At 41.5% G+C, this 81,236-nt stretch carries 81 protein-coding genes; 61 read left to right on the plus strand and 20 right to left on the minus strand.

The features are described 5' to 3' along the window. Positions 1-92: 92 nt before the first annotated feature. On the plus strand, positions 93-6,005 hold the full coding sequence (locus ACHUFA_RS07715) for a ZmpA/ZmpB/ZmpC family metallo-endopeptidase (RefSeq protein WP_394405382.1): 5,913 nt from the start codon (positions 93-95) through the stop codon (positions 6,003-6,005). Positions 6,006-6,064: 59 nt separating this feature from the next. On the opposite strand, the gene ACHUFA_RS07720 is transcribed toward ACHUFA_RS07715, so the two are convergent. After that, positions 6,065-7,441 (minus strand): glycoside hydrolase family 1 protein, encoded by a 1,377-nt coding sequence (locus ACHUFA_RS07720; RefSeq protein ID WP_394405384.1) that lies wholly within the window; start codon positions 7,439-7,441, stop codon positions 6,065-6,067. Between the two features lie 213 nt (positions 7,442-7,654). Between ACHUFA_RS07720 and ACHUFA_RS07725 the strand changes: the two genes are divergently transcribed. Together ACHUFA_RS07725 and ACHUFA_RS07730 are read left to right on the plus strand one after the other, a co-directional pair. Beyond that, complete coding sequence (locus ACHUFA_RS07725; protein ID WP_222348312.1) at positions 7,655-9,265, plus strand: sensor histidine kinase; 1,611 nt, start codon at positions 7,655-7,657, stop codon at positions 9,263-9,265. Next, on the plus strand, positions 9,262-10,575 hold the full coding sequence (locus ACHUFA_RS07730) for a response regulator transcription factor (protein ID WP_222348314.1): 1,314 nt from the start codon (positions 9,262-9,264) through the stop codon (positions 10,573-10,575). The genes ACHUFA_RS07725 and ACHUFA_RS07730 overlap by 4 nt, the downstream gene beginning before the upstream one ends. Positions 10,576-10,623: 48 nt before the next feature. Here ACHUFA_RS07730 and ACHUFA_RS07735 read toward each other — a convergent pair whose 3' ends face one another. After that, positions 10,624-12,729: a GH92 family glycosyl hydrolase gene (locus ACHUFA_RS07735; protein WP_222348316.1), complete on the minus strand. Its 2,106-nt coding sequence runs from the start codon at positions 12,727-12,729 to the stop codon at positions 10,624-10,626. 181 nt (positions 12,730-12,910) lie between these two features. On the opposite strand from ACHUFA_RS07735, the gene ACHUFA_RS07740 reads away from it, so the two are divergent. From ACHUFA_RS07740 to ACHUFA_RS07760, 5 genes are all read left to right on the plus strand, one after another. Continuing rightward, complete coding sequence (locus tag ACHUFA_RS07740) at positions 12,911-14,203, plus strand: glycoside hydrolase family 125 protein (RefSeq protein ID WP_222348318.1); 1,293 nt, start codon at positions 12,911-12,913, stop codon at positions 14,201-14,203. A gap of 1 nt (position 14,204) precedes the next feature. Next, positions 14,205-16,844 carry an alpha-mannosidase gene (locus tag ACHUFA_RS07745; RefSeq protein WP_394405387.1) on the plus strand — a complete coding sequence of 880 codons (2,640 nt, stop codon included), beginning with the start codon at positions 14,205-14,207 and terminating at the stop codon, positions 16,842-16,844. 9 nt (positions 16,845-16,853) lie between these two features. Next, complete coding sequence (locus ACHUFA_RS07750) at positions 16,854-17,699, plus strand: ROK family protein (RefSeq protein ID WP_394405389.1); 846 nt, start codon at positions 16,854-16,856, stop codon at positions 17,697-17,699. Positions 17,700-17,862: 163 nt separating this feature from the next. Continuing rightward, the gene (locus tag ACHUFA_RS07755) at positions 17,863-18,537 is read left to right on the plus strand and encodes a response regulator transcription factor (protein WP_222348324.1); all 675 of its coding nucleotides are present in this window, start codon (positions 17,863-17,865) and stop codon (positions 18,535-18,537) included. Next, complete coding sequence (locus ACHUFA_RS07760) at positions 18,527-19,843, plus strand: sensor histidine kinase (RefSeq protein WP_394405391.1); 1,317 nt, start codon at positions 18,527-18,529, stop codon at positions 19,841-19,843. Before ACHUFA_RS07755 ends, ACHUFA_RS07760 begins: the two co-directional genes overlap by 11 nt. A 75-nt stretch (positions 19,844-19,918) precedes the next feature. Here ACHUFA_RS07760 and ACHUFA_RS07765 read toward each other — a convergent pair whose 3' ends face one another. From ACHUFA_RS07765 to coaA, 3 genes are all read right to left on the minus strand, one after another. Beyond that, positions 19,919-20,443 carry an AAA family ATPase gene (locus ACHUFA_RS07765; RefSeq protein WP_394405393.1) on the minus strand — a complete coding sequence of 175 codons (525 nt, stop codon included), beginning with the start codon at positions 20,441-20,443 and terminating at the stop codon, positions 19,919-19,921. A 47-nt stretch (positions 20,444-20,490) separates the two neighbouring features. Beyond that, positions 20,491-20,724: a 30S ribosomal protein S20 gene (rpsT, locus tag ACHUFA_RS07770; protein WP_222348330.1), complete on the minus strand. Its 234-nt coding sequence runs from the start codon at positions 20,722-20,724 to the stop codon at positions 20,491-20,493. A gap of 73 nt (positions 20,725-20,797) precedes the next feature. Then, positions 20,798-21,718: a type I pantothenate kinase gene (gene coaA / locus ACHUFA_RS07775; RefSeq protein WP_222348332.1), complete on the minus strand. Its 921-nt coding sequence runs from the start codon at positions 21,716-21,718 to the stop codon at positions 20,798-20,800. A gap of 75 nt (positions 21,719-21,793) precedes the next feature. On the opposite strand from coaA, the gene ACHUFA_RS07780 reads away from it, so the two are divergent. The 8 genes from ACHUFA_RS07780 (at position 21,794) to ACHUFA_RS07815 (ending at position 29,553) form a co-directional block, all read left to right on the plus strand. Next, positions 21,794-22,393 carry a class I SAM-dependent methyltransferase gene (locus ACHUFA_RS07780; RefSeq protein ID WP_394405396.1) on the plus strand — a complete coding sequence of 200 codons (600 nt, stop codon included), beginning with the start codon at positions 21,794-21,796 and terminating at the stop codon, positions 22,391-22,393. Further along, positions 22,380-23,657 (plus strand): pyrimidine-nucleoside phosphorylase, encoded by a 1,278-nt coding sequence (locus ACHUFA_RS07785; RefSeq protein ID WP_394405398.1) that lies wholly within the window; start codon positions 22,380-22,382, stop codon positions 23,655-23,657. Before ACHUFA_RS07780 ends, ACHUFA_RS07785 begins: the two co-directional genes overlap by 14 nt. A 14-nt stretch (positions 23,658-23,671) precedes the next feature. Beyond that, positions 23,672-24,334 carry a deoxyribose-phosphate aldolase gene (gene deoC, locus ACHUFA_RS07790; RefSeq protein WP_222348344.1) on the plus strand — a complete coding sequence of 221 codons (663 nt, stop codon included), beginning with the start codon at positions 23,672-23,674 and terminating at the stop codon, positions 24,332-24,334. Beyond that, positions 24,321-24,710, plus strand: a complete 390-nt coding sequence (locus ACHUFA_RS07795) for a cytidine deaminase (RefSeq protein ID WP_222348346.1) — start codon at positions 24,321-24,323, stop codon at positions 24,708-24,710. The genes deoC and ACHUFA_RS07795 overlap by 14 nt, the downstream gene beginning before the upstream one ends. Positions 24,711-24,787: 77 nt before the next feature. After that, the gene (locus ACHUFA_RS07800; RefSeq protein WP_222348348.1) at positions 24,788-25,852 is read left to right on the plus strand and encodes a BMP family lipoprotein; all 1,065 of its coding nucleotides are present in this window, start codon (positions 24,788-24,790) and stop codon (positions 25,850-25,852) included. A gap of 155 nt (positions 25,853-26,007) precedes the next feature. Then, the gene (locus ACHUFA_RS07805; protein WP_222348349.1) at positions 26,008-27,543 is read left to right on the plus strand and encodes an ABC transporter ATP-binding protein; all 1,536 of its coding nucleotides are present in this window, start codon (positions 26,008-26,010) and stop codon (positions 27,541-27,543) included. After that, positions 27,536-28,597 (plus strand): ABC transporter permease, encoded by a 1,062-nt coding sequence (locus ACHUFA_RS07810; protein ID WP_222348351.1) that lies wholly within the window; start codon positions 27,536-27,538, stop codon positions 28,595-28,597. Before ACHUFA_RS07805 ends, ACHUFA_RS07810 begins: the two co-directional genes overlap by 8 nt. Next, entirely contained in the window at positions 28,597-29,553 is a 957-nt protein-coding gene (locus ACHUFA_RS07815; protein WP_222383479.1) for an ABC transporter permease, read from the plus strand. The genes ACHUFA_RS07810 and ACHUFA_RS07815 overlap by 1 nt, the downstream gene beginning before the upstream one ends. Before the next feature lie 662 nt (positions 29,554-30,215). On the opposite strand, the gene ACHUFA_RS07820 is transcribed toward ACHUFA_RS07815, so the two are convergent. Further along, positions 30,216-31,199 carry an L-lactate dehydrogenase gene (locus tag ACHUFA_RS07820; RefSeq protein ID WP_222348353.1) on the minus strand — a complete coding sequence of 328 codons (984 nt, stop codon included), beginning with the start codon at positions 31,197-31,199 and terminating at the stop codon, positions 30,216-30,218. A 194-nt stretch (positions 31,200-31,393) separates the two neighbouring features. Between ACHUFA_RS07820 and gyrA the strand changes: the two genes are divergently transcribed. From gyrA to radC, 3 genes are read left to right on the plus strand one after another with little or no spacing between them, the layout of a single operon-like run. Continuing rightward, entirely contained in the window at positions 31,394-33,853 is a 2,460-nt protein-coding gene (gene gyrA / locus ACHUFA_RS07825; RefSeq protein ID WP_394405402.1) for a DNA gyrase subunit A, read from the plus strand. After that, on the plus strand, positions 33,846-34,589 hold the full coding sequence (locus ACHUFA_RS07830; RefSeq protein WP_222348356.1) for a class A sortase: 744 nt from the start codon (positions 33,846-33,848) through the stop codon (positions 34,587-34,589). The genes gyrA and ACHUFA_RS07830 overlap by 8 nt, the downstream gene beginning before the upstream one ends. Before the next feature lie 56 nt (positions 34,590-34,645). After that, entirely contained in the window at positions 34,646-35,326 is a 681-nt protein-coding gene (radC, locus tag ACHUFA_RS07835) for a RadC family protein (protein WP_394405404.1), read from the plus strand. Here the strand turns inward: radC and ACHUFA_RS07840 are convergent. Continuing rightward, positions 35,323-36,018, minus strand: a complete 696-nt coding sequence (locus ACHUFA_RS07840; RefSeq protein ID WP_222348360.1) for a gamma-glutamyl-gamma-aminobutyrate hydrolase family protein — start codon at positions 36,016-36,018, stop codon at positions 35,323-35,325. The two genes, radC and ACHUFA_RS07840, sit on opposite strands and share 4 nt — an antisense overlap. Before the next feature lie 4 nt (positions 36,019-36,022). Then, the gene (locus ACHUFA_RS07845) at positions 36,023-36,661 is read right to left on the minus strand and encodes a redox-sensing transcriptional repressor Rex (RefSeq protein ID WP_394405406.1); all 639 of its coding nucleotides are present in this window, start codon (positions 36,659-36,661) and stop codon (positions 36,023-36,025) included. 198 nt (positions 36,662-36,859) lie between these two features. Between ACHUFA_RS07845 and ACHUFA_RS07850 the strand changes: the two genes are divergently transcribed. After that, a complete protein-coding gene (locus ACHUFA_RS07850; protein ID WP_394405408.1) occupies positions 36,860-37,873 on the plus strand; it encodes an alpha/beta hydrolase fold domain-containing protein in 1,014 nt (337 codons plus the stop codon). Between the two features lie 54 nt (positions 37,874-37,927). On the opposite strand, the gene ACHUFA_RS07855 is transcribed toward ACHUFA_RS07850, so the two are convergent. The 5 genes from ACHUFA_RS07855 to ACHUFA_RS07875 form a co-directional block, all read right to left on the minus strand. Continuing rightward, on the minus strand, positions 37,928-38,140 hold the full coding sequence (locus ACHUFA_RS07855) for a DUF4649 family protein (RefSeq protein WP_222348365.1): 213 nt from the start codon (positions 38,138-38,140) through the stop codon (positions 37,928-37,930). Then, the gene (locus ACHUFA_RS07860) at positions 38,137-38,487 is read right to left on the minus strand and encodes a DUF1831 domain-containing protein (protein WP_222348366.1); all 351 of its coding nucleotides are present in this window, start codon (positions 38,485-38,487) and stop codon (positions 38,137-38,139) included. Before ACHUFA_RS07860 ends, ACHUFA_RS07855 begins: the two co-directional genes overlap by 4 nt. Next, entirely contained in the window at positions 38,487-39,608 is a 1,122-nt protein-coding gene (locus ACHUFA_RS07865) for a cysteine desulfurase family protein (RefSeq protein ID WP_394405410.1), read from the minus strand. The genes ACHUFA_RS07860 and ACHUFA_RS07865 overlap by 1 nt, the downstream gene beginning before the upstream one ends. Positions 39,609-39,619: 11 nt before the next feature. Further along, on the minus strand, positions 39,620-40,597 hold the full coding sequence (locus ACHUFA_RS07870) for a ribose-phosphate diphosphokinase (protein WP_222348368.1): 978 nt from the start codon (positions 40,595-40,597) through the stop codon (positions 39,620-39,622). 113 nt (positions 40,598-40,710) lie between these two features. After that, positions 40,711-41,283, minus strand: a complete 573-nt coding sequence (locus tag ACHUFA_RS07875) for a CYTH domain-containing protein (RefSeq protein ID WP_394405412.1) — start codon at positions 41,281-41,283, stop codon at positions 40,711-40,713. Between the two features lie 98 nt (positions 41,284-41,381). Here ACHUFA_RS07875 and yjbM point away from each other — a divergent pair, with 98 nt between their 5' ends. The 11 genes from yjbM (at position 41,382) to ACHUFA_RS07930 (ending at position 51,877) form a co-directional block, all read left to right on the plus strand. Further along, on the plus strand, positions 41,382-42,053 hold the full coding sequence (yjbM, locus tag ACHUFA_RS07880; protein ID WP_222348370.1) for a GTP diphosphokinase: 672 nt from the start codon (positions 41,382-41,384) through the stop codon (positions 42,051-42,053). Beyond that, positions 42,037-42,855, plus strand: coding sequence for an NAD kinase (locus tag ACHUFA_RS07885; protein WP_394405415.1), 819 nt, complete (start codon positions 42,037-42,039; stop codon positions 42,853-42,855). Before yjbM ends, ACHUFA_RS07885 begins: the two co-directional genes overlap by 17 nt. Next, the gene (locus ACHUFA_RS07890; RefSeq protein WP_394405417.1) at positions 42,855-43,766 is read left to right on the plus strand and encodes an RluA family pseudouridine synthase; all 912 of its coding nucleotides are present in this window, start codon (positions 42,855-42,857) and stop codon (positions 43,764-43,766) included. Before ACHUFA_RS07885 ends, ACHUFA_RS07890 begins: the two co-directional genes overlap by 1 nt. 52 nt (positions 43,767-43,818) lie before the next feature. Then, positions 43,819-44,805 carry a phosphate acetyltransferase gene (gene pta / locus ACHUFA_RS07895; RefSeq protein ID WP_222348376.1) on the plus strand — a complete coding sequence of 329 codons (987 nt, stop codon included), beginning with the start codon at positions 43,819-43,821 and terminating at the stop codon, positions 44,803-44,805. A 3-nt stretch (positions 44,806-44,808) separates the two neighbouring features. Beyond that, on the plus strand, positions 44,809-46,548 hold the full coding sequence (locus ACHUFA_RS07900; RefSeq protein WP_394405419.1) for an ABC transporter ATP-binding protein: 1,740 nt from the start codon (positions 44,809-44,811) through the stop codon (positions 46,546-46,548). Continuing rightward, positions 46,532-48,277, plus strand: coding sequence for an ABC transporter ATP-binding protein (locus ACHUFA_RS07905; RefSeq protein ID WP_394405421.1), 1,746 nt, complete (start codon positions 46,532-46,534; stop codon positions 48,275-48,277). The genes ACHUFA_RS07900 and ACHUFA_RS07905 overlap by 17 nt, the downstream gene beginning before the upstream one ends. Before the next feature lie 59 nt (positions 48,278-48,336). Further along, positions 48,337-49,482 (plus strand): A/G-specific adenine glycosylase, encoded by a 1,146-nt coding sequence (gene mutY / locus ACHUFA_RS07910; protein WP_222348381.1) that lies wholly within the window; start codon positions 48,337-48,339, stop codon positions 49,480-49,482. 638 nt (positions 49,483-50,120) lie between these two features. After that, a complete protein-coding gene (locus ACHUFA_RS07915; protein ID WP_394405463.1) occupies positions 50,121-50,909 on the plus strand; it encodes an oxidoreductase in 789 nt (262 codons plus the stop codon). Between the two features lie 8 nt (positions 50,910-50,917). Continuing rightward, positions 50,918-51,094, plus strand: a complete 177-nt coding sequence (locus ACHUFA_RS07920) for a hypothetical protein (RefSeq protein ID WP_318530369.1) — start codon at positions 50,918-50,920, stop codon at positions 51,092-51,094. A 42-nt stretch (positions 51,095-51,136) separates the two neighbouring features. Further along, positions 51,137-51,520 carry a hypothetical protein gene (locus ACHUFA_RS07925; RefSeq protein ID WP_318530368.1) on the plus strand — a complete coding sequence of 128 codons (384 nt, stop codon included), beginning with the start codon at positions 51,137-51,139 and terminating at the stop codon, positions 51,518-51,520. 6 nt (positions 51,521-51,526) lie between these two features. After that, positions 51,527-51,877 carry a helix-turn-helix domain-containing protein gene (locus tag ACHUFA_RS07930; RefSeq protein WP_318530367.1) on the plus strand — a complete coding sequence of 117 codons (351 nt, stop codon included), beginning with the start codon at positions 51,527-51,529 and terminating at the stop codon, positions 51,875-51,877. A 46-nt stretch (positions 51,878-51,923) separates the two neighbouring features. Here ACHUFA_RS07930 and ACHUFA_RS07935 read toward each other — a convergent pair whose 3' ends face one another. From ACHUFA_RS07935 to ACHUFA_RS07950, 4 genes are all read right to left on the minus strand, one after another. Continuing rightward, a complete protein-coding gene (locus tag ACHUFA_RS07935) occupies positions 51,924-53,639 on the minus strand; it encodes a phospho-sugar mutase (RefSeq protein WP_222348385.1) in 1,716 nt (571 codons plus the stop codon). A gap of 90 nt (positions 53,640-53,729) precedes the next feature. After that, positions 53,730-54,299, minus strand: a complete 570-nt coding sequence (locus ACHUFA_RS07940; protein WP_394405424.1) for an ECF transporter S component — start codon at positions 54,297-54,299, stop codon at positions 53,730-53,732. After that, on the minus strand, positions 54,286-54,834 hold the full coding sequence (coaC, locus tag ACHUFA_RS07945) for a phosphopantothenoylcysteine decarboxylase (protein ID WP_222348395.1): 549 nt from the start codon (positions 54,832-54,834) through the stop codon (positions 54,286-54,288). The genes ACHUFA_RS07940 and coaC overlap by 14 nt, the downstream gene beginning before the upstream one ends. Before the next feature lie 2 nt (positions 54,835-54,836). Next, positions 54,837-55,523 carry a phosphopantothenate--cysteine ligase gene (locus ACHUFA_RS07950; RefSeq protein WP_394405426.1) on the minus strand — a complete coding sequence of 229 codons (687 nt, stop codon included), beginning with the start codon at positions 55,521-55,523 and terminating at the stop codon, positions 54,837-54,839. A gap of 196 nt (positions 55,524-55,719) precedes the next feature. Here ACHUFA_RS07950 and ACHUFA_RS07955 point away from each other — a divergent pair, with 196 nt between their 5' ends. From ACHUFA_RS07955 to ACHUFA_RS07970, 4 genes are all read left to right on the plus strand, one after another. Then, positions 55,720-57,390: a formate--tetrahydrofolate ligase gene (locus tag ACHUFA_RS07955; protein ID WP_394405428.1), complete on the plus strand. Its 1,671-nt coding sequence runs from the start codon at positions 55,720-55,722 to the stop codon at positions 57,388-57,390. Between the two features lie 164 nt (positions 57,391-57,554). Continuing rightward, entirely contained in the window at positions 57,555-58,631 is a 1,077-nt protein-coding gene (locus ACHUFA_RS07960; protein ID WP_394405430.1) for an aspartate-semialdehyde dehydrogenase, read from the plus strand. Between the two features lie 23 nt (positions 58,632-58,654). Then, entirely contained in the window at positions 58,655-59,590 is a 936-nt protein-coding gene (gene dapA, locus ACHUFA_RS07965) for a 4-hydroxy-tetrahydrodipicolinate synthase (protein ID WP_222348408.1), read from the plus strand. 56 nt (positions 59,591-59,646) lie between these two features. After that, positions 59,647-60,168 (plus strand): GNAT family N-acetyltransferase, encoded by a 522-nt coding sequence (locus tag ACHUFA_RS07970; protein WP_394405432.1) that lies wholly within the window; start codon positions 59,647-59,649, stop codon positions 60,166-60,168. Between the two features lie 24 nt (positions 60,169-60,192). Here ACHUFA_RS07970 and pepF read toward each other — a convergent pair whose 3' ends face one another. Next, positions 60,193-61,983, minus strand: a complete 1,791-nt coding sequence (gene pepF / locus ACHUFA_RS07975) for an oligoendopeptidase F (RefSeq protein WP_222348417.1) — start codon at positions 61,981-61,983, stop codon at positions 60,193-60,195. 126 nt (positions 61,984-62,109) lie between these two features. On the opposite strand from pepF, the gene ACHUFA_RS07980 reads away from it, so the two are divergent. The 10 genes from ACHUFA_RS07980 (at position 62,110) to ACHUFA_RS08025 (ending at position 69,622) form a co-directional block, all read left to right on the plus strand. After that, complete coding sequence (locus tag ACHUFA_RS07980) at positions 62,110-62,448, plus strand: ATP cone domain-containing protein (protein WP_222348418.1); 339 nt, start codon at positions 62,110-62,112, stop codon at positions 62,446-62,448. A gap of 142 nt (positions 62,449-62,590) precedes the next feature. After that, positions 62,591-63,670, plus strand: coding sequence for a peptide chain release factor 1 (gene prfA, locus ACHUFA_RS07985; protein WP_394405435.1), 1,080 nt, complete (start codon positions 62,591-62,593; stop codon positions 63,668-63,670). Position 63,671: 1 nt separating this feature from the next. Next, positions 63,672-64,502 carry a peptide chain release factor N(5)-glutamine methyltransferase gene (gene prmC, locus ACHUFA_RS07990; protein ID WP_394405436.1) on the plus strand — a complete coding sequence of 277 codons (831 nt, stop codon included), beginning with the start codon at positions 63,672-63,674 and terminating at the stop codon, positions 64,500-64,502. Next, positions 64,492-65,094: an L-threonylcarbamoyladenylate synthase gene (locus ACHUFA_RS07995; RefSeq protein WP_222348436.1), complete on the plus strand. Its 603-nt coding sequence runs from the start codon at positions 64,492-64,494 to the stop codon at positions 65,092-65,094. The genes prmC and ACHUFA_RS07995 overlap by 11 nt, the downstream gene beginning before the upstream one ends. 3 nt (positions 65,095-65,097) lie before the next feature. Further along, positions 65,098-65,532 carry a GNAT family N-acetyltransferase gene (locus ACHUFA_RS08000; RefSeq protein ID WP_394405465.1) on the plus strand — a complete coding sequence of 145 codons (435 nt, stop codon included), beginning with the start codon at positions 65,098-65,100 and terminating at the stop codon, positions 65,530-65,532. A gap of 3 nt (positions 65,533-65,535) precedes the next feature. Further along, the gene (gene glyA / locus ACHUFA_RS08005) at positions 65,536-66,792 is read left to right on the plus strand and encodes a serine hydroxymethyltransferase (protein WP_222348438.1); all 1,257 of its coding nucleotides are present in this window, start codon (positions 65,536-65,538) and stop codon (positions 66,790-66,792) included. Positions 66,793-66,795: 3 nt separating this feature from the next. After that, positions 66,796-67,770 carry a nucleoid-associated protein gene (locus ACHUFA_RS08010; RefSeq protein WP_394405438.1) on the plus strand — a complete coding sequence of 325 codons (975 nt, stop codon included), beginning with the start codon at positions 66,796-66,798 and terminating at the stop codon, positions 67,768-67,770. Further along, positions 67,767-68,390, plus strand: a complete 624-nt coding sequence (locus tag ACHUFA_RS08015) for a lysozyme family protein (protein ID WP_394405440.1) — start codon at positions 67,767-67,769, stop codon at positions 68,388-68,390. Before ACHUFA_RS08010 ends, ACHUFA_RS08015 begins: the two co-directional genes overlap by 4 nt. A 168-nt stretch (positions 68,391-68,558) precedes the next feature. Beyond that, positions 68,559-68,927, plus strand: a complete 369-nt coding sequence (locus ACHUFA_RS08020; RefSeq protein WP_394405442.1) for a CidA/LrgA family protein — start codon at positions 68,559-68,561, stop codon at positions 68,925-68,927. Continuing rightward, complete coding sequence (locus ACHUFA_RS08025; protein ID WP_222348446.1) at positions 68,927-69,622, plus strand: LrgB family protein; 696 nt, start codon at positions 68,927-68,929, stop codon at positions 69,620-69,622. Before ACHUFA_RS08020 ends, ACHUFA_RS08025 begins: the two co-directional genes overlap by 1 nt. A gap of 40 nt (positions 69,623-69,662) precedes the next feature. Here the strand turns inward: ACHUFA_RS08025 and ACHUFA_RS08030 are convergent, their stop codons facing one another. Continuing rightward, positions 69,663-70,391 carry a DUF554 domain-containing protein gene (locus ACHUFA_RS08030; protein WP_222348448.1) on the minus strand — a complete coding sequence of 243 codons (729 nt, stop codon included), beginning with the start codon at positions 70,389-70,391 and terminating at the stop codon, positions 69,663-69,665. Positions 70,392-70,536: 145 nt separating this feature from the next. Between ACHUFA_RS08030 and ACHUFA_RS08035 the strand changes: the two genes are divergently transcribed. The 11 genes from ACHUFA_RS08035 (at position 70,537) to hisE (ending at position 78,309) form a co-directional block, all read left to right on the plus strand. Next, positions 70,537-70,725, plus strand: coding sequence for an LPXTG cell wall anchor domain-containing protein (locus tag ACHUFA_RS08035; protein ID WP_222383477.1), 189 nt, complete (start codon positions 70,537-70,539; stop codon positions 70,723-70,725). 317 nt (positions 70,726-71,042) lie between these two features. Further along, entirely contained in the window at positions 71,043-72,089 is a 1,047-nt protein-coding gene (hisC, locus tag ACHUFA_RS08040) for a histidinol-phosphate transaminase (RefSeq protein WP_394405445.1), read from the plus strand. After that, the gene (locus tag ACHUFA_RS08045) at positions 72,089-73,066 is read left to right on the plus strand and encodes an ATP phosphoribosyltransferase regulatory subunit (RefSeq protein WP_222348567.1); all 978 of its coding nucleotides are present in this window, start codon (positions 72,089-72,091) and stop codon (positions 73,064-73,066) included. Before hisC ends, ACHUFA_RS08045 begins: the two co-directional genes overlap by 1 nt. Further along, complete coding sequence (gene hisG / locus ACHUFA_RS08050; RefSeq protein WP_394405447.1) at positions 73,059-73,706, plus strand: ATP phosphoribosyltransferase; 648 nt, start codon at positions 73,059-73,061, stop codon at positions 73,704-73,706. Before ACHUFA_RS08045 ends, hisG begins: the two co-directional genes overlap by 8 nt. Next, positions 73,703-74,983 (plus strand): histidinol dehydrogenase, encoded by a 1,281-nt coding sequence (gene hisD, locus ACHUFA_RS08055; RefSeq protein WP_394405449.1) that lies wholly within the window; start codon positions 73,703-73,705, stop codon positions 74,981-74,983. Before hisG ends, hisD begins: the two co-directional genes overlap by 4 nt. 1 nt (position 74,984) lies before the next feature. Next, positions 74,985-75,569, plus strand: a complete 585-nt coding sequence (gene hisB / locus ACHUFA_RS08060) for an imidazoleglycerol-phosphate dehydratase HisB (protein ID WP_394405451.1) — start codon at positions 74,985-74,987, stop codon at positions 75,567-75,569. A 4-nt stretch (positions 75,570-75,573) separates the two neighbouring features. Then, complete coding sequence (gene hisH / locus ACHUFA_RS08065; protein WP_222348575.1) at positions 75,574-76,200, plus strand: imidazole glycerol phosphate synthase subunit HisH; 627 nt, start codon at positions 75,574-75,576, stop codon at positions 76,198-76,200. Continuing rightward, on the plus strand, positions 76,178-76,897 hold the full coding sequence (gene hisA, locus ACHUFA_RS08070; RefSeq protein ID WP_394405452.1) for a 1-(5-phosphoribosyl)-5-[(5-phosphoribosylamino)methylideneamino]imidazole-4-carboxamide isomerase: 720 nt from the start codon (positions 76,178-76,180) through the stop codon (positions 76,895-76,897). The genes hisH and hisA overlap by 23 nt, the downstream gene beginning before the upstream one ends. A 3-nt stretch (positions 76,898-76,900) precedes the next feature. After that, positions 76,901-77,659 carry an imidazole glycerol phosphate synthase subunit HisF gene (hisF, locus tag ACHUFA_RS08075; RefSeq protein ID WP_394405454.1) on the plus strand — a complete coding sequence of 253 codons (759 nt, stop codon included), beginning with the start codon at positions 76,901-76,903 and terminating at the stop codon, positions 77,657-77,659. Next, on the plus strand, positions 77,656-77,982 hold the full coding sequence (gene hisI, locus ACHUFA_RS08080; protein WP_222348467.1) for a phosphoribosyl-AMP cyclohydrolase: 327 nt from the start codon (positions 77,656-77,658) through the stop codon (positions 77,980-77,982). The genes hisF and hisI overlap by 4 nt, the downstream gene beginning before the upstream one ends. A 12-nt stretch (positions 77,983-77,994) precedes the next feature. Further along, a complete protein-coding gene (hisE, locus tag ACHUFA_RS08085; RefSeq protein ID WP_394405456.1) occupies positions 77,995-78,309 on the plus strand; it encodes a phosphoribosyl-ATP diphosphatase in 315 nt (104 codons plus the stop codon). 42 nt (positions 78,310-78,351) lie between these two features. On the opposite strand, the gene ACHUFA_RS08090 is transcribed toward hisE, so the two are convergent. Beyond that, complete coding sequence (locus ACHUFA_RS08090; RefSeq protein ID WP_394405458.1) at positions 78,352-79,086, minus strand: PHP domain-containing protein; 735 nt, start codon at positions 79,084-79,086, stop codon at positions 78,352-78,354. Positions 79,087-79,225: 139 nt separating this feature from the next. Here ACHUFA_RS08090 and relB point away from each other — a divergent pair, with 139 nt between their 5' ends. The 5 genes from relB to ACHUFA_RS08115 form a co-directional block, all read left to right on the plus strand. Further along, positions 79,226-79,441, plus strand: a complete 216-nt coding sequence (relB, locus tag ACHUFA_RS08095) for a type II toxin-antitoxin system RelB family antitoxin (RefSeq protein WP_222348470.1) — start codon at positions 79,226-79,228, stop codon at positions 79,439-79,441. Then, the gene (locus ACHUFA_RS08100) at positions 79,431-79,685 is read left to right on the plus strand and encodes a type II toxin-antitoxin system RelE family toxin (protein WP_222348471.1); all 255 of its coding nucleotides are present in this window, start codon (positions 79,431-79,433) and stop codon (positions 79,683-79,685) included. Before relB ends, ACHUFA_RS08100 begins: the two co-directional genes overlap by 11 nt. A gap of 352 nt (positions 79,686-80,037) precedes the next feature. Then, positions 80,038-80,211 (plus strand): hypothetical protein, encoded by a 174-nt coding sequence (locus ACHUFA_RS08105; protein WP_079452667.1) that lies wholly within the window; start codon positions 80,038-80,040, stop codon positions 80,209-80,211. Further along, a complete protein-coding gene (locus tag ACHUFA_RS08110) occupies positions 80,208-81,026 on the plus strand; it encodes a replication initiator protein A (RefSeq protein WP_394405461.1) in 819 nt (272 codons plus the stop codon). Before ACHUFA_RS08105 ends, ACHUFA_RS08110 begins: the two co-directional genes overlap by 4 nt. 147 nt (positions 81,027-81,173) lie before the next feature. After that, on the plus strand, positions 81,174-81,236 hold a 63-nt coding region (locus tag ACHUFA_RS08115; RefSeq protein ID WP_161947232.1), incomplete at its 3' end, for a DNA cytosine methyltransferase.

Genomic DNA, 81,236 nt, shown 5'->3' on the forward strand with positions numbered 1-81,236 from the left:
TTTTAGAACACTTTGAAGAATGATTTTATAGGTCTTGTGATACAATAAAAATGCAAATAAATTTGACTAGTTTCAAAGGAGATACTCAACAAATGAAATGGAATTTTAGAAGAAAACAGCGATTTAGCATCCGTAAGTTGTCTATGGGTGTTATTTCCTTGTCGCTTGGATTTGCGATTTCACCTATTATTGGGGCGGACTCAGATAGCGGTACGAGCCAAAAGTCCTCTGTTAAGGGTTCGCTGCATTATGTTGTCAATGATGAATTGAGCAGTGATGACCGTAAATTGGTGCGAGAATTTGTTGATAATCAGGTGCTAGCTGAAGATGAAACGGCTTATTACTTTATCTATCGTGCGAAAAATAGTTTGCCTCATACTGGTCAAGCTTCTGATATGGTCTTGGTTGGACTTGGGACTGGCTTGTTAATTGTGGGAGTGGTTCTCAGTAAAGGCCGTCGCCGCAAAGTATTGAGTGCTATGCTGGTAACACTTGTTGGGGTGACGACCTTCAATCAACTTTCTGCCCTTGAAAATGAAAGATTGAGCCAATTTACAGAAGCCTTTACTTATGAAGCAGGAACAACTATCCCAACGCCGCCACAAAATCTTGGTCAATATGAATTTACGGGCTACTATATTGCTCTGAAGTCATCTACAGAAGGTAAAAAGACCGATGTTAGCCAGACCAAGCCAGTGACTTCAGAAAAAACGACTCCTGCAAGTGATGAGGTTGTTGTCCCAACAGATTATGTTCCTACAGAGGACAAACTTGCAGGAGACATCGCAGTCATTCCATCTGACAGTGTTCCGACGACCGATTTACCGTCAGAAACGATTTCTGATGAGGAGATTGTGCTTCCTGAATCGACAAGTCGTAAGGAAGTAGTTGCTGCAAGAAAGGCCTATGTAGCGGATTCAACTTTAGCATTTGGTGAAAAGTTCAATGATCTTGCTCCGGTAAATGGTGAAAAAGTCTATACAACAAGTTATCGTTTCAAGGACGGTAGCAAGGAAATTATTGCTAGCGAAGCCTTGACCAGCCAAACTCTTCCACAAAATGTAGTGTCCCAAGTTGGTAATCAAAAGGTGGAAAATCGGACTCGTACTGAAGGCAACGTAAGCATTCTGGAAGAAGTGACCACAACTTACTCAGTAAATCCAGAAACAGGTGAGCTACACACGCCAGTGGAAACGGTGCGGGAGATTTCACGGACAGAGATTACAACTCAAGTGAGTGAAGAAGTGGTGGAAGCTGGTGTTGAATACCGTGAGAATCCAGACGTGTATGTTGGTACGACCACAGTTCTTGATGAAGGACAAAACGGACTTGTGCGCATTGAGAAGACTTACCAGTTGGTAAATGGGAAAATCAATGGTCCATCCTTGAGCGAGACTCGTACTGTAATGGTAGAAGCTCGTCCACGCATTGTGGAACACGGAACAAAGCCAGTTGAAGGTCAAGTGGAAGTTGTGACGCGTGAACCAATCGCAAAGACTGAGACTGTTGAACTGGTTGATACCGCCTATGAAGACTTTGAAGAAGTTGTAACAGAAGGTCAAGATGGAGAGAAGATTACTCGTACGATTTATAAGACCGACAAAGGTCAGCAGACGAATGAAGCAATCTCTGTCACAGAAGATATTGTCACCCCAGTCAATCGTTTGGTTCGTAAGGGGACTAAGCCAATTTTAGGACAAGATACCACGACTGAAACAGCGGACATTCAAATAGAAACAGAATATGTTGATGATTCAGACTTGGAAGTTGGTAAGGAAGTAGAAATTTCTGCAGGTCAAGTTGGTCAGAAGACTATTACCAAGACCTACACGACAGAAAAAGGTGTCCGTACAGGTGAGCCAGTCCTTTCAGAAACCATTACAGTTCCCATGCAAAAACGCACTGTCAAACGTGGCACCAAGCCAGTTTCTACTGAAGAAATTGAACCAACTGTAACAGTGACAAATATGGAAGTCATTGACCAAGATCGTCAGGTCAATCTGACTACGACGACTGCTGATCCAAGCAAGCTCATCGAGTCTACTAAGACAAATATTTACTTCAATGGTACACTGGTCAAATCAGTAGATACCAAGGACTTGACGGCTGTAACAGACTTAGAATACGATAAGCTGTATGATATTGAAACCGTTGTAACCTATACTTACAATGGTGAGAAGAAAACGAAGATTGTTGATCGCCGTGAGGATGTTTGGTTAACCTACAAGGCGCTTGAAATTAAGAATATTGACAAGCTCTCGCTCTATTACTTGGATGAAAATCAGCATTATGTAGCGGTAGATGCCTTGACTGCTGTACCGGGCGATGTAACCAATTACTATCTCCGTGTGCAGGACAAGGGTTACAAGGATATTTATCTCAAAGTAGACTCCATCGCTGCCAAGGGTACAGATGGCTTTACAGTCAAGACGCATTTGGATGAGTTGAAGCAAAATACTAAAGGTCAATTATCAGATGTCGTTGAGTTTGTCTTGCCAAAAAAATTGGATTCTGGTGTGGATACAGCTATCAAGACTTTTGCGGAATTGATTGCGAAAATCACGGCTAATCCAGCTGGTAGCTACGAAATTGGTTCCGATTTAGATGCTTCAACCGTATCCTTGACCAATCATCAAACAGCCTACATCACGACTGTGTTTACAGGAACATTAACAGGTATGAGTAATGGGCAAACCTTCGCTATTAAAAATTTAGCAAAACCATTGTTCAGTAAATTATCTAGTGCTACTATCAAGGATTTGGACTTGCGTGAAGTTACTATTGACCGTCCGAATGATAGTGTTCTAGCAGAAGCAGGAACAGGTGTCTTGGCTTCTAAAGCTGATAAAACTACTGTTACAAATGTTGCAGTTGAAGGAACTATCAAGGTAGCTCGAAATGTGGGCGGGATTATTCATGAAGCAACCAATTCAACCTTGAAGAACGTTTCCTTTGAAGGTACTATCGAGAGCAACCAATCTGCGGGCTCATTAGGCTCTTCAGAAGGTTCGATTGTTGGTAGTATTTCTGGAACCAGCATTGACCAAGCTAAGTCTATTGTTACCTATACTACTAAAGTGACGGATGGACGTTGGACAAATGCAGGCGGTCTGGTTGGTAAGGTAGCAAATAGCAGCCGTATTACCAACTCAAGTATCGTGGGAACCATGACCAATACTGGTGCGGTTGACAAGTATGTTGGTGGAATTACAGGTGCTATTTCTTACGGAAGTTCTTCTTCTCGTATTGAAAATGTCTCTTCAACTTTGACTTTGACTGGTCCAATCAAACGCACCATTGCCGAGGAAAGCCAAATCGGTAAACAGACAAAAAATGTGACGGAAACGGCTGTTGATTATGGAGTGACAGCGACAACCAAGGATACAGACCGTATCAGTGTTGTACAGTCAGTTGACTACTCTATCTTGCCAATGTATGACGCAGCACGTGAGCAGCTCTACCGTAATTTGGAGAAATTATTCCCACTTTACAATCCAACTTATATCATCCGTGCAGGAAATGGCATGAGTTTGGAGAGCGATTTGGTCAAGAAGGTACTGATTTCGGCAACTCCGATGAAGGACAAGGAATTGGTACGTGATGAATTTACGCAAAAAGAAGCCATCAACGGCCTCTACCTTCTCTACGCAGACGGCAGTCATCAGCAAGTCGCAGCTAGCTATACTGGTACTTTCAATGACCGCGTAGCAGAATATACGACAGCAGATGGTATCCAATTTACCACTGAAAAGTACCTATCTGACGAGTTCAAGTCAGCTGTGCAGACCATTAAGACTGCCTTAGCAGGTATGACAGACTGGGATGCTATTATCAATGCACAGAAAGAACGGATCTTGGCTTCTTACCAGCCAACAGATTGGGATATTACCCTTTACCGCCAGTTTTACAATAAGCCAGAAGCCACTGTTTCAAAAGAACAAGTTATTGCGGAAATCAAAGAAATGCATATGAAGGATTTCCAACTTGGACATGTCTGGGCAGAGATTTCCAAAGACTTGGATGGCTATATCGGTAAATTCCTAGCTAGCAACCATTCTATCGGAGATTACGATGTCGTGACGCGGCAAGTGCTGGACAACAAAGAAAAATTTGTTCTCGGTCTCACGGCACTTCATCGTTGGTATGATTTCGGATTCAACGGAACAAATATCGCAGATACCGTGACATTTGCTAAAGGTTTCTACAAGGAAAATACAGCAAGTACACTGGAGTGGTTGCTACAAATGGGTGATGCGGGTGTAGCACGTGATGCCAATATGGTGGGAATTACCAATCTGGTTGCACAAAAGGCTGGTGCGTCAGAAGTGATTAGTTTCTTGGAATTGAATGGTGACCTCTTCTTGCCAAATGGTAAAACACTGACGTCTATGTCAGAATGGTTCAAGAATACAAGCAAGGCCTGGATTAGCGAAGTAGCATCAACGATCTTGCCAGGAGCCGCTGGTACGGAAACGGTATGGTCACGTTTGGCTTATGGCTACAACAATATCAATGACAATACACCAAAACAATACCGTAACATGCTCTTCCCATCTCTGACCTTGCCAGAAAATACTGTCTTGTTCACGGCGAATGAAGCAGGATTCAGTGTGTCGGCTCTTGAAACCTATATTGACAAGTCATTGGCAACAAGCAATCTGACTGAATACCAAAAACAATTGGCTAATCTGCGCGTCATGTTCGAAGACACTTCTCGCCGTATGAATGGTTTCTTTGAGACAGTTCAGTCTATCGTTGGCGAAACTGGTCAGAAGAACCTTGTCCGTAATCAGCCTTGGTATGTAGTAGATACCTATAAGATTAAGCAGGACAATGAATGGGCAAAATATGGCCAAAGTTACGACTATGTCAGATATTTCTTGAATCCTTTGAATCGCTTTGGCCGTAATAACGGTACAGGTGCCTTTGCAGATGGTAGTATGACCCAGTTTGTTTACTACTCATTGTTGGGTGGTGGAGGCATCTTTGCCCACGAAGCAACCCACAATACAGACGGTTCTGTTCTCTTCAATGGTTGGGGCCGCCGTACAGGTTCTGGTGGTGAAGATTATGCGACTGGTATGTTTGAAACACCAGGAACAAATCAGCCATATTATGGTTTGAACTTGACTTTCGACAATACTGCTGGATATTCTGACCACCCAGATCGTTACCATAACAAGTCTTATACTGATTTGAATTCTGATGAAAAAGTGACCAACTACATGCATGGTATCTTTGATGTTATCTACACCATGGATGCTGCAGAAGGTGAGGCCATTATTGAAAGCAGTAATCCTAATAAGTATAAGTGGTTCAAGAAGATTGAGAAGGTATCCGTTGAGAACACGGCTACCGCGAACAAGTACAAGGATGTTGGGACCAACTTAACTGCGGACGAATTTGCCAGCATGAAGATTGATTCATTGGATGACTTGGTAAACAATCACTTGGGTGCTTCGCGTAATGGACAAGAAGGTTCATGGGAGGCTGGTCGAAACAACTATGTTAGCGTTCCACTTTTCAATTCTATCTGGGCTGCTCAGCATGCTAATGATGGTATTTCAGGTGGAGCTTCCTTCCGAGTGATTGCCTTTGAAATGTTAGCTGAGTTTGGATTTACAGATGGACTTGCGTCATTTGTATCTGACCGTTATGCGATGGAAGCCAAAGCTGCTAGCGGCAAGGTTAATGATGATTTTATCTTGTCGAAGATTTTTAATGGGAAATACACAAGCTATGAAGCCTTCCGTATTGCCATGTACAATGAGCGCAAAGCCAATGCAGCAGCTGGTATGCAGTCCATCACTGTAACTGTTGGTGGTAAAAACTACACTATCAATAACTATGAGTCCCTTAAAACAGCCATGAAGGCGGCAGTAGCGCTGGATGAAGCTGGGAACAAGGAAAGAGATTCATCAAATGTTTGGGGCTTGAAACGTCAAATCTATCAAAAATACCTCAACTTGACAGATGATTTCAAGACTAGTATTTTCACAAAATAGCAGAAAACCAACCCAAAATTCGGGTTGGTTTTTTGTAGAATAATGAGTCAAAAATATTCTTAAAATCCATTTTGTTGGCTCAGTTCTTTGAACCAATGACCAGATTTTTTGATGTGGCGGCTTTGGTCAGTTAGGTCTAATTCAATCAAACCATAGCGATTCTTGTAGCTATTGAGCCAAGACCAGCAGTCGATAAAGGTCCAGACCAGATAGCCTTTACAGTTGGCACCTTCCTGAATAGCTCGGTGGAGTTCCGTCAAATGGTCCTTGATAAATTCGATACGGTAGTCATCCTGAATGGTGCCACCCACCTTGAATTTTTCTTCGCCTTCAACCCCCATACCATTTTCAGTCAAAATCCATTCAATATTGCCATAGTCATTTTGGATATTTTGTGCAATATCATAGACCCCTCGTTCATAAATTTCCCAACCGCGGTGAGGATTCATTTTCCGCCCTGGCATTTGGTAATGGTCATAGTAGAATTCTGGGAAGAATGGTGAGTCTGGGTGTGGCAGATATTTTGGAGCCGCAACTCGAAGAGGCTGGTAGTAGTTCACACCTAGGTAGTCTACGATGTTCTCGCGAATAACTTCTAAATCACATTCTTCAAAGCTTGGAAGTAGGTCATGGTGTTTGATAATCTCTATCAACTCAGCAGGATAACGCCCTTTCACAGATGGATCCAAGAAGGATTTGGCTTGGAATAATTCTGCAATGCGTGCGGCCTTGACATCTGCTGGATGTTGGCTGCGTGGATAAGCAGGAGTCAAGTTGAGAACGATACCGATTTTCTTGTCTGGATTGATTTGATGACAAGCCTTTACAGCCAAAGAGGAAGCGAGTTGCGTATGGAAAGCAACCTGTACACCAGCTTTAGCATCAACAGCAGCTGGGTAATGATTTTGGTAAAAATAGCCGTGCTCGACTGGAACGATTGGCTCGTTGAAGGTAATCCAGCGGTCTACCCATTCATCAAATTCTTCAAAGCAAATACGGGCATAGCGTTCATAGGCAACAACAATCTCGCGCTTTGTCCAGCCCCCTTTTTCCTCCAAAACCATGGGAAGGTCAAAGTGGTAGAGATTCACCAACAGTTCAATCCCTCTTTCTTTCACGCCACGGAAAACTTGTTTGTAAAATTCTAAGGCGATAGGATTGATAGCTCCGTCTCCGTCTGGGATCAAGCGTGACCACTGGATAGAAGTCCGAAAGGCAGTGTGTCCAGTTTCCACCAGTAAGTCCAAATCTTTTTCAAAGTGCTGGTAGAAAGTAGAAGTTGTTTCAGGGCCGATTTCTTGGTGGAATTTTTGTGGTTCCAGCTTGAACCAGTAGTCCCAAGTACTGTCCCCCTTACCGTCTCCTTCAATTCGGCCCTCCGTTTGTACACCTGAAGTTGAAGAACCCCAGAGGAAATCTTTTGGAAATTGAATCATAATAATCTCTCCTTGATAGTGTCTCAGTTTCATCTTAGCATATGAGTTAGAAAAAAAATTGTACAAATAATATGAAGGTTTCTACAAAATATAGGACTGTTATGGGCTCTAAGGAGTGCCTAGATTTTAATGGTATAATGGTCCTATAATATGGAATTGTAAAACGGTTTCAATTAGTGTAAGATAAAGAGGTGTCATAAAAGAGGGGGACTTATGAAAAAATTCTTGATTCATTCACTTTTACGGCTCTATTCCATGATAACAATTTGTATTTTGCTCTTGATTGCTGGTGTCATTTCGGTCAACAACATGCAATCGTATTTGCGAGATGTAGAGAAAATGCAGGTAGATGTAGCAACGCAATTGGAATCAGATGCCAATCGAATGTACCATATGGCCTCGGAAGAAATATACGATATTTTCCACAATGAAGTCCGCCTAGAAGGTGTCTACAAGTATTTTGAAATGTCTCCAGCAGACTATGCAAAGTGGAACTTGGACCAAACGGATATCTGGTTTGCTAATCCATCCTTGCACCAAAATATTATAGATATTTACCGTAGAAATGACTTTATTAAAGGGATAGATATTGCGCTCACTAGTGAAGATTCAGTCTTTGTTTCGACCAATCTCATGAAGAGTGGTAAGCAGATTTCTGCCAAGGATTACCGCAAACCCAAAAATGCATTTTCAATCGCTGTGCATAGTCAGCAAAATTTTGACGTCATGGCCATTGTGTATATCACAGTGGATGCGTCCTATTTTGAAAATCTGGTAATGGATAGGACTGATTTGCCTGTTTATATCAATATCCGCCTAAATGATTCTCCGTTTTTCAGCATGAACAGCGCAAAAAATACCTTACTGCATGAGCAAAATTTGGGCAATCGCTCGCGCGTGCAAATTGGGGTAAAAAAATCTGCTATTCGGATGGATATGTTGAAGTTAGTAGGTGGTATTCTCTGTTTGAGTCTGATAGTTGGTATCTTGCTCTTGCTCATCTTACAGCGAGTTTTTGCTAACTATGGTAATCAGGTCAGCGACTTAGTTGAAACTATGCAAAATATTACCAGCCGTGACCGTGATTTGCGGATTAATTTGGACCACAAGCGGCGAGAATTGTTGACAATTTCTACCAATATCAATGAAATGCTAGACTATCTTGAAGAATCCAGTCGAGAAATTTATACACTGGAAATAGCCCAGCAGGAAGCCAATTTACGTGCTTTGCAATCACAGATAAATCCACATTTCCTTTACAACACCTTGGAATTTTTCCGCATGTATGCTGTGACACATGACCAGGATGAATTAGGAGATATGATTTATGAGTTTAGCACTTTGATGCGAAATAGTATTTCACAAGAAAAGACAACAACTATTCAACGTGAGTTAGAATTCTGTGAGAAGTTTTCCTATATTTGTCAGCTTCGTTTTCCAAAGTCAATCGCTTATTCTTATCAAGTATCGGCGGATTGTCGGGATGTGGAGATTCCAAAGTTTGCCTTGCAACCCTTGATTGAGAACTTTTTTGTCCATGGTATTGACTACAAGAAGAAGTCAAATGCGATTAGTGTCAAGGTTTATCGTGAGCAATCTGGTGTTTGTATCCTGATTCGAGATAATGGAAAAGGGATGTCTGCGGAAACCATGGCAGAATACCAAGAAATGGTGGCCAAGGATATTTATCGGGAAACGAGTTCCGTTGGTATTCAAAATATTCATCAGCGCCTGCGTCTATATTTTAAAGATGCCTACAAGATGGAAATTAGCAATAGTCCTTTTGGTGGACTGACCTACTTGATTAGAATTGAGGGAGTATGAAATTGCAAAAAGTAATGTTAGTTGACGACGAGTATATGATTGTCGAGGGCCTAAAAAAATTGATTCCTTGTGAAGAGTTAGACCTAGAAATCGTCCATACTGACGAAAATGCGGAATCAGCCTTAGCCTATTTAGCAGAAAATCCTGTAGATATTGTTATCACAGATATTTCCATGCCGGATATGACAGGTCTGGAAATGATTGCTGAACTGAAAAAAATCTCGCCAACAACAGACTGCATCGTCCTGTCAGGCTACCAAGATTTTGATTATGCCCGTCAAGCAATCTCTCTAGGGGTTGTCGATTACTTGGTCAAACCAGTTAACCGTACTGCCTTGACAGATATTTTGGCTAAGCTGGTGGACAATCGCAGTCAAGATAATTGGTCTTGGGCTAGAGAATTCTTAGCAGGACATGAGGAGAGTTTGAAGGAGGTGGATGTTGAAAAATTCCAAGATCAAACCTTCTATATTTCTGCTGGAAGTATTGAGAGTCAGGGGGCTGTTTCTCAGTTTGCAGCGACTATTTTAGGCAAAAATATTTACCTTGATTTATGGAAAGAAAAGCCAGTTGGCAACTTTCTTTCACTTGAAGAATGCCACTTTACTGTAGAGCAAGTGCATGAATTGTACAAGGAAATTCAGCAACAACTCTACTATGCAGATACGGAGAGTCAAGCGGCAGATGTGTCTCAAGATCCTTACAAACTTTTGTCTGATAAATTAACAACGGGCCTCTTTTCAGAATTTGTCTCCTTACTACCAGAGGTTGGTGAGCTCTTAAAAGCTCGGAAAACGCCCATGTATCTGACCCAGCAAATCTTTGTCCAGCTCATGTCAGAAGTTTATCAGCACCTCAACAAGTTTGATACCGAGAACTTCCATACGGTAGTGGATGCCATTCATTCTTATCATACTTTGGAAGAAATGCTGGGCTACGTACGCGAGGAGGTCAATCAACTTTGCCAGACACATCGCTATAGTGCTCACGTGGCTGCTGTGCTGAAAATTGTCAGCGAGGACTACCAGCAAGAATTGACCCTAAAAATGATGAGTGACCGTCTTTTCTTGAACGCAGTCTATCTAGGTCAAATCATCAAAAAAGAAACCGGAGCACCATTCTCAGAACTGCTTAATCGTCAACGCATTAAGGTTTCTCAGCAATTACTGATGACAACAGACAAGAGTATCGAGGAAATTTGTTTCCAAGTTGGTTACAATAATGTCGGCTATTTCTACAAAATCTTTAAACGCTTCTGTAACGAATCTCCTAAAGTTTACCGAGAGCAATTAGAAGCACGTAAAAAATAATAAAAACTCTCAAATGGTTGTGGTTCAACTGTTTGAGAGTTTTTGTGTTTATGGCAAGATAGAGCGAGTAAATGTGAGTTCTTGAGCTTCTAGTAACTGGCTGTGTTGGATTGTTTTGAGAACTTGGCCGTCTAACTGCGCACTTGATAAAAATTGGAAGTGCTGGTAGGCGTTGTCACAGCGAATGGTCAGCCATTTATCTTTTTGAGAAAGGTAGAGCTTGACTTCTTCAAAATAAGGCAGGCCGAGTTGGTAGTCCCCATTTCCAGGACAGACAGGGTAAAAGCCTAGACAGGACCAGATATACCAAGCTGACATAGAACCATTGTCTTCATCACCAGGATAGCCATCAAAACTTGGTCTGAACAGTTGATTGCGTAATGCATGAATCATTAAGGCCGTGTACTCTGGTTTACTTGTCCATTGGTAGAGGTAAGGAATATGAAAACTTGGTTGGTTGGACAGCGCTAGTTGCCCAAATTGCACCTGCGCCATTTCGCTCATTTCATGGATTTCATATCCGTAGCCGTCTACTGCAAAAATCGGTTCATCCTTGCAGAGTTTGAGGAGATAATCGAGGAATTTGTCTTCCCCACCCATTAGTTCAATCAGTCCTTCAATATCATGTAAGGGAGCTAAACTAGCTTGAATAGCTGAGCATTCTGCGTAATCTTTTCCCCAGCTATAGGGATTGAAGTTGGTATTGAATTGTCCTTGTCGATTTTTTGAGCGAATATAGCCCGTTTGGGAGTCAAATAATTGACGGTAGCCTAAACTTTTTTGGAAGTATTTATCCGCGATCTCTGGACGAATGATATTAGCGACTTTTCCGATACAGTAGTCGCTATAGGCATAATCCAATGTGTGACTGACACTTTCGCGAAAATCATTTGGCAGATAGCCATACTGGTCAAAGACATCAGCACCGTGACGACCATAACGCAGGTTTGGATCTGGTTTTTCCCGTGTTTCAATCATAGCCTCAAGAAGTTGTGGCATGAGGTCTGGACATAAACCTTTTTGACAGGCATCCGCAATAACACCGTCCACCAAGGTACCTGGCATAATGCCTCGTTCATCAGGGGACAACCATTTTGGTAAATAGTCGGTATCTTGATAAAAGTTGTAAATACCTTCTAAAAATTGCTCTAGGTAATCACTGTAGGACAGACTGAGCAGAGGATAGTTGGAGCGGAAGGTATCCCAGTAGCCATTATTGGTAAAGAATTTTCCAGCTTTTGCAGAACGACTTGTCGTATCATAATGCCATTCTTTTCCGTGAGCATCTACTTCGTAGAAGGTTTGTGGGAAAAGCAGGGTACGATAGAGACAGTGTCCAAACATTTCTGTAGAAGTTTCACCAGCTTGAGTCACTTGGATACGATCAAGCAGACTCTGCCATTTATCTTGAGTCTTTTGACTTTCGCTTGCAAAATCTTGAATTTGACGGAGGTTGAAATCAGCTTGCTCTTGACTGATGAAGGAGGTTGCTAGGCGACATTCTACTGAAGAATGGGCAAATTGAATCCAGCTATGCAATTCCTGTCCCGTTAACTCAGATGATTTTTCTCTATCAAGATTTTCAAAAGCAGTGATAGGTTGGTCAAATTTCAGGGTCACATACATACTGAAATGAGGGTCTTGGGTTTCGCTGGCATTTTCCAAACGTGCCTGTATGGTGTAGTCATCAACTTGATGATAGTCGCTCCAACCTGGAGCATAGAGGGCAAGTTGGATAGCTTCGGTCGCTGTCAATGTTAGACAAGCACCGTAGAGAGTTGGGACTAATTCAGTCTTCAACTGGTATCGAGTTGACTCAATTTGCAGTTTATTTGGACTAAAAATGGCCTTGTCACGTAAATAACTGGACTGACGAAAGAAAATATCTGTTGACTTGGGGCAGTTGGTCATAGGTGTCAAGAGCAACCATGAAAAATCTCCAAGCCATGGACTAGGCTGGTGTGTCAAGCGAATCCCTTGATAAACTGGTTCATGAGGATTGAAAAACCAAGAACCCTTATCCTGATTGGTCTGTAGAGCAAAATAATTCATTCCGAAAGGATAACCCGTCAAGGGCAAGGTATTGCCGTTTGAAAAAGCGTGGCTATTGTAGGTGCCGACACGAGTATCAATATCTGTTACTAAAATGGTCATATACATGTCCTCTATTTGTAAATTTCCTTCTTATTTTATCATGTTTTTTAAGAAGAATTTGCGCGATAAAAAGAGCTGAAAAGTTTTGTAGAAGAATGCATTTAGTTTGTGTATGACGAATTTCTGCTAGGTTTATTAAACTATACTTGAGATAGAAGATAAATTTAGTTCGGAGGAAAATATGTTATATACAAAAGAAAAAGTTGACCAATGGTTGCAAGAAATTATCGAAAAAACAAGCGACCACCCAGCATGGGGACAAGTCTTTAGCCGTTGCTACACAGACACCTTGGACAATACTGTGAAAATTTTGGAAGATGGGACTAGTTTTGTCTTGACAGGTGACATTCCGGCTATGTGGCTGCGCGATTCAACAGCCCAACTCAAGCCTTATCTATTTTTAGCCAAGGAAGATGAGAAACTACGTTCAACCATTGTCGGCTTGGTCAAACGCCAAATTCGTTTGATTTTGAAAGATCCTTATGCCAATTCATTCAATGAAACGGATAATTGGAATGGTCACCATGAAACGGACCATACCGACTTAACTGGCTGGGTCTGGGAACGTAAATATGAAGTGGATTCTCTTTGCTATCCTTTGCAATTAGCCTATCTACTTTGGCAAGTAACAGGCGAAACAGCTCAATTTGACCAAGAATTTTTCCAAGCCTTGGAATTGATTGTCAGCGTGTGGGAAACAGAACAACGCCATGCAGAAAAATCTTCATATCGTTTTGTTCGTGATACAGACCGTCAGGAAGATACCCTTGTCAATGATGGTATGGGACCAGATTGTGCCTATACAGGTATGACGTGGTCAGCTTTCCGACCAAGTGATGATGCTTGTATTTATTCCTACTTGGTACCGTCTAATATGTTTGCAGTAGTCGTTTTGGAATACGCCATGGAAATTTTGCCAGCTATGTCTAAGTCTCTAGATCTCAACCTGCTAGAACGAATTGATAATCTGCGCCACAGTATTGATACCGGTATTATGGAGCATGGATTGACAAAAAATGCAGCAGGAGAAACCATTTTTGCCTTTGAAGTAGACGGTCTCGGAAATGCCTCTGTGATGGATGATCCAAATGTACCAAGCCTGTTAGCGGCACCCTATCTAGGCTATTGTTCGATTGACAATGACATCTACCAAGCAACTCGTAAAACCATTCTTAGCTCAGAAAACCCATACTACTATGAGGGAAGTCATGCGGCCGGTATCGGTTCAAGTCATACCTTCTACCGTTATATTTGGCCGATTGCCCTCTGTATTGAAGGATTAACTACGAAAGATAAGGCAGAAAAAGCACGAATCTTGGACCTCTTGGTAGCTTGTGATGGTGGTACAGGTGTCATGCATGAAAGTTTCCATGTTGATGACCCAAGCTTGTATTCACGCGAATGGTTCTCATGGGCCAATATGATGTTCTGTGAGTTGGTATTGGATTACTACGATATGAAAGTTGAGGTATAAGATGACGAGAGAGACAGTTCACATTATTTCCCATTCTCACTGGGACCGCGAGTGGTATCTTCCTTTGGAAGCACACCGCATGCGTCTCGTTGAGCTCTTTGATGATTTATTTGAGCTTTTTGAAAATGATCCTGAGTTCAAGAGTTTTCATCTGGATGGCCAGACCATTGTTTTAGATGATTATTTGGAAATTCGCCCGCAAAATCGTGAAAAGGTGTTGAAATACATTCAAGAAGGAAAATTGAAGGTGGGCCCCTTCTACATTTTGCAGGATGATTATCTGATTACCGATGAAGCACATGCTCGTAATGCCTTGATTGGACACTTGGAAAGCAAGAAATGGGGAGCTGAAGGTCATGTACCAGTTGGCTACTATCCAGATACCTTTGGAAATGTCGGACAAATTCCACAGTTAACCAAGCTATCAGGTCTGGACACAGTAGCTTTTGGTCGCGGTGTAAAACCAATCGGCTTTGACAACCAAGTTCTCTCAGATGATGTTTTCCAATCCTCTTTCTCTGAAATGACTTGGCAAGGAGCAGATGACAGCCAGGTGTTAGGCGTTCTTTTTGCGAATTGGTACAGTAATGGAAATGAAATCCCAGCAGAACCAAGTGCTGCTAAAGAATTTTGGGACAAGAAACTGGCTGACGCTCGTAAATACGCTTCAACGCCTCATCTTCTCTTTATGAATGGCTGTGACCACCAACCTGTCCAAAAAGACCTGAGTCAAGCTATTCAAGTAGCCCGTGACTTATATCCAGACATTGACTTTGTCCATAGTGATTTCAAGCAGTACACAGAAGCCGTGGCTGCGTCAGACCAGACAGAATTGTCAGTGGTAAAAGGTGAATTGACCAGTCAGGAGACAGATGGCTGGTATACCTTAGCAAATACTGCCTCAACACGTATTTACCTCAAACAGGCCTTTGATAAGGCAAGCAGTCTCTTAGCTGAAGAAGTTGAACCTTTCGCAGTTATATCGGGTCAAGTATACCCAAGTGATGAATTGTCCTACGCTTGGAAACTGCTCTTGCAAAATGCACCGCACGACAGTATCTGCGGCTGCAGTATTGATGAAGTTCATAGCGAAATGGAAGTACGCTTGGCGCGTGTCCAACAAGTAGGAGAATTCCTCTTGCACCGCACTTTTGACCAATGGTCTAACCAGCTGGACACCGAAAAGCTCTCTGATGTAGCCTTTGCAGTAGTCAATCCGACTCTGCACCGACAAACCAAGACCATTTCGGTTGACTTGACAGTAAAAAAAGAAGCCTTGATGGCTGGCAAATTAGCTGAAACTCATGCCGAATTAAGCCAGTTAGCCTTGCCAAAATTCCGTGTAGAAGATGCTGAAGGAAACAAAGTAGCTGCTAAAATTGAAGATTTAGGTGCGATTTTTGACTATACCTTGCCAAAAGACAAGTTCAGACAGGCTGGCTTTGCACGTAAACTTCGTGTCACGCTTGCTCTCGAAAATATGGCACCCTTGTCTTGGAATAGTTTCCAATTAGTGGAGGAAAATCAAGTCTGTGAAGAAGAAGCTGTAACCTTTGAAAATAACTTTCTGGCGATTCATTTCCAAGACGGACAAGGATTGACGTTGACAGAAAAGGCTACAGGACGTATCATTGAAAACTTCCTCTCCTTCGAAGATGTCGGCGACATGGGAAATGAGTACATTTTTGTTCAGACAGCGGATGGAGAAAAGGTGACTGCAAAAGCGCGTGCCCTTCGTCCTCTGGAAAGAATCGGTTCTATGCAGCGTTTCGTGGCAGATTATAGGTTAACAATCCCAGTTAGCGCAGCGGATACCTTGTTGGCAGAGCAAATTGAACTGGTTGAGTGTATGAAACGTCATAGCCTTCGGTCAGAAGAAAAAATGGACTTGCCAATTCAAGTGACCTTTACCATGTATGACCACTCGCCGCAGCTTCACATATCAGCTCAGTTTACAAACCAGATGAAAGACCACCGCGTTCGCGCGATTCTGGCGACAGGTCTAACTGCTGACCACCACGAGGCGGATTCAACATTTGAAACGGTAGTTCGTCCAAACACACCGTCTAAATATTGGGAGAACCCAAGTCATGCCGAACGCCATCGCAGTTTTGTTTCCTTGGCGGAAGAAAATGGCAGAGCAGTGACCGTGTCTAGCAAGGGCTTGCATGAGTACGAAGTGGTAGACAAGTCTCATTTGGTGCTAACTATCTTGCGAGCGACTGGTGAACTTGGTGACTGGGGCTATTTCCCAACACCAGATGCCCAATGTCTACGAGAGTTTCAAGTTGATTTTACAGTAGAATTCCATGCAAGTGCTGATAAATATGCTGCCTACAGCCGAGCTAAAGCCTTTGCCAGTAATATCCTTGCTAAGCAAGTTACTTGCCACAGTGGAACCATTGCCCTTAGTGGAATCAAGCAGCTTCACCCTGCCTTGGAAGATGATAAACTCTGCGTGACCAGCCTGAAATTACGTGAAGAAGACCAAAAAGCGCTTATTCGTTATTATAATATGGCTGATCATCAAGTTGAGTTAGAAGGTCATCAAGCTCAGTGTCTTGATTTACTTGAAAAAGAAATTCCTGTAGAAGCATCGCAGGTTCGCCCACAAGAAATTCGGACAGAATTACTAGATTAGGAGTTGCCTATGACCATTGCTTGTTTTGATATCGGAGGGACAGGGGTCAAGTTTGCAGCCATTAAGGAAAAACAAATCTTGAACAAACAAACCTGTCCAACCCCAGAGAAGCTAGAGGAATTGGTGGCATGGATAGAAGAGCAAGTTGTTTCTACTTCAGAAGTGACGGCGATTGCTATCAGTTTGCCTGGTTCTGTCAATCCTGAAACGGGTATTGTTGAAGGGATTAGTGCTGTTCCTTATATTCATGGCCCTTCTTGGTTTGACCTACTGGCACATCTGCAGTACCCAATTTTTATGGAAAATGATGCCAATTGTGTTGGGCTGAGTCAACTGGCTGCTCAAGAAGAATTGGAAAATTTTGCTTGTGTCGTGATTGGGACAGGAATCGGCGGTGCCGTTGTATTGGATAAAAAATTGATGAGAGGTTGGAAAGGCTATGCTGGCGAATTTGGCTATATGCTGTCAAATCCTCTGACCAACTGGTCTCAAGAGGCTTCAACTGGTAATATGGTGGCGCGTGTTCGCCGTGGGAAAGCCAGTCAAGACTGGGACGGACTAGCTGTATATGCTGCTGCAGAAAAAGGAGATGCAGTCTGCCAAGCAGCTCTTCAGAACATGTATGACAAATTAGCCTTAGGCCTGATCAATATTTTCTACTGTTTAGGAACCAAGGATATTTTTCTAGGAGGCTCTATCAGTCAAAATGAAGAATTTATTGCAGGAGTTCGAAAAGCCTTAGTAGCTATTCAGGCAGTAAACCCTGATATTCCTCACATTCCTAGTATTAAGCCCTGTCATTTCCATGGAGAGGCAAATCTCATGGGGGCTTACATGCTAGCAAAACTTACTTAACATCGCTTGTTTATAGACCAAAGCTGGAGGAGATTACCCTTCAGCTTTTAGAATAATTTAAGTCAATTGTGCTACATTGTCACTATATTGGTTTTATCATGAATTTTCAGTGTTCGTGATATAATAAGAGAATAGAGTATAAAGAGGTAGGGAGGAAAAAGATATGATTAAATTGTTACTGGTGGAAGACGATTTGAGTTTATCGAACTCCATATTTGATTTTTTGGATGACTTTGCAGATGTCATGCAAGTTTTCGATGGCGAAGAAGGGCTTTATGAAGCCGAATCTGGCGTTTATGATATCGTTCTTTTAGATTTGATGTTGCCTGAAAAAAATGGCTTTCAAGTTTTAAAAGAATTGAGAGAGAAAAATGTGACAACACCAGTTCTGATCATGACAGCTAAAGAAGGGCTAGACGATAAAGGACAAGGATTTGAACTTGGAGCAGATGATTACTTAACCAAGCCATTTTACTTGGAAGAGCTGAAAATGCGTATTCAAGCTCTCTTAAAACGTACAGGTAAGTTCAATGAAAATACGTTGACCTATGGAGATGTAACTGTCAATCTAGCAACCAACACCACAACTGTGAACGGAAAAAATATGGAACTCTTAGGAAAAGAATTTGATTTGTTGGTTTATTTCTTACAGAATCAAAATGTCATTTTACCAAAGACACAGATTTTTGACCGCCTTTGGGGATTTGATAGTGATACAACCATCTCTGTCGTTGAAGTTTATGTATCAAAGATTAGGAAAAAATTGAAAGGATCCACTTTCGGAGACAATCTACAGACTCTTCGCAGTGTTGGTTATATTCTAAAAAATGCTGAATAAACTAAAAAAAGGACTTCATACGGATAATTTTTCATACTTTATCCGTTATTTTGCTGTTTTTACACTGATTTTCGGGCTTATGTCCGTCATCATCTTGAACCTCATGCGTGCGACTATGTATCATACGTCTGATGAGACCTTCGATCAAATCCATGAAAATCCTAGCTTAGTGATTAACTTTGCCTTAGCAAGAGGAACCGTACCCGATGTCAATTGGTTTAATGCTAATGCGGATGATGGCAGACCAAAACTCGCCCTCAATACAAACTATTACATTATATTATATAACCGTGATGGCGCAATTATGAATAATGTCGATATCTTGTCAGGTTTATCTAGTCTCAAGTTGAACAAATCACATGTCAATGATATTGAAGAAATTCAGGTTGAGAGTCTGTTTGGTGAGAAAGAGTATTATCGGAAAATGACCATCAAACTAACGCCTCAGCAAAAAGCCCTATCAATTGTCAGCAATGTCCAATATGTCACTGTACTGTTTAATACTACCCAGATTCGAGAGGCTATTTCTTCCTATGAAACAACCGTCATCGTTGTTATGATTGTTTTCTGGCTGATTTCTATTGTCGCCAGTATTTATCTGGCAACGGTTAGTGTCCGTCCAATTTTGATTAGTTACCAACGACAAAAGGACTTTGTGGAAAATGCTAGCCACGAATTGCGTACCCCACTTGCGGTATTGCAAAATCGTTTGGAAAGTCTATTTCGTAATCCAGACGCAACCATTTTGGATTCTAGTGAGAGTATTGCCTCAAGCTTGGAAGAAGTACGAAATATGCGTTTGCTAACGACCAATCTGCTTAATTTAGCAAGGCGTGATGATGGATTGAAGCCTAATTTAGTAGATATTCCCGTTAGCTTCTTTGAAAAAGTGCTGAAAAATTACCAGCTGATTGCAGAAGAAAATGGTAAAACTCTCGAGATTCATCATCATTTATGGACAGCAATTTATTCGGATAAAATCCTCTTGAAGCAGGTCATGACAATTCTATTTGACAATGCCATGAAATATACCGATGAAAATGGCCATATTAAGATTGAGCTTGTTGCGACGGATCGTCAGCTGATTTATCGTGTGACAGATAATGGTCTTGGTATCCGTGATGAAGACAAGAAGAAAATTTTCGATCGTTTTTATCGGGTCGATAAGGCACGTACACGCCAAAAAGGTGGTTTTGGTTTAGGCTTATCTTTAGCAAAACAAATTTTAGACAGTCTAGATGGAACAATATCGGTGCAAGATAATCTACCACAAGGATCTATTTTTGAAGTCCGAATTCCAAGATAATAATTAGATTGGGCAAGATACCGTCGGATATAATGATGAGCCTATTGCTTAGAATTTTAAATATAAAAAACCTATCTAATCGTTGCTAGATAAGGTTTTGGTTTGTAAAAATGCATCAATGTCCTGCTGATTTCTAAGAATGATCATTTTTTCAAGGTATGTTGAAGAAATATCAGCATAGAGCTTTTTTCGAACAGCCTTTCTAGAGTCAATCATGACAAACTTCAGAAAAGGCCAGTCAATTTTTTCTTGGCAGCCAGCAGGAGCAGAAGAGCGAACCTTTCCACGGTAGGTCCAATAGCGCTTTAGAATGCGATAGAGAGCTGTCCAACGATCAAAATTCAAGAAAATAATCTGATCAGCTTCCTCCAAACGTCTCTCTAGACTAAACCGACTGTAGAGTCCATCAATGACCCAGGAGTCATGGTTATCTAAAAAACGGTTCAAGTCATTGGAAAAGTCAGTATCTGAACGCATTTCCCAGTTTGGCGCAAAACGAATCTGATCTAAATGAAGAAGTGCTAGTTGATAGTGTCGTGATAAAGTTTCAGCCAAAGTAGACTTACCAGCACCACTGTAACCGATAATAACAATTTTCATAAGCCCTCCTCAAGGGACAAAAAAAGGAGCCACAGGGCTCTTTTTTATTAAGCAAGTTTAGCTGAAAGACGTGCTTTGTCGCGGCTCGCTTTGTTTTTGTGAATCAAACCTTTTGTTTCTGCTTTGTCGATTGCTGAACTTGCAGCGCGGAAAAGCTCTTCAGAAGGGTTAGCTTCAAATGCTTTGATTGCAGTACGCATAGCTGATTTTTGAGCTGAGTTTTTTTCGTTTTGTTTAACGTTCAATTCAGCGCGTTTGATAGCTGATTTAATGTTTGCCAATGGTTTCACCTCCACCCTTTTCTGTACTAACCATATCATTATATCGGAAAATACTCTTCTTGGCAAGTAAAATCTATTTTTTCAAATAAATTTCATCAATCTCATGATTTTGCGCCTTGTGAAGAATGATATCTGCTCGACTACGTGTCGGCTCAATATACTTTTCCAAATTTGCTAGGTTGATATTTTTCCAAGTGTCTTGAGCCATGCTCAGCACTTCATTAAAAGGCAAATGGGTAAAGCGATGGTAGTAATTGTTTGGATCTGTTTCTGCTAATTTTAGCAGTTTTTGGAACCGTTCCAGGTACCAATTTTCAATATTTTCCACGTCAGCATCCACATAGATGGCTAGGTCAAAATAATCACTGACATAGAGGCGCTGGTTTTGTGGATTTTGAAAAACATTGATTCCCTCCACAATGAGAAAGTCTGGCGCGTCAATCTTTTGCTGTTTATCGGGGACGATATCATAGACTTCGTGAGAGTAAACAGGAATTTCATAACTCTGACCATTCTTGATATTGTCTAAAAAATCTAACAGCAGTTCCATATTATAGGATTCAGGAAATCCTTTTTTAGCTAAAATATTTCGCTCTTCAAGGATGTCATTTGGGAAAAGAAAGCCGTCGGTTGTGACCATCTCAACCTTTGCATGCTTAAATGTGCGAGCTAGAAGGATTTGAAGTAAGCGGCTAGTGGTTGATTTTCCAACCGCAACACTACCAGCAATCCCGATAATAAAAGGCTGTGGGCGATTGCGTGCTTGCAAGAACAAACTTTTTGAAAATGCTAAATCCTCACTAGCCTTCTTGTATATCCGAATGAGATTGGTCAAGGGCAGGTAGACATCTAAAACTTCTTGCAAAGAAATTTTATCGTTAAAACTTTTAATGGAATTGAGTTCCTCTTGTGTTAAAGGGACAGTTGTGTTCCGATGCAGTTTTTGCCAGGTTTTTCGCTTGATTTTTTCAAAATTTAATAGTTCATTTTTCATAGCAACATTGTAGCATGATTTAATAGTATTGTAAAACATCTTGTAAACGTTTTTACAAAGTGGTATAATGTAAATATGACAAATATGTATTATGAAAAAAATCCCAATGTCGCTCACGATATCCATGAATTACGAGTGACTTTATTGGATACTCCTATGACATTTTTGACGGATGCGGGAGTTTTCAGTAAGAAAATGGTGGATTATGGTAGTCAAGTTCTTTTGAATAGCTTAGAGTTTGAAAAAGATAAAAAAGTTCTGGATGTGGGCTGTGGATACGGTCCACTTGGTTTGACTTTAGGAAAGGTTTTTAGTGTCCAGCTTACTATGATTGACATCAATAACCGTGCACTCGAATTAGCAAAGAAGAATGCTGAGAAAAATCATGTCTCAGCTTCTATTTTCCAGTCAAATATATATGAAAATGTCACAGGTCAATTTGATTATGTAATTTCAAATCCGCCTATTCGTGCTGGTAAGGCTGTGGTTCATGAAGTGATTTCAGGTTCCTATGACCATCTGGTATCTGGTGGGAGTTTGACCATTGTTATCCAGAAAAAGCAGGGTGCTCCTAGCGCAAAGGCAAAAATGGAGGAAATTTTTGGGAATTGTCAAATTCTTAAAAAAGACAAAGGATATTATATTTTAGAAAGTGTGAAAGATGAGAACAGTTGATTTAATTCAAAAAAAACGAGACGGATTAGAACTCACGAAGGAAGAAATTACTTGGTTGGTCAATGGCTATGTAGACGGAACCGTTCCAGATTACCAAATGTCAGCTTTTGCTATGGCTATCTATTTCAAAGGGATGACAACACGTGAAATTTCTGACTTAACCATGGCCATGGTCGCTACGGGTGAGCAAATTGATTTATCTGCTATTGCAGGTATTAAAGTAGACAAACACTCTACGGGAGGTGTAGGGGATAAAGTAACCCTGATTTTAGCCCCTCTTGTAGCAAGTTTTGATGTGCCAGTTGCTAAAATGAGTGGACGTGGTTTGGGTCACACTGGAGGTACCCTTGATAAGTTAGAGTCTATCAAAGGATACCAAATTGAAGTGACACAGGAAGACTTTATCCGTCAAGTGCAGGAAACAGGTCTTGCGGTTATCGGTCAGTCAGACAAACTGGTGAAGGCAGATAAATTGCTCTATGCCTTGCGTGATGTAACAGCCACAGTTGATACCATTCCATTGATTGCCAGTTCTGTCATGTCTAAGAAAATTGCGGCAGGAGCAGATGCCATTCTGTTAGATGTTACTGTCGGCGAGGGAGCCTTCATGAAGAATATTGAAGATGCTCGTGTCTTAGCGCGTACTATGGTAGAGCTTGGTAAGGCTGTTGGACGTAAGACGGTAGCGGTCATCACAGATATGTCACAACCAGTCGGTACTAGTATCGGAAATCGTTTGGAAATCCTTGAAGCCTTGGATATTTTGCAAGGAAAAGGAAGAGCAGATGTCACAGAATTTATTTGTGAATTGGCTCAAATCATGTTAGGGCTTGCCAATGTCGATAAATCTCTTGAAGAAGTTCGTCAGCACTTGACAAATGGCGCAGCGCTCAAGAAATTTGAAGAAATGGTCGTTGCACAGGGGGGTGACTTGGAAGATTTGTATCGTCCAGTTCAAGTGAGTCATCAAGTAGAAGTTCGAGCAGAAAAAACGGGAACTATTACAGCTTTACCAGCTCTAGAATTTGGTCTTTTTGCCGTGAAATTAGGTGCAGGACGTGCTGTGAAGACAGATGCACTTGATTATGAAACAGGAATTGTTTTCCATAAAAAAGTAGGGGAAGCCATCGTAGTCGGAGAGCCACTTGCAACAATCTATGCCAGCCAAAATATTTCTGAAAATATGCTTACAGATTTTCAAAAAAATGTTAAAATAGAAGACGCAGTGGTTCAAATCAAAGAAATTATTGAAATCATTTCTTAATAGGAGAAAGAAAAATGGAATTAAATAAATATATCGACCATACACTTTTGAAACCTGATGCAACAGAAGCGCAAGTTTTAACACTGATTGAACAAGCAAAAAAATATGACTTCGCAAGTGTCTGTGTCAATCCAACATGGGTTAGTCTTGCAGCTAAAGAATTGCAAGATAGCGATGTCAAAGTATGTACAGTTATCGGTTTCCCTTTGGGGGCAAATACTCCGGCTGTAAAAGCATTTGAAACAAAAGATGCGATTGCAAACGGTGCTGATGAAGTCGATATGGTGATCAATATTGGTCAGTTGAAAGCTGGAAATGTGGAAGCTCTTGAAGCAGATATCCGTGCGGTCGTTGAAGCAGCAAATGGGACTTTGACGAAAGTCATTATTGAAACATGCCTATTAACAGATGAAGAAAAGATTGCAGCTTGCATGGCAGCTCAACGTGCTGGTGCAGATTTTGTTAAGACTTCTACTGGATTCTCTACAGGTGGAGCAACTGTTCCAGACGTAGCCTTGATGCGTCAAACTGTAGGAGCTGATATGGGAGTGAAAGCATCTGGTGGAGCTCGTTCATTGGAAGATGCAGAAGCCTTTATTGAAGCAGGTGCAACTCGTATTGGTGCCTCATCTGGTGTGGCAATCATGGAAGGATTGAAAGCAGATGGCGGATACTAAACTGGTTGATTTAGCTATTGAAGCCAGTAAAAATGCCTATGTGCCCTATTCGAATTTTCCGATTGGTGCTGTTTTAGTTGCCAAAAATGGTCGTGTTTTTACGGGCTGTAATGTTGAAAATGCTTCTTTCGGTTTGACCAATTGTGGTGAACGGACTGCGATTTTTAAAGCCATTTCGGAAGGAGAAAGAGAATTCAAAGAATTGGTAATATTCGGAAAAACCGAACAGCCAATCTCACCATGTGGTGCTTGTCGCCAAGTTATGGTAGAGTTTTTTGATAAGGATTTACCAGTGACCTTGGTCGCTGAAGATCGATCGACCGTCGTGATGACAGTCCAGGAGTTACTTCCTTATTCATTCACAGACCTGAAATAGGCTGTGAGCAGTCAGAGACTGCAAGCAAATTTACTCGGCAAATTATTGCCAAAAGATTTTTAGGAGGGTTCATTCACATGAACAAGAAAGTTGTTGGTTTAGGCCTTGCTACTGTAGCTGTCCTTGGTTTGGCAGCATGTAGCAGTCGTACTGCTAAGAAATCTGAATCATCATCAGATTCTTCATCTATTAAAGCCGCTGTTATCACTGACGTCGGTGGTGTAGATGACCGTTCATTTAACCAATCTGCTTGGGAAGGTTTGCAAGCTTGGGGTAAAGATAACAACCTTGAAAAAGGTAAAGGTTATACTTACTTCCAATCAAATAGTGAATCAGAATACATCACGAACCTTGATTCTGCTGTATCAGGTGGTTACAACCTTGTTTTTGGTATCGGTTTTGCCTTGGAAAGTGCAATTGATGAAGTAGCTCCAAATAATCCAGATACAAAATACGTTATCGTTGACTCAGTTGTTGAACAATCAAACGTAGTAAGCGTTGGTTTTGCTGACCACGAAGCTTCTTACCTTGCAGGTGTTGCAGCTGCAAAATCTACTAAGACAAATCATGTAGGTTTTATCGGTGGTATGCAAGGTGTCATCATTGACCGTTTTGAAGCCGGTTTTGTTGAAGGTGTAAAATCTGTAAACAAAGATATCAAGATTACAATTGACTATGCAGGTTCATTTGCAGACGCTGCGAAAGGCCAGACACTCGCTGCTGCTCAATACGCAGCAGGTGCTGATATTATCTTCCACGCTTCAGGTGGTACTGGTAACGGTGTATTTGCAGCTGCAAAATCTGAAAATGAATCACGCAATGAAGCTGATAAAGTTTGGGTAATCGGTGTTGACCGTGACCAAGCTGCTGAAGGTGAATATACATCTAAAGATGGTAAGAAATCAAACTTTGTATTGGCTTCAACATTGAAACAAGTAGGAACTTCAGTTAAAGATATTGCTGCGAAAGCTCAAAAAGGTGAGTTTGACGGCGGTAAAACAGTTCGTTACACTTTGAAAGATAAAGGTGTAGAATTGGCTGAAACTAACCTTTCAGAAGAAGCTTCGAAAGCAGTTGCTGCTGCCAAAGAAGATATCGTGAACGGTAAAGTTGAAATTCCAGAAACTCCAAAGAAAAAATAAGAATATAGCGTAGAAAAGGGAGGCAGAGACTTAACTCGTCTCGCCCCCCTTTCGCTATGTTACTGAGAAAATTTTTCTCAGTAAAGCCTATCATAGTTACTTGCGTATTTGGTAGGTTTTACTGACAAAAATTTTAGTCTGAAAGGAAGATAGATATGACAAATGAAACTGTCATTGAAATGCGTGGAATCACCAAAATTTTTGGTGAATTTGTTGCAAATGACCATATTAATTTGACTGTCAAACGCGGCGAAATTCATGCGCTTCTTGGGGAAAATGGTGCTGGAAAGTCCACACTGATGAACATGCTTTCTGGTTTATTGGAACCAACTTCTGGTGAAATTGCCATCAATGGACAAGTGGTGAAAATCGATTCACCATCAAAAGCAGCTCACCTAGGGATTGGAATGGTACACCAACACTTTATGTTGGTAGATGCTTTTACAGTCGCTGAAAATATTATTTTGGGGAGTGAAACCACTAAAAATGGTGTGCTCAATCTCAAACAAGCCATTCAAGAAATCAATGAATTATCTGCTAAGTATGGTTTGGAAGTAGATCCAACTGCTAAAGTTTCTGACATTACAGTGGGGGCTCAGCAGCGTGTAGAAATCCTTAAAACCCTTTATCGTGGTGCAGATATTTTGATTTTTGACGAGCCAACGGCTGTATTGACTCCAGCTGAAATTACAGAACTCTTGAAAATCATGAAAACCTTGGTTCAAGAAGGTAAATCTATCGTCCTCATTACCCATAAATTGGATGAAATTCGTGCAGTTGCAGATAGCGTGACGGTCATTCGTCGTGGTAAATCTATCCAGACAGTGCCAGTTGCTGGAGCAAGTAATGCTGACTTAGCAGAATGGATGGTTGGTCGTGCAGTCTCCTTCAAGACGGAAAAGATTGAAGCTAATCCAAAAGAAACTATTCTTTCTATCAAAAACTTGGTTGTACACGAAAATCGTGGGATTCCAGCAGTTAAAAACCTGTCTCTAGATGTCCGTGCAGGAGAAGTAGTTGGTATTGCAGGGATTGACGGAAATGGTCAGAGTGAGCTGATTCATGCGATTACAGGACTTCGAAAAGTTCAATCTGGAGAAATTTGGATTAAAGGGGAAAACGTTGTAGGAAAAACTCCTCGCAAAATCACTGAATTAAGCGTTGGTCACGTCCCAGAAGACCGTCACAAATATGGTATGGTCTTAGATATGACTGTAGCAGAAAATTTTGCTCTTCAGACTTACTATAAAGAACCAATTTCAAAAAATGGTCTTCTCAATTACGGTAAAATCAACGACTATGCACGTAAGCTGATGGATGAATTTGATGTTCGTGCTGCTAGCGAAGTGGTAACAGGTCGTGCTATGTCAGGTGGTAATCAGCAGAAGGCTGTTATCGCCCGTGAGATTGACCGTGACCCAGATTTGTTAATCATTAGCCAACCAACTCGAGGTTTGGACGTCGGTGCGATTGAGTATATCCGCAAACGGATTATTGCGGAACGGGATAAGGGGAAAGCTGTGCTTGTAGTTAGCTTTGAACTGGATGAAATCCTTGACGTATCAGATCGTATCGCTGTTATCCATGATGGACATATCAGTGGTATCGTAGATCCAGCTACTACTAATAAGCAAGAACTTGGTGTCTTGATGGCTGGAGGAAAACTTGAGAAGGGAGCGCAAGATGCTTAAGAAAAATCAAGCCTTAGTGATTCCAATCTTGGCAGTAATTTCAGGTCTTCTTCTTGGAGCCTTGATTATGTTGATTTTTGGATATGACCCAATTTGGGGCTATGAAGAACTATTTTATTCTGCTTTTGGTACAACAAAATCTATCGGGGAAATCTTCCGAGCTATGGCACCGCTTGTCTTTACAGCACTTGGTTTTGCAGTAGCTAGTCGTGCAGGTTTCTTCAACGTAGGTCTTCCAGGTCAAGCCTTGGTAGGTTGGGTCTTCTCAGCCTGGTTTGCTTTGGAAAATCCTGATTTACCACGTTTGATTATGGTGCCGATGACAGTCGTGATTGCCATGATTGCTGGAGGAATTGCAGGTGCTATTCCTGGTATCCTCCGTGCCTTTCTTGGTACATCAGAGGTTATCGTTACCATTATGATGAACTACATTTTGCTATATAGCTGTAACTACATCATTCGTGATGTCTTCTCTGACAGCTTGATGAAAAATACAGACTCTTCTGTTAACGTTTCGGCAAATGCTTCTTATCAGACAGAGTGGTTGCGAGCTTTGACAGAAAATTCTCGTATGAATATCGGTTTTTTCTTCGCGATTATTGCAGTTGTTTTGATTTGGTTTATGATGACGAAAACTACTCTAGGATTTGAAATCCGTTCAGTTGGTCTAAATCCATCTGCCTCAGAATATGCAGGTATGTCTGCTAAACGCACAATCATCCTGTCAATGGTTATTTCCGGTGCACTGGCTGGTATCGGTGGTGCTATTGAAGGTCTTGGAACTTTCCAAAATGTCTATATTCAAGGCGGAAACTTGGCGATTGGTTTCAATGGTATGTCTGTAGCCCTCCTTGCTACGAATGCGCCATTGGGAATTCCATTTGCAGCCTTCCTATTCGGAATGCTCTCTGTAGGCGCACCTGGTATGGTTCGTGCAGGTATTCCGTCAGAATTAATTAACGTTGTGACTGCCTCTATCATCTTCTTTATCGGTGTGAAATTTATCTTTGAACGCATGATGAGTCGTAAAAAAGTAGCGAAAGGAGCAAAATAATGAGTTTAATGACAATTTTTTCTTTGCTGATTTCGCAAATGTTGATTTATTCAGCACCATTGATTTTCACCAGTCTTGGTGGCGTCTTCTCTGAACGTGCTGGTATTGTTAATGTGGGGTTGGAAGGTATCATGGTAATTGGTGCCTTTGTAGGTGTTGTTTTCAATATTGAATTTGCAGAGAGTTTCGGTAAGATGACGCCTCTTTTAGCAATCTTAGTTGGAGGAGTAGCGGGGATTGTCTTTGCTGCGATTCACGCTGTTGCAACCATTAACTTCCGAGCTGACCACGTTGTATCTGGTACAGTTTTGAACCTCTTGGCACCAGCCTTAGGAGTTTTCTTGGTAAAAGTAATTTACGGAAAAGGTCAAACAGATTCAATCCGTGAATCTTTCGGTAAATTTTCATTCCCAGGTCTAGAAAAAATTCCTGTATTGGGTGATTTGTTCTTTAAAAATACAAGTCTCATGGGTTATGTAGCGATTGCAACAACATTTGTCGCATGGTTCGTCCTTTATAAGACAAAATTCGGCTTGCGCCTTCGCTCAGTTGGTGAGCATCCTCAGGCGGCTGATACACTTGGTATCAATGTGTATGCTATGCGCTATGCAGGTGTTTTGATTGCTGGATTCCTTGGCGGTATTGGTGGTGCTGTAAGTGCTCAGTCAGTGAATATTAACTTCTCAGCAACCACGATTGTTGGTTCTGGTTTTATCGCTTTGGCTGCTGTTATCTTTGGTAAATGGAATCCAATCGGAGCGATGCTTGCTTCACTCTTCTTTGGACTTTCACAAAGTTTGGCCGTTATCGGTGGTCAGCTTCCTGGATTGTCAGCCATTCCAACAGTTTACTTGCAAATTGCACCATACCTCATTACAATTGTTGCACTAGCAGCCTTCTTTGGCTCATCAGTTGCTCCAAAAGCTGATGGTGTTAACTATATCAAGTCTAAATAAACAATAGGAGCTGGGCAAAAAGTCCAACTCCTAATTTTATTCGAGCTAGAATTGCAAGACGCAGTGGTTGATTGGCATCTTTGTTCGCTTTTCAAGCTTCAAAGATAGCCTAATCAACTGTGCGGGGGTGGGAAAACGAACTCTTTGTTGATTGCTATGAGTTCTTTCCACTCCCATTCATCATATAAAATAATAGCGTTTTCTGTTTTATGAAGGAGATTTTATTATGGATAATATGAATTTCAATCATCAAGACTTTCAGTCCCATCATTCAAATGCAAAAACAATAGTAAATGAGTAGTTGATTGAGGAAGGAGTGAAAGACAAGATATTTCAAGTGAAACTGCAACTTGTTTCTGAAAAAAATCCTTAAAATAGAGCTACATTGGAAGATATGTTAAAAGAATTAGAGAATGAGTTAGCAGATTTCCAGAAGAAGAGAAAATTACAGAACAGAATTGGGATTGCAGTATTTGTAATATTTGCCTGTTTTGTACTCTTTATGATGTTTAGGATGTATTTTAGACCATTTTAACTTCTGATAAGTACCTAAATTGTGATTATTGATGGGGCATGTTTTACTATTTTGATCCATTTTCAAATCATCTTATAAAATATTAGTAATCATTGCAGAAAAAAAGAGCCATCTGGCTCTTTTTAACTTAGTTTTTTACTGAAGCAGCAATTTCTGGATTTGCAAAAGCATCATCCATGATTTCTTTCAATTGTGCAGCAGAAGCTTGCATTTTTTGCAATTCAGCATCGTTCAATGGGATGTTTACAGGACGTACGATACCGTGTGCACCAACGATAGCTGGCTGACCGATAAAGACATTTTCAACACCTTCGTATTGACCTGCTTGGAATACTGAAAGTGGAAGTACTGCATTTTCATCATCAAAGATTGCTTTAGTGATACGAGCAAGCGCAGCACCGATACCGTAGTAAGTTGCACCTTTTTTGTTGATAATTGAGTAAGCAGCGTCACGAACTGAGATAAACAAGTCTACAAGGCCTTGCTCATCGATGTCACGGTTGTCTTGCAACCATTGCTCCAATTTAACACCGGCAACGTTAGCATGTGACCAAACAGCAAATTCTGAGTCACCGTGCTCACCCATGATGTAAGCGTGAACTGAACGAGCATCGATACCGATTTTTTCAGCAAGAGCTTGACGGAAACGAGCTGAGTCAAGTGAAGTACCTGAACCGATAACGCGTTCTTTAGGGAAACCTGAGAATTTCCAAGTTGAGTAAGTCAAGATATCAACTGGGTTAGCAGCAACAAGGAAGATACCGTTGAAGCCTGAAGCAACAATTTCACTAACGATTTGTTGGTTGATACGAAGGTTTTTCTCAATCAATTGAAGACGAGTTTCACCCGGTTTTTGTGGCAAACCAGCTGTCAAAACAACGAGGTCTGCATCGTGTGCATCTGAATAATCAGCTGAATAGATTTTTTTAGGGGATGTGAAAGCAAGAGCGTGGCTCAAATCTTCTGCGTCACCTTGTGTACGGTCTTTATTGATATCAACGATACCCAATTCTTGACCAATACCTTGGTTAACGAGGGCGTAAGCGTAAGCTGAACCTACGGCACCGTCGCCGACAAGGATCACTTTTTTATGTTGTTTGGTTGCAGTCATGTTTCTACAATTCTCCTTTGAATTATTTGGGACATTGTCCCAACCATCTATTATTCTAGCACTTTTCGGACAGTTTGTCAGTAATGAAAGGTCGTGTGAAAATGTTTACATTGCAAGGGCTGGAGACAGAAAAAGGGAGAGAATTATGGTATAATTATATAGATAGTTTCAAGTAGAAATGAGGCATTTTTTCAATGCAAGATAGAAATTTAGTGGATGTCAATCTGACGAGTGAAATGAAGACTAGTTTCATTGACTACGCCATGAGTGTTATCGTGGCGCGGGCTCTTCCAGATGTACGCGATGGCTTAAAACCTGTTCATCGTCGTATTTTATATGGAATGAACGAACTAGGCATCACACCTGATAAACCACATAAGAAATCAGCCCGTATTACTGGTGACGTTATGGGTAAATACCACCCGCACGGAGATAGTGCCATTTATGAAGCTATGGTCCGTATGGCGCAATGGTGGAGCTATCGTCACATGTTGGTAGATGGCCACGGAAACTTTGGTTCCATGGACGGTGATGGTGCCGCTGCACAGCGTTATACAGAAGCTCGTATGAGTAAGATTGCGCTGGAAATGTTGCGTGATATTAATAAAAATACGGTTAATTTTGCGGACAACTATGATTCTAGTGAGCGTGAACCAGAAGTTCTTCCAGCTCGTTTTCCAAACCTTTTGGTCAATGGTACAACAGGGATTGCCGTTGGTATGGCGACCAATATTCCACCGCACAATTTAGGGGAAACCATTGACGCTGTTAATCTTTTGATTGATAATCCAGAAGCGACAACGCGTGATATTATGGAAGTCTTGCCTGGACCAGACTTTCCAACTGGTGCCCTTGTTATGGGGAAATCAGGTATCCACCGTGCTTACGAGACTGGTAAAGGTTCCATTGTTCTACGTGCGAAGACTGAGATTGAAGAGTTTGGAAATGGCCGTGAGCGAATTGTTGTAACAGAGTTTCCTTACATGGTCAACAAGAGCAAGGTCTTGGAGCATATTGTTCGCTTGGCGCAGGAAAAACGCATTGAAGGTGTGACGGCTGTCCGTGATGAATCCAACCGTGAAGGTGTTCGATTTGTCATTGAAGTTCGCCGTGATGCGTCTGCCAATGTTATTTTGAACAATCTTTTCAAGTTAACTCAATTACAAACCAACTTCAGTTTCAATATGCTGGCGATTCAAGGTGGTGTGCCAAAAATCTTGTCAGTTCGCCAAATTTTGGAAGCCTACATTGAGCACCAAAAAGAAGTGGTGACCCGTCGTACGCAATTCGATAAGGATAAGGCTGAAAGTCGTGCTCATATCTTGGCTGGTTTGCTGATTGCCTTGGACCACATTGAAGAAGTCATTCGTGTTATTCGTGATTCAGAGACAGATGCCATTGCTCAAGCTGAATTGATGAAGCGATTTGAATTGACAGAACGTCAGAGTCAGGCTATATTAGATATGCGTTTGCGTCGATTGACAGGTTTGGAACGCGATAAGATTCAGTCTGAATACGATGACTTGTTGGCTTTGATTGCTGACTTGGCAGATATTTTGGCAAAACCAGAGCGTGTTGTACAGATTGTCAAAGACGAGCTTAATGAGGTAAAACGTAAATATGCTGATCCACGTCGTACAGAGCTGATGGTCGGTGAAGTGCTTTCTCTTGAAGATGAAGACTTGATTGAAGAAACAGATGTACTGATTACTTTGTCTAATAAAGGCTATATCAAACGTTTGGCTCAGGATGAGTTTCATGCTCAAAAACGTGGAGGCCGTGGTGTTCAAGGTACGGGTGTCAAGGATGATGATTTTGTCCGTGAATTGGTTTCAACCAGCACCCACGACCGTCTGCTCTTCTTTACCAATAAAGGACGCGTTTATCGTCTGAAAGGCTATGAAATTCCTGAATATGGCCGTACCGCCAAAGGATTGCCAGTCGTTAACTTGCTGAAATTAGAGGACAATGAAACCATTCAGACAATTATCAATGTCACTAAAGATCAGGAAAATGATCATTACCTCTTCTTTGCAACCCGTCAAGGCTTGGTGAAACGTACTAGCGTTTCCGAATTTGGGAACATCCGCCAAAATGGTCTTAAAGCTTTAAACCTTAAAGATGATGATGAACTAATCAACGTATTCTTGACAGATGGCCAAGCTGATGTCATTATGGGGACAAAATCAGGTTATTCTGTTCGCTTTAAGGAATCTGTCGTTCGAAATATGGGTCGTTCTGCAACAGGTGTCCGTGGTGTCAATCTCCGTGAAGGCGATGTATTGGTAGGTGCTACAACCATTACTGATGAGCAGGAAGTCCTAGTTATTACCGAGAAAGGCTATGGTAAGCGAACTCCTGCCACTGAGTATCCAACTAAAGGTCGTGGTGGTAAAGGGATTAAGACCCTCAATGTTGCTGAGAAGAATGGCTCATTGGCAGGATTGACAACTGTTTCTGGCAATGAAGATATCATGGTTATTACAGATACGGGTGTGATTATCCGAACTGGAGTTGCCAATATTTCTCAAACTGGTCGCTCAACCATGGGAGTGAAGGTTATGCGTTTGGATGAAGAGGCTAAAATTGTTACCTTTGCCCTTGTAGATGCCGCTGAAGATAAAGAAGAAGTAGTTGTGGGAGAAAATGTCTAGACGTAAGAAAATAAGTAAAAAACCATTTAAGATTTGGCGGATTCTTCTTTTTACAATCTTGTTCTTGATTTCGCTAGCTTTGATTTTTAATACTTCGATTCGGAATATGTTCATTGCAAGCAATACTAACCGCTATCAAATTTCCAAGGTTTCAAAAGAAGATATCGAAAAGAATAAAGCAGCTAAGACTACCTTTGATTTTGAGCAAGTTGAATCCATTTCAACGGAAAATGTTATCAAAGCTCAATGGGAAGCGCAGCAATTACCAGTTATTGGCGGTATTGCAATTCCTGATTTGAAAATCAATCTTCCGATTTTCAAGGGGCTTTCTAATACAGCTCTGATGTATGGAGCGGGTACTATGAAAGAGGAGCAAAAAATGGGAGAAGGTAATTATGCTTTAGCTAGTCACCACATTTTTGGGATGACAGGTGCAAGTAATACACTCTTTTCTCCTCTTGATAATGCCAAAAGTGGTATGAAGATTTATGTAACAGACAAAGAAAATATCTATGTCTACACTATTACGACAGTTGAGACGGTCGCACCAGATCGTGTTGATGTTGTTGAAGATGTTCTTGATCAAAAAAATATCACACTTGTAACATGTGAGGATTTGGATGCCACTATGCGAATCATTGTTCAAGGTGATTTGACAGAGACGCTCTCTTATAAAGATGTCACATCAAGTGTTCTGAAATATTTTGAACAATCCTATAATCAAATTCAATTGTAAAACTGAGGTCTTCGGACTTCAGTTTTTTTACGAATAGATTAGGTAAGGAGGAACTTATGTATCAAGTATCATTTCAAGAACAGTCCCTGCAACCTAGAGAGCGCTTAGTAGAAGTGGGCGCAGAGAAGCTGAGCAATCAGGAATTATTGTCCATCTTTATCCGTACAGGTACCCGAAAAGAACCAGTCTCTGTCGTTTCCAATCATTTGCTCTCCAAATTAGAAACCTTGTCTTCGTTAGCTGACCTTTCTTTGGAAGAACTCCAAGAATTAACGGGGATCGGTCGTGTGAAAGCTATAGAAATCAAAGCCATGATCGAACTTGGGAAGCGAATCAATCAGTCTGAATTACAGAAACGGGAGCAGATATTGGGAAGTGAGAAACTGGCTCTGAAGATGATTCAAGAAATTGGGATGAAAAAACAGGAACACTTGGTTGCTCTGTACCTCAATACCCAAAATCAAATTATTTCCCAGCGCACCATTTTTATTGGAAGCGTAAACCGAAGTATTGCGGAACCAAGAGAAATCCTGCACTATGCCGTCAAATGCATGGCAACCTCTATTATTATCATCCATAATCACCCATCAGGGTCTGTACAGCCAAGTAAAAATGATTTGCTTTTTACAGACAAATTAAAAAAGTCCTGTGAAACACTAGGACTCGTACTTTTAGACCACTTGATTGTGGGCCAGGATGACTATTATAGCTTCCGAGAAGAAAGCGAATTAGCTTAAAGTTTTTGAACAAAGTAGTCAAAAATAGCCTGCTGCTGAGAATTTACTCCCCGCATGAGTTCAGGATGCCATTGAACACCTAAAAACGGCCTACCGTCATTCGTTGTTATAGCTTCAATTATTCCGTCTTGACTAGACGTCGCAATAACTGTTAAGTTGGTAGCGAGGTCTTTTATGGCTTGATGGTGGAAGGAGTTGACACTTGCTGATTTTCCTAAAATAGCTGATAATACTGTATTTTCTAGAATATCAATTTGATGCTGCGGTAAATCTGCTTCCATTTCCTGCCAATGGCTGGGAATATCTTGATGAAGACTACCACCCATGGCAACATTAAATAGCTGAAGCCCACGGCAGATAGCTAAAATAGGCTTGTTTTGCAAACGTGCTTCTTTAATCAATTCTAATTCAAAGAGATCGCGTTCTAGCAGGTAATCGTCGCTGATAATGGTCTGCTCTTCATTATAAAAGTGGGGGAGAACATTTTGTCCCCCTGTTAAAATCAATTTATCAATCATGGCCACATACTGGGCAGCATATTTAGGCTCAGCTAGCGGCATGACAATAGGAAGGCCACCTGCTTCTCGCACCGCTTCAGCAAATCCAGTTGCACAGTAGGACATTCGAGGAGAGACTTTGTCTTCTTTGTCAATGAACTGATTGCCCGTAATTCCAATGATAACTTGCTTCATAAGCTTAGTTTTTACGCATGAAGTAGAGAAGAGTTTGCAACTCACTTGTCAAGTCCACATACTGTACAACGACATCTTTTGGAACAGTTAGATTGACTGGTGAGAAGCTGAGAATTCCTTTAACTCCAGCTTCGACCAAGATGTCCGCAACTTCTTGAGCTTTTGAACTTGGTACGGTCAGGATAGCAGTTTGAGCATTAGCTTGTGCAATGCGTTCTTTGAGTTCAGAAATAGCGTAAATCGGCACATTTTCATCAATGCTTCCAATCGCAGGATGGCCATCAGCTTCAAAAGCCATGACAATTTTCATTTTGTTGCGCTCGTGAAAGCGGTAGTGGAGAAGGGCACGACCCATATTTCCGACACCGACCAGCATTACATTTGTAATAGAGTTGTCGTTCAAGATATCTGCGAAGAAGTCCATTAATTTTTTGACATCATATCCAAAACCACGACGCCCTAACTCACCAAAATAGGAGAAATCACGACGAACAGTTGCTGAGTCAATACCAATAGCTTCGGCAATTTCTTTTGAGCTTGCTTTTTCGATATTTTCGCGGTGGAAACGTTTGAAAATCCGATAATACAATGAAAGTCTTTTAGCAGTTGCACGAGGAATAGCTGTTTCTTTTCCGTTTTTCATAATCTTTTCTCCATTCAGTTCTTTATACTTTATTTTAGAACAAGTTTGTGAAAAAAGCAACAATTAGAGCGCAGAAAGGAAGTAAAATAGGCAAAGATCTGTTTATAAATTCTACTTCTTTGGAAAATCTTTAGTTCAGCATAAGATGATATTAATAATATTGTGAGAAAATATTGTAAAAGGAAAAAGGAGAAGAATATGAAAAAACAGTTACTCTATACAGGTGTAATCGTGACCTTGGCACTGTCATTAGGAATTACAGCAACAGCAAAGGCTGAAGAACGCTCTTGGTATAGCTGGCTCATTGAAAAGTATTTTTGGATAAAGGGAGATAAAAAATATTATAGCCCACAAAATGAAGCGGAGTTTGATCATTACGTCAAAAGTGCTGGTGAAGTGGCCAATAAAGGTTTTGACTTACAGCCATCAGAGGTAAATGGCGATTTAAAGACAGATGCTACAACCTATCAAATGCAGATCCACAGCTGGAATGAGGCACCAAATCCAGCTAGTCAAAAAGTTATTTTGTATTTACATGGTGGCTCATATTTGAATAATCCAACAAGCTACCATATCGAAATGCTCAATATACTGTCCAGAAGTTTAGATGCTAAAATTGTACTGCCGATTTATCCAAAGGCCCCAACTTACAAATACAGTGATGTTATGCCACATTTAGTTGACTTATATCGCGATATTCTTCAAGAAACCGCTGCTAAGAATGTGACCATCATGGGAGATTCTGCTGGGGGAGGTCTTGCTCTTGGATTAGCCCAAGCTATTCGTGAAGAGAAAGACCGTGGATTTTTAGAGCAGCCTAAAGACATCATTCTTCTGTCCCCTTGGCTAGATGTGACCATGAGCAATCCAGCCATTACTGCTTTTGAAAAGGATGATCCAATTCTATCTGCTTGGGGCTTGAAGCGTGTGGGGACTCTTTGGGCCGGTGGTGCAAACAACACTCAACACCCCTATGTCAGTCCGATGTATGGAGATATGGCAGGTCTTGCAAAAATTACGATGTTCACAGGTACGCATGATATTTTCTATCCCGATATTGCTCTCTTTCATGAAAATTGGAAAGAGAGAAGACCAGGTGATCAGTTAATCGAAGCAAAGGATATGAACCATGTCTATCCAATCTATCCGATTGAAGAGGCCAAAGAAGCGCAGTATAAAATAATTGACATTATTCGACAGGAAAGCAAATAAGGATCAAAATAATAGAACTTGGGACCAAAAGTCTCAAGTTCTTTAAGTTGTATTTTACTTTTTAGGATCAATTTCTTTCAAGAAATGGTACAAGTCGCCGATTAACCCAGTGTAACCAAGATTTTGGCCATTCTGAGTCAGACTAACAACCTTGAGGTGATCAGGTAGAGTAGAGCAGCCGGAAAATGCTAATAGTAGCTCGTCGAAAGTATCAAATGTCTGTTTTCGGGTTTGTTGATAGAAATCCAAATACTCTAATTCAATCATTTAGCGGCTTTCTTTGTGAAAATATCACGGTCAACTAAGCTATCCATAAGGAAGTAAAATTTCTCTTGGATGACTTTGTTGGCACCTTCTTTAAAAATATTGACCAGTTTCAAACCAGATTTGTCAGTAATATTGATTTTGAAACCAGATAAATCTTTGTTTAAAATGATTTTCAAAAGGAATCCTTGATTAGAATTTGGAACTTCTTCCAACATACGAGTCAATTGAAAATGTCCAACTTGAGTTTGTTCAAAAGTGTTATCACGCAAAGTGTATTTTTTGATAGATGGACTAATTTCATAAGTGTAGTCACAATCCTTGAGAGTGACCATTTTTTCAAATGCCATTATTTTTGGTCTCCAATCATTTCTTTTAAGGTCTGAATGACATAATCCAGTTCTTGTATTGTATTTTGTTCAGAGAAGCTAAAGCGTAGTGATTCTCTGAGGCGATGTGAGTTGTCTCCGTAAAGAGCCGTTAAAACATGACTTTTTTCCACCGCACCCGCTGTACAAGCAGAACCGCTTGAAACGGCAATACCAGCCAAATCTAGCCTCATCAGGAGTTGCTCATTCAGTTGACCAGTAAATCCAACATTCAGCACATGCGGAAGTGTTAGCAGGGATTCATTAAGGTAGAAATCCAAGTCTTGCAATCCAGTGATGAAATAGTTTCTCAACTCTAAAACGGTTTGATAATCTTTTTTCTGATGAGCTAATTGTTCTATCAAAGCAGTAGCCATGGCAGTGATACCAGCTAGGTTTTCAGTACCAGCACGGTGTTGATGTTCCTGCTTACCACCATGAATCAGCGAATCAAAATTTGGAACTCGACTGTAGAGGAAACCCTGTCCCTTTGGACCATGGAATTTATGAGCCGATGCAGAGAGCATGTCAATACCCAACTCTTCAGGGGAAACAGGAAGTTTTCCAATAACTTGAACAGCATCTACATGATAGATGGCTTGGTGGTCTGCTAAGACTTTTCCAATTTCTTGAATGGGTAGAATCATGCCTGTTTCGTTATTAGCAAACATGGTGCTAACCAATATTGTATCTGGTCGCAATGCTTCAGCGATCTGTTGAGCAGTGATTTCTTGGTCAACTGGCTGGATATAGGTCACTTCAAAGCCAAAGCGCTTTTCAAGATATTCCATGGTATGTAGGACAGCATGGTGCTCGATAGCTGTAGTAATCAAGTGTTTGCCCTTATGCTGATTGGCAAGAGCGTAGCCTTGAATAGCCAGTGTATCGGCTTCAGAGCCTCCCGATGTGAAGATGATGTTATTTGGATTGGTCTTTAGAGCACTAGCGATAGACTCGCGGGCTTCGCGGAGAATTTTATTAGCAGCTCGGCCGAAGTTATGGATGCTAGAAGGATTACCGAAAACTTCCTGTGAAGTTTGGAGCAAACTATCCAGCGCTGCTTTTGAAAGTGGAGTGGTTGCAGCATTGTCTAAGTAGATCAATGATTGAGCTCCTATTGTTTTTTCTTTTCCTTTTGGAAACTAAAGAGAGGGCTGACTGGACGGCGTTCATGGATACGAAGGAGAGCGTCAGCAATCAGTTCACTAGCTGTTAAGAAAGCAATATTTTTTGGCATTACCTCTTGTTTTGCTACAGAGTCCGTTACTAAAATCTCTTTGATAGGAGCAGCGTCCAATAATTCAACCGCATTTCCTGCGAAAAGTCCATGACTTGCTACAGCGTAGATTTCAGTTGCGCCGTCACGTTCGACGATCTTTGCAGCTTCTGAGAAGGTTTTCCCTGTGTTCAACATATCATCAATCAAAATTGCTTTTTTACCAGCTACTTCACCGATAATATAGCCTTCTGCACGATCTGCATCATCTTGTGGGTAGTCAATGATAGCAATTGGTGCATCAAGGTATTCTGCCAAGCTACGTGCACGTTTAATACCAGAATTTTTAGGGCTAACGATGACAACGTCAGAACCTGTCAATCCTTTACGGGTATAGTGCTCTGCAAAAAGTGGCACAGTATAGAGATTATCAACTGGAATATCAAAGAAGCCTTGTACTTGAACCGCATGAAGGTCAAGGGTTACCACACGATTAACACCTGCTTTAACCAACATATTGGCAACGAGTTTAGCAGTGATTGGTTCGCGAGGAGCAGCGGTGCGATCTTGACGTGCATAACCAAAATAAGGCATGACAACTGTAACTGAGTTTGCACTGGCACGAACACAAGCATCCACCATAATCAACAATTCCCAGAGGTGGTTGTTAACTGGATAGCTGGTTGACTGGATAATGTAAACATCAACACCGCGGACACTTTCTTCGATATTGATCTGAATTTCACCGTCTGAAAATTGACGAGAAGACATTTTTCCGAGAGGGATACCAGAAACTTCTGAAATTTTTTCAGCAATTTCTTTATTTCCATTTAGAGCGAACAATTTGATTTGTTTATCGCCGTAAGGTTGTACCATGACAAAATAACTCCTTCATTATCTAAGATGACCTGATTGGCCATACAGTTTTCCAATATTTTTATTTTACCAAATTTTTCTATTTATTTCATGTTTAAAAATAAAAAACCAGCCTACTTAGCTGATTTTTTTTGAGCAGCGGTGCGGGCAACCTTGCTGCTGGCATATTTGAATTGAATGTGGTGATGTTCAAGGAATTTGTCAAAGGCAATTTTACCAGCTTCTGCATCTGAAACTTCCACTTCCAACTCATAGTCGGTTTGTCCAAGATAAGTATTTTCATCTAAGGCCATGAGACCGAAGTCAGACATTTTTTCCAGGCGCTTTGTCGTCAAAAATCCCCAGACTGCCAAGTTTTCAATAGGAATTGCTTTATCAGTTAATAAGTCTTTGATCGGTCCCTTAGGCAGTTGAAACTCAGTAATTAATCTTTGTGCTTCCTGTAATTTCAGGTCTTGGTTGTGTTCCATATTGCCAATTTCTTGTGGAATTTTCAAGGTTAGTTCAGCAGCATCTGAAAAAGTACGGATGCGAAGAGAGCACCGATTGGCTTTCATATCAAAATCTGGTGTGTCGATGTAGTAGTTTGTCTGCTCAACAGACTCAATTTCAGCAAACTCAGGCAAGAGTTTTTGGTACTCCTCGTGTGATAAGAGGGTTTTGTATTCGATTTCTAGGTGGTTCATTTTCAGTAGAGGAAATGCCTTTCATATGGTATAATAGTCCTTGTTATTCTATACGAAAAATGAAATTTTTACAAGAAGAGAATTCGAAGGGAGAATAGATGGAGTTGGACTGGGAAGAATTTTTAGACCCCTATATTCAAACAGTAGGCGAGCTAAAAATTAAGTTACGTGGGATTCGGAAGCAGTATCGTAAGGCGAATCGTCATTCACCAATTGAGTTTGTAACAGGTCGTGTTAAGCCGATCGAATCCATCAAGGAAAAGATGGTTTTACGCCACATCAAGGAAGAAAATCTAGCTCAAGACATGCAGGATATTGCCGGTGTTAGGGTCATGGTGCAGTTCGTTGATGACGTGGAAGAAGTTTTGGAAATTATTCGCAAGCGCAAGGATATGCAGATTGTCCATGAACGAGATTATATTACCAATATGAAGGCTTCGGGTTATCGTTCCTACCATGTAGTGGTCGAGTATCCTGTTGACACCATCAACGGGAATAAGGTTGTCTTGGCAGAGATTCAGATTCGGACCTTGTCCATGAATTTTTGGGCAACGATTGAACATTCGCTTAATTACAAGTACAAGGGAAATTTCCCGGAAGAAATCAAGAAGCGCCTAGAAGTAACTGCTAAAATTGCCTATCAATTAGACGAAGAAATGCGGAAAATCCGCGACGATATTCAAGAAGCACAAGCTCTTTTTGACCCTGCTCACCGCAAATTAAATGACGGTGTTGGAAATAGTGACGATACAGATGAAGAATACAGATAGAAAAAAAATTGCCCTGCTCAGTAGCAGAAATCCAAAGAGTGAAGCTGTTTCCAAGGAATTATGGAATAAATTAAAAGATGCCAATTTTATCATGACACCGAAAAATCCTGATATTGTGATTTCAATCGGTGGTGATGGCATGCTCTTGTCAGCTTTTCACAAGTATGAAAATATTCTAGATAAAGTTCGTTTTGTCGGTGTACATACAGGACACCTAGGATTTTATACTGATTACCGTGATTTTGAAATAGATGAGTTGGTCGAAAATTTGAAATTGGATACGGGAGCTAAGGTATCTTACCCCATTCTCAATGTGAAAATTCGTATGCTAGATGGACGAATTGTGACCGCACGCGCCCTCAATGAAGCAACGATTAAGCGTTTGTCTAAAACCATGGTGGCAGATATCCATATCAACGGTGTCCCTTTTGAACGTTTCCGTGGAGATGGCATTGCTGTGTCAACACCAACAGGCTCCACTGCTTACAATAAATCTTTAGGAGGTGCTGTTTTACATCCGACCATTGAAGCCTTACAAATTGCAGAAGTAGCCAGTCTGAATAACCGAGTGTATCGTACCTTGGGTTCCTCAATCGTAGTTCCGAAAAAGGACAAGATTGTCATCGACCCGCAACACGATGACCGTTATTCAATCGCTATTGATAACCGTACCTTTGTCTACGACAATATTGAACAAATTGATTATCAAATTGACAACCATAAAATCAATTTCGTAGCTACTCCTCGCCACACCAGTTTCTGGAATCGCGTCAAAGATGCTTTTATCGGAGAGGTGGAATAATGCGGTTTGAATTTATTGTTGATCAGCGGATGAAGGTCAAAAATTTCTTGAAAAAGCATGATATTTCGAAGTCTCTTCTAGCAAAAATCAAGTTTGCTGGTGGGGATATTCAGGTGAATGGCGTTCGGCAGAATGCCATTTTCCTTGTAGAAATTGGAGACCGTGTGACCATCGATATTCCCAGCGAAGAAGATGTGACGGGGAGTTTAGCACCTGTTGATGTTCCTTTGGACATTGTCTACGAAGACCCACATTTTATGGTCATTGAAAAACCTTATGGAGTAGCTTCAATTCCCAGCATCCTTCACTCCAACACCATTGCTAATTTTGTGAAATCATACTACCTGAAGCAAGGGTATGAGAATAAACAGGTCCACATCGTCACACGTTTAGACAAGGACACATCAGGCCTCATGCTTTTTGCTAAGCACGGTTATGCCCATGCTCGCCTCGATAAGCAACTACAAGCAAAACAAATTCATAAACGCTACTATGCTTTAGTGCGTGGAGCGGGACATTTAGAGGAAACAGGGGATATCATTGCTCCGATTGGACGTCCTGACGACAGTATTATTACCCGCTGTGTGACCAAGTCGGGCAAATATGCCCACACATCATATAAAGTTGTTCAATCATGGGGAGATGTACATTTAGTAGATATTCAACTGCATACAGGCCGCACCCATCAGATTCGTGTTCATTTCTCTCATATTGGTTTCCCGCTTCTAGGAGACGATCTGTATGGCGGAAGCCTCGATTATGGGATTGAGCGCCAAGCTTTGCATTGCCATCGACTTGAATTTTTCAATCCGTTTTCTGAAAAAATGATGGCACTGGAAAGCCCATTACCAGCAGATTTCCAAGCAGTTGTGGATTCTTTTCAGAAAGAAGAAAAGTCATTTGACAAATAAGTTTCAAAGCGTTATCATAGTCAAGAAATAAATAATAATTTGAGGTATAAAAATGGAAATTCGTAGCTTATTTGGTGAATTGAAACACAAAATCGTTGGTAAAAAACTTCGTATTGTTTTTCCTGAGGGAACTGATGAGCGTGTTGTTCGTGCAGCAGCTCGTTTGAAATTCGAAGGTTTGGCTGAGCCAATCATCTTGGGTGTTCCTGAAGAAGTACATGCTCTTTTGACAGAATTTGGTTTCTCAAACCCAGGTATCACTGTCATCAATCCTAACGATTACGCTAACTTTGAAAATATGAAACAAGAATTCGTTAGCCTTCGTAAAGGAAAAGTGGATGAAGAACAAGCAGACACTATCTTGCGTGATGTCAACTACTTTGGTGTTATGTTGGTACAAATGGGCTTAGCTGAAGGTATGGTTTCAGGTGCTGCTCATTCAACAGCAGACACTGTTCGTCCTGCTCTTCAAATTATCAAAACTAAACCAGGCGTTAAACGTACTTCAGGTGTCTTCCTTATGGTCAAAGATGAGCACAAATACGTCTTTGGTGACTGTGCTATCAACATTGATCCTGATGCTGAAACATTGGCTGAAATCGCGATTAACTCAGCAGCAACAGCTGAAACCTTCGGTATCGATCCTAAAGTAGCTATGATTTCTTACTCAACAAAAGGTTCTGGTTCAGGACCACACGTTGATAAGGTCGTAGAAGCAACTCGTATTGCAAATGAACTTCGTCCAGATCTTTTGATTGACGGTGAATTGCAAATGGATGCTGCTCTTGAGCCAAATACAGCTCGTTTGAAAGCTCCAAATAGCCCTGTTGCTGGTCAAGCTAATGTCTTCATCTTCCCAGCTATTGAAGCAGGTAACATTGCTTATAAGATTGCGGAGCGTTTAGGTGGTTTTGACGCGGTTGGTCCAGTCCTTCAAGGTCTAAACAAACCAGTCAACGACTTGTCACGTGGTTGTAGCTCAGAAGATGTTTATAAATTGGGAATTATCACTGCAGCACAAGCAGTAGATGCGTTGTAAAATATGAAATCATTATTGCGCTATTTCAAAGGTTATATAAAGGAGTCCGTTCTAGCTCCCTTGTTTAAGCTACTCGAAGCCTGTTTTGAGTTGTTTGTCCCTTTGGTGATTGCAGCAATTGTTGATCAAATCATTCCACATGGCAATCAGGGAAACTTGGTTGCCTTAGTTTTGTTATTGATAGGATTAGCAGTTGTAGGTGTAGTGGTGGCGCTCATTGCCCAGTATTATTCTGCTAAAGCAGCCGTTGGTTACACCAAGCAATTAACTCAGGACCTCTATCAGAAAGTTCTTTCTCTCCCGAAATCGAGCCAAGATCAGCTATCTAGTGCTAGCCTCTTAACTCGTTTAACGAGCGATTGTTTACAGATTCAAACAGGTATCAACATTTTTCTTCGTCTCTTTTTACGAGCACCAATTGTAGTTTTTGGCGCTCTGCTCATGGCATTTTCTATCAGTCCCCGCCTGTCTATCTGGTTTGTATTCATGATTGCCATTTTGCTTGTCATTGTGATTATTATCTCGCAGATTTCAGCAGGCTATTTTTCAAAAATTCGTCTTGGATTGGACAAGATGGTTAGTGCTATCCGTGAAAATAGTCTGGGCATGCGAGTCATTCGTGCATTCGTGCAAAGGGACAGGGAAATTACAGACTTTACTGAAAAAAACTCTCAGTATAAAACATTACAAATTCGAGCAGGCTACTGGTCTGCCTTGCTGACACCAGCTACTTACCTAGTAGTGAATCTGACACTGGTCGTCTTGATTTGGAAGGGGCAACTGGCTATTGCGGATAATGCACTGGAGAAAGGGATGTTGGTTGCCTTGATAAACTATCTTCTACAAATTCTAGTAGAATTGGTCAAATTGGTTATGGTCGTGACAACACTCAACCAGACCTTTATCAGTGCCAAACGTGTTCAGGAAATTTTCAACCAGAAATCCGAAGATTTGGAGGCCGACTTATTTGTCAAAGATTGTCCATTTCCAACTCAACAAATCCTTGCTGAAAATCTGACCTTTACCTACCCTACCGCGGTAGAATCTGCTTTAGAGAATCTTGACTTTTCTATTCAAGAGGGTGATTTTTTTGGTATGATTGGTGGAACTGGTTCAGGAAAATCAAGTCTAGTTCAGCTATTCTTACGCTTTTATCAGCCAAGTCAGGGGCAAATTGCAGTTTTCAAAAAAGGAGTTCCTCCTAAAAATTTGAAGGATTGGCGTAAACTATTTGCTTTAGTCCCACAAAAAGCTCAATTATTTAGTGGCAGTATCGCTTCTAATCTGACCTTGGGCATGACGGATGCAGAAGAAGAAAAGATGTGGTGGGCCTTGGAAATTGCCCAAGCCAAGGATTTTGTAGAAGAAAAAGGCGGTTTGGAAGCAAGAGTAGAAGCTTTTGGACGAAATTTTTCTGGTGGACAACGCCAACGATTGACTATTGCGCGAGCTATTTTACAAGAAGCGCCGGTTTTAATCCTAGATGATTCAACTTCAGCCCTGGATTATTTAACTGAAAGTCGTCTCTTGTCGGCCATTCGACGGGAATTACCACAGCAAACACTTATTATGATTTCTCAGCGGACCAATAGTTTGCAAGGGGCTGACCAGATTTTAGTATTGGATAAAGGGCATCAAGTTGGGCTTGGTCCACATCAGATGTTACTAGAATCCTGTGCAATTTACCAAGAAATTCATCATTCGCAGCAAAATCAGGGAGGTGCTCATGAAACGACGAGATAAAAAGCCAACCCTAAGAAACTTGCTTCGGTTGATGACCAAGTATCCTCTGAGATTAAGTTTTATCTTGCTGGGAACAATTCTACAAGTTCTGTTGACAGTGTATCTGCCGATTTTAATCGGGCAAGCAGTTGATACTGTGTTAGACAGTCAAGAGCTGAAAAATTTGTTGACGATTCTCTACAAGATGATAGTGGTAGTAGGACTCAATACACTTGTACAATGGTTTATTCCTCTTTTGACTAATCAGATTATCTATACTGCTATGAAAGAGTTACGGCAGCAAGTTTTTGAAAAATTGCACCAATTACCACTCAGCTATCTAGATAGACAGAGTGTAGGCGATCTGGTGGCACGTATTTCCTCTGACAGCGAGCAGTTGACAAATGGGCTGGTCATGATTTTCAATCAATTTTTGGTAGGAGTTTTAACCATTCTCCTAACCATTGTCACCATGGCGCAGCTAGATGTATGGATGATGTTGGTCGTGGTGGCTTTAACGCCTCTGTCTCTCTTTCTAGCCCGACTCATTGCTCAAAAAAGTTATTACTACTATCGCGAGCAAACCAAATCTCGTGGGGCGCAAGCTTCATTTTTAGAAGAAAGTATGGGAAATCTCTCACTGGTGCAGGCTTTCAATGCACAAGAACAGTTTACAAGTGAATTTGAGGTAGTTAATAGTCAATATGCGCAGCATTCACAACAAGCCATTTTTTCCTCTTCGACTATCAATCCTGTTACTCGTTTTGTCAATGCGACCATCTATGCTCTGCTGACAGGGCTTGGGGCTTGGCGGATTATGCAGGGAAACTTTACGGTTGGTTCCTTAACTACCTTCCTGAATTATGTTAATCAGTATACCAAACCCTTCAACGATATTTCGTCTGTCTTGTCAGAATTACAGAGTGCACTTGCTTGTGCAGAGCGCTTGTTTGATATTTTGGACCAAAAAGTTATTGAAGAAAAGAATGTTCGAGAATTGCAATTTTCGGATATTAAAGGTGCTTTCTCTTTTGAAAATGTAGCTTTTTCCTATCAAACAGGGCAAAAATTGATCGAACATCTAAATCTGGATATTCCAGCAGGAAGTAAGGTAGCAGTTGTCGGGCCAACGGGAGCAGGAAAGTCTACTCTGATCAACCTCCTCATGCGTTTTTACGATGTCAATCAAGGGAATATTCGTATCGATGGCGTATCGATTAAAAATTACAGTCGTGACTCTCTCCGACGTCAGATTGGCATGGTCTTGCAAGAAACCTGGCTCAAAACGGGAACTGTTCATGACAATATTGCCTATGGATTTCCTCAAGCCAGCCGAGAAATGATTGTTACAGCCGCTAAAGCAGCAAACGCTGATTTCTTTATTCGTCAATTACCGAACGGCTATGATACTTATCTCGCTGACGCTGGCGAGTCCTTATCGCAAGGGCAACGTCAGCTACTGGCCATTGCTCGTGTCTTTGTCCATATTCCTAAAATTTTGATTTTAGATGAAGCGACTTCCTCTATTGATACACGGACGGAGGTCCTCATTCAGGAAGCTTTTGAAAAGTTGATGGAAGGACGAACCAGCTTTATCATTGCTCACCGCCTGTCTACCATTCAGTCGGCAGATATGATTCTAGTTATGGTAAAAGGCACTATTGTCGAACAAGGAACGCACGATAGTCTCATGGCAAGTAAAGGATGTTATTACAATATGATCCAAAGTCAGGGAGCTATAGAAGATTAGAAAGCTGGAGAGAAATCTTCAGCTTTTTGAAATTTTCCAGTCTGTGCTATACTAGTTATATGTTAGATTTGAAAGAATTTGGAATTGAAATGTGGCCTGAGGCGAAGATAATCTCTTTTCGTAAGGCTTTGTTAGAATGGTACGACAAGAATAAACGTGACTTGCCTTGGCGACGAACATCTGATCCCTATGCGATTTGGGTGTCAGAAATCATGCTCCAACAGACGCGTGTGGATACAGTTATTCCCTACTATGAAAGTTTCCTATATCGGCTACCGACCATTGCTGATTTGGCAGCAGCAGAGGAAGAGACCTTGTTAAAAGTCTGGGAGGGATTGGGCTATTATTCCCGTGTGCGCAACATGCAAACGGCAGCTCAACAGATGGTAGAGAGGTTTGATGGACAATTTCCTCAGACTTATGAAGAAATTGCTAGTCTGAAAGGTATCGGCCCCTATACAGCAGGTGCAGTTGCGAGTATAGCCTTTGGACTTCCCGAACCTGCCGTAGATGGTAATGTTATGCGGGTTCTCAGTCGATTGTTCGAGGTTGATTATGACATTGGGATTCCAGCCAACCGTAAAATTTTCCAAATTATGATGGAGATTTTGATTGATCCCGAGCGACCCGGTGACTTCAACCAAGCCTTGATGGATTTGGGTTCTGATATTGAAGCGCCTGTCAATCCTCGTCCAGAAGAAAGCCCTGTTAAAGAATTCAGCGCAGCTTATTTACATGGTACCATGGACAAGTATCCTATAAAAGCACCCAAGAAAAAGCCAGTTCCTGTCTATTATCAGGCCTATATTATCCGCAATCAAGAAAATCAATTTTTGTTGGAGAAAAATACAGCTGCCGGACTCTTATCAGGGTTCTGGTCTTTCCCCCTAATTGAAAAATTTGCTCCAGCAAGAAAGGAAATCAATCTGTTTGAAGTGGCAGAAGAAACAGATATCTTGGGGACATTTGAAGAAGCCTATGGACAAAAAGTTGATTGGCAAGACGCAGAATTTCTACCGATCCAACATGTTTTTAGTCATCGCAAATGGCAGGTTGACTTGGCTGAAGGTGTTTTGATAGAAGGAAAGCTTGCTCAAGACCGCGAATTACGCTGGGTTTCAGTTGAAGATTTTCATTCCTATCCCTTTGCCAAACCTCAACAGAAACTGTGGGAGTCTTATTTGAAAGGGAAAGCGGAGCAGTAAAAAATATTTCAAATTCTGCACACAATTACTTGAAAGCGTTTTTAAAAAGAGGTATAATATAAGCGAAATGAGGGAGGTGCCCTCATAGGTATAATTTTTTACTCCTTGGCTTTCTGATTAGGATATCATCTTTACGGATTGTGTAGATTTTTGGAGGAAAAACAAGAAATTTATGCCCTGTCAAAAGGACAAAAAAGATGATAACTAAGAAGAAAACCTCTGTTTTAAAAGGAAGGTTCATTCTCTAGTGCTCAACTAATAACTCATTTGTCTATTGTTTATCATCACTTTATTAGCCTTGCTACCCTACTACATCATAAGAAGGGCTAATGCGCTTAAGTAGGCTTTACTAAGTCTATTATTGGTTTCAGAATAACAGTTTGAACTACATTTACGACTTATTTTAATCATTATTAAGAGTAGGAAATTTGCACTAAGGGTAGCTAAATAGGATTTTAATTTTTAATGATTGTTATAGAGAATGAACTTTCCCATTTAGAAATCTAAAAGAGGCATATGCCTCTTTTTTGGCGCGAATTGATACAATGTTGACGTCAAATGTTGTTATTCCTGGCGTATATTGTGCTAAAATTGATTTATCAAAACAAAGAGGTAATAAAAATGTCTAATAAAAAGTAATTCTAATCACAGGTGCGTCATCAGATATGGGTAAAATCACAGCAGCTGGTTTGATCAAGGCTGGACACATTGTATATTGTGTTACAAGTTCAGTTGATAAAATGAAAAATCTTGCTGAATTAGGTGGACATGTCATGAGAATGGATGTCACAAATGAAGACGATATTGAAAAAGTTATTAAAGCAATCGTTGAAGAACAAGGACGCATCGATGTACTTTGGAATAATGTTGGTTACGGACTCTACGGCCCAGTTGAAGAAATGCCTATGGAACATGTTCAAATGCAATTTGAAGTTAACGTTTACGGTGTTGCCCGCTTGACGCAAAAAGTTCTACCATATATGCGTAAGCAAAATGATGGATTAATCATCAATACATCATCAATGGGTGGTACACTTGTAGCTTGGTATCATGCTTCTAAACATACTATTGAAGGATATAGCGACTGCCTTCGTATTGAATTAAAAGCCTTCAATATTAATGTTGTAGTACTTGAACCAGGAATGATTGACACTGGATTTAACCAAGGTGTGCGTGACAACTTCTCCTTTGAATCACAAACTGGCCCGTATAAAGATGTAGTAAATGCTTATATTAAAGCTATGGATAATCCACCAGCAAAAGGATCAAATCCAAAAGTTATTTCAAATGCTGTTCAAAAAATTATCAATACTAAAAATCCAAAAACACGTTACTTGGTTGGGCAAGGATCACACCTTCTACTAGGAATTCGTCGTATTCTTGGTGACCGTGTTTACGACCGTATCATGCTTTCACAAATGAAATAAGGTATTATATGAAATTAACACTAATTCATCAATTTCAAGATTTCCTCAAGTCAATTGGTATTGACCTTGGACTAGTCTTGGAGAATGCTGGGCTGTCTAAGTATTTGTGGCAAGAGGAGCTAGATTTAGCGCCCATGGACTATTACAAGTTTTTGCAGGACTTGGATAGCCAAATACCAGAGTAAGCTATACGTCAACTCAGTCAAATTCATAACATTCAATTGTTTATGCCACCTATCTTCGCAGCCTTAATGTCAGCAAATGGCCTAGAAGCCTTGGAACGATTTACTCATTTTAAAAAGCTAGTCGGTCCTGTTGAAGTGGATATACTTGTGGCAGATACTACCGTTTCAGTCCAATTTTCCTTTGTCATCAATCAGCTAGAGCTACCTAAGTTTACAATTTTGAACGAACAACTCTTACTCCTAGACTTAGCTAGACAAGGGTCTGGTCAGAAAATTACTCCATTGTTTGTTGAAACACCTTTTGACTATGAGGAGGAGAGTTTGGCGATTTTAGCTTGTCCTGTTCAAAAGTCAGATAGCAACCGTCTAGTATTTGATATAAAAGACTTAGAAAAAGTCTTTCTAACTCAGAATAATATCATGTAGCAGTATTTGGAGCCTGAACTAAGTCGTCAATTGGCAGAGGCGGAGACTAGCTCTAATCTGATCGCCTATGTGCAGGGCCAGCTATTTACAGCAATTCCTAGCGGCAATTTTTCCATTGATAGCGTGGCGCAGCAATTAGGCATGAGTACAAGAAGTTTGCAACGCTACTTGAAAAATGAGGGAACTAGCTTCAAAGATCAAGTACAAAAAGTTCAAAAATCAATGGCTGTTTCCTACATCAAAATGGGATTAACAACTGATGAAATCTCTAGTCTTTTGGGATATAGTGAACCTCAAGCTTTCAAAAAATGGATAGGAATGACAATCGGTACATATAAAACAATCTCTAGAAATTGAAAATTTGAACTGATAAAACGAAAACCACCAAGCGGTGGTTTTCGTTTTATCCAACAAATTCGTTGATTTCTTTTTCAATAGTTGCGATTTTTGTTTCAGCTTCTTCAAGTGTATCGCCAACAGTTGCGATGTAGAACTTGATTTTTGGCTCAGTTCCTGAAGGGCGTACTGCAAACCATGAATCATCCGCAAGAGTATACTTCAAGACATTGCTTGGTGGTGTAGTGAGTGCTGTTACACCTTGAGCGGAAGTTGCTGTTTGCTCCAAGAAATCTTCTGTCAAAGCGATAGCTGTATTGTTGAAGGTTTCAGGTGCATTGCCACGGAATTTATCCATGATTTTCTTGATTTCTGCTGCACCATCCATACCTGAAAGAGTCACAGAGATTGTCTTTTCAGCAAAGTAGCCATATTCTTTGAAGATTTCATCAATACCATCAGCCAAGGTCAAACCACGTGAACGGTAGTAGGCGGCAATTTCAGCAACCAATAGAACTGCTTGAATAGCATCTTTATCTCGAACGAATGGTTTAATCAAGTAACCGAAGCTTTCTTCAAAACCAAACATGTAAGTGTGGTTATTTGTATCTTCAAATTCTTGAATTTTTTCAGCGATAAATTTGAAACCAGTCAAGACGTTGAACATGGTTGCGCCGTAGCTTTCAGCAATTTTCGTTACCAACTCGGTAGAAACGATTGACTTGCAGACAGCTGCATTTTCAGGAAGTGTACCCGCTTGTTTGTGGGCTTCCAAGATATATTTGGCAAGAAGAGCACCGATTTGGTTACCAGATAAGTTCCAGTAAGAGCCATCAGCCTGGCGAACTTCAACACCAACACGGTCGGCATCAGGGTCAGTAGCAAGAAGCACATCCGCGTCTACTTGACGGCCAAGTTCTTCAGCCATAGCAAAGGCAGCTTGGCTTTCTGGGTTGGGAGAAGCAACTGTAGAGAAGTCAGGGTCAGCAGTTGCTTGGGCTTCTACGATTTGCACAGAGTCAAAGCCAGCTTGTGCCAAGGCACGACGAGTCAACATTTCACCGGTACCATGAAGAGGTGTGTAGACAATCTTCATGTCACGACCAAACTCTTTAATTAAGTCTGGGTTAATGGTGATAGCCTTCAATTCTTCCAAGTAGAGGGCATCTGTTTCTTCACCCAAAACTTTGATAAGACCAGAAGCTTTTGCCTCTTCTAAGTCTGCTAAGGCAACATCAAATGGATTGTCAATAGCACGAATATAATCTGTCAATGCATCAGCATCAGCAGGTGGCATTTGTCCGCCATCTTCACCGTAAACCTTATAGCCGTTGAATTCTTTTGGATTGTGGCTAGCTGTTACCATAATACCAGCAATAGCATTGTAATGGCGAACAGCAAAAGAAAGTTCTGGCGTTGGACGAAGGCTTTCGAATACATACGATTGGATACCATGTGCCGCCAAGACTTGAGCTGATTCAAAAGCAAACTCTGGAGAGAAGTGACGTGAGTCGTAGGCAATCGCAACACCACGTTTTTTAGCTTCCTCACCTTTTGATTCAACTAATTTTGCCAAACCTTCCGTTGCTTGACGAACAACATAAATATTAATACGATTTGTACCTGCACCGATATAACCACGCATACCAGCTGTTCCAAATTCAAGATTTGTGTAAAAGGCATCTTCTTTTGTTTTTTCATCCATGGCAAGCAAGTCTTCACGGAGGTAGTCAGGCAGTTCCGCAAATTCTAACCATTTCTGATAATTATCTGAATATGTCATTTAGATCTCCTTCATAATGAAAATTATATTAACCGCTTTCAGTATACCATTTTCAAAAGAAAAAAGCACGCTCTCACGTGACTTATTTCCTTATTTTTTTAGTTTTAGCATGGTTGGTACAATTGCAAGTGTCAAAATAGCTGAAATCACCATTTCTGCGATAGCATTTGTCCCAATAATTCCTGCCAACATGAGCTGGATATTTCCATTATAGACTGAGGAGAAGAGGACGAAGATACCACCAAGAACAAAAATCGTGTTGGTCATAGAACCAACTGCACCAGCGACAATCAGTCCTGACTTATTTTTTAGAAACTTATAAGTAAAGTGAGGAGTAATCCCAATCAAAATCCGAGGAACCAAAGCAATGACTAGTGACCAGACATTCCCGTTGGGTACAAAGGGGGTAAAGAGGTAGCTAGTAGGTAACAAAACAAGAGTATTGGTCACCACACTGATGATCCCCATGAGTCCACCCAAAGTAGCACCGATGCGTGGGCCGTAGACAATAGAGGCGACAATTACAGGGATATGAACTAGAGTAGGTTTGATTGGAAAAGGTAAGATATTAAAAATAATAGACGTCAAAAAATGGATAACTAGCATGGTTGCAAAGAAAAGAGCAACTGTCGCAACATAACTAGATTTATTGTTTTTCATGAAGAGTTTGTCTCACTTTCTCTAAAATAGTATCAATATCTGCTAAGGCTCCTGTCCCATAATCACCACAGGCCAGCAGAGCTTCTCGCGGTTTAATTTCTTCAAAGCCATAGGAGCGAAGAAGATGTAGATTGTGCTGGGTAGCAGGATTGAGATACATATTGGTATTCATAGCAGGAGCGACTAGTTTCGGTTTCCCAACTGGCAGAGCGAGAGCAACAGCTGTAATGATATTATCTGCCGTTCCGTGGGCTAATTTTGCTAAAGTGTTGGCTGATAAGGGCGCAACTAAAAATAAATCAGTCTCCTTTGCGATGTCGATATGCTTGATTGAACTAGGGTCTTCTTCCAGCATAACATCTGTATGTACCAAATTTTTTGATAAGGATTGTAGGGTCAGAGGTGTAATAAATTGCGTCGCTGACTGGCTCATTAAAACAGTCACATGATGACCGAGTTTGCTAAGTTGATTGCTAAGTTCGGCTGCCTTATAAGCTGAAATAGAGCCTGTTACAGCCAGTGTGATATTTGCCATGACTATCTCTTTTCTAAGATGGTGTCGAGAATGAGCTGGGCAATTTCCTCCTTGGTTGTTGCCATTTGCTCACTTTTCTGGTTGATCAAGAAGGCTTTGTGTCTTCCTGCAGAAATATCTGTCAAGTCGTTGGCGATGATATAGTCTACTTGATTCTTGATTAAACTATCCCGTGCAACCGCAAATAGTTCTTTTTTAGAAACATCTACTAGCAATTTGAAGCCAAATAATTTGATAGTTGGATTCCATTCCTTGACTTTCGAGATGACTTTTGGAGTTTTCTTGAGGAAAAGCACTTGAACATCTTCTTTAGATGAAATTTTCGTTTCTATATTTTTCTTGTTTAGCAAATCACGAACATTCTCAGTCTGTTCCACTTCATCCAAACCTGTCATATAAACAGGAGTATAATCAGAAACAGCCATGCTATGAATAAGAACGTCATGCTCCTTGACAAGAGGCTCTAAACAGGTCTGCAAACTTTCTACATTAGAAATCTCAACTATATGAAGAAGAGGATGTGGTTCAGGCTTCACAGCATTCTTCGTCGTTACTAAAGTAACAGGAAAATTAGTTTGCAAAAATGTTTCGGCAATTAACTTTCCTAACTGCCCTGTAGAATGGTTGGTAATAGCGCGAACACGATCGATCGCTTCACTTGTTCCGCCAGATGTAATCAGAATTTTCATGTTCTTATTGTACAAGAAAATCTTCTTTTCGTAAAGTCTTCGCGACCTCCTTTAAAAACGAATAAAAATATACGATTATATAGATATAAGTGACGGACAGCCATAAAATCCGTACGTTTTAATTTTTATATACAAAACACGTGCACAAAACGCGAATATCTGTTATGATAATACTATCAGATTATGAGGTGATAGAATGAAAACGGATATTGAAATCGCACAAAGTGTTAGCTTACAGCCTATTACAGACATCGTTGAACCCTTAGGGATTTCCTTTGATGATATCGAACTGTACGGAAAGTACAAGGCAAAATTAACTTTTGATAAGATTAAAACGGTGCAAGAAAATCCTGTCGGGAAGCTTATCTTGGTAACGGCTATCAATCCTACACCAGCGGGTGAAGGAAAGTCAACTATGAGTATCGGTCTGGCTGATGCGCTTAATAAAATCGGTAAGAAGACAATGATTGCCCTTCGTGAACCATCGCTCGGTCCTGTGATGGGAATCAAGGGGGGCGCAGCAGGTGGTGGTTATGCGCAGGTATTGCCAATGGAAGATATCAACCTCCATTTCACAGGTGATATGCATGCTATCACAACAGCCCACAATGCCTTATCAGCCTTAATTGACAATCACCTTCATCAAGGAAATGAGCTTGGAATCGACCAGCGCCGTATCATCTGGAAACGTGTTGTGGACTTAAATGACCGCGCACTCCGTCATGTAACAGTTGGATTAGGTGGACCACTTAACGGTATTCCACGCGAAGACGGATTCGACATCACAGTTGCTTCTGAAATCATGGCCATTCTTTGCTTGGCAACTGATCTAGCTGACTTGAAAAAACGTCTTTCTAATATTGTGATTGGTTATCGTTATGACCGTATTCCAGTTTATGTTCGTGATTTGAAGGTAGAAGGGGCTCTCACACTCATTCTCAAGGACGCCATCAAACCAAATCTCGTCCAAACTATTTACGGAACACCTGCCTTTGTTCACGGCGGTCCATTTGCTAATATTGCTCATGGATGTAACTCCGTTCTTGCAACGTCAACAGCTCTTCGTTTGGCTGACTACGTAGTCACAGAGGCAGGCTTTGGTGCTGACCTTGGTGCGGAGAAATTCTTGGATATCAAGACACCAAATCTTCCAACTACTCCATCAGCAATCGTCGTTGTTGCCACTCTCCGTGCTCTGAAAATGAATGGTGGTGTTGCAAAAGATCAGCTCGCCACAGAAAATGTTGCTGCAGTAACAGCTGGTTTTGCTAATCTAGCTCAACACGTTGAAAATATGCGCAAGTACGGCGTTCCTGTCGTAGTAGCTATCAATGAATTTGTAGCGGATACAGAAGCTGAAATTGCTGAACTTCGCAGACTCTGCGCTCAAATCAATGTCCCTGTTGAGTTGGCTAGCGTCTGGGCAAACGGTGCTGAAGGTGGGGTTGAGCTAGCACAGACAGTTGTTGAGACTATCGAAAATACACCAACTAACTACACTCGACTTTACGATGATAATCAATCTATTGAAGACAAGATTGCAACTGTCGCTCGCGAAATTTACCGCGCTGATAACGTTGTCTTTGAAAAGAAAGCCAAGACCCAGATTGCTCAAATCGTGAAAAACAGCTGGGACAAGTTACCAGTTTGTATGGCCAAGACCCAGTATAGTTTCTCAGATGATCCAACCCTTCTTGGAGCGCCACGTGGTTTTGATGTAACCATTCGTGAACTAGTACCAAAACTTGGAGCAGGCTTTATCGTTGCCCTCACAGGCGATGTCATGACTATGCCAGGTTTACCCAAAGCACCTGCCGCTCTTAATATGGACGTCGCAGAAGATGGAACAGCTCTTGGACTGTTCTAAACAATAAACAGTAAAGAAGTTGGTTTAAGGCCAACTTCTTTTTGTTGAAAAAACTACCCTTATATTTAATTTATAAAAATGCAGGAATTTTCTGAAAAATTGCTTTTGTTTTGAAAAAAAATATAGTATAATTGTATAAATTTAGATTTGAAAGAGGTAATTTTATGGCTTATACAGTTGCAGTAGTTGGTGCTACAGGTGCAGTTGGTGCACAAATGATTAAGATGTTGGAAGAATCAACTCTTCCAATCGAAAAAGTACGTTTTTTGGCGTCTGCTCGCTCAGCTGGTAAGACCTTGCAATTCAAGGGAAAAGATATTGTTATCGAAGAAACGACAGAAGATGCCTTTACTGGCGTGGATATTGCTCTCTTTTCAGCAGGTGGTTCAACTTCTGCTAAATATGCTCCTTACGCTGTGAAAGCAGGAGCAGTTGTGGTTGATAACACTTCCTATTTCCGTCAAAATCCTGATGTGCCTTTAGTGGTGCCAGAAGTCAATGCTCACGCCTTGGACGCTCATAACGGAATTATTGCTTGTCCAAACTGCTCAACCATTCAAATGATGGTAGCGCTTGAGCCTGTTCGTCAAAAATGGGGATTGGACCGTATTATCGTATCAACTTATCAGGCTGTTTCTGGCGCTGGTATGGGGGCAATCTTGGAAACACAGGCTCAACTTCGTGCCGTATTGAATGATGGTGTTAATCCTAAAGATGTAGAAGCAAACATTCTCCCTTCTGGTGGTGACAAAAAACACTACCCAATCGGTTTCAATGCTCTTCCACAAATCGATGTCTTCACAGATAACGACTACACTTATGAAGAAATGAAAATGACAAAGGAAACCAAGAAAATCATGGAAGACGACTCTATTGCCGTTTCAGCAACCTGTGTTCGTATTCCAGTTCTTTCTGCTCACTCTGAGTCAGTTTATATTGAAACAAAAGAAGTTGCTCCGATTGAAGAAGTCAAAGCTGCTATTGCAGCCTTCCCAGGAGCAGTCTTAGAAGATGATGTGGCGCATCAAATCTATCCTCAAGCTGTCAACGCAGTTGGTAGCCGTGATACATTTGTCGGTCGTATCCGTAAAGATTTGGATGCTGAAAAAGGGATCCATATGTGGGTTGTTTCCGATAACTTGCTCAAAGGTGCTGCATGGAATTCCGTTCAAATCGCAGAAACTCTTCACGAACGTGGTTTGGTTCGCCCAACTGCAGACTTGAAATTTGAATTGAAATAAGCTCTTGCTGGAAAGGATTGCCTATGTCTATCCAAGATTTACGCCATGTCAATATTATTACTGCCATGGTAACACCTTTTAACGCTGATGGTTCCATTAACTTTGATGCCCTGCCAAACTTGATTGAGGACCTTTTGTCTCATCATACAGAAGGATTGCTGCTGGCAGGTACGACGGCTGAAAGTCCCACTTTAACCCACGAGGAAGAGTTGGAACTCTTTGCAGCGGTACAGAAAATTGTCAATGGTCGCGTGCCACTGATCGCAGGTATCGGGACGAATGATACTCGTGATTCCGTTGAATTTGCTAAAGAAGTTGCTGAATTCGGTGGCTTTGCAGCAGGACTTGCCATTGTACCTTATTACAATAAACCAAATCAAGAAGGACTTTATCAGCATTTCAAGGCCATTGCTGACGCCTCTGACTTGCCAATTATTATCTACAATATTCCAGGTCGCGTGGTTGTAGAAGTGGCACCAGATACCATGCTTCGTTTGGCAGAACATCCAAATATCATCGGTGTTAAAGAGTGTACTACTCTGGACAATATGGCCTATTTGATTGAGCACAAACCAGAGGACTTTCTGATTTTTTCTGGTGAGGATGGCGAGGCTTTTCACGCTATGAACCTCGGTGCGGATGGTCTGATCAGTGTTGTTTCCCATATATGTGGTGATGAGATTTATGATATGTTCCAAGCTATCAAGGCAAGTGACATTCGGAAAGCTGCAAAAATTCAGCGCCAATTCTTGCCGAAAGTGCATGCTCTCTTCTCCGTTGTCAGTCCGGCACCTGTCAAGGCTGTCCTGAATCACCTTGGCTTCGAAGTTGGACCACTTCGTTTACCATTGGTTTCTTGTACACCAGCTGAATCCAAACGCATTATCAAAGTCGTCTTGGAAGAAGATATTGAAGCGACACGCGAAACAGTAACTGGTGTGATTCGACCAGATTATTAAAATCTTAGATAACAATAAACGTCTGATTTAGTGTTCAGGCGTTTTTAAGGAGCAAGATGAAGATTAGAAAAGCAACTTTAGCCGATGTTGAGGCAATTAGTCGTATTTGCTCAGATGGTTGGCGAGAAACCTATAAAGATCTTCACACACAAGACCATATCAACATGGTCATAGAAGAGTATTACAACCTTCAACGTGTTCAAAAAGATGTGACCGAGTGCTCTGCAGCATGGAGTGGTTACTGGGTAGCCGAAGAGGACGAAACTGTTGAGGGGTGTATCGGCGGAGGGATAGACCAGGACAATAATTGTCATATTTATGTTTTCTATGTAGCACCCGAATTGAAAAGAAGAGGAATTGGAACAGCCCTTCTACAAGCATTTACTGATTATCAAATTGAAACCTATGGAATAGAATGGCAGTGGGTAACCTCAGTAACAGAAGGAAATCTATTGGGCCTAGCCTTCTACGAAAAGCAGGGATTCACCTTTGACTTTGCAACTGAGAACAGTCAAGATTGTCAGTTACCCAAAAATCTACATTACAAACGAAAAGTGAAGATACAAGAAAACCTGTGATGTTCAAAATCACAGGTTTATTTTTTACGCTAATTCTTCTAATTTATCAACCAAGAAACCGACATAGGCTATAGTATCTTTGAGTGGTTTGTCCGTTGAGACATCTACACCAGCGTGTTGGGCCAATTCTTGAGCAGAAAGGCTAGCACCTAGTGACAGAGTTTCCAACCATTTACCAACGACTTCCTCAGGATTTTCTTCCAACTGCTTGGCCATAGCGGTACCAATGGTCAAACCAGCTGAGTACGTGTAAGGATAAAGTCCCATGTAGTAGTGTGGTTGGCGCATCCAAATCAAACCAGCATCATCACCAATTTCAAAGTCATCACCCCAGAACTCTTTCATAATAGAAAGTTTAATGTCGCAGAGGATATCTCCGTTGAGGTATTCATCGTTGTCCATACGAGTGTAGACTTCACGTTGGAAGGCAGCTTCCAACAGGTGTGTGACCATATTATGGAAGTAGGTACGGCTAATCAACTCGCTAATCAAATAAGCTTGGAAGTTTGGATCTTGATTTTGCTTCAAAAGTGTGTTACATGTCAAGACTTCGTTAGCAGTAGATGGTGCTTCGATGAAGTATAGAGACGGATCATAGTTGAGAATGCTTTGTTTTTTACCCAATTGGAAGTGACCTGCATGTCCCAATTCATGCGCCAAGACAAGCACTTCATTCATCAGCCCAGTCCAGTTGAGCAAGATATAAGAAGGTCCATCGTAAAGCGTTGCACAGTAGCCACCAGTTGCCTTACCTTCATTTTGTGCAAAGTCAATCCAGCGCTCATCGAAAGATTTTTCAATCATCTTGACATAGTCCTCACCCAAGAAACCAAGGCAATCAATCAAGAATTGTTTTGACTCTTCAGGAGTAATGCGCTGGTTAAATTCGGACGGAAGACTAATTTTCAAATCAGCATGAGTAATCTTATCTAAACCGTGTGATTTTGCCATTAATTTGACAAATCGACGCATGTGAGGTGCCAAGTCTTTCATGATAACATCAATTTGGCGGTCAAAAAGGTCACGTGAAATGTCTTGCTGGAAAAGAAGGTAGTCGATAGTTGAATCAAATCCACGCAATTTTGCTTCAATTTGTTCGTTTTTGACATGAGCAAGATAGTTTACAGCAATTGTATTTTTGTATTTACGAAGCGTAGCATAGAAACTGTCAGCAGATTTGCGACGAAGTTCCGTATCGTGGCTCAATTCATAGTCATTTTCATAGAGAACATAGCTATTGCCATAACTTTTACCATTTACCTCAAAGTTATCAAAAGTCATATCCTCAAATTTAGTCGTCTCGTAATTGCTGTAGGCTTGTGAGAAAGTTGGTGCAAATTTTGCCAAGAGTTCTTCTTGAAGCGGATCCAAATTATGTGGTTTTGAACGGATAATGTGCTTAATAAAGCTTGTCCATTCAGGATGTTGGACAATAACCTCTTCTAACAAACTTGTTTCTTGAAGACCAAGTTCAGTTGACAAGAAAGCGATGGCTGGATAAGTTTCAGCATGTACCAACTCAAATTCATTAGCCTGGCTGGCTAATTCTGTGTTCATCTTATCTACATCAAGATTTAAGAAAGCATAGTGTGATAGTTTGCTTTGAACAGTCAGAATAGCTTCATATTCCGTCAAGGCAGCTGCGATTGTTTCAGCAGAAGTTAACTGGTTTTTGTAGTTTTTCTCAAAAGTGAGCACCGTTTCTTTAAAGCTAGCTAGAGCTGTTTTGAAAGCTGAGGCATTTTCATAGATAAGGGAGGTATCCCAAGTGTCTTTGACATCAACTTCTTGACGTTTTAACATAGCATTTGTCATAAAAACTCCTTTAAATTTTTTCCTAAAAATCATTATAACACAGACGTACCAAAAACTTGACAAAAGCCCTATTTACTTAGATAATAGAAGTATTAAAAAGCCTGTAAGAGAGCGAAAGGAGCTAGTATGCAAGTTATTAAAAGAAGTGGTGAAGTCGTTGATTTTGACCCAGAAAAAATTTACCAAGCCATTATTAAGGCGGCTCAAACTGTTTATGTCATTGATGATAGCTGGAGAAAAAACCTTGCTGAAGTGACCAAAAAAGTTGTTTTGGACTTGGAAGAAGCCCATACAGAACGCCCAACCATTAGCATGGTGCAATCTCAAGTAGAACACCGCCTCATTGACGCGGGCTATATTGCTATCGCAGAACACTATATTTCCTACCGCCTCCAACGCGACTTGGAACGCAATGGTTATGCAGATCAGATTATTGTACACTTGCGTTTTGAACAAATTCGTTAAATAAAGCAGCCATCAGGCTGTTTTTTGATGGAAAAATTTAGAACAGGTAAGCACTTCTTGTTCTATCCACTCCAAAATCTCCTCTCTTTATGGTATAATAGTAAGCAGAAATTTTGAAAAAGTATGAGGTTAAGCATTCGATATGAATATCTATGATCAGTTACAGGCGGTTGAAGATCGTTACGAAGAATTAGGCGAATTACTCAGTGACCCAGATGTGGTTTCCGATACCAAACGTTTTATGGAATTGTCCCGTGAAGAGGCTAATACACGTGATACCGTGACAGCCTATCGCGAGTACAAGCAAGTCATTCAAAACATTGCTGACGCTGAAGAAATGATTAAAGACGCGGGTGGCGATGCTGAATTGGAAGAAATGGCCAAAGAGGAATTGAAGGAATCGAAGGCTGCCAAGGAAGAATACGAAGAAAAACTCAAAATCTTGCTTCTTCCAAAAGATCCTAACGATGACAAGAATATCATCTTGGAAATCCGTGGTGCCGCTGGTGGTGATGAGGCAGCACTTTTTGCAGGCGACTTGCTCCAAATGTACCAAAAGTTTGCTGAGGGACAAGGCTGGCGCTTTGAAGTCATGGAGGCTTCGTACAATGGTGTTGGTGGTATCAAGGAAGTCGTGGCCATGGTGTCAGGTCAATCTGTCTACTCAAAACTCAAGTATGAGTCAGGTGCCCACCGTGTTCAACGTGTTCCGGTGACAGAAAGCCAAGGTCGCGTCCACACCTCTACAGCAACAGTCTTGGTGATGCCAGAAGTGGAAGAAGTTGAATACGACATCGATCCAAAAGATTTGCGCGTGGACATTTACCATGCCTCAGGTGCTGGTGGTCAGAACGTTAATAAAGTTGCAACTGCCGTTCGTATCGTTCACTTGCCAACCAATATTAAGGTTGAAATGCAGGAAGAACGTACTCAGCAGAAAAACCGTGACAAGGCCATGAAGATTATCCGTGCGCGTGTGGCTGACCACTTTGCACAAATTGCCCAGGATGAGCAAGATGCAGAGCGTAAGTCAACGATTGGTACAGGTGACCGTTCGGAGCGTATCCGTACTTATAACTTCCCACAAAACCGTGTAACAGACCACCGTATCGGATTAACACTTCAAAAATTAGATACCATTTTATCTGGTAAATTGGACGAAGTGGTTGATGCCTTGGTACTCTACGATCAAACGCAAAAACTTGAAAAGTTGAATAAATAAGATGACCTACGGACAAGTGATTAGTCAGTTGGAAAGTCAATTAGAAGCATTAGGAGAGGAAAAAGAAAGCCTCTCTTATGTCTTTAAGGAACTCAAAAACTGGACCTTGACAGATTTGATTTTGCAATTGCCAAAGTCTGTTTCAGCTGAGGATAAGCTCTTGCTAGAAGAGATTTTTGACCAGCTTTCTCAGCACATTCCCGCTCAACACATTACGGGAAAGGCTTATTTCAAAGACTTGACTTTAAAAGTGACCAGTGACGTCCTCATTCCCCGTCCTGAGACGGAGGAGCTGGTGGATTTGATTTTGTCAGAAAATCCTCAGGAAGATCTCCGTATTCTAGATATTGGGACCGGGTCTGGGGCCATTGCCTTGGCACTAAAGTCTGCTCGTCCAGGTTGGCAAGTTGTAGCAGCAGATATTTCGCCAGAAGCCTTGGCTGTTGCGCGTGAAAATGCTCGGGCAAATCAAGTCGAAGTAGCATTCTTGCAGTCGGATGTCTATTCAGCCATTGCTGGGCAGTTTGACATCATTGTTTCAAATCCTCCCTACATTGCTTTTGAGGATAAAGATGAAGTTGGGACAAATGTTTATCTGCACGAACCCCACACGGCTCTCTTTGCGGAGGAAAATGGTCTAGCAATCTATCGCCAAATTCTCAGCGGGGCGCAGCCATTTCTCACAGAAAAAGGAAAAATCTACTTTGAAATCGGCTATAAGCAAGGACAGGATTTGCAAGTCTTGGCAGAACAATATCTTCCTGAAAAAAGCTGCCGAATTTTGAAGGATATGTTTGGGAAAGAACGGATGGTGGTAATGGATGAAAAATGAGGAAATCCGAACGATAATCCAATCTGGCGGTGCAGTCATTTTGCCAACGGAAACCGTTTATGGAATTTTTGGACAGGCATTAAATAAGGAAAGCGTAGAAAATATCTATCGTTTGAAAAAACGTCCAAAAGATAAGGCTATGAACTTAAACGTTTCAAACCTGAACGATATTTTGTTTTACAGTCAAAATGTGCCTGTTTTTTTAAAAAAAGTGTATAATGAATTTATGCCTGGTCCCTTGACCATTATCCTCCAAGCAAGCAAAAATGTGCCTGAATGGATTAATTCTGGGCTACCGAGCATTGGTTTTCGGGTTCCAAATCATCCTGAAACCTTGCAAGTGATTTCAGAGAATGGTCCTTTGATTGGGCCCTCTGCAAATGTATCCGGTCAGGAAAGTGGAAAGATTTTCAAAGAAATCATAGAAGCCTTTGACCACCAAGTCACGGGAATTGAGGATGATCAATCCATTACTGGACTGGACTCCACTATTCTGGACTTGTCAGGACCCAAAGCTCGCATTCTTCGACAGGGAGCCATTACAAAAGAAGAAATTCTTTCGAAGGTACCTGAAATTTCTTTTGAGGACTAAATGATGATTAGAAAATTGAAATTGGAAGATATGGAGTCTATTCGTGATATCAACGAGTTTTCTCTAGGGTATGCGACATCCTTGGAATTGACCATTCGGCAATTTACAAAGCTGGCAGCAGATGAACATCATTTTTTCATAGGATATGAAGATGAAAGAAGTCACAAAATTGTTGGTTATCTTCACGCGGAAGTTTATGAAAGTCTCTACTCAGAGCCTGGATTGAATCTTTTGGCCGTGGCAGTTTGGGAAGATTATCAAGGACAAGGCATTGGCAACAAACTCTTAAAGGCTGTTGAAGAAGAAGCTAAAGAGCGACACTTTCACTTTATCCGACTCAATTCAGGTAGTCATCGGACAGAAGCGCATGCTTTTTACCAGAAGGCCGGTTATGACGGAGATAAGGTCCAAAAACGATTTATAAAATATGTGAGGTAAGCCATGATTTTTGACAAAGAAGATTACAAAGCATTTGACGTAGAACTTTGGGATGCGATTAAAGCAGAAGAAGACCGTCAACAGGGAAATATCGAATTGATTGCTTCAGAAAATGTTGTTTCTAAGGCAGTTATGGCGGCACAAGGTTCTATCTTGACCAACAAATACGCTGAAGGTTATCCAGGTAAACGCTACTATGGTGGGACAGAGTGTGTCGATGTAGTTGAAACGCTTGCGATCGAGCGTGCCAAAGAAATTTTTGGCGCTAAGTTTGCCAATGTACAGCCACATTCAGGAAGTCAGGCCAATGCTGCAGCTTACATGGCTTTGATTGAACCAGGTGATACGGTTCTTGGTATGGACTTGTCAGCTGGCGGACACTTGACACACGGATCACCAGTCAATTTCTCAGGAAAAACTTATAATTTCGTCGCTTACGGTGTCAATAAAGACACAGAAGAATTGGATTATGAGGAAATCCTAGCACGCGCTAAAGAAGTTCAACCAAAACTTATTGTAGCAGGGGCTTCAGCTTACTCACGTACCATTGATTTTGCTAAATTCCGCGAGATTGCAGATACCGTTGGCGCCAAACTCATGGTCGATATGGCTCACATTGCAGGTCTTGTTGCAGCTGGTTTGCATCCAAGTCCAGTCCCATTTGCAGACATCACAACGACAACAACTCACAAAACGCTCCGTGGACCTCGTGGTGGATTGATTTTGACAAATGATGAGGACTTGGCTAAGAAAATCAATTCTGCGGTCTTTCCTGGTATGCAAGGCGGTCCTTTAGAACACGTGATTGCAGCTAAGGCCGTTGCCTTCAAGGAAAATCTGGACCCAGCCTTCAAGGAATATACGCAAAATGTGATTACTAACTGTCAAGCTATGGCAGCGGTCTTCAATAAACATGAAAACTTCCGTGTTATTTCTGGCGGAACAGATAACCATGTCTTCCTTGTTGATGTGACTAAGGTCATCGAAAACGGGAAAGAAGCTCAAAACCTTTTGGATGAAGTCCACATTACGCTCAACAAAAATTCCATTCCATTTGAAACCTTGTCACCATTCAAGACTTCTGGTATCCGTATCGGAACAGCTGCTGTGACAGCACGTGGATTTGGAGTAGCTGAGTGTGAGCAAGTAGCAAACCTCATTATCAAAGCCCTTGAAAATGCGGAGAATGAAACAGTATTGAAAGAAGTCCGTCAAGAAGTCAAAGCTTTAACAGACCGATTCCCACTCTACGAAAACTAATCTATGGATATTTATATTAAACAAGCAATTATACATCAATTTTCAGCAGATGATACCGAGCTGAATCTGTCAGACAGTCTTTTGACCATTACGCCTAAAATCGAGGAATACCTACGCAAAAAAATTGAGCGAGTGTATTCGGATGAGGCAAAAACTGGTCAACTGACGGCTGATAATCCCCTTCTCGACCTCATCTCTGATAATCTTATGGATTCTTCATGCCAGATTGCGAAAATTTGGCATGAAGAATTTTCTGTGTCTGAAAACCTCAAAACCAATGACTTGATTTTTATTCAGTTTGAAAAGAATGGAATTGAGCATATTGCTTTTTTGCGAATTTCTCTTCGTGAAAGTTTAGCCCATGTAGGTCTAGATAGCGATAGCCCACTCAAATTAACACAGAACAATCTACCAAGCGCTGGTTCAGTGCCTGATGAGGCTTTTATTCTCAATCTACAAACCACCCACTATCTTTTGATTGAAAAGCGGATTAAGTACAACGGTGCCTTTCTCAATTATTTCTCAGATAATATTCTCAAGGAAAAGCCAGCTATCTCTGCTAAAAAATCCATCAAAGAAGTGGAAAAAACGGCACAGAAAATCGCCGAAAACTTCAATCGAGACGATTTCCAATTTCAGACCAAGGTAAAATCAGCCATTTTCAATAATCTGGAAGAAGACAATGAAATCTCGCCTGAAAAATTGGCTGACCAGCTCTTTGATGACAATCTGACTGCACGACTAACCTTCGTAGACCAGCTCAAGGAGGTCATTCCAGACAAGATTTCCTTCACAGAAATTGACAGTAGTCGTCAGATCAAGAAGTTTGAAAATCAAAAACTCTCTCTTTCGAATGGTATTGAACTCATCGTTCCAAATAATGTCTACGAAGATGCAGAATCCGTCGAATTCATTCAAAATGAGAATGGAACTTACTCCATCCTCATCAAAAACATAGAAGATATTCAAAATAAATGAAAAAATTAACAAGAACGATTCTCTTGGTCGTCCTTGTTTTTCTAGCTTATAAGACCTATCAGGTACATGCTGCTGTCCAGCAGGTCATGGCCTACAAAGCCTTGGTAGAAGAAGTCCTTGCTGAAAATGACACGACTGCTAATGAAGAATTAGTCTTGGCTATGATTTACACGGAGACAAAAGGGAAAGAAGCAGATGTGATGCAGTCTAGCGAGTCTGCGACAGGCTACATCAATACCATCACTGACAGTAAGGAAAGCATCCGTCAAGGTGTCAGCTACCTCAATGAGCATCTACTCGCTGCCAAAGAAGCTAAGGTAGACGTTTGGACAGCTGTTCAGGCTTATAACTTTGGACCAGCCTATATTTCCTATATCTCTGAAAATGGCGGGAAAAATAGCATTGACCTGGCCAAAAAATATTCACGTGATGTGGTAGCGCCAAGTTTGGGCAACACAAGCGGTGAAGAGTACACCTATTATCATCCAATTGCCTTATTTTACGGTGGTAAACTTTATGTAAATGGTGGCAATATCTACTATTCCAGACAGGTACAACTCAACCTTTATCTGATGAAATTGATGAACTTATTTGATGAAGCTGTTCAATCTTTTAAGTAGAACTCTTAGCCATACCCTTAAGATAATAAAGTTACAAATTAATAGATATATCTGATCCGTCGTAAGACGGTTTTTCATTTCCCTTAAAAAAATTTTTCTCCCCATGTAAACGTTTCAGCCTCTTGCATTCTTGTTTCAGAGTAGTAGACTAGTAGGTGAGGTGTTTTCATGAAAATTTATGTACAGTTGATGATCATTTTGTTTTTTTCCTTTGCTGGGGAGGTCATTTCGACCGTATTTAACTTGCCGGTTCCTGGGAGTATTATTGGTTTAATCTTGCTCTTTTTAGCCTTGGAATTTAAGTGGATTCGCTTGCGGCATATTGACAAAGTCGGGAGTTTTCTGTTGGCAAATATGACCATTCTTTTCCTGTCTCCTGCAGTTGGGATTCTGGAAAATGTGGAAGCTATAAAACCTTATTTACTACCAATTATCCTCATTATCGGTGGTGCACTTGTATTAAATATTACGGTGATTTCCCTTGTCGTGCGTCTTATCAAGAATCGTTACGAGGGTGATTTTGAGGAGGGCAAGTAATGGTACATTTAGTTTCAAATCCCATGTTTGGTTTAATGGCCAGCATTGTAGCATATTTTATGGGCATGCTGATTTTTCGGCGCTTTCCGCATCCACTAACTACGCCCTTACTTCTAGCAACCATTCTTTTGATTGCATTTTTGAAAATGACGGGTATTTCGTACAAGGATTATTATGTAGGTGGTTCTTATCTGACAACCTTGATTGCTCCTTCGACAGTAGCCTTGGCGATTCCGCTCTACAGAACCTTCCATCTTATGAAGCACCATGTTCGTAGTATTTTGTTCTCTAGCTTGGCAGCTTGTCTGGTCAATACGTGTTTCACAGCAGTGATTGCCAAATTATTTGGTATGGATTATTTTCTAGCTATTTCTCTTTTTCCAAAATCAGTTACAACGGCGATGGCTATCGGAATTACGGAAAAAATGGATGGTATCATGACCATAACGTTGGTCGTGGTAGTCATTACAGGGATTTTAACCAGTGCACTTGGTCCAGTTATCTTGAAAATCCTGAAAGTAGAAGACCCAGTCGTCATTGGCTTAGCATTAGGTGGGACTGGGCATGCTGTAGGAACGGGTGCCGCACTTCAATACGGACGTGTAGCAGGCGCTATGGCTGGCTTGTCTATTGGAATTACAGGAATCATGTATGTCATCGTGAGTCCAATAGTTGCTCAACTGATTTTAAGGTAAATGAAAAGAGAGTGGGATAAAAATTCCCATTCTCTTTTCATTACAAAAGTGGCAAGATGAAGTTGGCCCAAATCCAGCTCAGTGGCATAACTAGAAGCATAGCTGGAATCATATCTGCGACGGGAAACATTTTTACCCGAATCATACGAAAACCAGTTGCTAACATGAGGAAGCCTCCGCAGGCCTTGAAATCCGCAATCATATCGGGTGTTGTCAACGGAAGGATGAGATGAGCTAGGTAGAAGAGGGCTGTAAAGAAGATGAATTGTGGGATGGCAACCGCAGAAACCACATAGCCCAGATTGCAGGCAAAGATTGCTGCCGTGAAGAAGTCTAAAATGGATTTGGAGATGAGAATAGTGGAGTCTCCAGACATTCCCGCATCCAAACTACCATAAATCCCTGTCCCGCTGGCACAAAAAAGAACGATGACCGTCAAAAGATTCGCTAAAAATTCATCATGGGAAAGTGTGGTTGACTGGCTAGGAAGCAGTTTTGTCATACCTTTTTCCATGAGAAGTCCTACCCGATTGATCCAATTGCCGAGGTTACAAGCTAGTCCTAAGCCTGTTCCGATGACCAGAGCAAAGATAACTGCAGGCATGAACTTCATTCCGCCGATAGAAGCAATCCCCATTCCCATGGAACAGATACCGAAAACGAGATTTATTTGTATTTTGAAGTCTTCTATCAATTTATGACCGACAAGACCACCTAAAATTCCTCCAAATACAATGGATAGGGCATTGATGATAACACCTGTTGGCATGGGATTCTCCTCACATTTTTTATACTGTTCTATTTTATCACTGGAAAATAGAATTTCAAGAGGAACTTTCGGATTTTACGTCCAAGAGAACGGATTCATTTTGATATGCGTGTAGTAATGGACGCTGAGATAGTTTTATGTCAAGATGTTGTTGTCAGAGCATTTACCAGAAACAGGTGAGCGTCACAACTCATTAATGCGTCTAGTAGGATTAATCGGAATGCTCCTTCTGGGATGGGTATTTCCGAGAAAAATAAAAAATCTCCTACATTTTCCTCAAAAAAATAAGAAAAATGTTCTTTTTCCTATTGCATTACCTGAGAAATTGGTGTAGAATAGCATAAATATTCAAAGCTATGAGAGAAGATAGACCAATCTGGTCTATGATTTAAGACAACTGACAGAGAGCGCCTAAGGGTGGGACGGCGTGCAATCCTTAAATCACACATTCTTGAGCATTTGGGCGAAGCTGTAAACAGTGTGTAGTCCAAGTCGGGTGGTTCCGTTAGCAACCAGAAGTCACGTACTTCACGAGAGAAGGATTGGCGACAGTCTTTCTGAACTAAGGTGGAACCACGTTTTCAAGCGTCCTTGCAAAATTGATTTTTTGCGAGGATTTTTTGTACTCTCAATCACTAGAAAGGATTAGCCATGATAAGAGGATTACGACAGATTGATCCCTATGTTGCGGGCGTTCAGCCTAAGAGCGACAAGATGATTAAACTCAATACCAATGAGAATGCCTACGACCCCAGCCCCAAAGTCTTAGAGGCCTTAGCCCATTTTGATGGCAATAGTTTGCGCAAGTATTCAAGCCTGGACCAAGCTGCGCTCCGCCAAGCACTTTCCAGTCAACTTCAAGTTCCAGCTGACCAAATCATCGTCGGAAATGGTTCGGATGATATCTTATCCATGGCCTTTCTAGCTTTTTTCAACGATAACTTGTCAGTCCTTTTTCCAGACTTGACCTACGGTTTTTACAAGGTCTGGGCAGACCTTTATCATATTCCTTTCAAGGAAATCCCTCTGACAGAGACCTTTGAGATTGATGGCAGTGCTTATCAGCAACCTAACGGTGGTTTGGTTATCACTAATCCCAATGCTCCGACAGGCATTTACAAACCTTTGGAGGAACTAGAGGAAATCATCGCTGCTAATCAGGATGTGGTGGTTATCGTTGATGAGGCGTACGTTAACTTTGGTGGTCAGACAGCTCTGCCTCTGCTTGATAAGTATGACAATCTCTTCATCACCAGAACCTTTTCTAAGGACGCTGCCCTTGCTGGTCTTCGGGTAGGTTATGGTATTGGCAGTTCAAAGCTGATAGCGATTATCAATGCTATCAAGAATTCGGTCAATCCCTATAATGTGGATGCGGTGGCTGAAGTAGTTGCGACCGCCGCGGTTGAGGATTGGGCTTACTATGAAGGCAATTGCCAGCAAATCATGACAACGCGTGACTGGTTCACACAGGGCTTATTGGACTTGGGCTTTGAGGTTTTACCGAGCCAGACCAACTTTGTATTAGCTAAGTCGCAGACAGTTAGCGCTAGCTATTTATTTCAAAAACTAGAAGAAAAAGCCATCTATGTCCGTTATTTTCCAAAGGTTGCGAGGTTGCGAGACTACTTGCGTATTTCTATCGGGACCCAGGCTGAGATGGAAGAGGTACTGGCTGAGATGGAGAGGATATGCTGATGAAGCAGACAACCTTGCCTCAGGGCATGCACGATAAATTGTTTAAGCGGGCGCGTGTGACCTATCAGATTGAGCGAGCTATTAGTGATTTGCTGATGGATCAGGGATTCAACCGTATTGAGACGCCAACCTTAGAGCATTTTGAGGTTTTCTCGGATCAAGTGGAGACTAGCAACTACAATCTTTTTGACCGTGAGGGGCAATTGCTGAGCTTGCGTCCTGATATTACGAGCCAGATTGGACGAGTTATTGCTTCCACACGAGTGGAGACACCTATCAAATTTTCATATTCTGGGAAAGTTTTTCACTACAATGAGGAAATGCGGGGCTTGACAAATGAGCACACGCAAGCCGGCGTTGAAATTGTTGGTTTTCCAGTGCAGGAAGCAGTGGAAGAAGCCTTGATTTCTGCTAAAAAAGCTCTAGAAATCGCTAAAGTTGACGACTACTCTTTTGAATTATCACACGCAGCGGTGTTACAAACAATTTTTGAAACCTTGGAATTGTCAGAAACTGACCGAGTCTACTTGCAAGAAGCGATTTTGGAGAAGCACATTACCAGATTAAAAGAATTTACAGTGGCACGTCCTAGCGAATTTGATGGTTTTATTAGTCAGTTGCCTTTCTTGTTTGGAGACTGGCAGGAGGTATTAGCTCAAGCGCGCCAGTTGACGAATCATAAGGGCATTTTATCAGCCCTATCCGATTTGGAATTGACTATTTTGCGTTTGGGAACTTGCTTGCCTCGGGTGACTATTGATTTGGGGCAGCTGCCAACGGTGTCTTATTATACAGGGCTCATGTTTAAGGTCTTTGGGGATAAGGTGCCTGATGCTTTTGCTTCAGGTGGGCGTTATGACAAACTCTTTGAACGTTTTGGTGCCAAGGAATTGACTGCTTTAGGCTGGACCATTGATATTGATTTAGTTTATCAAGCGGTTCGGGATCATTTTGACTGTGAGGTGGCGGATGACTAAAGGAATAACCATTGCCCTTACCAAGGGACGGATTGAACAAGCAACCATTGATTTGTTGGAACAAGCGGGTTTTGACATGACCTTTATGGCAGATAAAGGACGGCATTTGATTTTTGATAGTCCTGACGGGGCAATCAGACTGCTCTTAGTCAAAGCGCCAGATGTGACCATCTATGTACGTCATGGAGTGGCAGAGGTGGGAGTGGTCGGTAAAGATGTCCTCATTGAACATCCAACGGGTTATCTAGAAATGTTGGACCTCAACTTTGGTCTTTGTAAATTCGCGGTAGCGTCAACAGCAGATTATGCCCCGTCAGACCATAAGCGAAAACGCATTGCGACCAAATACCCAACGGTGGCTAAAAATCATTTTGCCCAGAAGGGAGAGGACGTGGAAATTATTTCCATCCAAGGTTCGGTTGAGATTGCCCCGGTCATTGGCTTAGCGGATGCCATTGTGGATATTGTGGAGACAGGCTCAACTTTGGTAGCCAATGGACTAGAAATCTATGAAGATATTTGTCGGATTTCAGCTCGGATCATTGTCAACAAGGCTGCGCTGAAAAATAATCCAGCGGTTTTGCCTTTCATACAAACCTTGGAAGGCTTGGTAGGAGATAGAGAGGTAGCCTTTAAATGAAACGATTAAGTGGAAGTAATCAGGAGATTTCAGCTATTTTGGTGCAGGAACAGCTAGAACTCAGTCGTCAAAATGAAAATGTGGAAGCGATTGTGCGTGATATTATCGAAGCGGTTAAGACCCGTGGGGATGAGGCTTTGCGTGACTATAGCAAGCAGTTTGATGGCCTTGATTTGGAAGACTTTGAAGTGGGGCAAGATTTAATTGACCAAGCTTTTAAAGATGTGGACTCAGACGTCTTGTCAGCCCTTGAAAATGCCAAGGAAAACATTGAATCCTACCACCGCCAGCAGTTAGAGACTGGTTTTGAGGACCAGCCTTCTGACGGCGTTATTCGTGGGCAAATCATCCGCCCGATTGAACGTGTGGGTGTTTACGTACCAGGTGGAACGGCAGCCTATCCGTCATCTGTCCTCATGAATGTCATTCCTGCCAAGATTGCAGGGGTCAAGGAAATTATCATGATTACGCCACCTCAGGAAACCTTTGTGCCAGCTATTTTGGTGGCGGCCAAGTTGACTGGTGTGGATAAGATTTATCAAGTTGGTGGTGCCCAAGGGGTGGCAGCGCTAGCCTATGGCACGGAAACCATTCCTAAGGTCGATAAAATCACGGGACCCGGAAATATTTTTGTTGCGACAGCCAAGAAGCAGGTCTATGGACTGGTGGGCATCGATATGATTGCTGGCCCTTCGGAGATTGGCGTTATCGCTGACAGTTCGGCTAATCCCAAGTATGTGGCGGCGGACCTCTTGTCTCAGGCTGAACATGACACCTTAGCGCGAGCTATTTTGGTGACGAACTCGGAAACATTGGCAGAGCAGGTAGAAGATGAAATACAGAGACAACTCCTTGATTTGCCAAGGCAGGAGATTGCGCGTGCGTCAGTGGAAAATAATGGCCGTATCATCATCGCTCCAGATGTGGACAGCATGTTTGAGCTCATGAACCAAGTCGCCCCAGAACATTTGGAAATCGCCATGGAAAATGCCTACGACTACTTGGACAAGGTAGAAAATGCGGGTTCCATCTTCTTGGGGCACTACACCAGCGAACCTATTGGGGATTACTATGCCGGTGCCAACCATGTCCTTCCGACAACCGCAACCAGCCGCTTTTCATCAGCCCTTGGCGTACACGATTTCGTCAAACGCATCCAGTATACCCAATACAGCAAGGCAGCCGTCAATGCTGCAGAGAAGGACATTACAACCTTAGCCTACGCGGAAGGATTGCAAGCCCACGCTAAGGCTATTGAAGTTAGAAATGAGAATTAAGATGAGACAAGCAAGTATCGAGCGAACGACCTACGAAACAAAGATTAAACTCTCCCTCAATTTGGATGCCCAGGAACCTGTTGATATTCAGACAGGTGTCGGTTTTTTTGACCATATGTTGACCCTTTTCGCTCGCCACTCTCGCATTTCCCTTGTGGTGAAGGCAGACGGTGACCTCTGGGTGGACAGTCACCACACGGTAGAAGATGTAGGGATTGTTCTGGGGCAAGCTATCAAGGAAGCACTTGGTGATAAGGCTGGTATCAACCGCTACGGAACCTCTTTTGTTCCCATGGATGAAACGCTGGGCATGGCTAGTTTGGATTTGTCTGGGCGCAGCTATTTGGTTTTCGATTGCGATTTTACCAATCCGACTCTAGGGAATTTTGACACGGAGTTGGTGGAAGAATTTTTCCAAGCTTTAGCCTTCAATGTCCAGATGAATCTGCATGTGAAGGTTTTACACGGAAAAAATAACCACCACAAGGCAGAGTCTCTCTTTAAAGCCACTGGTCGAGCACTGCGCGAAGCCATTACCCTAAACCCCGAAATTCATGGGGTCAATTCAACTAAAGGAATGCTCTGATATGATGAAGATGGTAGTGATTGATTATGACGCAGGTAACACGGCAAATGTCCTGCGAGCGCTGGCACAGATTGGTGTGGAAGCGGTTCTGTCGGCAGATGCTGCCGTCATTGCTCAGGCTGATGGTTTGATTTTACCAGGTGTGGGCGCTTTTGCAAGCGCAATGGCAGAGCTGAATAAACGAGGCTTAGTTCCTGTCATCAAGCAAACTGTAGCAACAGGAACGCCCCTCCTAGGTATCTGCCTAGGCATGCAAATTTTGTTAGACAAGGGCTTGGAACACGGAGAAACTGAGGGCTTGGGGCTCATTCCAGGAACATGTCGCCCTATTGAAGCTAAGATTGGCTATCCAGTCCCTCACATGGGCTGGAATGAGTTGACAGTCCTTCAAGAAACAGTCTTGGCAGGAAATCTTGATGGTAAGTCGGTCTATTTTGTTCACTCTTTTTATACCGATGTGCCACAAGCATTCATTGATGTGACAGCGGATTATAGCCTAGCAGTGCCAGCTATGATTCATAAGGAAAAGGTCTTCGGTGCTCAATTTCACCCTGAAAAATCGGGTGAGGTGGGCTTAGGCATTCTCAAAGTATTTTCAGAGGTGGTTTATGCAAATTATTCCAGCAATTGATATTAAGGAAGGGCAGGCAGTTCGCCTTTTCAAAGGTGACTTTGCTCAAAAAACAGTGGTCAATCCTGACGTTCTCAAACAAGCTCGTATTTTCAAAGATGCAGGTATTGATTTTATCCACGTGGTAGATTTGGACGGTGCCCTTGATGGCAAAGTGACCAACCGTGACTTGATTGCGGCAGTCAAAGAAGCGACAGGATTGAGTGTGCAGGTTGGCGGTGGTATTCGCACTCTCGACCAAATTCAGGACTATCTCAACGTCGGCATTGACCGCGTCATTATTGGCTCCATGGCAGTTAAAAATCCTGATTTTGTTAAAGAAGCCCTTGAAATATTTGGAGCGGAGCAAATTGTCATCGGAATTGACGCCAAGGGTGGCATGGTAGCAACGGAAGGTTGGCTGGAAACTAGCACTGTCAACTTTGTTGATTTAGCCCTAGCCATGGAAAAAATGGGTGTCCAACTCTTTGTCTACACCGATGTTGACCGCGATGGGACTTTGACTGGTCCAAATATTGACCACTATAAAGTCTTGACAGAAAAATTGACTACAGCTAAAGTCATCGCGTCAGGTGGTATTGCTCAAGTTAGTGACCTTGAAGAACTAGACCAATTGGACCTTGCTGGAACCATTGTCGGTAAAGCTTACTACAGTGGCAATATTAGTCTGGACCAGCTCAAACAATTCGGAGGTTAGCCTATGCTCAAAAAACGGATTATTCCTTGCTTAGATGTAAAGGACGGGCGCGTGGTCAAGGGGGTTAATTTTATCAACCTGACCGACGTTGGTGACCCTGTTGACTCAGCTAAAGCTTATTATGAAGCAGGTTGTGACGAGTTAGTTTTCCTAGATATCACAGCAACTCATGAAGAACGAGTCACGACTGTGGAAATGGTGCGGCGCGTGGCTGACCAGGTTTTCATTCCCTTCACAGTTGGCGGAGGTATTCGCTCGATTGAGGACATGAGCAAGATGCTCAAGGCTGGCGCGGACAAGGTCGCCGTCAATTCCTCAGCGCTAGCCAATCCTCAGCTGATTGCAGATTGCGCGAAAAAATTTGGCAGTCAGTGTGTTGTGGTGGCCATCGATGCCCGCAAGGAAACAGACGGTACCTGGCAGGTCTATGTGGCTGGTGGGCGAAAGAATACGGGCCGTGATTTGGTGGATTGGGCGCGCGAGGCTGTGCGCTTGGGGGCTGGTGAGATTCTCCTGACCTCCATGGACAAGGATGGCACCAAGTCGGGCTTTGACATTGACATGCTCAATGCTGTTGCCAGCGTGGTCAATGTGCCCATCATCGCTTCAGGCGGTGCAGGAACCATCAAACACATGGTGGAGGTTTTCCAGCAGACCCCTGCCACGGGCGCCTTAGCTGCCTCTATTTTTCATTATGGGGAAATTGCTATCGCTGACACCAAAAAAGCCATGGCAGAAGCAGGTTTGGAGGTACGTCTATGACAGCTATCAAACTTGATTTTGACAAGCAAGATGGTCTCATGCCTGTTATTGTCACTGATCATAAGACCAAGCAAGTCCTCATGCTGGCATACATGAATGAAGAAGCCTTTGAGCAGACGAAAAAGACCAAACAAATGCACTACTGGAGTCGCTCGCGCCAAGAAATCTGGCACAAGGGAGCAACCAGCGGACACTACCAAGATGTAGTCGGCCTGTCAACCGATTGTGACCAAGACACTCTCTTAGCTGAAGTAAAACAAACAGGAGCAGCCTGTCATACGGGTGCCTATTCTTGCTTTTTCACCCCTATTGACCTCAATTAGAAAGGAATTTCTATGCTAGAACCCCTATACCAAGAAGCCCAAGACCGAAAAAAGAACCCTAAAGAGGGCTCTTATACTAATTATCTTTACAATAAAGGATTGGACAAAATTCTCAAGAAAGTTGGCGAAGAAGCCACTGAAGTGGTCATCGCTGCCAAGAATGCTGACAAGACCGAGATTGCCAACGAAACAGCAGACCTGCTTTATCACCTAGCGGTTATGTTAGTTGAAACAGGTGTGGCTTTGGAAGATGTCGAAGCAGTTCTACAAGCCCGTCAAGGCAAGCAAAGCAAGGTACATGACAGAGCTGAGATTACGAATTATTAAACATGAAAGGCAGAACGACTCTAGCTCTGCCTTTTCGTTTGTCTAAAGAATCCTATCCTCGCTAATCCCAAACTCATCCAAAAGTTCTTGGATACGAGGAAATTCTAAACGAAAATGTTCTAATTTATGTCCGTCAGAACCAATAGAATATTTCTTGCAACCAAGGTCGCGTAAGAGCTCCAAAGCGTATCGGTAGAGGTGTTCATGATGGTAGAGGTACATGGACTTGCTATTTAGTTCAAAAGCAAGATTGTGATCTATCATTTTTTGAAAAATAGAGCGGAGCTGGTCTTCATATCTTGACAACTCTTCCACGGAAACATCAAATTTTCGGAATCCATAGTCAAAATGTGCCAGCACCTGAGCATCAACACGCCCAATAGCATATTCCAGCATAGGTAAGTATTCCTCGATGATAACAAATTTATCCATAGCAGCTACTTCATCATCCAGATAATCATTGATACCATTGTGGTGGACAGAGAGGAGCTTTAGGTCAAAATCCTTGTCTGCTAAGTAGGTCAAGATATCATTTTCTCGGGGTTGGTAGTAGCCGATTTCAATCCCTTTTTTGATACGAGGACCGTATTTTTCAGTCAGCTCTGCTGTTTTGGCACAATAAGCCTCATAATCGGGGACATCGTCCTGACCAGAGTAAGGGTTGGACATATCAAAGTGCTCGGTAGTGACAATGTCGCCGTCAAAATGGTCAAGGTAATCCTCAAAGTTGGCATCGGCGTCGTAAGAGAAGTAGGTGTGTAAATGATTATCACGCATGAGAGACCTCCAGTTCTTTGCCTTCATTTTATCGTAAAAAGCTGAGCCAGGCAATAGACCACGTCAGTATTTACCTGTTTACTTGACTTTTTGCAGTCATGGTGTTACCATGGTGTTACCATACTAAAGGAGAACGGCCATGACAACTATTACATTGAAAGTATCTGAAGCAGATAAAGCATTCATGCAAGCAATGGCAAAATTTGAAGGTGTTTCCTTGTCTGAGTTGATACGAACAAAGACCTTAGAAATTTTAGAGGAAGAATATGATGCCAAGGTAGCAGATATGCGCTTGACTGAGTACGAAGAATATTTATCAAATGGCGGAGAGGTTTTAAGCTGGGATGACTTATAAGCTGATACCAACTCCAACATTTGCCAAACAGTTTAAGAAATTAGACCCTTTTGTCAAAAGAAGAATTAAAGTCTATCTTGAGGGCATTACAGAATCCCCTCGTGCTAAAGGGAAAGGACTAGTCGCCAATCGTTCAGGTCAATGGCGCTATCGTATCGGTGATTATCGGGTGATTGTAAACATTCAAGACGAGGAATTAATCATTCTTGGACTAGAAGTTGGTCATCGTAGAGATATTTATTAGTCGCTCAAATGTTGACCAAGAGTATGATTCAGAAAGGAAGAAATAACAATGGCAGTAATTCAATGGTTGAATGGGAGCCATGAAAGTTAGCGTAGAAAATCAAACATATTTTTTGAGTAAAATTGGCCGAAAACCCTTTAGTTACAAGGGTTTTTCAAATTTTTAAAAATTCCTATTTTTTGTTGGAAAAATAGGAATTGAGCAATAATAACCAAATTTTTGGTGACTAATTTGGTGACTAAAATTTCGAACATTCAAAACGAAACAAAGTGTAATATTATAGTATAGAGTTGAATTTTCAGCGAGAACATTTTAATAAGTGTTCTCGCTTTTTTAATTTCAGGAGGAATTCATGCAAAAGAAGGAACAATCATCACGTCAAATCGTGATGTGTCATGTCGTGGCTATCTTGGGAGTTGATATTGAGAAAGCAACTCAGCTAGTAGATGAAATGGAACAAGTAGGTTTAATCCGATTTGATGAATTTGGAAATGTTGGAATATTAGTCTTGGAGGGACAATCATGAAACGTATTACCGCTAATCAATATCAGACATCAGAGCGATATTATAAACTCCCTAAAGTTTTGTTTGAGAGTGAACGGTATAAGGATATGAAGCTGGAGGTTAAGGTAGGCTACGCAGTTTTAAAAGATCGTTTGGAGCTGTCTTTGAGTAAAGGTTGGATTGATGAAGATGGGGCTATTTACTTGATTTATTCCAATTCAAATCTGATGGCACTTTTAGGCTGTTCAAAGTCAAAATTACTCTCTATTAAGAAAACCTTACGTGAATATGGCTTGATTGATGAAGTCCAACAATCATCCAGTGAAAAAGGTCGTATGGCAAATAAAATTTATTTGGGGGAATTAGAACATGTGCCTACCCCAGTCTTAGATTTAAACGGGGCTAGTGTTAAAAAAACACTAGGGGGGTCTCAAAAAAAGACGGGGCCGGTCTTAAATTCAGCCCCTAGTGAGACTGAAGGAAGTGAGACTAAATATAGTGAAACTGAAGGAAGTGATTTCCTTATTGAGGACGAGGAGGAGAGGCAGCTAGTAGATGACAAACAAGAAGAAAACTTTTGTTCAAAAGTCGATGCCGTGACCAAGTACGATCGAGACTATATTTGGGGTTTGGTTCATGACCAGTTAAGACAAACAGGTCTATCTCAGTCGGCTAGTGACTATGCCATGATCTATTTTAGTGATCGTTATCAGTATGCTTTAGAACATATGCGATTTGCTCGGTCAGCGGAAGTGATAGCTGAATATGTATTTAATGGTGTGCTGTCAGAGTGGACCAAGCAACTGAGACGACAAGAAATAAAGGGAGGTGAATAAGATGATTTGGTGGATACTAGGTGGAATCTATCTGATTTCTATCGTCATTTTGATTTTTGAAATCATCCGTGCACCAGAAATGGATGATCATATATAAGCAAGAGTTTTACAAGTGTAAGGCTCTTTTTTAGTTGGAAAGAGAGGAAAATGAAATTTTTAGATTTATTTGCTGGGATAGGCGGTTTTAGGCTAGGGATGGAATCACAGGGT

The sequence above is a fragment of the Streptococcus hepaticus genome (genome assembly GCF_043656315.1).
Taxonomy (GTDB): domain Bacteria; phylum Bacillota; class Bacilli; order Lactobacillales; family Streptococcaceae; genus Streptococcus; species Streptococcus hepaticus.

Coding starts and splice junctions, on each gene's coding strand:
- ACHUFA_RS07715 (WP_394405382.1), top strand. CDS start 93: ATGAAATGGAATTTTAGAAGAAAACAGCGATTTAGCATCCGTAAGTTG.
- ACHUFA_RS07720 (WP_394405384.1), bottom strand. CDS start 7,441: ATGATTCAATTTCCAAAAGATTTCCTCTGGGGTTCTTCAACTTCAGGT.
- ACHUFA_RS07725 (WP_222348312.1), top strand. CDS start 7,655: ATGAAAAAATTCTTGATTCATTCACTTTTACGGCTCTATTCCATGATA.
- ACHUFA_RS07730 (WP_222348314.1), top strand. CDS start 9,262: ATGAAATTGCAAAAAGTAATGTTAGTTGACGACGAGTATATGATTGTC.
- ACHUFA_RS07735 (WP_222348316.1), bottom strand. CDS start 12,729: ATGACCATTTTAGTAACAGATATTGATACTCGTGTCGGCACCTACAAT.
- ACHUFA_RS07740 (WP_222348318.1), top strand. CDS start 12,911: ATGTTATATACAAAAGAAAAAGTTGACCAATGGTTGCAAGAAATTATC.
- ACHUFA_RS07745 (WP_394405387.1), top strand. CDS start 14,205: ATGACGAGAGAGACAGTTCACATTATTTCCCATTCTCACTGGGACCGC.
- ACHUFA_RS07750 (WP_394405389.1), top strand. CDS start 16,854: ATGACCATTGCTTGTTTTGATATCGGAGGGACAGGGGTCAAGTTTGCA.
- ACHUFA_RS07755 (WP_222348324.1), top strand. CDS start 17,863: ATGATTAAATTGTTACTGGTGGAAGACGATTTGAGTTTATCGAACTCC.
- ACHUFA_RS07760 (WP_394405391.1), top strand. CDS start 18,527: ATGCTGAATAAACTAAAAAAAGGACTTCATACGGATAATTTTTCATAC.
- ACHUFA_RS07765 (WP_394405393.1), bottom strand. CDS start 20,443: ATGAAAATTGTTATTATCGGTTACAGTGGTGCTGGTAAGTCTACTTTG.
- coaA (WP_222348332.1), bottom strand. CDS start 21,718: ATGAAAAATGAACTATTAAATTTTGAAAAAATCAAGCGAAAAACCTGG.
- ACHUFA_RS07780 (WP_394405396.1), top strand. CDS start 21,794: ATGACAAATATGTATTATGAAAAAAATCCCAATGTCGCTCACGATATC.
- ACHUFA_RS07785 (WP_394405398.1), top strand. CDS start 22,380: ATGAGAACAGTTGATTTAATTCAAAAAAAACGAGACGGATTAGAACTC.
- deoC (WP_222348344.1), top strand. CDS start 23,672: ATGGAATTAAATAAATATATCGACCATACACTTTTGAAACCTGATGCA.
- ACHUFA_RS07795 (WP_222348346.1), top strand. CDS start 24,321: ATGGCGGATACTAAACTGGTTGATTTAGCTATTGAAGCCAGTAAAAAT.
- ACHUFA_RS07800 (WP_222348348.1), top strand. CDS start 24,788: ATGAACAAGAAAGTTGTTGGTTTAGGCCTTGCTACTGTAGCTGTCCTT.
- ACHUFA_RS07805 (WP_222348349.1), top strand. CDS start 26,008: ATGACAAATGAAACTGTCATTGAAATGCGTGGAATCACCAAAATTTTT.
- ACHUFA_RS07810 (WP_222348351.1), top strand. CDS start 27,536: ATGCTTAAGAAAAATCAAGCCTTAGTGATTCCAATCTTGGCAGTAATT.
- ACHUFA_RS07815 (WP_222383479.1), top strand. CDS start 28,597: ATGAGTTTAATGACAATTTTTTCTTTGCTGATTTCGCAAATGTTGATT.
- ACHUFA_RS07820 (WP_222348353.1), bottom strand. CDS start 31,199: ATGACTGCAACCAAACAACATAAAAAAGTGATCCTTGTCGGCGACGGT.
- gyrA (WP_394405402.1), top strand. CDS start 31,394: ATGCAAGATAGAAATTTAGTGGATGTCAATCTGACGAGTGAAATGAAG.
- ACHUFA_RS07830 (WP_222348356.1), top strand. CDS start 33,846: ATGTCTAGACGTAAGAAAATAAGTAAAAAACCATTTAAGATTTGGCGG.
- radC (WP_394405404.1), top strand. CDS start 34,646: ATGTATCAAGTATCATTTCAAGAACAGTCCCTGCAACCTAGAGAGCGC.
- ACHUFA_RS07840 (WP_222348360.1), bottom strand. CDS start 36,018: ATGAAGCAAGTTATCATTGGAATTACGGGCAATCAGTTCATTGACAAA.
- ACHUFA_RS07845 (WP_394405406.1), bottom strand. CDS start 36,661: ATGAAAAACGGAAAAGAAACAGCTATTCCTCGTGCAACTGCTAAAAGA.
- ACHUFA_RS07850 (WP_394405408.1), top strand. CDS start 36,860: ATGAAAAAACAGTTACTCTATACAGGTGTAATCGTGACCTTGGCACTG.
- ACHUFA_RS07855 (WP_222348365.1), bottom strand. CDS start 38,140: ATGATTGAATTAGAGTATTTGGATTTCTATCAACAAACCCGAAAACAG.
- ACHUFA_RS07860 (WP_222348366.1), bottom strand. CDS start 38,487: ATGGCATTTGAAAAAATGGTCACTCTCAAGGATTGTGACTACACTTAT.
- ACHUFA_RS07870 (WP_222348368.1), bottom strand. CDS start 40,597: ATGGTACAACCTTACGGCGATAAACAAATCAAATTGTTCGCTCTAAAT.
- ACHUFA_RS07875 (WP_394405412.1), bottom strand. CDS start 41,283: ATGAACCACCTAGAAATCGAATACAAAACCCTCTTATCACACGAGGAG.
- yjbM (WP_222348370.1), top strand. CDS start 41,382: ATGGAGTTGGACTGGGAAGAATTTTTAGACCCCTATATTCAAACAGTA.
- ACHUFA_RS07885 (WP_394405415.1), top strand. CDS start 42,037: ATGAAGAATACAGATAGAAAAAAAATTGCCCTGCTCAGTAGCAGAAAT.
- ACHUFA_RS07890 (WP_394405417.1), top strand. CDS start 42,855: ATGCGGTTTGAATTTATTGTTGATCAGCGGATGAAGGTCAAAAATTTC.
- pta (WP_222348376.1), top strand. CDS start 43,819: ATGGAAATTCGTAGCTTATTTGGTGAATTGAAACACAAAATCGTTGGT.
- ACHUFA_RS07900 (WP_394405419.1), top strand. CDS start 44,809: ATGAAATCATTATTGCGCTATTTCAAAGGTTATATAAAGGAGTCCGTT.
- ACHUFA_RS07905 (WP_394405421.1), top strand. CDS start 46,532: ATGAAACGACGAGATAAAAAGCCAACCCTAAGAAACTTGCTTCGGTTG.
- mutY (WP_222348381.1), top strand. CDS start 48,337: ATGTTAGATTTGAAAGAATTTGGAATTGAAATGTGGCCTGAGGCGAAG.
- ACHUFA_RS07920 (WP_318530369.1), top strand. CDS start 50,918: ATGAAATTAACACTAATTCATCAATTTCAAGATTTCCTCAAGTCAATT.
- ACHUFA_RS07925 (WP_318530368.1), top strand. CDS start 51,137: ATGCCACCTATCTTCGCAGCCTTAATGTCAGCAAATGGCCTAGAAGCC.
- ACHUFA_RS07935 (WP_222348385.1), bottom strand. CDS start 53,639: ATGACATATTCAGATAATTATCAGAAATGGTTAGAATTTGCGGAACTG.
- ACHUFA_RS07940 (WP_394405424.1), bottom strand. CDS start 54,299: ATGAAAAACAATAAATCTAGTTATGTTGCGACAGTTGCTCTTTTCTTT.
- coaC (WP_222348395.1), bottom strand. CDS start 54,834: ATGGCAAATATCACACTGGCTGTAACAGGCTCTATTTCAGCTTATAAG.
- ACHUFA_RS07950 (WP_394405426.1), bottom strand. CDS start 55,523: ATGAAAATTCTGATTACATCTGGCGGAACAAGTGAAGCGATCGATCGT.
- ACHUFA_RS07955 (WP_394405428.1), top strand. CDS start 55,720: ATGAAAACGGATATTGAAATCGCACAAAGTGTTAGCTTACAGCCTATT.
- ACHUFA_RS07960 (WP_394405430.1), top strand. CDS start 57,555: ATGGCTTATACAGTTGCAGTAGTTGGTGCTACAGGTGCAGTTGGTGCA.
- dapA (WP_222348408.1), top strand. CDS start 58,655: ATGTCTATCCAAGATTTACGCCATGTCAATATTATTACTGCCATGGTA.
- ACHUFA_RS07970 (WP_394405432.1), top strand. CDS start 59,647: ATGAAGATTAGAAAAGCAACTTTAGCCGATGTTGAGGCAATTAGTCGT.
- pepF (WP_222348417.1), bottom strand. CDS start 61,983: ATGACAAATGCTATGTTAAAACGTCAAGAAGTTGATGTCAAAGACACT.
- ACHUFA_RS07980 (WP_222348418.1), top strand. CDS start 62,110: ATGCAAGTTATTAAAAGAAGTGGTGAAGTCGTTGATTTTGACCCAGAA.
- prfA (WP_394405435.1), top strand. CDS start 62,591: ATGAATATCTATGATCAGTTACAGGCGGTTGAAGATCGTTACGAAGAA.
- prmC (WP_394405436.1), top strand. CDS start 63,672: ATGACCTACGGACAAGTGATTAGTCAGTTGGAAAGTCAATTAGAAGCA.
- ACHUFA_RS07995 (WP_222348436.1), top strand. CDS start 64,492: ATGAAAAATGAGGAAATCCGAACGATAATCCAATCTGGCGGTGCAGTC.
- ACHUFA_RS08000 (WP_394405465.1), top strand. CDS start 65,098: ATGATTAGAAAATTGAAATTGGAAGATATGGAGTCTATTCGTGATATC.
- glyA (WP_222348438.1), top strand. CDS start 65,536: ATGATTTTTGACAAAGAAGATTACAAAGCATTTGACGTAGAACTTTGG.
- ACHUFA_RS08010 (WP_394405438.1), top strand. CDS start 66,796: ATGGATATTTATATTAAACAAGCAATTATACATCAATTTTCAGCAGAT.
- ACHUFA_RS08015 (WP_394405440.1), top strand. CDS start 67,767: ATGAAAAAATTAACAAGAACGATTCTCTTGGTCGTCCTTGTTTTTCTA.
- ACHUFA_RS08020 (WP_394405442.1), top strand. CDS start 68,559: ATGAAAATTTATGTACAGTTGATGATCATTTTGTTTTTTTCCTTTGCT.
- ACHUFA_RS08025 (WP_222348446.1), top strand. CDS start 68,927: ATGGTACATTTAGTTTCAAATCCCATGTTTGGTTTAATGGCCAGCATT.
- ACHUFA_RS08030 (WP_222348448.1), bottom strand. CDS start 70,391: ATGCCAACAGGTGTTATCATCAATGCCCTATCCATTGTATTTGGAGGA.
- ACHUFA_RS08035 (WP_222383477.1), top strand. CDS start 70,537: ATGTTGTTGTCAGAGCATTTACCAGAAACAGGTGAGCGTCACAACTCA.
- hisC (WP_394405445.1), top strand. CDS start 71,043: ATGATAAGAGGATTACGACAGATTGATCCCTATGTTGCGGGCGTTCAG.
- ACHUFA_RS08045 (WP_222348567.1), top strand. CDS start 72,089: ATGAAGCAGACAACCTTGCCTCAGGGCATGCACGATAAATTGTTTAAG.
- hisG (WP_394405447.1), top strand. CDS start 73,059: ATGACTAAAGGAATAACCATTGCCCTTACCAAGGGACGGATTGAACAA.
- hisD (WP_394405449.1), top strand. CDS start 73,703: ATGAAACGATTAAGTGGAAGTAATCAGGAGATTTCAGCTATTTTGGTG.
- hisB (WP_394405451.1), top strand. CDS start 74,985: ATGAGACAAGCAAGTATCGAGCGAACGACCTACGAAACAAAGATTAAA.
- hisH (WP_222348575.1), top strand. CDS start 75,574: ATGAAGATGGTAGTGATTGATTATGACGCAGGTAACACGGCAAATGTC.
- hisA (WP_394405452.1), top strand. CDS start 76,178: ATGCAAATTATTCCAGCAATTGATATTAAGGAAGGGCAGGCAGTTCGC.
- hisF (WP_394405454.1), top strand. CDS start 76,901: ATGCTCAAAAAACGGATTATTCCTTGCTTAGATGTAAAGGACGGGCGC.
- hisI (WP_222348467.1), top strand. CDS start 77,656: ATGACAGCTATCAAACTTGATTTTGACAAGCAAGATGGTCTCATGCCT.
- hisE (WP_394405456.1), top strand. CDS start 77,995: ATGCTAGAACCCCTATACCAAGAAGCCCAAGACCGAAAAAAGAACCCT.
- ACHUFA_RS08090 (WP_394405458.1), bottom strand. CDS start 79,086: ATGCGTGATAATCATTTACACACCTACTTCTCTTACGACGCCGATGCC.
- relB (WP_222348470.1), top strand. CDS start 79,226: ATGACAACTATTACATTGAAAGTATCTGAAGCAGATAAAGCATTCATG.
- ACHUFA_RS08100 (WP_222348471.1), top strand. CDS start 79,431: ATGACTTATAAGCTGATACCAACTCCAACATTTGCCAAACAGTTTAAG.
- ACHUFA_RS08105 (WP_079452667.1), top strand. CDS start 80,038: ATGCAAAAGAAGGAACAATCATCACGTCAAATCGTGATGTGTCATGTC.
- ACHUFA_RS08110 (WP_394405461.1), top strand. CDS start 80,208: ATGAAACGTATTACCGCTAATCAATATCAGACATCAGAGCGATATTAT.